This window comes from Nonomuraea sp. NPDC048892 (assembly GCF_040649735.1).
GTDB lineage: Bacteria > Actinomycetota > Actinomycetes > Streptosporangiales > Streptosporangiaceae > Nonomuraea > Nonomuraea maheshkhaliensis.
In genome coordinates this window covers 632,087-746,818 of record NZ_JBEZFZ010000002.1, presented here as the reverse complement: position 1 = coordinate 746,818, position 114,732 = coordinate 632,087, and the positions used below count along the sequence as shown (strand labels likewise).

At 72.1% G+C, this 114,732-nt stretch carries 97 protein-coding genes and 1 riboswitch (1 of these 98 running past the window's edge); of the genes, 39 read left to right on the top strand and 58 right to left on the bottom strand.

Annotated features, from left to right (window positions below):
• Positions 1–9 precede the first annotated feature (9 nt).
• The 5 genes from paaE to paaA all read right to left on the bottom strand — a co-directional run bounded on the left by paaE (position 10) and on the right by paaA (position 3,967).
• Positions 10–1,101, bottom strand: coding sequence for a 1,2-phenylacetyl-CoA epoxidase subunit PaaE (gene paaE, locus AB0C28_RS08730; protein ID WP_357842480.1), 1,092 nt, complete (start codon positions 1,099–1,101; stop codon positions 10–12).
• A gap of 2 nt (positions 1,102–1,103) precedes the next feature.
• Positions 1,104–1,592, bottom strand: a complete 489-nt coding sequence (paaD, locus tag AB0C28_RS08725) for a 1,2-phenylacetyl-CoA epoxidase subunit PaaD (protein WP_357843094.1) — start codon at positions 1,590–1,592, stop codon at positions 1,104–1,106.
• A gap of 71 nt (positions 1,593–1,663) precedes the next feature.
• The gene (paaC, locus tag AB0C28_RS08720) at positions 1,664–2,581 is read right to left on the bottom strand and encodes a 1,2-phenylacetyl-CoA epoxidase subunit PaaC (protein ID WP_357842477.1); all 918 of its coding nucleotides are present in this window, start codon (positions 2,579–2,581) and stop codon (positions 1,664–1,666) included.
• Positions 2,582–2,711: 130 nt separating this feature from the next.
• A complete protein-coding gene (gene paaB, locus AB0C28_RS08715) occupies positions 2,712–3,005 on the bottom strand; it encodes a 1,2-phenylacetyl-CoA epoxidase subunit PaaB (RefSeq protein WP_346110892.1) in 294 nt (97 codons plus the stop codon).
• The gene (paaA, locus tag AB0C28_RS08710; protein ID WP_358073480.1) at positions 3,002–3,967 is read right to left on the bottom strand and encodes a 1,2-phenylacetyl-CoA epoxidase subunit PaaA; all 966 of its coding nucleotides are present in this window, start codon (positions 3,965–3,967) and stop codon (positions 3,002–3,004) included. The genes paaB and paaA overlap by 4 nt, the downstream gene beginning before the upstream one ends.
• A gap of 107 nt (positions 3,968–4,074) precedes the next feature.
• On the opposite strand from paaA, the gene paaZ reads away from it, so the two are divergent.
• The 7 genes from paaZ to AB0C28_RS08675 all read left to right on the top strand — a co-directional run bounded on the left by paaZ (position 4,075) and on the right by AB0C28_RS08675 (position 12,137).
• A complete protein-coding gene (paaZ, locus tag AB0C28_RS08705; protein WP_358073479.1) occupies positions 4,075–6,120 on the top strand; it encodes a phenylacetic acid degradation bifunctional protein PaaZ in 2,046 nt (681 codons plus the stop codon).
• A 68-nt stretch (positions 6,121–6,188) separates the two neighbouring features.
• The gene (locus AB0C28_RS08700) at positions 6,189–6,644 is read left to right on the top strand and encodes an Lrp/AsnC family transcriptional regulator (protein ID WP_346110952.1); all 456 of its coding nucleotides are present in this window, start codon (positions 6,189–6,191) and stop codon (positions 6,642–6,644) included.
• A 237-nt stretch (positions 6,645–6,881) separates the two neighbouring features.
• A complete protein-coding gene (pdhA, locus tag AB0C28_RS08695; protein WP_358073478.1) occupies positions 6,882–8,027 on the top strand; it encodes a pyruvate dehydrogenase (acetyl-transferring) E1 component subunit alpha in 1,146 nt (381 codons plus the stop codon).
• 193 nt (positions 8,028–8,220) lie between these two features.
• Positions 8,221–9,258, top strand: coding sequence for an alpha-ketoacid dehydrogenase subunit beta (locus tag AB0C28_RS08690; protein ID WP_357842464.1), 1,038 nt, complete (start codon positions 8,221–8,223; stop codon positions 9,256–9,258).
• Complete coding sequence (locus tag AB0C28_RS08685; protein WP_358073477.1) at positions 9,255–10,850, top strand: dihydrolipoamide acetyltransferase family protein; 1,596 nt, start codon at positions 9,255–9,257, stop codon at positions 10,848–10,850. The genes AB0C28_RS08690 and AB0C28_RS08685 overlap by 4 nt, the downstream gene beginning before the upstream one ends.
• A gap of 417 nt (positions 10,851–11,267) precedes the next feature.
• A complete protein-coding gene (locus AB0C28_RS08680; RefSeq protein WP_358073476.1) occupies positions 11,268–11,603 on the top strand; it encodes a hypothetical protein in 336 nt (111 codons plus the stop codon).
• Between the two features lie 189 nt (positions 11,604–11,792).
• Positions 11,793–12,137 carry an RNA polymerase-binding protein RbpA gene (locus AB0C28_RS08675; protein WP_090931221.1) on the top strand — a complete coding sequence of 115 codons (345 nt, stop codon included), beginning with the start codon at positions 11,793–11,795 and terminating at the stop codon, positions 12,135–12,137.
• 112 nt (positions 12,138–12,249) lie between these two features.
• Here the strand turns inward: AB0C28_RS08675 and AB0C28_RS08670 are convergent, their stop codons facing one another.
• From AB0C28_RS08670 to AB0C28_RS08650, 5 genes are all read right to left on the bottom strand, one after another.
• On the bottom strand, positions 12,250–13,134 hold the full coding sequence (locus AB0C28_RS08670; RefSeq protein ID WP_358073475.1) for a hypothetical protein: 885 nt from the start codon (positions 13,132–13,134) through the stop codon (positions 12,250–12,252).
• A gap of 28 nt (positions 13,135–13,162) precedes the next feature.
• Positions 13,163–13,714 carry an FxsA family protein gene (locus tag AB0C28_RS08665; RefSeq protein WP_357842453.1) on the bottom strand — a complete coding sequence of 184 codons (552 nt, stop codon included), beginning with the start codon at positions 13,712–13,714 and terminating at the stop codon, positions 13,163–13,165.
• A gap of 197 nt (positions 13,715–13,911) precedes the next feature.
• Complete coding sequence (locus AB0C28_RS08660) at positions 13,912–14,661, bottom strand: polyprenol monophosphomannose synthase (protein ID WP_357842450.1); 750 nt, start codon at positions 14,659–14,661, stop codon at positions 13,912–13,914.
• On the bottom strand, positions 14,658–16,283 hold the full coding sequence (lnt, locus tag AB0C28_RS08655) for an apolipoprotein N-acyltransferase (protein WP_357842447.1): 1,626 nt from the start codon (positions 16,281–16,283) through the stop codon (positions 14,658–14,660). The genes AB0C28_RS08660 and lnt overlap by 4 nt, the downstream gene beginning before the upstream one ends.
• A 579-nt stretch (positions 16,284–16,862) precedes the next feature.
• Positions 16,863–19,028, bottom strand: coding sequence for an ATP-binding domain-containing protein (locus AB0C28_RS08650; protein ID WP_357842444.1), 2,166 nt, complete (start codon positions 19,026–19,028; stop codon positions 16,863–16,865).
• Positions 19,029–19,396: 368 nt separating this feature from the next.
• Between AB0C28_RS08650 and AB0C28_RS08645 the strand changes: the two genes are divergently transcribed.
• Positions 19,397–20,596 carry an ROK family transcriptional regulator gene (locus tag AB0C28_RS08645; protein ID WP_357842441.1) on the top strand — a complete coding sequence of 400 codons (1,200 nt, stop codon included), beginning with the start codon at positions 19,397–19,399 and terminating at the stop codon, positions 20,594–20,596.
• Between the two features lie 11 nt (positions 20,597–20,607).
• On the opposite strand, the gene AB0C28_RS08640 is transcribed toward AB0C28_RS08645, so the two are convergent.
• From AB0C28_RS08640 to AB0C28_RS08620, 5 genes are all read right to left on the bottom strand, one after another.
• A complete protein-coding gene (locus tag AB0C28_RS08640) occupies positions 20,608–21,084 on the bottom strand; it encodes an Lrp/AsnC family transcriptional regulator (RefSeq protein ID WP_357842438.1) in 477 nt (158 codons plus the stop codon).
• A gap of 23 nt (positions 21,085–21,107) precedes the next feature.
• Positions 21,108–21,701 carry an ATP/GTP-binding protein gene (locus AB0C28_RS08635; protein WP_346110910.1) on the bottom strand — a complete coding sequence of 198 codons (594 nt, stop codon included), beginning with the start codon at positions 21,699–21,701 and terminating at the stop codon, positions 21,108–21,110.
• 259 nt (positions 21,702–21,960) lie between these two features.
• Positions 21,961–22,824 carry a terpene synthase family protein gene (locus tag AB0C28_RS08630; protein ID WP_358073474.1) on the bottom strand — a complete coding sequence of 288 codons (864 nt, stop codon included), beginning with the start codon at positions 22,822–22,824 and terminating at the stop codon, positions 21,961–21,963.
• Positions 22,825–23,169: 345 nt separating this feature from the next.
• Positions 23,170–27,033 carry an AAA family ATPase gene (locus AB0C28_RS08625; protein WP_357842429.1) on the bottom strand — a complete coding sequence of 1,288 codons (3,864 nt, stop codon included), beginning with the start codon at positions 27,031–27,033 and terminating at the stop codon, positions 23,170–23,172.
• Positions 27,034–27,218: 185 nt separating this feature from the next.
• On the bottom strand, positions 27,219–27,974 hold the full coding sequence (locus AB0C28_RS08620) for a protein phosphatase 2C domain-containing protein (protein WP_357842425.1): 756 nt from the start codon (positions 27,972–27,974) through the stop codon (positions 27,219–27,221).
• A 77-nt stretch (positions 27,975–28,051) separates the two neighbouring features.
• On the opposite strand from AB0C28_RS08620, the gene AB0C28_RS08615 reads away from it, so the two are divergent.
• Positions 28,052–28,633: an HD domain-containing protein gene (locus AB0C28_RS08615; RefSeq protein WP_357842423.1), complete on the top strand. Its 582-nt coding sequence runs from the start codon at positions 28,052–28,054 to the stop codon at positions 28,631–28,633.
• A gap of 102 nt (positions 28,634–28,735) precedes the next feature.
• On the opposite strand, the gene AB0C28_RS08610 is transcribed toward AB0C28_RS08615, so the two are convergent.
• A complete protein-coding gene (locus tag AB0C28_RS08610; RefSeq protein WP_357842420.1) occupies positions 28,736–29,845 on the bottom strand; it encodes a Xaa-Pro peptidase family protein in 1,110 nt (369 codons plus the stop codon).
• A gap of 142 nt (positions 29,846–29,987) precedes the next feature.
• On the opposite strand from AB0C28_RS08610, the gene AB0C28_RS08605 reads away from it, so the two are divergent.
• Together AB0C28_RS08605 and AB0C28_RS08600 are read left to right on the top strand one after the other, a co-directional pair.
• A complete protein-coding gene (locus AB0C28_RS08605) occupies positions 29,988–31,181 on the top strand; it encodes a SpoIIE family protein phosphatase (protein ID WP_346110919.1) in 1,194 nt (397 codons plus the stop codon).
• Between the two features lie 5 nt (positions 31,182–31,186).
• The gene (locus tag AB0C28_RS08600; protein ID WP_358073595.1) at positions 31,187–32,092 is read left to right on the top strand and encodes a 5'-3' exonuclease; all 906 of its coding nucleotides are present in this window, start codon (positions 31,187–31,189) and stop codon (positions 32,090–32,092) included.
• Between the two features lie 14 nt (positions 32,093–32,106).
• Here the strand turns inward: AB0C28_RS08600 and menD are convergent, their stop codons facing one another.
• Positions 32,107–33,768, bottom strand: coding sequence for a 2-succinyl-5-enolpyruvyl-6-hydroxy-3-cyclohexene-1-carboxylic-acid synthase (gene menD, locus AB0C28_RS08595; protein WP_346110920.1), 1,662 nt, complete (start codon positions 33,766–33,768; stop codon positions 32,107–32,109).
• Entirely contained in the window at positions 33,765–34,691 is a 927-nt protein-coding gene (locus AB0C28_RS08590; protein WP_357842414.1) for an o-succinylbenzoate synthase, read from the bottom strand. Before AB0C28_RS08590 ends, menD begins: the two co-directional genes overlap by 4 nt.
• A 48-nt stretch (positions 34,692–34,739) precedes the next feature.
• Here AB0C28_RS08590 and AB0C28_RS08585 point away from each other — a divergent pair, with 48 nt between their 5' ends.
• The 3 genes from AB0C28_RS08585 (at position 34,740) to AB0C28_RS08575 (ending at position 37,876) form a co-directional block, all read left to right on the top strand.
• Positions 34,740–35,888, top strand: coding sequence for an AMP-binding protein (locus AB0C28_RS08585; RefSeq protein ID WP_358073473.1), 1,149 nt, complete (start codon positions 34,740–34,742; stop codon positions 35,886–35,888).
• A gap of 43 nt (positions 35,889–35,931) precedes the next feature.
• Positions 35,932–36,273 carry a hypothetical protein gene (locus AB0C28_RS08580; RefSeq protein WP_357842409.1) on the top strand — a complete coding sequence of 114 codons (342 nt, stop codon included), beginning with the start codon at positions 35,932–35,934 and terminating at the stop codon, positions 36,271–36,273.
• Between the two features lie 178 nt (positions 36,274–36,451).
• On the top strand, positions 36,452–37,876 hold the full coding sequence (locus AB0C28_RS08575; protein WP_358073472.1) for an RNA polymerase sigma factor: 1,425 nt from the start codon (positions 36,452–36,454) through the stop codon (positions 37,874–37,876).
• Positions 37,877–38,001: 125 nt separating this feature from the next.
• Here AB0C28_RS08575 and AB0C28_RS08570 read toward each other — a convergent pair whose 3' ends face one another.
• Positions 38,002–38,400: a hypothetical protein gene (locus AB0C28_RS08570; RefSeq protein WP_357842403.1), complete on the bottom strand. Its 399-nt coding sequence runs from the start codon at positions 38,398–38,400 to the stop codon at positions 38,002–38,004.
• A 114-nt stretch (positions 38,401–38,514) separates the two neighbouring features.
• Here AB0C28_RS08570 and AB0C28_RS08565 point away from each other — a divergent pair, with 114 nt between their 5' ends.
• Together AB0C28_RS08565 and AB0C28_RS08560 are read left to right on the top strand one after the other, a co-directional pair.
• On the top strand, positions 38,515–39,075 hold the full coding sequence (locus tag AB0C28_RS08565; RefSeq protein WP_346110930.1) for a TetR family transcriptional regulator: 561 nt from the start codon (positions 38,515–38,517) through the stop codon (positions 39,073–39,075).
• 207 nt (positions 39,076–39,282) lie between these two features.
• Complete coding sequence (locus AB0C28_RS08560; protein WP_106237625.1) at positions 39,283–39,474, top strand: DUF5999 family protein; 192 nt, start codon at positions 39,283–39,285, stop codon at positions 39,472–39,474.
• A gap of 117 nt (positions 39,475–39,591) precedes the next feature.
• Here the strand turns inward: AB0C28_RS08560 and AB0C28_RS08555 are convergent, their stop codons facing one another.
• Positions 39,592–40,182: an alpha/beta family hydrolase gene (locus AB0C28_RS08555; protein WP_357842399.1), complete on the bottom strand. Its 591-nt coding sequence runs from the start codon at positions 40,180–40,182 to the stop codon at positions 39,592–39,594.
• An 83-nt stretch (positions 40,183–40,265) separates the two neighbouring features.
• Here AB0C28_RS08555 and AB0C28_RS08550 point away from each other — a divergent pair, with 83 nt between their 5' ends.
• Complete coding sequence (locus AB0C28_RS08550; RefSeq protein ID WP_357842397.1) at positions 40,266–40,610, top strand: hypothetical protein; 345 nt, start codon at positions 40,266–40,268, stop codon at positions 40,608–40,610.
• Positions 40,611–40,632: 22 nt separating this feature from the next.
• Here the strand turns inward: AB0C28_RS08550 and AB0C28_RS08545 are convergent, their stop codons facing one another.
• The 12 genes from AB0C28_RS08545 to AB0C28_RS08490 form a co-directional block, all read right to left on the bottom strand.
• Positions 40,633–41,442 (bottom strand): tetratricopeptide repeat protein, encoded by an 810-nt coding sequence (locus tag AB0C28_RS08545; RefSeq protein WP_358073471.1) that lies wholly within the window; start codon positions 41,440–41,442, stop codon positions 40,633–40,635.
• A 115-nt stretch (positions 41,443–41,557) separates the two neighbouring features.
• Positions 41,558–44,392 (bottom strand): aminomethyl-transferring glycine dehydrogenase, encoded by a 2,835-nt coding sequence (gene gcvP, locus AB0C28_RS08540; protein ID WP_358073470.1) that lies wholly within the window; start codon positions 44,390–44,392, stop codon positions 41,558–41,560.
• 179 nt (positions 44,393–44,571) lie between these two features.
• Positions 44,572–44,672, bottom strand: a riboswitch (glycine riboswitch).
• Between the two features lie 204 nt (positions 44,673–44,876).
• Positions 44,877–45,497 carry a MerR family transcriptional regulator gene (locus AB0C28_RS08535; protein WP_106237615.1) on the bottom strand — a complete coding sequence of 207 codons (621 nt, stop codon included), beginning with the start codon at positions 45,495–45,497 and terminating at the stop codon, positions 44,877–44,879.
• Positions 45,498–45,644: 147 nt separating this feature from the next.
• A complete protein-coding gene (locus AB0C28_RS08530; RefSeq protein ID WP_090771501.1) occupies positions 45,645–46,115 on the bottom strand; it encodes a bifunctional nuclease family protein in 471 nt (156 codons plus the stop codon).
• A gap of 133 nt (positions 46,116–46,248) precedes the next feature.
• A complete protein-coding gene (locus AB0C28_RS08525) occupies positions 46,249–46,875 on the bottom strand; it encodes a MerR family transcriptional regulator (protein WP_106237612.1) in 627 nt (208 codons plus the stop codon).
• A gap of 91 nt (positions 46,876–46,966) precedes the next feature.
• Positions 46,967–47,479 (bottom strand): FHA domain-containing protein, encoded by a 513-nt coding sequence (locus AB0C28_RS08520; protein WP_357842388.1) that lies wholly within the window; start codon positions 47,477–47,479, stop codon positions 46,967–46,969.
• 250 nt (positions 47,480–47,729) lie between these two features.
• A complete protein-coding gene (locus AB0C28_RS08515; protein WP_357842385.1) occupies positions 47,730–50,252 on the bottom strand; it encodes a mannose-1-phosphate guanyltransferase in 2,523 nt (840 codons plus the stop codon).
• A 4-nt stretch (positions 50,253–50,256) separates the two neighbouring features.
• Positions 50,257–50,838: a CDP-alcohol phosphatidyltransferase family protein gene (locus tag AB0C28_RS08510; protein ID WP_346110939.1), complete on the bottom strand. Its 582-nt coding sequence runs from the start codon at positions 50,836–50,838 to the stop codon at positions 50,257–50,259.
• 288 nt (positions 50,839–51,126) lie between these two features.
• A complete protein-coding gene (locus AB0C28_RS08505) occupies positions 51,127–51,999 on the bottom strand; it encodes a GNAT family N-acetyltransferase (protein WP_358073469.1) in 873 nt (290 codons plus the stop codon).
• Positions 51,992–52,588, bottom strand: a complete 597-nt coding sequence (locus tag AB0C28_RS08500; RefSeq protein ID WP_357842379.1) for a phosphoribosylanthranilate isomerase — start codon at positions 52,586–52,588, stop codon at positions 51,992–51,994. The genes AB0C28_RS08505 and AB0C28_RS08500 overlap by 8 nt, the downstream gene beginning before the upstream one ends.
• 132 nt (positions 52,589–52,720) lie before the next feature.
• Positions 52,721–53,410: a response regulator transcription factor gene (locus AB0C28_RS08495; RefSeq protein WP_357842376.1), complete on the bottom strand. Its 690-nt coding sequence runs from the start codon at positions 53,408–53,410 to the stop codon at positions 52,721–52,723.
• Complete coding sequence (locus tag AB0C28_RS08490; RefSeq protein WP_358073468.1) at positions 53,407–55,011, bottom strand: histidine kinase; 1,605 nt, start codon at positions 55,009–55,011, stop codon at positions 53,407–53,409. The genes AB0C28_RS08495 and AB0C28_RS08490 overlap by 4 nt, the downstream gene beginning before the upstream one ends.
• A gap of 128 nt (positions 55,012–55,139) precedes the next feature.
• On the opposite strand from AB0C28_RS08490, the gene AB0C28_RS08485 reads away from it, so the two are divergent.
• Positions 55,140–55,727, top strand: a complete 588-nt coding sequence (locus AB0C28_RS08485; RefSeq protein ID WP_357842370.1) for a methyltransferase domain-containing protein — start codon at positions 55,140–55,142, stop codon at positions 55,725–55,727.
• A gap of 154 nt (positions 55,728–55,881) precedes the next feature.
• Here the strand turns inward: AB0C28_RS08485 and AB0C28_RS08480 are convergent, their stop codons facing one another.
• From AB0C28_RS08480 to AB0C28_RS08465, 4 genes are read right to left on the bottom strand one after another with little or no spacing between them, the layout of a single operon-like run.
• On the bottom strand, positions 55,882–56,085 hold the full coding sequence (locus AB0C28_RS08480; protein ID WP_357842367.1) for a hypothetical protein: 204 nt from the start codon (positions 56,083–56,085) through the stop codon (positions 55,882–55,884).
• A 39-nt stretch (positions 56,086–56,124) separates the two neighbouring features.
• Positions 56,125–56,910 (bottom strand): enoyl-CoA hydratase/isomerase family protein, encoded by a 786-nt coding sequence (locus tag AB0C28_RS08475; protein ID WP_326643817.1) that lies wholly within the window; start codon positions 56,908–56,910, stop codon positions 56,125–56,127.
• A gap of 60 nt (positions 56,911–56,970) precedes the next feature.
• The gene (locus AB0C28_RS08470; RefSeq protein ID WP_357842363.1) at positions 56,971–57,885 is read right to left on the bottom strand and encodes an alpha/beta hydrolase; all 915 of its coding nucleotides are present in this window, start codon (positions 57,883–57,885) and stop codon (positions 56,971–56,973) included.
• A 9-nt stretch (positions 57,886–57,894) separates the two neighbouring features.
• Positions 57,895–58,581, bottom strand: a complete 687-nt coding sequence (locus AB0C28_RS08465) for a gamma-glutamyl-gamma-aminobutyrate hydrolase family protein (protein ID WP_358073467.1) — start codon at positions 58,579–58,581, stop codon at positions 57,895–57,897.
• 488 nt (positions 58,582–59,069) lie between these two features.
• Here AB0C28_RS08465 and AB0C28_RS08460 point away from each other — a divergent pair, with 488 nt between their 5' ends.
• Together AB0C28_RS08460 and AB0C28_RS08455 are read left to right on the top strand one after the other, a co-directional pair.
• The gene (locus tag AB0C28_RS08460; protein WP_357842357.1) at positions 59,070–60,188 is read left to right on the top strand and encodes a globin domain-containing protein; all 1,119 of its coding nucleotides are present in this window, start codon (positions 59,070–59,072) and stop codon (positions 60,186–60,188) included.
• Positions 60,189–60,288: 100 nt separating this feature from the next.
• A complete protein-coding gene (locus tag AB0C28_RS08455; RefSeq protein ID WP_358073466.1) occupies positions 60,289–61,779 on the top strand; it encodes a sialidase family protein in 1,491 nt (496 codons plus the stop codon).
• A gap of 108 nt (positions 61,780–61,887) precedes the next feature.
• Here AB0C28_RS08455 and AB0C28_RS08450 read toward each other — a convergent pair whose 3' ends face one another.
• Positions 61,888–62,688, bottom strand: a complete 801-nt coding sequence (locus AB0C28_RS08450; RefSeq protein WP_357842350.1) for a helix-turn-helix transcriptional regulator — start codon at positions 62,686–62,688, stop codon at positions 61,888–61,890.
• A gap of 154 nt (positions 62,689–62,842) precedes the next feature.
• On the opposite strand from AB0C28_RS08450, the gene AB0C28_RS08445 reads away from it, so the two are divergent.
• Together AB0C28_RS08445 and AB0C28_RS08440 are read left to right on the top strand one after the other, a co-directional pair.
• Positions 62,843–63,922: an exo-alpha-sialidase gene (locus AB0C28_RS08445; RefSeq protein WP_357842347.1), complete on the top strand. Its 1,080-nt coding sequence runs from the start codon at positions 62,843–62,845 to the stop codon at positions 63,920–63,922.
• Positions 63,923–64,234: a hypothetical protein gene (locus AB0C28_RS08440; RefSeq protein ID WP_326643828.1), complete on the top strand. Its 312-nt coding sequence runs from the start codon at positions 63,923–63,925 to the stop codon at positions 64,232–64,234.
• Positions 64,235–64,267: 33 nt separating this feature from the next.
• Here the strand turns inward: AB0C28_RS08440 and thyX are convergent, their stop codons facing one another.
• From thyX to AB0C28_RS08420, 4 genes are all read right to left on the bottom strand, one after another.
• On the bottom strand, positions 64,268–64,993 hold the full coding sequence (gene thyX / locus AB0C28_RS08435) for an FAD-dependent thymidylate synthase (RefSeq protein WP_358073465.1): 726 nt from the start codon (positions 64,991–64,993) through the stop codon (positions 64,268–64,270).
• A 157-nt stretch (positions 64,994–65,150) separates the two neighbouring features.
• Positions 65,151–67,793, bottom strand: coding sequence for a M4 family metallopeptidase (locus AB0C28_RS08430; protein WP_358073464.1), 2,643 nt, complete (start codon positions 67,791–67,793; stop codon positions 65,151–65,153).
• Between the two features lie 215 nt (positions 67,794–68,008).
• Positions 68,009–69,241, bottom strand: coding sequence for an amidohydrolase (locus tag AB0C28_RS08425; protein WP_358073463.1), 1,233 nt, complete (start codon positions 69,239–69,241; stop codon positions 68,009–68,011).
• A 66-nt stretch (positions 69,242–69,307) separates the two neighbouring features.
• Positions 69,308–71,434 (bottom strand): anthranilate synthase component I, encoded by a 2,127-nt coding sequence (locus AB0C28_RS08420; RefSeq protein WP_358073462.1) that lies wholly within the window; start codon positions 71,432–71,434, stop codon positions 69,308–69,310.
• Positions 71,435–71,702: 268 nt separating this feature from the next.
• Here AB0C28_RS08420 and AB0C28_RS08415 point away from each other — a divergent pair, with 268 nt between their 5' ends.
• From AB0C28_RS08415 to AB0C28_RS08400, 4 genes are all read left to right on the top strand, one after another.
• Complete coding sequence (locus AB0C28_RS08415) at positions 71,703–72,308, top strand: TetR/AcrR family transcriptional regulator (protein WP_357842331.1); 606 nt, start codon at positions 71,703–71,705, stop codon at positions 72,306–72,308.
• Between the two features lie 195 nt (positions 72,309–72,503).
• On the top strand, positions 72,504–76,025 hold the full coding sequence (locus tag AB0C28_RS08410; RefSeq protein ID WP_358073461.1) for a S8 family serine peptidase: 3,522 nt from the start codon (positions 72,504–72,506) through the stop codon (positions 76,023–76,025).
• Between the two features lie 166 nt (positions 76,026–76,191).
• The gene (locus AB0C28_RS08405) at positions 76,192–77,817 is read left to right on the top strand and encodes a CocE/NonD family hydrolase (protein ID WP_358073460.1); all 1,626 of its coding nucleotides are present in this window, start codon (positions 76,192–76,194) and stop codon (positions 77,815–77,817) included.
• Positions 77,799–78,740: a WYL domain-containing protein gene (locus tag AB0C28_RS08400; protein WP_357842322.1), complete on the top strand. Its 942-nt coding sequence runs from the start codon at positions 77,799–77,801 to the stop codon at positions 78,738–78,740. The genes AB0C28_RS08405 and AB0C28_RS08400 overlap by 19 nt, the downstream gene beginning before the upstream one ends.
• Here the strand turns inward: AB0C28_RS08400 and AB0C28_RS08395 are convergent.
• Complete coding sequence (locus AB0C28_RS08395; RefSeq protein ID WP_358073459.1) at positions 78,731–79,741, bottom strand: SDR family oxidoreductase; 1,011 nt, start codon at positions 79,739–79,741, stop codon at positions 78,731–78,733. The two genes, AB0C28_RS08400 and AB0C28_RS08395, sit on opposite strands and share 10 nt — an antisense overlap.
• Positions 79,742–79,819: 78 nt before the next feature.
• Here AB0C28_RS08395 and AB0C28_RS08390 point away from each other — a divergent pair, with 78 nt between their 5' ends.
• The 3 genes from AB0C28_RS08390 to mctP all read left to right on the top strand — a co-directional run bounded on the left by AB0C28_RS08390 (position 79,820) and on the right by mctP (position 82,468).
• Complete coding sequence (locus tag AB0C28_RS08390; protein ID WP_346113453.1) at positions 79,820–80,368, top strand: VOC family protein; 549 nt, start codon at positions 79,820–79,822, stop codon at positions 80,366–80,368.
• A gap of 286 nt (positions 80,369–80,654) precedes the next feature.
• On the top strand, positions 80,655–80,864 hold the full coding sequence (locus AB0C28_RS08385) for a DUF3311 domain-containing protein (RefSeq protein WP_106237561.1): 210 nt from the start codon (positions 80,655–80,657) through the stop codon (positions 80,862–80,864).
• On the top strand, positions 80,861–82,468 hold the full coding sequence (mctP, locus tag AB0C28_RS08380) for a monocarboxylate uptake permease MctP (RefSeq protein WP_358073458.1): 1,608 nt from the start codon (positions 80,861–80,863) through the stop codon (positions 82,466–82,468). The genes AB0C28_RS08385 and mctP overlap by 4 nt, the downstream gene beginning before the upstream one ends.
• Before the next feature lie 58 nt (positions 82,469–82,526).
• On the opposite strand, the gene AB0C28_RS08375 is transcribed toward mctP, so the two are convergent.
• Complete coding sequence (locus AB0C28_RS08375) at positions 82,527–82,874, bottom strand: DUF6285 domain-containing protein (RefSeq protein ID WP_358073457.1); 348 nt, start codon at positions 82,872–82,874, stop codon at positions 82,527–82,529.
• Positions 82,875–82,967: 93 nt separating this feature from the next.
• Between AB0C28_RS08375 and AB0C28_RS08370 the strand changes: the two genes are divergently transcribed.
• The 4 genes from AB0C28_RS08370 (at position 82,968) to AB0C28_RS08355 (ending at position 87,943) form a co-directional block, all read left to right on the top strand.
• Positions 82,968–84,839, top strand: coding sequence for an alpha/beta fold hydrolase (locus AB0C28_RS08370; protein WP_358073456.1), 1,872 nt, complete (start codon positions 82,968–82,970; stop codon positions 84,837–84,839).
• A gap of 128 nt (positions 84,840–84,967) precedes the next feature.
• A complete protein-coding gene (locus AB0C28_RS08365) occupies positions 84,968–85,750 on the top strand; it encodes a CPBP family intramembrane glutamic endopeptidase (RefSeq protein WP_358073455.1) in 783 nt (260 codons plus the stop codon).
• 40 nt (positions 85,751–85,790) lie between these two features.
• Positions 85,791–86,987 carry an acyl-CoA dehydrogenase family protein gene (locus tag AB0C28_RS08360; protein ID WP_357842303.1) on the top strand — a complete coding sequence of 399 codons (1,197 nt, stop codon included), beginning with the start codon at positions 85,791–85,793 and terminating at the stop codon, positions 86,985–86,987.
• Positions 86,984–87,943: a phosphotransferase family protein gene (locus AB0C28_RS08355; protein WP_358073454.1), complete on the top strand. Its 960-nt coding sequence runs from the start codon at positions 86,984–86,986 to the stop codon at positions 87,941–87,943. The genes AB0C28_RS08360 and AB0C28_RS08355 overlap by 4 nt, the downstream gene beginning before the upstream one ends.
• 13 nt (positions 87,944–87,956) lie before the next feature.
• Here AB0C28_RS08355 and AB0C28_RS08350 read toward each other — a convergent pair whose 3' ends face one another.
• The 7 genes from AB0C28_RS08350 to AB0C28_RS08320 form a co-directional block, all read right to left on the bottom strand.
• Complete coding sequence (locus AB0C28_RS08350) at positions 87,957–88,604, bottom strand: TetR/AcrR family transcriptional regulator (protein WP_358073453.1); 648 nt, start codon at positions 88,602–88,604, stop codon at positions 87,957–87,959.
• Positions 88,601–89,065 carry a hypothetical protein gene (locus AB0C28_RS08345; protein WP_357842294.1) on the bottom strand — a complete coding sequence of 155 codons (465 nt, stop codon included), beginning with the start codon at positions 89,063–89,065 and terminating at the stop codon, positions 88,601–88,603. The genes AB0C28_RS08350 and AB0C28_RS08345 overlap by 4 nt, the downstream gene beginning before the upstream one ends.
• Positions 89,066–89,196: 131 nt before the next feature.
• Entirely contained in the window at positions 89,197–90,285 is a 1,089-nt protein-coding gene (locus tag AB0C28_RS08340; RefSeq protein WP_357842291.1) for an FAD-dependent oxidoreductase, read from the bottom strand.
• A 100-nt stretch (positions 90,286–90,385) separates the two neighbouring features.
• Positions 90,386–94,438, bottom strand: coding sequence for a hypothetical protein (locus tag AB0C28_RS08335; RefSeq protein ID WP_358073452.1), 4,053 nt, complete (start codon positions 94,436–94,438; stop codon positions 90,386–90,388).
• Entirely contained in the window at positions 94,435–95,247 is an 813-nt protein-coding gene (locus AB0C28_RS08330) for a carbohydrate ABC transporter permease (protein ID WP_357842285.1), read from the bottom strand. Before AB0C28_RS08330 ends, AB0C28_RS08335 begins: the two co-directional genes overlap by 4 nt.
• Positions 95,244–96,155, bottom strand: a complete 912-nt coding sequence (locus AB0C28_RS08325) for a sugar ABC transporter permease (RefSeq protein WP_358073451.1) — start codon at positions 96,153–96,155, stop codon at positions 95,244–95,246. Before AB0C28_RS08325 ends, AB0C28_RS08330 begins: the two co-directional genes overlap by 4 nt.
• Complete coding sequence (locus tag AB0C28_RS08320; protein ID WP_357842279.1) at positions 96,152–97,453, bottom strand: extracellular solute-binding protein; 1,302 nt, start codon at positions 97,451–97,453, stop codon at positions 96,152–96,154. The genes AB0C28_RS08325 and AB0C28_RS08320 overlap by 4 nt, the downstream gene beginning before the upstream one ends.
• 194 nt (positions 97,454–97,647) lie before the next feature.
• Between AB0C28_RS08320 and AB0C28_RS08315 the strand changes: the two genes are divergently transcribed.
• The 4 genes from AB0C28_RS08315 to AB0C28_RS08300 all read left to right on the top strand — a co-directional run bounded on the left by AB0C28_RS08315 (position 97,648) and on the right by AB0C28_RS08300 (position 102,584).
• The gene (locus AB0C28_RS08315; protein WP_357842277.1) at positions 97,648–98,433 is read left to right on the top strand and encodes a DeoR/GlpR family DNA-binding transcription regulator; all 786 of its coding nucleotides are present in this window, start codon (positions 97,648–97,650) and stop codon (positions 98,431–98,433) included.
• Between the two features lie 94 nt (positions 98,434–98,527).
• Positions 98,528–100,102: an alkaline phosphatase D family protein gene (locus tag AB0C28_RS08310; RefSeq protein ID WP_357842274.1), complete on the top strand. Its 1,575-nt coding sequence runs from the start codon at positions 98,528–98,530 to the stop codon at positions 100,100–100,102.
• 13 nt (positions 100,103–100,115) lie between these two features.
• Positions 100,116–101,012 (top strand): discoidin domain-containing protein, encoded by an 897-nt coding sequence (locus tag AB0C28_RS08305; protein WP_358073450.1) that lies wholly within the window; start codon positions 100,116–100,118, stop codon positions 101,010–101,012.
• A gap of 45 nt (positions 101,013–101,057) precedes the next feature.
• Entirely contained in the window at positions 101,058–102,584 is a 1,527-nt protein-coding gene (locus AB0C28_RS08300; RefSeq protein ID WP_358073449.1) for an L-fucose/L-arabinose isomerase family protein, read from the top strand.
• 19 nt (positions 102,585–102,603) lie between these two features.
• Here AB0C28_RS08300 and AB0C28_RS08295 read toward each other — a convergent pair whose 3' ends face one another.
• Positions 102,604–103,623, bottom strand: a complete 1,020-nt coding sequence (locus tag AB0C28_RS08295; protein WP_358073448.1) for an NAD-dependent epimerase/dehydratase family protein — start codon at positions 103,621–103,623, stop codon at positions 102,604–102,606.
• A gap of 332 nt (positions 103,624–103,955) precedes the next feature.
• On the opposite strand from AB0C28_RS08295, the gene AB0C28_RS08290 reads away from it, so the two are divergent.
• Positions 103,956–105,218, top strand: a complete 1,263-nt coding sequence (locus AB0C28_RS08290) for a cytochrome P450 (protein WP_358073447.1) — start codon at positions 103,956–103,958, stop codon at positions 105,216–105,218.
• Positions 105,219–105,308: 90 nt separating this feature from the next.
• Here AB0C28_RS08290 and AB0C28_RS08285 read toward each other — a convergent pair whose 3' ends face one another.
• The 7 genes from AB0C28_RS08285 to AB0C28_RS08255 all read right to left on the bottom strand — a co-directional run bounded on the left by AB0C28_RS08285 (position 105,309) and on the right by AB0C28_RS08255 (position 112,537).
• The gene (locus AB0C28_RS08285) at positions 105,309–106,988 is read right to left on the bottom strand and encodes an ABC-F family ATP-binding cassette domain-containing protein (RefSeq protein WP_358073446.1); all 1,680 of its coding nucleotides are present in this window, start codon (positions 106,986–106,988) and stop codon (positions 105,309–105,311) included.
• A gap of 123 nt (positions 106,989–107,111) precedes the next feature.
• The gene (locus tag AB0C28_RS08280; RefSeq protein WP_357842259.1) at positions 107,112–107,549 is read right to left on the bottom strand and encodes a hypothetical protein; all 438 of its coding nucleotides are present in this window, start codon (positions 107,547–107,549) and stop codon (positions 107,112–107,114) included.
• Between the two features lie 71 nt (positions 107,550–107,620).
• Positions 107,621–108,322: a hypothetical protein gene (locus AB0C28_RS08275; RefSeq protein WP_358073445.1), complete on the bottom strand. Its 702-nt coding sequence runs from the start codon at positions 108,320–108,322 to the stop codon at positions 107,621–107,623.
• Positions 108,322–109,218 (bottom strand): carbohydrate ABC transporter permease, encoded by an 897-nt coding sequence (locus AB0C28_RS08270; RefSeq protein WP_358073444.1) that lies wholly within the window; start codon positions 109,216–109,218, stop codon positions 108,322–108,324. The genes AB0C28_RS08275 and AB0C28_RS08270 overlap by 1 nt, the downstream gene beginning before the upstream one ends.
• On the bottom strand, positions 109,215–110,132 hold the full coding sequence (locus AB0C28_RS08265; protein WP_357842250.1) for a sugar ABC transporter permease: 918 nt from the start codon (positions 110,130–110,132) through the stop codon (positions 109,215–109,217). The genes AB0C28_RS08270 and AB0C28_RS08265 overlap by 4 nt, the downstream gene beginning before the upstream one ends.
• A 63-nt stretch (positions 110,133–110,195) precedes the next feature.
• Positions 110,196–111,491, bottom strand: a complete 1,296-nt coding sequence (locus AB0C28_RS08260) for a sugar ABC transporter substrate-binding protein (protein WP_358073443.1) — start codon at positions 111,489–111,491, stop codon at positions 110,196–110,198.
• A gap of 35 nt (positions 111,492–111,526) precedes the next feature.
• Positions 111,527–112,537 (bottom strand): hydroxyacid dehydrogenase, encoded by a 1,011-nt coding sequence (locus tag AB0C28_RS08255; RefSeq protein WP_357842244.1) that lies wholly within the window; start codon positions 112,535–112,537, stop codon positions 111,527–111,529.
• A gap of 450 nt (positions 112,538–112,987) precedes the next feature.
• Between AB0C28_RS08255 and AB0C28_RS08250 the strand changes: the two genes are divergently transcribed.
• On the top strand, positions 112,988–114,732 hold the 5' portion of the coding sequence (locus AB0C28_RS08250; RefSeq protein ID WP_358073442.1) for a DUF2264 domain-containing protein. 508 nt of this gene lie beyond the right edge of the window; the window shows 1,745 of its 2,253 coding nt (coding positions 1–1,745); the start codon lies at positions 112,988–112,990; the stop codon falls past the right edge of the window.

Genomic DNA, 114,732 nt, shown 5'->3' with positions numbered 1-114,732 from the left:
GTGCGGGGGTCAGGCGTCGTAGTCGACGGTCACGTTCTCCCCCACCGGGTACGTCTGGCAGGTCAGGACGAATCCGGCGGCCACCTCGGACGGTTCGAGCGCGTAGTTGCGCCGCATGTCCACCTCTCCGGAACGCACCACCGCGCGACACGTCCCGCACACCCCGCCCTTGCAGGCGAACGGCAGGTCGGCGCGGGTGGCCTGGGCGGCGTCGAGGATCGGCGTGTCTCGGGAGACGGTCGAGGTGGTCCGCAGCCCGTCCAGTACGGTCGTCAGCTCCGTGGTCGCCCCGGCCGGGATCCCGCCGCCGGTCCGTCTCGGCGGAGGCGGCGGCGCGTCGGCGTAGAAGAGCTCGACGTGGACGCGTTCCGCGGGCACGCCCAGCTCGGCGAGCACCGCGCGGGCCTCCTCGATCATGCGCAGCGGCCCGCACAGCCAGACGTGGTCGAACACCTCGACCGGCACGAGCGCGGTGAGCAGGCGGCGCAGCCGGTCGCCGTCGAGCCGGCCGGACAGCAGCTCGACGTCGCGCGGCTCGCGCGAGAGTGTGTGCACGACCTGGAGCCGGGGGCCGTAGCGGTTCTTCAGGTCGCCGAGTTCCTCGGCGAACATCACGGTACGGCTCGTACGGTTGCCGTACAGGAGCGAGACCTGCGCGGCGGGGTGGGTGAGGACGGTCGCGGCGACCGACAGCATGGGGGTGATGCCGGAGCCGGCGGCGACGCACAGGTGCCGCTCGCCTGTGCCGGGGTCGGCCCGCCAGGAGCCGGTGGGCGGCTGGACGTCGATCCGGGTGCCCGGCCGCACCTCGTGGACGAGCCAGGAGGAGAACAGCCCGCCGGGGATTTCGCGGACGCCGATGCGCGGTGCGGCGCCGGCGGGGGCGCAGATCGAGTAGGAGCGGCGGTGTTCCTGTCCGTCGATCACGCGGCGCAGGGTGAGGGACTGGCCGGCGCTGAAGGCGTACGCGTCGCGCAGCTCGCCGGGGACGTCGAACGTGATCGCGGCGGCGTCCTCGCACAGGCGGTCCACCGCCGACACGGCCAGCGGGTGGAAGACGGCGGCCCGGGAACGGGCCGGGCCTGGCGCGAGCGTGGTCATGCTCAGATCTCCTTGACGTGCTCGAACGGTTCGAGGCAGCCGGTGCAGCGGTAGAGGGCCTTGCAGGCGGTGGCGCCGAACTCGGAGGTGAGCCGGGTGGCCGCCGAGCCGCAGCGCGGGCAGGGCGGCGCGGTGCGCGGCGGGCCGAGGGTGAGCGCGACCGGTCCCGCGCTCCGCCTGGGGGCGGGGCCGGGCGCCGACATGCCGGCCTCGTGCAGGGCGGCGCGGCCGCGTTCGGAGATCCAGTCGCTGGACCACGGCGGGTCGAGCACGATCCGCACCTCGACCCGGCCGAACCCGGCGTCGTTGAGCCGGTGGACGAGGTCGTCGCGCATGGTCGCCATGGCGGGGCAGCCGGTGTAGGTCGGCGTGATCGAGGCCACGACGACCTCCGCGCCGGCCTCGTCCCGTACCAGCTCGACGCCGCGCAGGACGCCGAGGTCGGCGAGGGTGAGCATGGGCATCTCGGGATCGCGCACCTGCCCGGCCACCTCCCTGGCGACCTGAACGGCGCTTCGGACGGCGTCCCGGCCGACCGGACTGGCGGGGCCGTGGGTGGTGTTCACCAGCGTCCGCTCGGGTGGGCGCGGGCGACCACCTGCATCTCGGCGAGCAGCCGGCTCAGGGCCTCGGTGTGCAGGCCGTCGCGGCCCGTCCGCCCGCCGACGCCGGCCAGCGGGGCCCGTTCCGGACGGGGGACGCCGCTCGTGGCGAGTACCTGGCCGAGAACGGCGTCCACCTCGCCGGGCAGGGACGAGGTGTCGGCGGCGACCCCGGCGTGGGCCAGGGAGCGTTCGAGGGGATGTGTCCCGGTCAGCTCGGCCAGCAGCGGCCACAGCTCGTCCAGGGCCGTCAGGAGCCTGCGGTGGGACTCCTCGGTGCCGAGGGCGAGCGTGAGGAACCAGCGCCCGGCCCAGTCGCGGTGGTAGGCGACCTCCTTGACGCCCTTCGCCGCCACGGCGGCCAGCACGTGGTCCCGGCTGGCGCGCAGCCGTTCGAGCAGCGCGAGCCGGGCCGCCGAGAACAGCAGCAGGCGGACGACGACGTGCGCGAAATCGCCGTTGTCCACCTCGGCCAGGCGGACGTTGCGGAAGTCCCGGTCGTCGCGGAAGAAGGCCAGCGCGTCCTCCGGCGGCACCGGCGAGCCCTCGGGCAGGACCGGCACGACACCGGGATCGGCGGCGGCAGCCCGCGCCAGCAGCAGGCGCGCCTGCCCGAGGAGGTCGAGCGCCATGTTCGCCAGCGCGATGTCCTCCTCCAGGTCGGGGGCGCGGCTGCACCACTCGGACAGGCGCTGCGACATGATCAGGGCGTCGTCGCCGAGCATGAGGCAGTACGCGGCCAGGTCGGCGGGGTCCACGCCGTCGGGCGTGGTGGTGTCGACGCCGGCCAGCGGGTCCTCGAAGTCGGTGCCGAAAGCCCACTGGGACGAGTCGCCGCCGAGCAGTCCGTCGAAGACGCTGCCGTGCTCGTCACTCAAGGGTCCGTCGTTCACAGGTCCGCCCGGCACAGGTCGGACGCCCCTGGGTTCGCCGGTCCCAGATTCGCCGGTCACAGGTTCGCCGGTCACAGATTTGTCGCTCATGATGGGTGGTTCCGATCGTGAAGGCTCACATGTGCGGGACGTCGCCGGGAATGTCATAGAACGTCGGATGCCGGTACACCTTGTCGCCGTTCGGCGCGAACAGCGGGTCCTTCTCGTCCGGGCTGGACGCGGCGATGGCGTCCGCCCGTACGACCCAGATGCTGACCCCCTCGTTCCGCCGCGTGTAGACGTCCCGGGCGTGCCGCAGCGCCATCGCGTCGTCCGGCGCGTGCAGCGACCCCACGTGCACGTGGTTGAGGCCGCGCTTGCCCCGGACGAACACCTCGTACAGCGGCCACTCCCGCCGATCGCCGCTCATCGGACCCCCTCCACAAGAGCCGCGCGCTCGGCGAATGCGGTGGCGGCCTCGCGGGCCCAGGCCCCGTCCTCGTGCGCGGCCCGGCGGTGGGCCATCCGCTGCGCGTTGCACGGCCCGTCCCCGCGCAGGATCGCGGCGAACTCCTCCCAGTCGGGCTCGCCGAAGTCGTAGTGGCCGCGTTCCTGGTTCCAGCGCAGATCGGGGTCGGGCAGCGTGACGCCGAGCGCCTCGGCCTGCGGGACGGTCATGTCCACGAACTTCTGCCGCAGCTCGTCGTTGGAGTTGCGCTTGATGCCCCACGCCATCGACCGTGCGCTGTTGGGCGACTGCGCGTCCGGCGGGCCGAACATCATCAGCACCGGCCACCAGAACCGGTCGACCGACTCCTGCACCATGGCGCGCTGGGCGTCGGTGCCGTGCATCATCGTCATCAGCAGCTCGTAGCCCTGCCGCTGGTGGAAGGACTCCTCCTTGCAGATGCGGATCATGGCGCGCCCGTACGGGCCGTAGGAGGTACGGCAGAGCGGCACCTGGTTGCAGATGGCGGCCCCGTCCACCAGCCAGCCGATGGTGCCGACGTCGGCGTACGACAGCGCCGGATAGTTGAAGATCGAGGAGTACTTCTGCCGGCCGGACAGCAGCAGATCGGTCAGCTCGGCGCGGGAGACGCCCAGGGTCTCGCACGCGGAGTAAAGATAGAGCCCGTGCCCCGCCTCGTCCTGCACCTTGGCCAGCAGAATCGCCTTGCGGCGCAGCGACGGCGCGCGGCTGATCCAGTTGCCCTCGGGCTGCATGCCGATGATCTCGGAGTGGGCGTGCTGGGCGATCTGGCGGATGAGGGTCCTGCGGTAGGCGTCCGGCATCCAGTCCCGGGGCTCGATGCGGTCGTGGCGGGCGATGGTCGCGTCGAAACCGGCCTGCAGCCGGGCCTCCAGGGCCGGGTCCGCTGGGGTGGTCGTCATGTTTCCTCCGAGACCCTCCGGCTCATTTACTTATCGCTCGGTCAGTAATAAGGTCGCACAGGGAGGGGTGCCCGCGCAACAGGTCACGCCCGGGGAGAGGAGACAGTGTGAGCACGCTGCTGGAGAGCTATGCCGCCGGACGGTGGTTCCGCCCGGCCGACGACGGGGAGCCGCTGCTCGACGCCGCCACGGGCGAGGAGGTCGCGCGCATCTCCAGCCGGGGGCTGGACGTCGCGGCGATGGTCCGCCACGCCCGCGAGACCGGCGGGCCCGCGCTGCGAGCCCTGACCTTCCACGAGCGGGCCGCGCTGCTCAAGGCGCTGGCCAAGCACCTGCTGGAGCAGAAGGACGAGCTGTACGCCCTGTCGCTGCGCACCGGCGCCACCACCCGCGACACCGCGATCGACGTCGACGGCGGCATCGGCACCCTGTTCAGCTACGCGAGCAAGGGCGTGCGCGAGCTGCCGAACGACACGGTCTACCTCGACGGCGGCCTGGAGCGGCTGGGCAAGGGCGGCACGTTCGTCGGCCAGCACCTCTACGCCTCCAGGCCGGGCGTGGCCGTGCAGATCAACGCGTTCAACTTCCCCGTCTGGGGCATGCTGGAGAAGCTGGCCCCCGCCTTCCTGGCCGGGCTGCCCTCGATCGTCAAGCCGGCCAGCCAGACCGCCTATCTCACCGAGCGCGCCGTCCGGCTGATCGTGGCGTCGGGGATCCTGCCCGAAGGCACGCTCCAGCTCGTCGCGGGCAGCGCGGGCGGCCTGCTCGACGAGCTGACCGTGCAGGACTCCGTGGCCTTCACCGGCTCGGCCCACACCGCCGGCATCCTGCGCCGCCATCCGAACGTGCTGGACGGCGGCGTCGTCCTCGGCGTCGAGGCCGACTCGCTCAACTGCTCGATCCTCGGCCCCGACGTGCGCCCTGACGATCCCGAGTTCGACCTGTTCGTCAAGGGCGTCGTCACCGAGATGACGGTCAAGGCGGGGCAGAAGTGCACCGCCATCCGCCGCGTGCTCGTACCGTCCGCGCTGACGGGCGAGGTGGTGGAGGCGCTGGCCGCGCGCCTGGCGAAGGTGAGCGTGGGAGACCCGCGCAACCCCGACGTGCGCATGGGCGCGCTGGCCGGCCTCGGCCAGCGCGAGGAGGTGCGCAAGGCCGTCGAGGCGCTGCGGGCGAGCTCCGACGTGGTGGTCGGCGACCCCGCCGGCGCTCCCCTGCTGGACGGGGACGCGACCAGGGGCGCGTTCATGACCCCGCTGGTGCTGCGGGCGCGGCCCGGCGCCACCGAGCCGCACGACGTCGAGCCGTTCGGCCCGGTCAGCACCGTGCTCTCCTACAACGGCCTGGACGAGGCGGTCGCGCTGGCCGCGCGGGGCCGGGGCAGCCTGGTCGCCTCCGTGGTCACCCACGACCCCGAGGTCGCCAGGAGCGTCGTGCTCGGGCTCGCGCCGTGGCACGGGCGGGTGCTCGTCCTCGACCGGGACGACGCCAAGGAGTCCACCGGGCACGGCTCTCCCCTGCCCGTCCTCGTCCACGGCGGTCCCGGGCGGGCCGGCGGCGGCGAGGAACTGGGCGGAATCCGCGGGGTGCTGCACCACATGCAGCGCACCGCCGTACAGGCCTCGCCCGACCTGCTCACCGCGGTCACCGGACGCTGGACGACCGGCGCCGCCCGCGCCGACTCCGGCGTGCACCCCTTCCGCAAGTCGCTGGCCGAGCTGCGGATCGGCGACACGATCGCCTCGGCGCCGCGCACGGTCTCGCTGGCCGACATCGAGCACTTCGCCGAGTTCACCGGCGACACCTTCTACGCCCACACCGACGCCGCGGCGGCCGCGCGCAACCCGCTGTTCGGCGGCATCGTCGCGCACGGCTACCTGGTCGTCTCGCTGGCCGCCGGGCTCTTCGTGGACCCGGCGCCCGGGCCCGTGCTGGCGAACTTCGGCGTGGACGCGCTGCGCTTCCTCACCCCCGTCAAGGCGGGCGACGCCATCGCGGTGACGCTGACGGTCAAGCAGATCACGCCGCGCACCGGGGCCGACTACGGCGAGGTCCGCTGGGACGCCGTGGTGAGCAACCAGGAGGGCCAGGCGGTCGCCACATACGACGTCCTCACCCTGGTGGCCAAGACCTGGGAGGAGGACACGCGGTGAACGGGCCCGCGCCACCCGCCGAGCGCGAGAGCCCCGGCGAGGGCTGGCCGGGACGTTCCGCGGCGCCGCTGGACGAGGTGGACCGGGCGATCATCGCCGAACTGCTGCGTGACGGCCGCATGTCGGTGCGGACGCTGGCCGAGCACGTCCACATCTCCCGGGCCAGCGCGTACGCGCGCCTGACCAGGCTCATCGACGACGGCGTGATCACCGGCTTCACGGCCGAGATCGCGCCGGCGAAGGCGGGCCTGGGCACCAGCGCGTACGTCTCGGTGACCATCGAGCAGAACTCCTGGCGGGGGGTTTCGGCGGCGCTGCGTGAGATCGCGTACGTGGAGCACTTCGCCATGGTCGGCGGCGACTACGACATCCTGGTGCTGGTCAGGACGCCGGACAACGCGGCGTTGCGGCACATGGTGCTGGAACGCATCCAGGACATCCCGGGCGTGCGGGCGACGCGGACGTGGCTCGTGTTCGACGAGGCCCGGGGGCGGGGCGCGGAATGGGGCAAGGGCCGGGGGTGAGCTTGGGGCGCTCGCCGGGGGCCGGCGGGGGCGTTGCGGGGCATGCCCCGAGCGGCCTGGTGCGAACTCCGGCAAAACGTCCGGCGTTCCCCCGACCAACCCGCTAGTGGATCGACATTTGGCCTCATAAATGCCCTCTTGAGGCCATTTGTCGCCTATTGCGCCTGATGTCTTGAACAGATGGTGCGTGACGCGGACGCTTCTCTTGTCAAACGTCCAGCGAAAGCGAGCGTCGCCATGTCCCGTCATCAGGTGGCCGACGGTCTTCTCCCCGAGCCCGTCCCCGTACGCTTCGTCGCCGAGGATGGCTCCGCCGCCGGCCCTCCCACCGGCGACCAGGCAGGCGACCAGGGCGGCCATCGGGCCGAACACCGAGCCGGCTACCGGGCGCCCGCGGACGACCTGCTCGTGGACGCCTACCGCCGCATGGTCCTGGGCCGTCGCTTCGACCGCCAGGCGACCGCGCTGACCAAGCAGGGCCGGCTCGCCGTCTACCCGTCCAGCAGGGGGCAGGAGGCCTGCCAGATCGCCGGCGTGCTCGCCCTGCGCGCGGACGACTGGCTGTTCCCCACCTACCGCGACTGCGTGGCGCTGGTCGCGCGCGGCCTCGACCCCGTCGAGGTGCTCACGCTGCTGCGCGGCGACTGGCACTGCGGCTACGACCCCGCGGCCGTACGCGTCGCACCCCAGTGCACGCCGCTGGCCACCCAGACGATCCACGCGGTCGGCATGGCGGAGGCGCTGCGGCGCAGGGGCGAGGACGCGGTCGCCATGGCCTTCATCGGCGACGGCGGCACCAGCGAGGGCGACTTCCACGAGGCGCTCAACTACGCGGCCGTCCTGCGCTCCCCCGTCGTGTTCTTCGTGCAGAACAACAAGTACGCCATCTCGGTGCCGCTGGCCCGGCAGAGCGCCGCTCCCGCGCTCGCGTACAAGGGCGTCGGGTACGGGGTCCGCTCCGAGCAGGTGGACGGCAACGACCTCGTCGCGGTCCTGTCCGTGCTGACCGAGGCGGTCCGGCATGCGCGCGAGGGCGGCGGGCCGTTCCTGGTCGAGGCGCACACGTACCGGATCGAGTCCCACACGAACGCCGACGACGCCACCCGCTACCGCGACGCCGAGGAGGTCGCGCGGTGGGAGGCGGCCGATCCCCTCGCCCGGCTGGAGACGTACCTGCGCGGCCGGGGGCTGCTCGACGCGGCCGGCGTCGAGGCGGCGCACGAGGCCGCCGAGGAGTACGCGGCCCGTGTCCGCGACCGGATGAACGCGGAGCCGGAGACGGACCCGTTCGAGCTGTTCGACCACGTCTTCGCCGCCCCGACGCCGCAGCTGCGCGAGCAGCGCGCGCTGCTCGCGGCCGAGCTGAGCGCCCCGGAGGAGTGACATGACCGCCATGTCCGATGCAGTGTCCGGTGCAGTGTCCGGTGCAGTGTCCGGTGCAGTGTCCGGTGCAGTGTCCGGTGCAGTGTCCGGTGCAGTGTCCGTATCGGTGCCCGAGCCCGCACCGGGCCCGCAGCCGGCGCGATCGACGCCCACGCCATCGACGCCTACGCAGAAGCCGAAGCCGGAACCGTCGATGCGTACCTCCGCGTCCACGTCGATGTCGATGGGGCAGGCGTTGAACGCCGCCCTGCGGGACGCGATGCGCGAGGACGAGCGGGTGCTGGTCTTCGGCGAGGACGTCGGCCCGCTGGGCGGGGTCTTCCGCGTCACCGACGGCCTGACCAGGGAGTTCGGCGAGGAACGGTGCTTCGACACCCCGCTCGCCGAGTCCGGGATCGTGGGGCTGGCCGTGGGCATGGCGATGGGCGGGTTCCGTCCCGTGGTCGAGATGCAGTTCGACGCCTTCGCCTATCCGGCCTTCGAGCAGATCGTCTCGCACGTGGCCAAGACCCGTAACCGCACCCGGGGCCTGCTGTCACTGCCCATGGTGATCCGCATCCCGTTCGCGGGCGGCATCGGCGGGGTCGAGCACCACTGCGACTCCAGCGAGGCGTACTACGCCCACACCCCCGGGCTGAAGGTCGTCACGCCCGCCACGGTCGAGGACGCGTACTGGCTGCTCCGCGACGCCATCGCCGACCCCGACCCGGTGATCTTCATGGAGCCGAAGCGGCTGTACTGGTCCAAATCCAGCTTCACACCCGGTGAGCGGCGCGCGCCGGGGTTCGGGCGGGCGGTCGTGCGGCGCGCGGGCAGCGACGCCACGCTCGTCGCCTACGGCCCCGGCGTGCCGGTGGCACTGCAGGCCGCCGAGGCGGCGGCCGCGGAAGGCCGGTCCCTGGAGGTGGTGGATCTGCGGACGATCGTCCCGTTCGACGACGAGAGCGTCATGGCGTCCGTACGCAGGACCGGGCGGTGCGTGGTGATCCAGGAGGCGCAGGGGTTCGCCGGGGTGGGCGCCGAGATCGCGGCCCGCGTCCAGGAGCGCTGCTTCCACTCCCTGGCCGCGCCGGTGCTGCGGGTCACCGGTTTCGACATCCCGTACCCGCCGCCGAAACTTGAGCACTCGCACCTGCCGGACGTCGATCGCGTCCTGGACACGGTGGACCGGCTGCAGTTCGACGACCGGCCGGACGTGCTGCACCTTCGACGCGAAGAGGCGGCGTCATGACGGCGACGGCCGCGCGGCAGGTGTTCCGCCTGCCGGACCTCGGCGAGGGGCTGACCGAGGCCGAGATCCTCGAGTGGAAGGTCTCCGTCGGGGACACGGTCGAGGTCGACCAGATCGTGGTGGAGGTCGAGACCGCGAAGGCCGCGGTGGACGTGCCGGTCCCGTACGCGGGCACCGTCCTGGCCCTGCACGCCGCCCCCGGCACCGTCCTGTCGGTGGGCCTCCCCCTGATCGAGATCGGCCCACCCACAGCCACCACCGACCAGCCTGAGCCGGGCGCCGGGGCGGCGGCGCAGTACCGGGAGGAGGAACGGGCAGGCTCCGGCAACGTCCTGATCGGCTACGGCACCGGCCACACCCCAGGCACCCGACGCCGCCGCCGCACCCCCCACCCGACAAACACCCATGCGATGACCGGCCACCCCACAAACGACGACCACCCCACGACCGGCAGCCGCCGAGCCAAGCACCCCGCAAGCCCGCACACCGCCGCCGACCGCCCTGTGGGCGACCGTCCCATCAGTGACCGGCCCGGGGGCGACCATCGCGCCGACCTTCGTGGTGCGGCTGAGTCGGTGGCGTTCGCGGCCGAGTCCCAGGCGCCACGGGTGATCTCGCCGCTGGTCCGCCGGATGGCCCGCGACCACGGCGTCGACCTGGCCGACATCACCCCCACCGGCCCGCACGCCGTGATCCTGCGACGCGACATCGAACAAGCCATCGCCGAGCAGACCGTCGGCGAGCAGGCCATTTCATCGCGAACCGTTCCCTCGCAACCCTCCCCCGCGCATGTCATCTCCGCGCGGACGACCCCGCAGGCCCCCGTCCCCACCGCCACCGCCACCGCCACCGCCACCGCCACCGCCGACGATGTCCCGGGCTCCCGGACAAGGGGGCTGGTGGACGAGCGAATCCCATTGCGTGGCCTGCGGCGGGCCGTGGCCGAGAAGCTGAGTCGCAGCCGGGCCGAGATCCCCGACGCCACGACCTGGGTGGACGTGGACGCCACCGACCTACTGGCGGCCAGGGACGCCCTCAAGCGGTCCCGTCCCGACCTCGGCATCGGCCTGCTGGCCCTGCTGGCCCGCATCTGCGTGGACGGTCTGCGCCGCTTCCCCGAGCTGAACTCCTCCGTGGACACCGACCGGTCCGAGATCGTCCGGTACGGTCACGTCAACCTGGGCTTCGCCGCCCAGACCGACCGCGGCCTCGTCGTGCCGGTGATCCGCGACGCCCACCTGATGACGACCGCCGAGCTCGCCGCCGAACTGACCAGGCTGACGGCCCTGGCCCGTGCGGGCAGGCTGTCTCCGCAGGCGCTGACCGGCGGCACGTTCACGCTCAACAACTACGGCGTCTTCGGCGTGGACGGCTCCACCCCGATCATCAACCACCCCGAGGCGGCCCTGCTGGGCGTGGGCCGCATCATCGACCGCCCCTGGGTGACCGGTGGAGTCGTCACCGCCCGCAAGATCACCCAGCTCTCCTTCACCTTCGACCACCGGGTCTGCGACGGCGGCACCGCCGGCGGCTTCCTCCGCCACGTGGCCGACTGCGTGGAGAACCCGGCAATCCTCCTGGCCGACGTCTGACCCGCACCAGTCGCCCGCCCTGTGTCGGCGTGAGCCCTGCCCGGGCGCCCACCCCGGGCGGGCACCCGACCCGGGCAGGCATCCAACCTGGGGCAGGCGTCCGACCGGTGCAAGCGTCCAACCCACGTGCGGCCTCTGGTCCACACCGGCCTCTGACCCCCACGGGTTGCTGACCCGCACGGGCGTCTCGCCCGCACCGGCATCCGGCCCACACGAGCACCCAGCCACGCGAACCCACGACCGTGCCAACGCCCGGCCTGCGCGGGCGTCTGACCTGCACAGGTCGCCCGACCGCGTCGGCATCTGGCCTGCGGGCCGAGGGGCAGCGAGTTGGCAAAGGTTTTCGAGGACTTCGTTTGCCCGACCCGGACCGGGTAGTCGGAGGGCATGACTGTCACCAGGTTCCAAGATCTGCCCTTGGCCGACCGTGACCGTGAGTGGGACGGTGACGCGGCTGAGAAGCGGGTGCGTGACTGGGCGGATGCCGAGGACGAGCCGGACGCCGCGTACCGGGACGCCCACGTCTGGTACGACGGCGACAAGCCCGAGAACTTCGGCAGTTACAAGCTGCTGATCGCCGACGTCATCGGCGGTCGGCTGAAGGCTGTACCACGTGCCGTGATGGCCGCGGGCAACATCATGCAGGGCGCCCGTGGCGGCATCGATCTGCCCGCCGACGAAGTAGACCGGGTCAAAAGCCATTTGGCGCGCTACTACCAGAAAATGGGCGACAGCCCGCCTTGGGCCCGCTGATCGCGGGAAAAGCCGCGGACCGGACACGAAACCCCAGCGTGCGGGCTTGATCGACGATCATGTGAAGAACCGAGGCGCCAACCGCGATTGGATCACCCCGCAGGTGGGAATCCCATCACGGTACCAAGCGTTAGACACCGTGGGAGACAGACCCCCCACGCAAGGGGGCCCTGTAGGAGGCATTTAGACATGGGCGAGCGCGCACTTCGTGGCACCCGGCTCGGGGCAACCAGCTACGAGAACGACCGTAACACGGATCTGGCCCCGCGCCAGGAGGTGTCCTACACCTGTCCGAAGGGCCATCATTTCGAGGTTCCGCTTGCCGCAGAGGCCGAGATTCCCGCGACTTGGGAATGCCGCATGTGCGGCGCGACCGCGGTCCGCGTGGACGGCGAGCAGCCGGAGTCCAAGAAGACCAAGCCCCCGCGGACACACTGGGACATGCTCCTGGAGCGGCGGTCCATCGAAGATCTTGAAGAGGTGCTCAACGAGCGGCTTGCTGTGCTGCGGGCTCAGCGTCGCAAGAGCGCCTGACCTACTCTCACGGTGAAACCCCCGGGCCGGCCGCCCGGGGGTTTTGTCTTGCCTGGAAAACCCACCCGTGCCCCTGAGTCCTCCCTATCGGAGAAGAGGGCGTGACGGGAGGTCACCGGGGTTCCGCGGCGAGGCAACTGCCGGTCTCGTGCACCTGCTCCCCTGCCGGGGGCACGATGGTGACGTCACTTCCCCAGCCAGTGAAGTCGATCTCGGTCACGGAGGTCTTGGGCATGCCCTTCCCGGCCGCGGGCATGGCCGCCTCAAGGCGGAGCCGGCGGGGAAGCCCGTCCGGCCCGACCCACAACCGCCATGAGACCTCCACCGAGCGGAACCGCTCGCGCAGCACCGCGAGGGTGACGGGGTCATCGCCCGGGCCCTGCCCGCCGAACTCGCTCTGCGGGGCGCTCCCGGCGTGCAGGACGGTGGCGACCCCGTCGATGACCTCTTCGGGAGAGGAAGCGGGTGCCGTGAGCTTCCGCAGCACCTCGGGCGACAGGATCGCCCGCAGGTCGAGTGATCCGACGGCGCGCGCTGCCGCTCCGCATCCGCTCCCGTTGTGGTGCAGCCAGGTCTTGCCGGCCGGAACGTCCTTCCGGCCGGCCCGATGCTCGTAGGTGCCGGAGCCGCCGATCGAGATCGCCCTGGTCGTCATCGACGACAGATCGTCCGGTACGAGGCCCTTCAGCTCTTCGGGGACGTTGGTCCGGTGGAAGGTCGTGGTCAGGTCGGAGGCATCCACGCCGAGCCGCATGACCCCGGTGGTCCGGCTCTCGCTGTATTCGCCGATGTCGACCGGCACGATGAGGTCGTCCTCAGCCCGAGGTGTGGGCATCGCCTGGCCGTAGTCCAGCCAGACCCGCTTGGCGATCCGCACTCCCGCCGAGTCTTCCGCCAGCCGGGCCACCGCCTCGGCGGATGGCGGAGCCGCCTGTCCCCCACACCCGGCCGTCAGGCTGATCACGAGCACGATCGATAAGAAACCCCGTGAACGCACCCGATGATCATAAGGGTCCCACAGGCCCTCAGGACGCGGAGTCGCGGTCCTCGCGGATCACCTCGCCGTGCACCACCCGGCCGCCCTGCGGCGCGCCCGCCTGCGCGTCTCTGTCGGCGTACGGGCCCGCGTCCTGGCCGGGGAAGCCGGTGGACGGCGGGAAGAGTCCCGCGTACGGCGAGGAGGCGGCCATCTTCTTGATCCGGCGCTCGAAGAAGTACGCGCCCAGGCGGCGCATCATCGGCCGGGTGAACGGGATCAGGCACAGGAAGCCGAACACGTCGAGGAAGAAGCCCGGGGTCAGCAGCAGGGTGCCGCCCACCAGGATGATGCCGCCGTCGGCCAGCTCGCGGTCGGGCATGCGGCCGGACTTGATCGCGTCCTGCAGCACCCGCCAGGCCCGGCGTCCCTCGCGGCGGACCAGCCAGGCGCCCAGGAGGCTGTCGGCGATGAGCAGGGCGATGGTGGCGGGCCCGCCGATCACCGACCCGATCTGGATCAGCAGCCAGATCTCCAGGATCGGGACGACCAGGAAGGCCAGGAAGAGCAGCAGCCGCATCGTTTCCTCGATTCCGCACATCGCGCGCGCGCCTTACAGCAGTGACAACGCCCGGAACCCGCCGAGCGTTCCGGCATGGCCCACGAATCAGGGACATCCCGGACCCAGTCCAGGGTTTCCAGTCCCGGGTTTCCGGTCTCGGGTTCCAGTCCGGGCTCCGGTCCCGGGCCGCGCCCGCAGTCGGCCGCTGTGGTCCAGCGTCGCCGTCGATCAGGCCGTCAGGATCTGGGGTTGCCCTTGAGGCGTTTGGGGAGCCCCGTGACGCCCCACAGCCCGATCCGCCACAGCGCCTCGGACATGACCTTGCCGTTCATCTTGCTCTTGCCCACCGTCCGCTCCACGAACGTGATGGGCACCTCCACCACCCGCAGCCCGTGCCGGGACGTGCGCAGGGTCAGGTCGACCTGGAAGCAGTAGCCCTGCGACTCCACCCCGGACAGCCCCACCTTCTCCAGCGTGGCGGCGCGGTAGGCGCGGAAGCCGGCGGTCGCGTCGCGTACGGGCAGGCCGAGCATGACGCGGGTGTAGATGTTGGCCCCTTTGGACAGCAGCTCGCGCCGCTGCGGCCAGTTGACCACCTTGCCGCCGGGCACGTAGCGCGAGCCGATGGCCAGGTCGGCGCCGTCGGCCAGCGCCTCCAGCAGTTTGGGCAGCTCCTCGGGCTGGTGGGAGCCGTCGGCGTCCATCTCGACCAGGACGTCGTAGCCCTCCTGCAAGCCCCAGCGGAACCCGGCGATGTAGGCGGCTCCGAGGCCCTGCTTGCCCGGCCGGTGCAGGACGTGCACCTGGTCGTCGGCGTCGGCGAGCTCGTCGGCGACCTCGCCGGTGCCGTCGGGGCTGTTGTCGTCGGCCACGAGCACGTGGGCCTCGGGGACGGCGGCGCGCACCCGTTCGACGATCGCCGGCAGGTTGTCGCGCTCGTTGTAGGTGGGCACGACGACGAGCACCCGGCCGAGAGTCTCCATCATCCGTCGTTCCTCATCCGATCGCCTCGCCGCCTGCCTCGCCACACGGCGACTCCGGCCGCCGCCGCTCCCATCACCATCAGTGCCCATTCGGGCAGGACGCCCACCTTGGTGGCGATCGTTTCCTGCGTGCGGACGGGCACCTTGACCACGTTCATGTCAGGGACAAGTTCGCGAGTCTGCCAGGAGACCTTACCGTCAGGTGTCACGTATGCCGAGATTCCCGTGGTGGCGGCGGTCACGACGGCCCGGTTGTGCTCGACGGCGCGCAGTTGCGACATGGCGAGCTGCTGCGGCGGCAGGTTGGACTCGGCGTAGCTGGCGTTGTTGGTCTGCACGACGATCGGGGTGCCGCCGGCGCGGACGGTCTCGCGCACGGTGTCGTCGTAGGCGACCTCGTAGCAGTTGACCGCGCCGATCGTGACTGGCCCCATCTTCAGGTCGCCCGGTTTGTCGCCGGGGACCGACTGCCTGCCGACCAGGCTCGCCCGATCCCACAGCGCCAGCACGAGGTCCTTGAACGGCGTGTATTCGCCGAACGGCACCAGATTCTGCTTGTCGTAGTAGGCACCGGCCCCGGTCACCGGGTCCCAGACCAGGCTGCGGGTGGCGCGTTCGTCGCTGCCGATCGCGACGACGGCCCCGACGAGTGTGGGCACGCCGACGTCGGAGACGGCGTCCTGGATGATCTGGCGGGCGTATTCGTCGCGGTAGGGGTCGATGTCGGTGGAGTTTTCCGGCAGGACGACGATGTCGGGCTTGAGGAGTTTGCCGTCGCGTACGGCCTGGGCCAGCCGCTTGGTCTCGGTGGCGTGGTTGCGCAGCACGACGGCGGGCTCGTCGCCGAGCGCGTACATGCCCCGGCCCGGGACGTTGCCCTGCACGATGCCGACGTTGACGCTGCGGCCCTCGTCACCCGGCCTGGGCAGCGCGAACGTCAGAGCGGGAACGAGCAGTGCCAGCGCGACCGGAACGGCCCTGCCGAGCACGGCGGCCGACGAGCCGGCCAGGCGGGTCAGCACGGCCGGCGGGGCGGCGCGGCGGCTCAGCACGGCCTGCGCCAGCAGGCCGGCGCTCAGCGCGACGGCGAACGACACCAGCGGCACGCCGCCCAGCGCGGCATACGGCGTGTACGGGGTCTCGCCCTGGCTGAAGGCCACCCGGGCCCAGGGGAACCCGCCGATGGGCACCAGGCTGCGGGCCCACTCCATGAGCACCCACAGGCCGGCGAACCACAGCGGCCAGCCCCGCAGCCGGAACACGGGCGCGGCCAGCGCGGCCATGGCGGCGTAGAAGAAGCACTCGGTGGCGACCAGCATGAACCACACGTCGTCGCCGATGGTGCGCACCCAGGCGAGGGCGGGCAGCAGGAACACGGCGGCGGCCAGGTAGCCGAGCCAGGCCGCCCGCCTGGCGCGGGTGCCGTACAGGGAGCCGATGACGAGGGCGATGCCCAGGGGAGCACACGGCCACCAGCCGAGCGGCGGGAAGGCCGCGAAGAGGGCCAGGCCGCCGGCGACGGCCGCGGCGATCCGGCCCGGCAGCACCCATCGCGCGCCCGGCCGCGCCGCCCCATCGGAGGCGTGCCCGGCCGCGGGCGGTGGGCTCGTTGTCTCCTGAACCACTCCGGGGTCTCCTCGCCATGTCACGAAGCCTGTTCACAGAGCCCGCTCACGAGCCCTGCTCACGAAGCTCGCTCACAATGCCTGCTGGCGAAAACGCTACCGTCCCGCGGCCGCGCTCAGGTCCGGCGCGCCACGGGTGATCGGATTATCGGCTCAGGGCGGAAGCGGAGCGGCGGGGTGATCCCGTGGCTGAACGGGATCACCCGGCGCGATGTCGGTCCGGCGCACGAGAACGGGAAGAGGGCCCGGGAACCCTTCGGACCGGACCCGTCTCGTCGGCGGCGAGCTCGGAATTCCGTTGTCTACTGGGCTCCCGGACCCGTCCCGGGTCCAACCCCCCGCCCGGTTGGGGTGCCCCGACTCGACGGACCGACGGCCCTGCACCTGGCTGTGTGGACGAAGTCACACTCCGTCACGGACGCAGGATCCGGCGATGTCAGAGACGGCCAACCGGCCAAGTCCCGTGCTGGACTGCGCAGCAAACTACCGACTCCACCTCAGATGTCAACCGTGTCCCGATCAGCAGAAACATCAAGTTTTCGCAGGTAGGACATGTTTGGCCGGTGGCTGTAAAGCCGGTCAAAGCCCATTAGCGGGCACCGGCGAGCGGCTTGGCAAGTCCCGCAGCGCGGGCGACAGCGGCCGCTCGTGGACGACCCCGAGCCGCTGTGTCGCACGCGTGAGAGCAACATACAGGTCGCTGGGACCGCGTGGCGACTGGGCGGCGATGAGGTCGGGCTCGGCCACGATGACGGAGTCGAACTCCAGCCCCTTGGCGTCGGTCACGCCCATGACCGCGACGGGCGCGTCCAGGGCCTCGGCGCCCTTGGCCCGGGCGGCGCCCGGCGAGACGACGACGGTGCCGGGCACGGCCGCGGCGATCCGCTCGCCGAGGGTGGTCAGCAGCGCGTCGGGCACGACCACGGCGACCTTGCCGCCCTCGTCCGTCTCCGCCTTGACCAGGGCGGGCAGCGCGGAGAGCGGCGCGGCCCACGGCCGCGCGTCCACCTCGCGCACGGAGTCGGGGGCGCGCAGGGCGGGGTCGATGGTGGCCAGGACGCGGGCGGCCACGGCCATCAGCTCGACCGGGGTGCGGTAGTTGACGCTCAGCCGCTCCTGGCGCCAGCGCCCGGCCACGTACGGGTCGAGCACCTCCTCCCACGAACGGGCCCCGGCGGCCGAGCCGGTCTGGGCGATGTCGCCGACGATCGTCATCGACCGGGTCGGGCAGCGCCGCATGACGGCCCGCCACGCCATCGGCGACAGCTCCTGCGCCTCGTCCACGATCACGTGGCCGTAGGCCCAGGTGCGGTCGGCGGCGGCGCGTTCGGCGGTGGTGAGGTAGGGGCCGTCGCCGCGCTGGCGCTCGGCCAGCCGTTCGGCCTCCACGACGTCGGACAGGCCCGTCAGCTCCAGAACCTCGCGGGCGTAGGCGATCTCGGCCTCGCGCTCGCTCTGCTCGGCCTGGCGGGCGGCGGCCAGCTCCTCCTCCGCCTGCATCGCGCTGGCGCGCAGCACGTGCTCGTCGATCTCGCCGAGCAGTTCGGCGGCCTCGTCGAGCAGGGGGACGTCGGACTCGGTCCACTCCCCCGCGCGGGCGCCGTCGCGGCGCAGGAGGCGGCGCTCCTCGGGGGTCAGGGCGGAGCCGGCGGCGCCGAGGCGTTCGGGGGAGCCGTACAGGCCGAGCAGGAGGCGCTGCGGCGTCAGGTACGGCCAGAGCCGGTTGAGCGCGGACTTGATCACCGGCTCGGTGCGCAGCTCCTCGCGCAGGTCGGCGAGCTCCTCCTCGTCGATGAGCCCCTTGCCGATCTTGCGGGCCTGCTGCCTGGCCAGGGCGTTGAGCAGCGAGCGGACGAAGACGGCGCGGGCCTGGTTGTGCGGGCGGCGCGAGCGGGTGGCCTTGTTCCTGGCCGCCTCCAGCATGGGGCGGTCGATGGTGAGCGTGATCCGGCCGAGCGTCACCTCGATGGGCTGGCGGGGGATCTTCTGCCGGTCGCGCACGGCCTTGGCGATCACGTCGGCCATCCGCGGGTCGCCCTTGAGCGCGGCCACCTCGGGCCGTTCCCTGGCGGTGGCCGTGACGCCGGGGTAGAGCTCGCCGACGGTGGACAGCAGCACGTCGGTCTCGCCGAGGGAGGGCAGGACCTGCTCGATGTAGCGCAGGAAGGTGAGGTTGGGCCCGAGGATGAGCACGCCGCGGCGTTCGAGCCGCTGGCGGTGGGTGTAGAGCAGGTAGGCGGCCCGGTGCAGGGCCACGACGGTCTTGCCGGTGCCGGGTCCGCCCTGGACCACGAGCACGCCGTTGAGGTCGCTGCGGATGACGCGGTCCTGCTCGGACTGGATGGTGGCGACGATGTCGCGCATGCGGCCGGTGCGCCGCTCGTCGAGCGCGGCCAGCAGCGCGGCCTCACCGTTGAGCGTGGCGCGGTCGTCGTCGGTGAGCGAGTCGAGGTCGAGCAGGTCGTCGTCCACGCCGACGACGTCGCGGCCCTTGGTCTGCAGGTGGCGGCGCCTGGTCACGCCCATGGGCGCCGACGGGGTGGCGCGGTAGAACGGCTGCGCCACGGGGGCCCGCCAGTCGATGAGCAGGCGGTGCTGCTCGTCGTCGGTCAGGCCGAGCTTGCCGATGTAGAGCCGGCCCTCGTCGGTGTGATCGAGCCGGCCGAAGACCAGGCCGCGCTCGACGGCCCAGAGCCGGGCGAGGCGGGTGGCGTGCATCTCGGCGAACGCGTCGCGCTCGGACATGTTCTGCATCGTGCCGACGGCGCCGGCGGCGAGCACCTCTTTGAGCTGCCGCTGGGTTCGCTCACGCAGGGTGTCGAGGCGGTCGTACAGGGTGGTGACGTACGTCTGCTCCCTGGCGAGCTCCGTTTGACGAGTTGCCGCCTGACCGTTAATGTGGTTAATGGGACACTCCGGGCCATTCTGCTTGTTGTTACGACAAACGACGACATTAGCATGCCTGTCGAGGCACTCTCATCACTTTCCCCCTTCCCCGGGCTTTCCCTGGCCCCGGTCACGTCTTGGTCGCGCCCCTTGACCTGCGGCCACAGCTCTTTTTATCGTCACATTTAGTTAGGAAAGTTTCCTAACGACGAAGAAGGAGACATGCCGTGAGCGGCCCGGTCCCGGGGACTCCCAGTCTGCTACGCGCCATCAATGATCGCGCCGCCCTGCGCGCCCTCATCGAGCGGGGCCCCCTGACCCGTCCCGAGATCGGCGCGCTGACGGGGCTGTCCAAGCCCACCGCCTCCCAACTCCTGCTCCGGCTCCAGCGGGCGGGGCTCGTCGTGCTGGACGGGGTCAGGGAGGGGCTGCCCGGCCGTACGGCCGAGGTCTACCGGATCAACCCCGCGGCGGCGTACGTGGGCGCCCTCGACGTCACCCCCGGGCGGATCGAAGCCAGGGTGGCCGACCTGACCGGCACGGTGGTCGGCGAGCACGTGCTGCCGACCCCCGGCCGCCCGCGTGGCGACCTGGTCGAGCGGCTGTCGGCCGCGCTGCGCGGCACCGATCCGCCCGGCCCCCTGAGCCGCGTCGTGATCGGCGTGCAGGCCGCCGTCGACCCCTCCACCGGCCGACTCGGGTACGCCGCCGCGAAGGACGTGCCGGGCTGGCAACTGCCCGGCCTGGTGCCCGCCCTCAGCTCCGGCCTCGGCGTGCCCGTGGCCGTGGAGAACAACGTCAACCTGGTCGCGGCGGCAGAGCGCGCGCACGGCGCGGCCCGCGGGCACCGCGACTTCGTGCTGCTGTGGGCCGACAGCGGCATCGGCTGCGCCATCGTGCTGGACGGGCGGATGCACAGGGGCGCCACGGGCGGGGCGGGCGAGGTGGGCTACATGCCGATCCCCGGCGCGCCGACGGCGCGCGAGTCCGGCCGCTACGCCAACCACGGTTTCCAGGCGCTGAGCGGCGGTGCCGCCGTGCTGAAACTGCTGCGCTCGTACGGCGTGCGCGGCGGCGGCTTCCGCCAGGCCGTCGCCAACGCCGTACGGGCGGCGGCCGGCACCGGGCAGCAGGCCGACGACGCCAGGGCCGGGCTGCGCGACGTCGCCGCCCGCCTGGCCGTGGGCCTGGCGGCGATCACCTCGGTCGTCGACCCCGAGCTGATCGTGCTGACCGGCGGCGTCGTGCTGCCGGGCGGCGAGACGCTGCGCGAGCTGGTCGAGCACGAGCTGCACGCGCTCACCATCCCCAGGCCCCCGGTCCGCCTGTCGAGCGTCGAGGGCAACCCGGTGCTGGCCGGAGCCCTGGAGCTGGCTCTGGCCGCCGTACGCGACGAGGTGTTCGGCGTAGCCGGGGTGGGGGGCTGAGCGGTCGCCGCTCAGGCCTGGCCGTCGGGGGCGGGTCCGGGGTCGCCGGCGACGGCGGGGGCGCGGTGCTCGTACGGGGTGCTCAGCACGACCGTGGTGCGGGTCGAGACGTTGGCCGAGGCGCGGATCTGCTGCAGCAGGTCCTCCAGCGCCACCGGCGAGGCCACCCGCACCTTGAGGATGTAGCTCTCGTCGCCGGCCACGCTGTGACACGCCTCGATGGCCGCCAGGTGGGCCAGCCGCTCGGGGGCGTCGTCGGGCGCGGACGGGTCGATCGGCTTGATCGACACGAAGGCGGTCAGCGGCAGGCCGACCGCGTCGTGGTCGACGATCGCGGCGTATCCGCGGACCACGCCCCGCTTCTCCAGCCGGCGTACGCGCTGGTGAACCGCTGAGACCGAGAGCCCGGTCTCCCTGGCCAGGTCGGTGAAGCTCATGCGGCCGTCGCGGGCCAGCAGCGTGACGATCCGGCGGTCGATCTCCTCCATCGGTCAAAGGTAGCCGGTCATGGTCACGACATGGTCCCGACGGGACTGACTCCTCTGCGCATCGCGTGCTCGACGAGCGTGATGAGCACCTCCCTGCCCGAGTCCTTGCGGCGCGCGTCGCAGCGCACGATGGGGATGTCCGGCTCCAGGCCGATCGCCGAGCGCACCTCGCCGACCGTGAAGGGGCTGGTGCCGTCGAAGCAGTTGAGCGCCACGATGAACGGCTGCCCGCGCTTCTCGAAGTAGTCGACCGCCGGGAAGCAGTCGTCGAGGCGCCGGGTGTCGGCCAGCACGACGGCGCCCAGCGCCCCCATGGCCAGCTCGTCCCACACGAACCAGAACCGCTCCTGGCCCGGGGTGCCGAACAGGTAGAGCATGTAGTCGTTGGGCATCGTGATGCGGCCGAAGTCCATGGCCACGGTGGTGGTGAGCTTGCGTTCGACGCCTGATAAGTCGTCGATGTGCGTGCCGACCTGGGTCAGGGCCTCCTCTGTTCGCAGAGGCCGTGTTTCGGACACGGCGCCGACCATCGTGGTCTTGCCCGCGCCGAAGCCGCCCGCGATCAGAATCTTGATCGCTGTCGGCAGCCGCCAACGGTCTGTGCGACCGACTTCCATCCAGCACCGCCCGTACCTATCCCGCGCATGCGCAACCCCGCCCCTGAGGTGCCGTGGTCAGTGGTACCTGTCAAGGCGCTTTGAAAAGGCTGATCCACATGCCTGGCATCGGAGACACCCTAGCAACGCCACATTTTCCACTCAAGCCGCAATCTTTTACAAGAAACAAAATGTCACGGTTTGTCGTCCAGCGCCCCGTTATTCGCGGCCTTAACAAGGTTAGAGTCAAGTTTGTCTGTCATGGATTCAGACGAGGCCGTTACGGCACCCGCCGAAAGCCCGAAACACCGGTGAAACCCGCGCTGAATCCGATCTGTCTGCGCAGGTAGGAGGCGGTCTTCGGGCTGTTCAGGCGGAGCCGTTCGATGAGTTCGCACGCCTCGCCCGCCAGCTCCGTCATCGCGTCCGTCACCTCCGTACGCTCCACGCCCAGCGCCAGCACGTTGAGATCGCCCCAGCTCATGTCCCTGCGGTAGGAGACGACGTCGCCGAGCAGGTGCAGGTAGCGCTGCACCTGCCTGCTCGCGGTGCGCAGGTCGTCCAGGTGCGCCTTCGACCAGTCGTCGGCCGCGTAGATCCAGTGCGACAGGTCCACGAAGCAGGAGCCCCGGCAGTCGGCGTTGTCGACGTAGCGGGCGAGCGTCGGGACGGCGCGCCGCTCCCGCCACTCCCAGGCCGTGGTCATCGCCACCAGCATGTCGGCGAGCTGGTCGCGCCAGATCCGCTGCAGCCGCTCGAACCCTCCTGCGGTGGTCATCTCGTCGCGCAGGTCGGCCAGGAAACGCGTGAGGGCCGTGCGCGGCACGGCCCCCTCGGCGACGGACAGGCATTCTCGCGTCATGCGATCGACCTGCGCGCGGGTGGTGGCGGTGTACTCGACGTGCCGGTCCACGGCCAGCACCCACAGGGCCGCCCGGTTGACCACCCGCAACCGGCCCGCGCCGGCCCAGGGCGAGCTGAACGCGTGAGCCAGGGTCAGGCCGTGGAAGAACTCCGTGCCGAAGACGGCCTGCGGGAACAGCCCGGTGTACATCTGCGCGCATCGCTGCAGGTCCCTGCCGCATTCGGCGGCCGTCGCACATGTCTTTCCGAGCTCGAACGCCTCGTCCAGCTCGTCGGGCATCCTAAGGCCGCTCGATCGGCTCGCGGATCATGGGCGAAGACCCCCAACATCCGGATATACACCTGTCGAAGAATTCTTTCATGATCATGCGGTTCCGATCAAGGCATCGGCCGGGTGGCCGATCCGGATCCGCGATGTCACCTCCCTCTCCGTAACTCTCCCATCACCGGACGGGGCCGGATCCCGGACCAGTTTGGGGCCGGTCCGAGGCCGGGTTGGGACCGGCGCGGGCCGTTCCCGAGCCAGTCGCCGAGCCAGTCCCGGCCTGTCCCGACCTGTCCCGACCCGTCTTCGGGCCGGATTTGGGCCGGATTTGGGCTGGTATTGGGCCGGCCCCGGGCCAGGTCAGGTCGTCAGCTTCGCCGCCAGCGCCACCCTGGAGCTGATCCCGAGCTTGGTGTAGATCTTGCCGATGTGGTATTCGACGGTCTTGACGCTGATGAGCAGCTCTCTGGCGATCTGCCGGTTCGTCAGGCCGCCGGCCACCAGCGTGGCGGTGCTCAGCTCCTGCGGGGTGAGGCCGAGACGGGCCGTGGCGGGCGGCTCCATCCCGCACGCCTCCAGCTCCTTGCCACACCGCTCCGCCAGGGGACGGGCACCCAGCCGCTCGAAGATCGCCCGCGCCGCCGACAGGCGTTCGGCCGCCACCTTGCGCCGGCCCGTCCTGCGCAGCAGCCTGCCCAGGTCGAGCAGCACCCGTGCTTCCTCCAGCGGGCTCACTCCCGCTTCGACCAGCGCGAGCGCCCGCACGAACGCCTCCTCGGCCTGGGTCGGCGCATTCCGTCCGGCCAGCAACAACCCACCGAGCCGGGCCCGCTCAGCCTTACGCCTGGCCTCACCCCGCCACACCTCTCGGCTGCCCCACCCCACCTCTTCGCCATCGCGCCGTCCCTCTTGGCTGCTCTGCCGCGCCGGGTCGCCGTTGTACAGCGGCTCTTCGTTGCCCCGCTGCGTCCTGTCGCCGCGCCCGTGCGTCCCGTCGCCGTCGTACGGTGTCCCTTCGCTGTCGAACGCGGCCAGCGCCCGCTCCGCCTCCTCCAGCCGCCCGTCCGCGACCAGCGCCTCGATCTGGGCGGGCCGCGGGTCCGGCACGAACACGTCCAGCCCTCCGCCCCACCCCCAATCGCCTCCACCTGCGCCACCGCCCCCGGCTCCCGACGCCCCGGACGCTTCAAGTACCACCGACAAGCCGGGCACCCCCGACACGCCGGAAGCACGCGATGCCTCGGGCATCCCGGACGTCTCGGATGTGGCAGAAGTGCCGGATACGCCTGAGGGCGGCGGCGGAAGGGGGCGCGCCAGCGGAAGGTGTGGCGCCGACAGAACGGGTGGTACGGGTAGCGCTTCGCCGGGGGTCAGGAGCGCCATGGCCAGGCCGGCCTGCCGTTCCCCCATCGTGTGTCCCATCTGTCGGGCTGTGGCCGCGGCCTCCGTGGCGTGGGTCAGCGCCCGTACGTGCTCGCCCATGGCCGCCAGCGATGCCACGCAGGCCACCTCCAGGGACGGCAGCAGCCACCGCTGCCCGAGCGCCACCGCCTGCGCGAAGGCGTACTCCGCATGGGCCGCCGCCTTGTCCCACCGCGCGCAGGCGTGCTCGGCGACGGCCAGCAGCGCGGTGGCCAGCAACCGGTGATGCGCCGGCCCGGCGGCCCCGGCCGCGCGTCCGAGCACCGCGCGCGCCTGCCCTGGCTCATCGCGGGCCAGCAGCGTCACGGCCGCCGCGAGGCTGCCAGGCGGCGCGCCGGCGCAGGGCACCCCTGCCAGAGCCAGCACGTCGTACGGCCTGGCGGCCGAGCCCTGGATGGGCTGCTCGATCGCCACACGGGCCCAGTCCGCCGCAACCACGCGGTCCCCCGTGACCAGACCCAGCCAGGCCAGCTGCTCCGCCACGTCGGCCGCGAAACCCGGTTCCGCGTGCCGCCACGCCTCGGCCAGCAGCTCGGACGCCTCGTCGAAGCGCCCGGCGGCCAGCGCGAGCCGTCCCAGCACGTACCGGCGTACCGGGCGCGGGTCGGCATTGCGCACGGCGGCGAGCTCAGCCGCCCGGAGCACGTCGCCCCCGATGAGGACGTGTTCCAGCACGGCCGTACGCAACTCGTCGCGGCGCGCGGCCGACTCGGTGAGCCCAGCGGCCAGGTCGAGGTGGGCGGCGGCCTCGTGCCACAGCCCGTGCTGCGCCGCCTTGGCCGCGTACCCGGACAATTCCTCGGCCAGCGCCTCGTCCGGCCCGCACGCCGCGACGGCACGATGCCGCAGGACCGCACCGCTGTCCTCGATCACCCGCGAGGCGGCCAAGTGCAACCGCGCCCGCGAGCCAGCGCCGATCCCGTCGTACGCCGCCGCCCGCGCCAACGGCTCGGCGAAGCCGACCATGCGGCCGGGCAGTTCCCGCAACACCCCCGCCCCCACTGCTTCTTCCAGCGCGTCAAGCGCCCAGCCTCCCCCGAGAACGTCAGGCCGCGCACCGACCGCCAAGAGATCAGGCGACCCGCCGACCGCCAAGCCGTCAAACCGCGCACCCACCCCCAAACCGGCAAGCGGCACTCCCACCTTCAAGCCGTCAAACCTCCCGCCGACTACCAAGGGACCAGACGGCTCACCGACCGCCAAGCCGTCAAACCGAGCGCTCACACCCAGGTCGGCAAGCCGCGCGCCTACCCCCAGGTTGGCAAGCGGCTCGCCTACCTTCAGGCCGGCAAGCTGCTTGCCGACTTCCAAGGTGTCGAGCGGCTGGCCGGCCTTCAAGGCGTCAAGCCGCTTGCCGACCTCCGTGGCGACCGTGGCCGCCAGGTGCAGCGGGCATTCCTCGCCCAGCACCGCGCACGCCGCCACCAGCCGCCTGGTCGCGGGCGCGCAGGAGCGCAGCCGCCGGGCGAAGATCCGCCGGTACGTCTCCGGCGCCGGCAACCGCGCCCACGGATCGCGGAGCACCGCCGGTGGCACGATCTCCAGCAGGGCACGGGCATGCAGCGGATTGCCACGGGTGTGCTCCCACAACCGCACCACCGCCGCCTCCCCCAGCCCACCACCCCCGCCCGCCTGAGCTTCACGCGCCATGACGTCCACGTCCGCCCGGCACACCCCCAGCCCCGCATCCGTCCGCGCAGGCGTAACCGGCTCCACGTGACAGGCCACCGACGCGGGCCCGGCACCCAACAGAGCAGGCGCGCCCCCCACGGGCCCCGCAACCGGAACGAACCTCCCATTTGGCGCGGGACCATCGGCCGGTGCAGGTGGGGCGGTCGACACGGCAGGCGCGAGCGTGGCCGCCGATACGGCCAACGCCGGCCCACCGGCCGACACAGACCCGGTGGCCGGTCCGGACCCGATGGCCGGTGTAGCCGGTGCCGCCGGTGCGAGCTCGGCGGCCGGGACTGCCAGGGCGGCCATTTCGGCCAGGTCGGTGGCGTTCAGGCCGCTGAGCGTCAGCCGTGCCGTGTCATCGCCTGTGAGCAGCCGCCGCAGCCCCTCGGGCAGCCAGGTGCCATCCAGGTCCCGGCAGGCCACCAGGACGAGCACTCGCCCGGCCCGCACCCGCCGCAGGGCGTACCCCAGCGCCTGCAACGAGGGCTGGTCGGCCCACTGTGCATCATCGACGAACAGGACCGGGAGCCCCCGCTCCGCCAGCCGCCCGACGAGGTCGCACACCACCTGTCCAGCGGCACACGGATCGGCCTCGGCAGCACACGAAGCCGCCCCGACGCCACACAGACACACCCCCGCGTCGAGTGGACCTCTTCCGGCCGCGCACACGCCGGCCCCGCCCGCCCCCGGCTCTGTCAGGGTGTCCCCGGGACGGGTGCCGGTCTCCCCCGCCGATCCCCGGCACCCGGACGGTGCCGCCCTCCCCGCGGAGCCCCGTCCCTCGACCGGTGCCGCCCTCCCAGAGCAGCCCCGACCCCCGACCGGTGCAGCTTCCCCCGCTGATCCCCGGCCCTCAACCGGAGCCACCGCCGGTATCCCGGCGCCCAGTCGTGCCGCCTCGGTAACGAGTTGGCGGATGAGCCCCAGCGGGAGCCCCCGCTCCCCCTCTTCCCCGCTGACGGCCAGTACCCGCGCGCCCGTCTCCCCGTCGAGTGCGTGGTGGATGAGTGCGGTCTTGCCGATCCCCTCCGGTCCTTCGACCAGCACTCTTCTGACGGCCCCGGCGCCGGCCGCGCGTAGTTCCGCACGCAGGAGGGCGAGTTCCTCCGCTCTGCCGACGAACATGCGCGCTCCCTCCCTCCGCCCTCGCAAACCCCAGAGCCGGTGGCGACACCCTCTGATACACCCCGGGCACGGAACGTTCAGGGCAGGCTCAGGCGGCCCCCAGATGGTGGTGGCGTCCTCAGGACGGGCTCACGCAGTTCTCAAGCGGCGGTGAGCGGCTGCCTGAGCGTAAATTCAAGGGGCGGCTACCTCAGCGTGCGGCCCCAGGCGGCGGTGGCGTCGTCGTGGCGCTTGCCCCACACCGGCCCCCGCCGCACCTCCAGCTCCCGCACGGCGTCGATCACGGCCACGGGCCCGCGGCCCTCCAGCGTGTCCAGGACGGCCTGCCAGCTCCAGCCGTACCAGTCGGCCAGCCGCGCCACCCCATCCGTGAACACGCCGGCCCCGCGCACCCCGTCCGCCTCGCCGGTGATCGCCTCGCGCGCGGCCTCCGGACGGGCGGCCGCGACCCAGAAGCCGCCGGGAACGTTCCGCAGGCGCCGCACCAGCTCCACCGGGTACGGCCGCCCGCCGGGCAGCCGTTCGAGCCGGTCGTCGCTCACCACCCGCACCCCGCCGCCCACCAGGGACAGCACGACCGGCGAGTCCCCCAGGACGAGGTACTCCACCCGCCCTGAGCCCAGTGACCGCACCATGGCCACCGTCGCCGAGGGCGAGTCCGGGTTGCCCAGGTCACACCTGCCCCCGTGCGCCGATCGGGTCGCCTCAATGGCCGCTTCCAGGAGGCCCGCCAGCGAGGTGCCGTCGGCAGCCAGCCCGCCGGCCAGGGCGCCGCCGAGTCGGCCCACCAGCCAGGCCACGTCGTGCGCGCACCCGCTGTCGACCCCGGCCGCCGCCGTCGCCCCGTCCAGGACCACGATCCACGAGGGCCCGGCGATCACCAGGTCCTCGTTGGGCCGCTCGGAGCCGGGTCTGGTGGCGTACGTGATCTCCGCGAACATGACAGCGACTGTGCCACAGAGACCGCATCCCTCATCGCAAGGCCACCCTGCCAAAGCGCGCCGCCTATCGTGGGAGGGTGACGACCCTGCAGCGTGCCCTCACCGACCCGCCCCTGCCCCACCTGCCCGGCGCGGCCGAGGAACTGCTGCGCGAGCTGGACGCCCCACCCCGCCTGGCCGCCCACCTGCGTGCCGTCCACGACGCGGCCCTCGACCTGCTCGGCTGGCTGCGCGACCGCCATCCCACCGTCCCCGTGGACCACGAGGCCGTCCGGTACGGCGCCGCCACCCACGATGTCGGCAAGTGCCTGCACCCGGCCGAGCTGTCAGGGCCGGGGTCGGCGCACGAGGAGGCGGGGCACAAGCTCCTGCTCGCCCGGGGCGTGCCTGAGCGGCTGGCCCGCTTCGCCCGTACGCACGGCTCGTGGACGGGGGCGGGCACCACGTTCGAGGACCACCTGGTCAGCCTGGCCGACAAGGTGTGGAAGGCCAAGCGGGTGCCCGAGCTGGAGCAGCTCGTGGTCGACCGGCTGGCCGGTGCGGCGCCGGGCTGGCAGGTCTTCATGGAGCTGGACGACCTGCTCACCGCCGTCGCCGGCCGGGCCGACGACCGGCTGGCGTTCCAGAACGCCTATCCGGCCGTCACCCTCCCGCGCTGACCGTCCGGAACGGGGCCCGCGCCTGAACGGGCACGGCCCCGGGCACGAGTCCCCGGACCGGCACAGGCCGGGCGGAGGCCGTGCCGGGCGGAGGTGCCAGGGTCAGACGATCACGAGGTCGCGCGGCGTGTTGTTCAGCCGCTCGCCCCCGCTCTCCGTGCACACCACGATGTCCTCGATCCGCGCCCCATGCCGCCCCGCCAGGTAGATCCCCGGCTCCACCGAGAACGCGAACCCGGCCTCCATCGGCTCGTCGTTCCCGGCCACGATGTACGGCTCCTCGTGCGTCTCGATGCCGATCCCGTGCCCGGTCCTGTGAATGAAGTGCTCCCCGTAGCCGGCCTCGGCGATGACATCACGCGCGGCCGCGTCGATCGACTCGCACGACACCCCTGGCCGCACCGCCTCGCAGGCGGCCTCCTGCGCCCGGCGCAGCACCTCGTAGTAGGCGGCGAAGTCGGCCGGCGGCTCGCCCACGCTGTAGGTGCGGGTGGAGTCGGAGCAGTAGCCGTTGTGCAGCTGCCCGCCGATGTCGACCACGACGGGCTCGCCCGCCTGGATGACCCGGTCGGACACGTCGTGGTGCGGGCTGGCGCCGTTGGGGCCGGAGGCGACGATCACGAAGTCGACGGTCGCGTGGCCCGAGGCGAGGATGGCCTCGGCGATGTCGCGGCCCACCTCGCGCTCGGTGCGGCCGGCCCGCAGCAGGCCGGGCACGAGCCGGTGCACGCTGTCGATGGCCTCGCCGGCCTCGCGCAGCGCGGCCACCTCGCCGGGCGACTTGCGCATCCGCAGCTCCCGCAGCACGCTTCCGGCCAGCACCTGCTCGGCCCCTGGCAGCACCTCGCGGAAGCGCAGCGACGACATGGCCCACATGCGGTCGGCCAGACCCACCTTGGCGACCCCGCCGAGCCGCGCCGCGGCCAGCGCGTAGGGGTCCTCGGTCTCGTCCCACGCCACGAACTCCACACCGAGCCGCGCGGCGGGCGACGCCTGCGCGGCCGGCAGCTCAAGCCGGGGCACCATCATGTACGGCTCCGCCACGGCGGGCACCACGAGGCACGTCAGCCGCTCAAGGGGCTTGGCGTCGTAGCCGCTCACATAACGCAGGTCGGGGCCCGGCGTCAGGAGCAGGGCGTCGAGACCGGCCTTGGCGGTGGCCTCCTGGACGGCGGCGAGACGGGACACGGGATACAGGTCTGAGGACGTCACAGGCTCAATCTACTCGTGATCGCGGCTCCTAAAATCCGCGAAAAGGTCTCGCCACGCGGCCGGACATCGACACACACGGTTGCGAGTCGATCACGTAGTGTGGGGCCAATTGTCCAGTTCCCCTGCGTTCGAGAGTGAGATCATGGTCGACGTCACAGGCGCGGCCGAGCTGCTCGGGCACGAGGCCGAGATGCTCGCCGTCCGGCTGGGCCACGCCCAGCGGCTCGGCAACATGGGCTGGGCGGAGTGGCATCTGCACACCGGCGAGACGATCTGGTCCGACCAGGTGTACGTGATCTTCGGCCGCGACCCGGGCGACGGCCCCATCCCCCTGCCCGACCTGCCCGAGCACGTCGAGCCCTCCGACGTGGCCACGCTCGACCGGCTGCTGTGGTCGGTCGTGCAGGGCGTGGAGCCGGTGCAGGCCGAGTTCCGCATCCGCCGCGGCGGGGGCTCGGCCGACCTGCGCGACCTGCGGGTGGTGCTCGAACCGCTGGCCGGGCCCGGCGGCACGATCGGCATGCACGGCGTCATCCAGGACATCACCGGCCGCCGCCGCGCCGAGCGCATGGTGTCGGAGTCGCGCCGCCAGCTCCTGGAGGCGCGCGAACGGGCCGCGGAGGAGCGCCACGTGATGCTCGCGCTGCGCGAGGCGATCCTGCCCGAGCCGGTCGGCTGCCTGGACCTGCCGCAGACGAGGATCGCGGTCCGGTACGTGCCCGCCGAGAAGACCGCCAACCTGGGCGGCGACTGGTTCGAGGCGGCCCCGGCGCCCGACGGCCGCGTGCTGCTGGCGATCGGCGACGCCTCGGGGCACGGCCTGCCCGCGATCTCGCGCATGGCCCACCTCCGCCACGCCCTGGTCGGCCTGGCGATGACCGGGCAGGGCGCCAACCGGCTGCTGGCCTGGCTGAACGACCTCGTCATGCACCAGCTGAAAGACACCACCGCCACCGCGATCATCGGCCATCTCGACCCCGAGACCCGGGTGTTCGCCTGGGGCCAGGCGGGCAACCTGGCGCCCATCCTCGTCCGCGACGGGGAGGCCACCCAGCTCGCGCAGCCCAGGGGCGTGCTGCTCGGCGCGGCGTCAGGCAGCCCGTACGAGCTGGCCACCACCCGGCTGCTGCCCGGCGACCAGCTGCTGCTGTTCACCGACGGGCTGGTCGAGCGGCGTACGCGCGACATCGACGTCGGCCTCGACCTGGTACTGGCCGCCGCGCGCCGGGTGCGCGGGCACGATCTGGACGCGAGCCTCGACCGCCTGCTCGCCGACATCGGCGGCCCCAACCCGGAGGACGACGCGTGTCTGCTGGCGGTGGGCATACTGTCCTAGTGCTGATGCTTCTGGACACCCCGTCGCTCTACTTCCGCGCCTTCTTCGGCATACCGGAGTCGATCAAGGCCCCGGACGGCTCGCCCGTCAACGCGGTGCGCGGCCTCATCGACATGATCGCCACCCTGGTACGCCAGCACTCCCCCACCGAGCTGGCCGCCACCATGGACGCCGACTGGCGGCCGGCGTTCCGGGTCGCGGCGATCCCGACGTACAAGGCGCACCGCGTCGCCGGCACCGGCCAAGGGGGCGACCAGGAGGAGGTGCCCGAGGCGCTCGTGCCGCAGATCGCGGTCATCCAGGAGGTGCTCGACGCCCTCGGCGTGGCCCGGCTGGAGTCGCCCGGCTACGAGGCCGACGACGTCATCGGCACGCTCACCCACCAGGCGCCCGGCGCGGTCGACATCGTCACCGGCGACCGCGACCTGTTCCAGCTCGTCGACGACTCCCGGCCGGTCCGCGTCCTCTACACCGCCCGCGGAGTGCGCAACCTGCAGATCGTGGACGAGGCGTTCGTCACCGGCAAATACGGCATCCCCGGCCGTTCCTACGCCGACTTCGCCACCCTGCGCGGCGACCCCAGCGACGGCCTGCCCGGCGTGGCGGGCGTCGGCGAGAAGACCGCCGCCGCCCTGATCACCCGGTTCGGCTCGCTCGCGGCGCTGCTCGAGGCCCTCGACGCGGGCGTCACCGACGGTTTCCCGGCCGGCAGCCGCACCAAGCTGAGCGCCGCCCGCGACTACCTGAGCGCCGCCCCAGCCGTGGTGAAGGTGGCTCCCGACGCGCCGCTGCCGGACGCCGATCTGACCCTGCCGGCCAAGCCGCGCGACCCGGAGGCGCTGGTCGCCCTGGCCGATCGCTACGGCCTGGACGGCCCGCTCAACCGCCTCCTGGACGTCCTCGCCCGCTGACGTCCAACCCTGGGTCAGCCGGCCAGGTAGGCGCGGACGGCCTCCTGCGCGGCGTCGCGCAGGCGGGCGTGCACGAGCGCGTTCTCCTCCCGGTCCGTACGCACCTCGACCACCCTGGGCCCATCGCCCCGCATCGCCTTGGGCAGATCACTGAGGTCACCCACCAGCGTGTACGGAGTGCCCGTCGCGGCAGCCACGTACCCCAGGTCCACCCCGTGCGGCGTGCCGAACACCCGCTCGAACGGGTCACGCACCGCGGCCTGGGGCAGCAGCGAGAAGATGCCGCCCCCGTCGTTGTTGACCACGACGAGACACAGGTCGGGCCGGGGCTCACGGGGCCCGAGCACGAGCCCGTTCTGGTCGTGCAAGAAGGACAGGTCGCCGATCAGCGCGTAGGAGGGGCCGTTGTGCGCCAGCGCCGCCCCCATGGCGGTGGACACCAGGCCGTCGATGCCGGAGGCGCCCCTGTTGGCCATCAGCCGGATGCCGCGCCTGGGCCGCATCGCCTGATCGAGGTCGCGGATCGGCATGGAGGAGCCGCAGAACAGCAGCGCCCCGTTCGGCAGCGCGTCGACCAGGTCTCTGGCCAGGCGCGGCTCGCTGGTGCCCGACAGGTCGAGCACCTCGTCCATGGCCGCCCTGACCGCCAGGTCGGCCTGCCGCCAGGCGTGCAGCCAGGTGTCGTCACCCGAGGCGACCGGGATCTCCACCGCCTGCGCCACCTGCGTGGCCGAACGCGTCGGGTCGGGCCAGCGGTCGAGATCGGGCGCCACCACGATGTGCTCGTCCGCGCGCTTCAGCCACGACAGCAGCGGCCGGGACAGCCCGGGACGGCCCAGCGTGACGACCACGTCGGGCCTGTGCGCGTCGGCGAACTCGGGCGTGCTGAGCAGGTAGTGGTAGGTCGAGATGGCGTGGTCGCCGTAGCGGCCGCCGCCGTTGGGCTCCGACAGCACCGGCCAGCCGGCCATGCCCGCCGCCGCGACGTAGCGGCGCACGTTGGCGGCGCCGTCGCCGACCACGAGCACGCCGCGCCTGGTGGGCGGGATGTGCAGGGCTATGGGCGGCGGCGCGACCCTGGCACGCACCCAGGGGCCGTTGGCGCCGCCGTCGAGCGGCTCTGACCAGGTGGTGTCGCCGTCGGGGATCAGCGGCTCCCTGAAGGCCAGGTTGAGGTGGACCGGGCCGGGGTTGCCCGCGCCTGCGGCGCGCTGGTAGGCGCGGCAGGCCAGCGAGCGCCAGTAGGCGACCTGGCCGGGGCGGTCTTCCGGCACGCCGACCTCGGCGAACCAGCGGGTGGCGCCGCCGTACAGCTTGATCTGGTCGATCGTCTGGTTGGCGCCGGTGCCGCGCAGCTCGGGCGGGCGGTCGGCGGTCAGGACCAGCAGCGGCACGCCCGACTCGCCCGCCTCGATGACGGCGGGGTGGAAGTTGGCGGCGGCGGTGCCGGAGGAGCAGATCAGCGCCACGGGACGCTCGGAGCGCCGGGCCAGCCCCAGGGCCAGGAACGACGCCGAGCGCTCGTCGATCCGTACGTGCAGCCGCACCCGGGACTCGGCGTGCAGCGCCAGCGCCAGCGGGGCGGAGCGCGAGCCGGGCGCCAGCACCACGTCGGTCAGGCCGCAGCGCACCAGCTCATCGACCAGCACGGTGGCCAGCGCGGTAGCGGGGTTCAACGTGACGCCTCCTGCATCCGGCCAAGCCACTGGGGAGATTCAATCTCAAAAGCCGACAAAAGGCCATAATCTACGCTGGGTCGCCGTACCGCCAGCCTGCCGTCCACCGGAACCAGCGAATCGTCCACGACGTCGCCCGACAGCAGCGCCATGGTGCCGAGCCCGCACGCGTACGGGAGCGACGGCAGCGCCGCGGCCAGCGCCAGCCCCGCCGCCAGGCCCACGGACGTCTCCACGGCGCTGGAGACCACCGCGGGCAGCCCGCACGCCTCCACCACCCGCAGCGCCGCGCGCACCCCGCCCAGCGGCTGCACCTTCACCACCGCGATGTCGGCCGCCTCCGCCGCCCTGACCCGCAGCGGGTCCTCGGCCCTGCGGATCGACTCGTCGGCCGCGATCGGCACGTCGCACGCCCGCCGCACCGCCGCCAGCTCCTCCAGCGTGGCGCACGGCTGCTCGGCGTATTCGAGGTCGAAACGGTCGAGCCGCTTGAGCCGGCGGACGGCCTCATCGACCTCCCAGGCGCCGTTGACGTCGACCCGCAGCCGCCCCGACGGCCCGAGCGCGTCGCGCACGGCCTCGACCCTGGCCACGTCGTCGTCGAACGTCTGCCCCGGCTCGGCCACCTTGACCTTCGCCGTGGCGCACCCCGAGCGCCGCACGATGTCATGGGCCCGCTCGGGATCGACCGCGGGCACGGTCGCGTTGACCGGGACGCTGTCGCGCACCGGCTCCGGCCAGCCCTCGAACGCCGCCTCGCGGGCACACGCCAGCCAGCGTGCGCACTCGCGCGGGCCGTATTCGGGGAACGGGGAGAACTCCCCCCACCCCGCCGGGCCGTGCAGCAGCACCCCTTCCCTGACGGTCTGCCCACGGAACCGCGTCCGCATCGGGATCCGGAAGACCACGGGAGAACGCGTCACGACCCTCCCTGCGCCACTGTCCGACCTGTCACCATTAACCTTACGAGCATGTGGAGGAACCCGTCGCATCCGGACCGCCCGCTGCATGCCATTGTGCAGCCTGCCGGGACCGCCCTCTTCACGGCGATCCGCGACGCCCTCTCCGGCGACGGCCCGGCCGTCCTCCCGCTCTCCCCCGGCCACCACGAGCCCGCCCTGGACGCGCTGCGCCCCACCCACGTGAACGGCGTCCCCAGACCCGGCGGGGCCGGCGTGCCGGGCGACGTGGCGATCGTGATCGCCACCAGCGGCACTACCGGCCCGCCCAAGGGCGTGATGCTCTCCGCCGAGGCGCTGCGCGCGTGCGCGGCCGCCTCGATCCGCCGCGTGGGCGCCGCGAAGGGCGACCGCTGGCTGTGCTGCCTGCCCGTCTCCCACGTCTCGGGGCTGCAGGTCCTGGTCCGCGCCCTGCTCTCGGAGAGCGAGCCGATCATCCACCCGGCCTTCGACCCGCACGCGGTGCTGGACTCCGGCGCCCACCACGTCTCCCTCGTGCCCACCCAGTTGCACCGGCTGGTCGAGATGGGGGCGGATCTGTCGGTGTTCAGGACCATCGTGCTGGGCGGGGCGGCGCCTGGGCCCGGCCTGGTCGAGCGGGCCACCGCCCTCGGCGCGAGGGTCGTGACGACGTACGGGTCGAGCGAGACGAGCGGCGGCTGCGTGTACGACGGCCGGCCCCTTGACAATGTAGATCTCAAAATCGGCGCGGATGGGCTGATCAGGATCTCCGGCCCGGTGCTCTTCTCCGGCTACCGCTTCGCCGAGCCACCCGCCCCGCTGGACGGCGGCTGGTTCGTCACCTCCGACCTCGGCGAGCTGAACGACGGCCGCCTGCGCGTGCTCGGCCGGGCCGACGACGTCATCAACACCGGCGGCGAGAAGGTGGTGGCCGGCGTCGTGACCGCCGTCCTGCGCGCCCATCCCGACGTCGCCGACGCCGCCGTGATCGGCCTGCCCGACGCTGAGTGGGGCGAGCGCGTCACCGCCGTCGTGGTCCCCGCCGACCCCGACACACCCGTCACACTTCAGCAATTGCGGGCATTCTGCCGCGATAGGCTCGCCCCCTACGCCGCCCCGCGCGACCTGCGGCTCGTCGAGCGACTCCCGCTGCTCCCGAACGGCAAGACCGATTTGATGCGGCTTAGGGCAGGAACCTGACGAGTGGCCGATGCGTCATAGTGGGGAGAAGGAGGGAGCCTTCATGGACCAGACCCGCAAGCTGTGGGCATCCGCGGCCGTCGTCGGCGTCATCGTCGCCGGAGGCGCCTCAGTCGCGGCGGCCGCCTCGGCGGGAAAGCTCGACCAGGTCGCGAGGGAGACCCGAGCCGTGGTGGAGAAGGCGCCGTCCGGCGAGCCCCAAGAGCTGCCCCAGGTGCTGGACGCGACTCCGGCCCCCGCGACCACCGACGGTTTCATCGTCTCCAGGGAGATCAACCCGGATCCGGAGAAGGTCCTCGAATACTGGACCGACCAGCGCATGGAGGACGCCGAGCCCATGCCGATGCCTGAGGTGCAGCCGGGCGGTCACGGGTCGACGGAATAAACACGACCCCTGGGGCGGTTCGTCATGTGGGCGATCCGCCCCTTTTTCGCCCCGCTTAGGGCGCACGGGAACAAATGACGGCGTTTGGCGTTATTGATACTGGTGCGCCGTGCGGATGCGAAGCCGCCCCACCACAACCTGCCTGATCGCTTCCACTCCGTACGGAGGAGGTGTCCTCATGCCCAGAACCGCCGTGGCGACCCCACCCGCTGCTCTCGATCAGCTGATTGAACGAGGGCGAGCCCAGGGTCACCTTTCTCTGGCGGAGCTGCGTGACGCGTTCGCGATGGCCGGCATCAGCCCCTCTGAAGGTCGCACGATCCTGCGCGAGCTTTCGGAGGCCGGCGTGAGCCTGGCCGCCGAGAACGAGCCGTCTCTCAGCACGACCGCCCCCAAGAAGAACGCCCAGAAGAAGACCACTTCCGCCGGGAAGACCGCGCGGGCAAAGAGTACCCGCAGCAAGGGCTCCGAGGCAAAAACCACCCCGGTGAACGGCGCGGTGAACGGCGCGGCGAACGGCAATGGGAACGGCACCGGCAACGGCGCGCGAGCCGCCACGGCCGATGCGGCGAAGGCGGTGACGGCGCCGGAGTCCAAGCCCGAGCACGAGGAGGACGTCCCGGACGACCTCGTCGCGAACGCGGAGGAAGCCGAAATCGACAACGAGCCGATCGACCTGGACGACACGCAGTCCGTCATGGGCGACTCGGTGCACACCTACCTCAAGTCCATCGGCCGCCGCACCCTGCTCACCGCCGCCCAGGAGGTCGAGCTGGCCAGGCGGATCGAGGCGGGCCTGTACGCCGAGTACAAGCTGGAGACCCAGCCCGACCTGTCGCCCGCCGCCCGGGCGGACCTCCACCTGGTCGTGGAGGACGGCCGGCAGGCCAAGGACCACATGCTGGAGGCCAACCTGCGGCTGGTGGTCTCCGTCGCCAAGAAGTACACCGACCGCGGCATGTCCCTGCTGGACGTCGTCCAGGAGGGCAACCTGGGCCTGATCAGGGCCGTGGAGAAGTTCGACTACACCAAGGGCTTCAAGTTCTCCACGTACGCCATGTGGTGGATCCGCCAGGCCATCCAGCGCGGCTTCGCCGACTCGGCCAGGACGATCCGGCTGCCCGTGCACGTGCTGGAGATGCTGTCAAAGCTGTCGCGCGTCGAGCGTGACATGCACCAGCGCCTGGGCCGCGAGCCCACGCCCGAGGAGCTGGCCGTCGAGCTGGACAAGACGCCGGACCAGATCGAGGAGCTGCTGCGCACGAGCCGTCAGCCGATCTCGCTGAACGCGACGATCGGCGAGGACGGGGAGACCACGATCGGCGACCTCATCGAGGACGTCGACTCCCCCGAGGCGTCGGAGATCGTCGACCGCCAGCTGCTGGGCGACCAGCTGCGGGGCGTGCTCGACAACCTCTCGCCGCGGGAGTCGAAGATCATGGCGCTGCGTTTCGGCCTGGTGGACGGCAAGCCGCACACCCTGGACGAGATCGGCAAGTACCTGGGGCTGACCAGGGAGCGCATCAGGCAGCTGGAGAAGGAGTCTCTGTCCAAGCTGCGCCACCCGAGCAACACGCGCCCGCTGCTCGACTGGGCCAGCTGAACGAGAGCCCCGGCACCCTCACACGGCGCCGGGGCTCATTCGCTCGCGTATCCAGCCCGCGTATCCAGCCCGCGTATCCAGACAGTCTGGCCGGACCGGACAGCCGCGAGCGTGACCTTCTCAGGTCAGGCGGTCGCGGGCACCGGCCTGGGCACGCGGGGGATCCCCCACAGCCGGTTGTCCTCGCGCAGGGTGCGCAGCCGCTCGACCTCGGCCGTCCACATGGCGCCGGCCGGCGTGGCCTTGGCCTTGCGGCGGGCGATCCGGTCGTCGTAGGCCTTCACTCCGAACGTGGCCCGCTGCCCGGCCTCGGCGGCGCGCAGCGCCTCGGTGAGCGCCGCGTCGAAGGCCTTCCCGGCCGCCAGCAGCTCGATCTCGTCGGCTCCCGCCGCCTGCAGCTCGCGCAGCACCTGCTCGGCCTGCCTGGCCTTCTCGATGAACTCGGGGAAGCTCTTGGAGATCTCCAGGTCCGCGTGGTAGCGGACCTCTGCCTCCCGGCTCACCCGCGGACGGAAAAACGCCATCGGCCCTGCCCCTTAAAGCTGTCGGTACTGGTGCAACGCCCAAGGGTACGCCGTCGCGCGACACGGGCGGAAATCGCCCTGGCGCGACCGCCTTTACATAGTAAGATGATCTCCATGCCCGCCAAGAGACCACCGGTGCCCCTCTCCCGCGAGCGCATCATCGAGGCCGCACTCCACATCGCCGACAGCCAGGGCCTGCGCCGCCTCACCATGCGCCGCCTGGGCGACGCCCTGGAGGTGGAGGCCATGGCCATCTACCACCACCTGCCACGCGGCAAGGAGGCGCTGATGGACGCCCTGGCGGAACACGTCACCACCGTCCACGTCGAGCGGGGCCCCACCTGGCAGGAGACCGCCAGGGCGTGGTGCCGGGCGGGCAGGGAGCTGCTGCGCGAGCATCCTGGCGTGCTGGCCCTGGCCCTGACCAAGCCGCCCAAGGGGGCGACCGCCATCGCCATCAGGGAGCAGACCGAGCAGCTCGCCGAGGGCGGTCTCGGCGACGCCCCGGAGGCCGTGCGGTCGCTGCGGGCGTTCGTGTTCGGCAGCGTGGCCGTGGAGGTGCAGCAGTCCGGATGGGCCGACCCGGAGGTTGATGAATGGGTCAGGAGGGACGAAAGAGCCGATATCGACTTCGAGCGCGGGCTCGACGCTCTGCTCAAGGGATTGCAAACGTGATGCGCGTGTCACGCTTGGCCCGTTATCCTGCATAAGGCACGCTGTGTCGAAGGTCACACGACCCGGGGATCCTCCTGTAACAGTCCGAACGGACTATGTCGGAACACGTGACACACATCGCACACTTGCCAGAACGAACACAACAACCCGAGCCGGCTCCCGACCCTCCAGCACGGGAGCGACCCACGAGATATCGGAGGCACGCCGATGTGCCCGCACGACCCGGCCTGTCCGGATGCCGAGGCGCCTGACCGCGAGGCGGCACGCACCCTGGCCTGCCACCCCGAACAGGGGTGGAGCCTGCTCTGCAACGGCGTCGTCCTGTTCGAGGACACCGGGGAGCTGCTTCCCAGCGGCACCGCCATCGCCCCGCACCGGCCCGCCGTCGGCGCCGCCTGACGCTTCCCTGCGAGGTCCGCGCCCGCGTCCGGCCTGACGCCTCAGGCAGGGTCCACACGCACGCCTCCAGCGAGTCCCACGCCTACGCGTCGCCTCCGCGTCCCGCGAGATCCACGCCTACGCGTAGCGGACGATCCACTCCGCGACGACCTCGCCCACCCGGGCGGGGTCACGTTTCAGCTCATGGCCCTCCCCCGGCAGCACCACCAGGCGCGCGGCGTCCCCGGCGTCGGGAACGCCGAACGGGTCGCGTTCCCCGTTCACCACCAGCACGTCCACGCCGGCGCCGCGCAGCTCATCGGCCCTCGACCGCTCAGGCCGCCCCGGCGGGTGCAGCGGGAAGGCCAGCGCCACCACCGCGGCGGCTCCGACGGCCTTGGCCGTCCGGCAGGCCACACGGGCCCCGTTGCTCCGCCCGCCCTGCACGACCGGCAGCCCCGGCCGGGCCGCCCGCAACTCGCCCAGGACGATCTCCCACGCCTCGTCCTGCCGCGCCGCCGAACCTGGCGCCCGCGCCCCCGCCACCCGGAACGCCTGCGTCACCCTGGCCACGCTCACCCCGGCCGCCACGGCGGCGTCGCGCACGGCCAGCAGGTCGGGGGCCTCCACTCCCCCGCCCGATCCGTGGGTCAGCACCAGCAGCAGCCGCGCGTCCGCGACCTCGTCCACCTCGACCAGCGCCGGCCCTCTCGGGGTCATCACCTGCATGGCAGCACGGTACCTGGGGAGGATCGCGCACTAGACCTCAGGGCTGATGACGGCGCGGCGCGCGGCGGGAGATGATGCTGTCCATGTCAGACAAACGCCTCAGGGACGACCTGCGGGCCACGCTGGAGGCGCGCCGCGAGCTCGGCGCCGACTACGAGCCGGCGCTCGTCGACTCGTTCATGGAGCGCCTCGACGCCACGATCGCCGCGCGGGTCCGGGCCGAGCTCGACCACCACGGCGCCACGCCGCGCAAGAAGGCGGGTCAGACGACGCCGCTGGTCCCGATCGCGCTGGGCTCACTGGGCATCGGGGTTCCGCTCACGGCCATCGCGGGCACCACGGGAGGCGCGTTCGGGCTGCTGGTCGCGTGGCTGGCGATCGTGCTGGTCAACGTGGCGGCAGCGGCGGCCGTCATGCGCCGCCCCTGACCTGCGGGCAGGCGGCGCGGGGTCAGGCGCCGCGCTGGTAGCGCAGGCGGACCTCGGCCGCCAGCGTCTCGTCCTCGTGTTCGAGCCCGTACGTCCACACCCGGCCCGCGTCGTCGTCGCGCCCGCGCAGCGGCAGGGTGCGGGCGAGCAGCTCGATGGCCAGCGCGCCGGTACGCGGGTCGGCGCCGCCCTCGACGCTCTCGGCGAACTCGGCGCAGGCCAGCTCCAGATGCGCGATGCCGAGCTGGACCCGCAGGCCGGGCACCTCGTCGGCGGGGGCGAACTCCAGCGCCTCCAGCAGCACCTCGGCCGCCGGGCCCGGCTCCCCGTGCTCCAGCATCAGCTCGGCCAGCCGCTGCGCCGCGTGCGCGCCCATCTTGTCGTCACCGGATTCGACGCCCGCGCGCACGGCTGCGCGCAGCTCGTCTCCGGCCTCCTCCAGGTTGCCCGCCTCGACCGCCAGCCGGGCCAGCGCGAGGTGGGCCAGCGGCACGTACGCGGCCGTGCCGACGCCGAGGACGGCCTGCCAGGCGGCCCTGGCCTGGTCGGCCCGGCCCTCCCGCTCGAAGCCCTGGGCCAGGTGACAGGCCGCCTGGGCGGCGTATTCGGGGTGCCCGGTGGCCAGGGCGGTCCTGGCGGCGGCCCTGGCCCGCTCGACGTCGCCGCGCTGCTCCAGCACCACGGCGAGGCCCACGGCGGCCTGCGCCCTGTCGGGCTCGCCCGGGTCGGCGGCGAGCCGGCTCAGGATGTCGGCCGCGGCGTCGAGGTCACCCTCCTCGGCCAGGCGGCGGGCGGTGTCGAGGGGCGGTGTCTCCAGCTCTGAGGACGTCAAGAGAGCTCCTTGGGGCGACGGTCGCACCGAAGCCTAACGACTTCTGACGATCATGTCTGCTCACTTGACGCGGAAGGACTGGCACCGGGGTGACAGTCCTCCCACCTCGCTCGGCTCAGTCCTCGTACGCCTCCAGCGGGGGGCAGGAGCACACCAGGTTGCGGTCGCCGTAGGCCTGGTCGATGCGGCGCACCGGCACCCAGTACTTGCCGTCGCGCAGCGACGCCAGCGGGTAGGCGGCCTCGCCGCGCCCGTACGGGTGCGTCCACTCGTCGGCGCTGACGGACTCGGCCGTGTGGGGCGCGTTCCGCAGCGGGTTGTCGGTCCTGTCGTAGTCGCCGGAGGCGATCTTGGCGATCTCGGCCCTGATGGCGGCCATGGCGTCGGCGAACCGGTCGAGCTCGGCGAGGTCCTCGCTCTCGGTCGGCTCGATCATGAGGGTCCCTGCGACGGGGAACGACATGGTCGGGGCGTGGAAGCCGTAGTCGATGAGCCGCTTGGCCACGTCGTCTACGGTGACGCCGGTCTCCTTGGTGATCTGGCGCAGGTCGATGATGCACTCGTGGGCGACCAGGCCGCCGCGGCCGGTGTAGAGGACCGGGTAGTGCGGGGCCAGCCGCCTGGCCAGGTAGTTCGCCGACAGGATGGCCTGCTCGGTGGCGGCGGTGAGTCCGTCGGCGCCCATCATCCTGACGTACGCCCACGAGATCGGCAGGATGCCGGCCGACCCGTACGGGGCCGCCGAGACGGGACCGACCGCGCTGCCGTCGTGCAGCGGGTGGCCCGGCAGGTAGGAGGCCAGGTGGGCGCGGACCGCGACCGGGCCGACGCCGGGGCCGCCGCCGCCGTGCGGGATGCAGAAGGTCTTGTGCAGGTTGAGGTGGGACACGTCGGCCCCGAACTCGCCCGGCTTGGCCAGGCCGACCAGGGCGTTGAGGTTGGCGCCGTCCACGTACACCTGGCCGCCGGCCTCGTGCACCTTGGCGCAGACCTCGGTGATGCTCTCCTCGTACACGCCGTGCGTGGACGGGTACGTCACCATGATCGCGGCCAGCGCGTCCCGATGCTTGTCGATCTTGGCGTCGAGGTCGGCCAGGTCGATGTTGCCGTCGTCGTCGCAGGCCACGACGACGACCCGCATGCCGGCCATGACGGCGCTGGCGGCGTTGGTGCCGTGGGCCGAGGACGGGATGAGGCAGACGTCGCGCTCGCCCTGGCCCTGGTCGCGGTGGTAGGCGCGGATGGCCAGCAGCCCGGCGAACTCGCCCTGCGAGCCGGCGTTCGGCTGGAGGGAGACGGCGTCGTAGCCGGTCACCTCGGCCAGCCAGCCCTCCAGCGTGCCGATGAGCTCGCGGTAGCCCTCGGTCTGCCCGGCGGGCGCGTACGGGTGGATCGCGGCGAACTCGGGCCAGGTGATCGGCTCCATCTCGGTGGTCGCGTTCAGCTTCATCGTGCAGGAGCCGAGCGGGATCATGGAGCGGTCGAGAGCGATGTCCTTGTCCTGCAGTTTGCGCAGGTAACGCAGCATCGCGGTCTCGGAGTGGTGGGCGTGGAAGACCGGGTGGGTCAGGTACGCGCTCTCGCGCAGGAGCTCGGCGGGCAGCGCGTCGGGGGTGTGCTCGGGCTCGGCCCCGCCGTCCGGGGAGATCCCGAAGGCGGCCCGCACCGCGGCCACCTCGGCGGCGCCGGTCTTCTCGTCGCAGGCGACGGAGACGTGGTCGTCGTCCACCTGCCAGAGGTTGACGCCCCGCTCGGCGGCGGCGGCCACGACCTCGGCGGCCCGGCCGGGCACGCGGGCGAGCACGGTGTCGAAGAACTCCTGGTGCACGATCTCCACGCCGCCCTCGCGCAGCCCGGCGGCCAGCGCGCCGGCGTGGCGGTGGACGCGGTGGGCGATGCGGCGCAGGCCCTCGGGGCCGTGGTAGACGGCGTACATGCCGGCGATGACGGCCAGCAGGACCTGGGCGGTGCAGATGTTGCTGGTGGCCTTCTCGCGGCGGATGTGCTGCTCGCGGGTCTGCAGGGCCAGGCGGTAGGCGGGGTCGCCGTCGGCGTCCACCGACACGCCCACCAGGCGGCCGGGGAGCTGGCGCTGCAGCCCCTCGCGTACGGACATGTAGGCGGCGTGCGGCCCGCCGAACCCGAACGGCACGCCGAAGCGCTGTGAGGAGCCGATGGCGATGTCGGCGCCCAGCTCGCCGGGGGCGGCGATGAGCGTCAGGGCCAGCAGGTCGGCGGCGGCCACGACCAGCGCGCCGGCCTCGTGGGCGGCGGCGGCCACGGCGCGGAAGTCGCGCAGCCGGCCCGAGGCGCCGGGGTACTGCACGAGCACGCCGAAGCATTCGGGCAGCTCGCCGTCGAGCGGGTGCTCCACCAGCGTGATGCCGAGCGGCTCGGCCCTGGTGGCGAGCACAGCCTTGGTCTGGGGCAGCGCGTCGGCGTCCACCACGAACACGGAGCTCTTCGACTTGCCCGCCCGGCGGGCCAGCGTCATGGCCTCGGCGGCGGCGGTGGCCTCGTCCAGCAGGGACGCGCCGGAGACGGGCAGGCCGGTGAGGTCGGAGACGACGGTCTGGAAGTTCAGCAGCGCCTCCAGGCGCCCCTGCGAGATCTCCGGCTGGTACGGCGTGTAGGCGGTGTACCAGCCCGGGTTCTCCAGCAGGTTGCGGCGGATGACGGCGGGCGTGACGGTGTCGTAGTAGCCCAGGCCGATCATCGAGGTGAGCACGCGGTTGCGCCCGGCCAGGGCGCGCAGCTCGGCAACGGCCTCGGCCTCGCCGATCGCGGCGGGCAGCTTGAGGCGGTCCTTGACCCTGATGGACTCGGGCACGGCCACCGCCACCAGATCCGCCACGGACTCGAAGCCCACGGCTTCGAGCATGCGCTGCTGCTCGGACTCCGACGGGCCGATGTGCCTGGACGAGAACGGCGGAGCTGACAGATCGGTCATGGGTGTGCCTCCCGAGGCTGTGGAGACCGGCGCCAGGGCGCGGGCGAGTGCCGGATCTCCCCCTCTGTCAGCGCGGCCGCACGACGTACGTGCTACCGCGACCTGAGAGCTTCACCCCCGGTGGGGCTTGCACCGTCGGTGAGGCGCCCCTGGCGGGAGCGCCTGCTTTCCAGAGTCGCCTCGCCCGAGCGGTACAGGATGCCTGAGAGATTCCGGGGAGGGTTGCTCCTTCGGCGCCCCGGCGCCGCGATGGGCCCGGGGACTCTCCCGCACGGGGTCGTCAGCCTTGCTGTCCTAGATTACACCGCTACGCCCCATTAGCCGGTCATCGGACCGTCGCGTGCGTGTTCCCTGGGGATTCAGCGCTCCCAGGCGCCCTCTCGGGAGGTGGCCGCGGGGCCCCGCATTCCCAGGGGCCTGCGCGTCATACCGGGGATCGGAGTCCCCTCTTCCGGCATCCCGGCCCTCGTGGAGCCGGGTGCCCTCAGCCGGTGCGGCGGGCGCGTCGCCTGCGGGCCAGCTCGTCAGCGGGATGGTCGGCCGGGACGGTGTCCTCGACCGCCGCGCGTTCCCCCGGCAGCTCCGCGAGGGAGCCCTCGACCTCACGCCAGACCCGGCCGAGCGCGATGCCGAACACGCCCTGGCCGCCCTGGAGCAGGTCGATCACCTCGTCGGCCGAGGTGCACTCGTAGACGCTGACGCCGTCGCTCATGAGCGTGATCTGCGCGAGGTCACCGACCCCGCGGTCACGCAGGTGCTGCACGGCCGTACGGATCTGCTGCAGCGACACTCCGGTGTCGAGCAGCCGCTTGACGACCTTGAGCACCAGGATGTCGCGGAAGCTGTAGAGCCGCTGCGATCCCGAGCCCTGCGCGGCTCTTATCGTGGGCTCCACCAGACCGGTGCGTGCCCAGTAGTCGAGCTGCCTGTAGGTGATGCCGGCCGCCGCACAGGCCGTCGGCCCGCGGTATCCGATGTCACCCGGCAGCGTCCTGGGTTGCTGGTCGAAGAGCAGACCCTGCTCTCCGGCACGCTGCCGCGCGCTCTCGCGCCGTACCGGATCTTCCTGGCCGGCCGTCTTTCCCTCGCCGCTGCTGACCGCCACGCGGACCTCCGGCTTTCTCTCATCCCGTGGCCTGATCTGGGGGTTCGTAAAAGGCGACCACGGGTTTCACTTGCACCGTAGGACCGTGACCATGCGCAGTCAACGATCCGGCTCGGCGCGTCGTGAAGCGTAAATGCACTGAAATACCTACCCCGCCCTGCCGAAGTCTTCGGGAGTGATCGTGTCAAGGAACTCCCTGAACTTCTCCACCTCGTCCTCCTGGTCGTCCGGGATGATGACCCCGGCTTCCTGGACGACCTCCTCGCTGGCGAAGATGCGGGCCCCGGTGCGCAGCGCGAGCGCGATCGAGTCGGACGGCCGCGCGCTCACCTCCACGCCGTTGGAGAAGACCAGGTCGGCGAAGAAGATGCCGTCACGCAGGGCGACGATGTTGACCGCGCGCAGCCCGACGCCGAGCGCGCTCAGCACGTCTCTGAACAGGTCATGGGTGAGGGGCCGCGGCGGCGGCTCCTCCGCCTGGGCCAGCGCGATGGCGGTGGCCTCGGTCATGCCTATCCATATCGGAAGGAACCGCTCCCCGTGTGCCTCCTTGAGCAAGACGATCGGCTGATTAGTGGGCATTTCAACTCGTACGCCCACGACCTCCATCTGCAACACGGGCTGCTCCGTATTCCTGACCGGTCACCCGGCACAGCTCTTCGGTCATCACTTCTGCTGACATGGCTTCTTCAATTCAACGTAACACCCGGCAGGCCTCGAATGTGCCCGGGCCTGGCAGCTCGCGACGCTCTCAACGCCCCAGGACCGAGCGGACGCCCGTGCGTACAAGGGATGCGTGCAGGTCGAGCAGCAGGGCGGTCAATTCCCTGGCCACCTCGTCGGCCTCGCCGATGGCGCCGGGGGCGCGCCGCTTGAGTATCGGGGCGACGGTCTGCTCGACGAGCCCGGCCTCGCGCTCGGCCGCGGCCCTGACCGCCCGCAGGTGGCGGGCGTGCAGGCCGAAGCGGGACAGGGCGCCCACGGCGCGGGCCACCTTGAGCGCCTCCTCGTCGTAGCGCCTGGCCACGGGCACGAGCAGGCCGTAGTCCTCCAGCTCGGCGAGCGTCTCCTCGTCGATCTCGGCGGCCTCGAGCAGCTCGGCCCGGTCGAGCCTGACCTCCTGCGCCTGCCGGACCTCGCGTGGCCGGCCGAAGCTCTCGGCCATCCGGTCCTTGATCACCCGCAGCGGGAGGTAGTGGTCGCGCTGCTCGGTGAGGATGAAGCGCAGCTGCTCCACGTGGAGGTGGGTGAACTTGCGGTAGCCGGAGGGGCTGCGCTCCGGCTCGATCAGCCCCTCGCCCTCCAGGAACCTGATCTTGGAGATCGTGACATCGGGGAACTCGCCCTGCAGGAGCGCGAGCACCTCCCCGATGCTCATGTGCGACCGTGCCGCCTGAGAACTCACGCGACCGCCTCCCGTGGCCGCGGGCGTGCGGAGGCCGTGTCCATGGGTCTCTCGCTCCGCCCGCTCATACCCCGGGGTTGCCTCGCATCAGGAAGACGAGGCGGAACTTGCCGATCTGCACCTCGTCTCCGGAGTGCAGGGGGACCTCCTCGATGCGCTCCCTGTTGACGTAGGTGCCGTTGAGGCTGCCCACGTCGCGCACGGAGAACTGGCCGCCGCGGTGGCGGTAGAACTCGACGTGGCGGCGGGAGACGGTGATGTCGTCGAGGAAGATGTCGCTCTCCGGATGACGCCCCGTGGTAGTCAGCTCCTTGTCCAGCCGGAAGCGGCTGCCCTGGTTGGGGCCCCTGGTGACGGTGAGCAACGCCGTGCCGGGCGGCAGCTGCTCGACCAGCGCTCGCTCGGCCAGGAGCATGTCGCCTGTCTCAGCCTCGTACGCCTCTATTCCCGCGACGGAGATCGTCGACGTGGTGTCCCCGGAGACCTCGGGCCTGGTCAGCGGTGACCCACAGCGGGAACAGAAACGGGCATCCTCGGGGTTGGCGTGCCCGCACTGCGTGCAGTAGACGCTCGGCATCGATCGGCTCGGCCTCCTACCGCGAAGACGCGGCGACGGTGCTCTGGGGCGCGCCTCGCTTCGCTATTTCAAGTTTGCGAATGCCGCAACTTACGCTGATCAGCGGCAAAGGTCAAGGCGGGGCGCTGCACGTTGGTTCGGACGCAGACAAAGTTACCGCCGCCCCCGCCCCGTGGTCCATGCCGCCGCGCGTTTCTACATTACGATCTTGCGGCACTCTCCGCGCACATCATCGGTAAAGCCTTTCCGATCACGTTCCGTGACCGGGCCGGCCCGCCGCCTGCTCCACGATGCGCGCCCAGCGTTCGAGCAGCGCCTGGGCGCCGTCCACGTCGCCGGCCTCGGCCCACAGGTCGGTGACGGGCTCGGCGGCGGCGGGCAGCACCAGCACCCAGCTCCCGTCGTCGTGCGCGACGCGCACGCCGTCGGTGGTGTCGACGCGGTGGCCGTCGGGCTCGGCCTCGGCCGCCTCCATGACCGAGCGCATCACGGCGCCCTTGGCCGCCCACGGCGTGGGGACCGTCCGGCGCAGCAGCTTCACCTCCGGGATCCGCGCGTCGATCTGGCTGAGCGACAGGCGGGTGCGGGCCACCAGCCCGAGCAGGCGCATGAACGCGGCCAGCCCGTCGATGGCCGGGCTGAACTCGGGCACCACGAAGCCGCCGCGCCCGTCGGCGGCGAAGATCATGTCGGGGCCGGCGGCGGCGGAGGTCAGGGCGTCGAGCGCGGTGGAGGTCCACTGCACCTGGACGCCGTGGAAGCGGCAGACCTGCTCGGCGACCCTGGTCGTGGTGACCGGCAGCGCCACCTGGCCGCCCCTGCGCTCGGCCGCCACCAGGTCGAGCACGACGAGCAGGGCGCGTTCCTCGTCGATGAGCTGGCCCTGCTCGTCCACCAGGGCGATGCGCTCGCCGACCGGGTCGAAGCGCACGCCGAACGCCGCCCGCGAGGAGCCGACCAGCTCGGACAGGCGCTGCAGGTCGCGGCGGCGCCCGGCCAGCGTCTCGGTGGGCGAGACGTCGTCCAGGCGGGCGTTGACGGTGAGCACCTCGACGCCCACCCGGCCGAGCAGCGTCGGCAGCACCAGCGAGGAGGTGCCGCCCGCGCAGTCCACGACCACCTTCATGTCCTTGACGCCGGCCACGCCGACGTGGCGCAGCAGCTCGTGGGTGTAGTCCTCGACGGCCCTGGCCGGATAGGTGAGCTCGGCGATCTCGCCGGGGAAGGCGCGGCGGAACTCCTGGCGGGAGAAGACCCGCTCCAGCTTGCGCTGGGCCGCCGGGGGCAGGTCGGCGCCGCGGCCGTCCATGATGACGATGTCCACGCTCTGCGGGTCGCCCGGGGTGGTGCGCAGCGCGATGCCGCCGGCGGCCGACTCGCGGGCGGTGTGGAAGCGGGCCACGGGCAGCGGGGCCGCCTCCAGGTCGAGGACGTTGATGGCCCCGGCGGTGAGGGCGCCGATGACGGCGCGCTTGAGCGCCCTGGCGGCCAGCGAGCAGTCGCGGGAGGTGACGACGTGCTCGCCCTTCTTCAGCGTGGTGGCGTACGCGCTGGCCAGGCGGACGCACAGCTCGGCGGTGATCTCGACGTTGACCAGGCCGCTGACGCCCCTGGGGCCGAAGAGGTTCCGCTGGCCGCGCGACTCCCAGATGACGCTAGTGTTGACGACCGCGCCGGCCTCGATGGTCTTGAACGGGTACACCTTGACGCCGCTGGAGACGTACGCCTCGGCCTCGATGACGCATTCGTCGCCGATGACCGCGTTCTCCTCGATGCGGGCGCCGGCCATCACGTCGGTGCTCTTGCCGATGACGCAGCCGCGCAGGTGGGCGCCGGGGCCGAGGTAGACGTTGTCGTGGACGACCGCGCGGTGCAGGAAGGCGCCCTCGCGGACGACGGCGTTGTTGCCGAGCACGGTGTATTCGCGCAGTTCCGCGCCCGCCTCGACCTTGGCGTACGAGCCGATCAGGAGGGGCCCCTTGAGCACGGCGTCGGGGTCGACCGAGGCCGAGTCGGCCACCCAGACGCCCGGGGACAGCTCGAACCCGGCGATGTCCAGCCTGACTCTGCCCGACAGGGCGTCCGCCTGGGCCTTGAGGTAGCTCTCGTGGGTGCCGACGTCCTCCCAGTAGCCGTCGGCCACGTAGCCGTAGATGGGGGCGCCGCGCTCCAGCAGGGCGGGGAAGACGTCCGAGGACCAGTCGACGGGCTCGCCTGACGCGACGGCGTCGAGGACCTCGGGCTCCATGACGTAGATGCCGGTGTTGACGGTGTCGGAGAAGACCTGGCCCCAGGTGGGCTTCTCCAGGAAGCGCTGGACGCGGCCCTCCTCGTCCACGATGATGATGCCGAATTCGAGGGGGTTCGGAACCCGTTTCAGGCCGATCGTCACTAATGCCTGATTTTCCCGATGGAATCGCACCATGTCTGATAAATCAATATCAGTCAGGGCGTCGCCGGAGATCACCAGGAATCGATCGTCGCGCAGGCGGTCGGCGGCGTTCTTGACGCTGCCGGCGGTGCCGAGAGGAAGGTCCTCGGTGGCGTACTGGAGGCTCATGCCGAGCTCGTCGCCGTCGCCGAAGTAGTTGCGCACGAGGGCGGCCAGGAACTGCAGCGTGACGACCGTCTCGGTGACGCCGTGCCGTTTGAGCAGGCGCAGCACGTGTTCCATGATCGGGCGGTTGGCCACGGGGAGCAGGGGTTTGGGCTGGTTGGCGGTCATCGGACGCAGCCGAGTGCCCTCCCCGCCCGCCATGACGACCGCCCTCACCCGATCACCCCTTCTTGGCCGCGCTTACCAGCCGCCGCACCTGTATCCCGTACAGCACCCCCGCCCACCAGTACAGGCCCGTGCCCCAGAGCGCGAAGGCCCACCCGACAATTCGGGCTATATCGGCATACCACCCAGTGTGGGAGGCGAGGAAGAGCAGAGGGAAGGCGTACATGAGGTTGAACATGGCCGCCTTGCCCAGGAAATGCACTTGAAGTGCCTTGTATCCATGTTTGCGAAGTACAGGAAAGAAACTCGCGACGAAGAGTTCGCGCGCGAGGATGACGATCACCAGCCACCACGGGATCACCTCGCGCAGCAGCAGGGCGAGGATGGTGGCGAAGACGTAGAGCTTGTCCGCGGCCGGGTCGATGATCCGGCCGAGCCTGCTGATCTGGTTGAACGCGCGGGCGATCTTTCCGTCGAGCCAGTCGGTGAACCCGGCCACCGCGAGGATCCCGATGGCCCATCCGTCCGCCTTGGGCCCGAGAACCAGCCAGAGGAACACGGGGACGCCCAGGAGGCGCAGGAAGCTCAGCAGGTTAGGAACCGTCCAGATCCGGTCCTCGGCGGAAGTTTCGCTCACGCAGGAGACCCTACTGCGTGGAACTCCAACACAGCGGCCCCGCTCACACCCACTCTCCCCACCCTGCCCGGGCCCTGGCCACACGGCCGAACCGGTTCCGGGGAGGGCCAGGTCGCCGGGCGCGGCCAGTCGATCGGGCCCGGCCGAACGGTCAGCCAGGTCCCGGACGTCCAGGCACAGCCGGACGATCAGGTGCGGCCGGACGGTCAAGCGCCATCAAATCGTCAGGCGGCCGGACAACGCCGGGCGGTCAAGCGCCACCGGGCGGTCGGGTGCGTCAACGGGTGGTCAGGTGCGGAGGAAGGCGTGGGTGCGGCCGACGATCTCGAAGCCGAGGCTGGTGTAGAAGTGGCGGGGCCAGTCGTCGGCGTCGGCCAGCAGGAAGATCAGCTCGGCTTCGGCCACCTCGGCGAGCAACGCGTTCATCAGGATCCGCGCGTAGCCCTGGCCGCGGTGCGGCTCGGCGGTGAAGACGCTCTCGATCTGGGCGACGCCGCCGTGGACGTACAGGTCGGCCCTGGTGGCGATCTCGCCGCCGGGGGCACGCACGCCACGGAAGCCGACCGTGGCGGCACCCGGCAGCCGCGCCTCCGCCCGCCGGGCGAGCGCGTCGATCGTCTCGTCGGACGCCTCGGGCAGCGACTCCCGCCAGTCGCGCCGCAACACCGCCACCACCTCCTCCAGCCCGAGCACCTCAACCGGCGGAGGCCCGACTGGGGACATTGCCTGGGATGCGGCCTGGGATGCGGCCTGGGGCGCCGTTGGGGGCGGGGTGGTGGGGGTCGGGCAGTGGAAGGTCATGACCAGGTTGGTCTCGTGGGTCCAGCCGGCGGCGGTGAAGGCGGGGGCGCAGGATGTGCCGAGCCGGTCGTCGTCGACGCACACCAGCCGGTGCCCGCGCGTCGCGAGCGCCTCGTCGGCCGCGGCCATCAGCAGTTCGGCGGCCCGTTCCAGGTCCTCGCCGGGGGCCTCGCGGATGATGAGTTTGTTGTCGTCGTACGAGCCTGGGTAACGATCGTCGAGGACCGCGAACCCGCCCGGCACCGGCCGCACCACCGGCGCCCTGCGCCGGGCGAAGGCGTGCAGGAAGGCGACGGCGCGTGCCAGGTCGGCGGCCGCGCTCCCGCGATCGAGGGCGGGGCCTATGGCGAGCTCATCCATGCGCCCGCCGCACCGCCTCCAGGAACTCCTCGATCAGGCCGGAGTCCTTCACGCCCGGCGCGCTCTCCACGCCGCTGGACACGTCGACCCCCCAGGGCCGTGCGGCCTCGATCGCCTCGGCCACGTTGGCCGGGCCGAGGCCTCCCGCCAGCATCCACTGCCCGGAGGGACGACCGCGCACCGCCGCCCAGTCCCACGGCAGGCCGGAGCCCGCCTGGGGGGCGTCGACGATGAGCAGGTCTTCGTCGTAGGCGCCACAGCGCAGGTCGGCCTGGGCGTCCACGGCCCTGATCAGGCGGGCGCCGAGGTCCTTCAGCGCGGTGAAGTCGCCGTGAGGGTGGTCGCCGTGCAACTGGACGGCCCGCACGCCGGAGGTCAGCGCCGCGGCCCTGACCGTCTCGGGGTCCTCGCCGCGGAACACGCCCACGGTGAGCACATGGCCGGGGACGAGCGCGGCCAGCTCCGCCGCGCGCTCGGGCGAGACGCGGCGGGAGCTGCGGGTCATGACGAACCCGATGGCGTCGGCGCCGGCCCGCACGGCGGTGGCCACGTGTTCCGGCTCGCTCAGTCCGCAGATCTTCACATACACGTCTCCGACTTTAGCGGCGGCGGGCCGCCCCCGGAGACCACTCCCCGGGTGGTACGCCAGCGCAAGGACCACCCCGCGCCCTGGCCGCAGCCGGGTGAAGTCCGCCGCCAGGAGGGCCCGACGGACGGGCGGTCAGCCGGTGGGGCCGCCGCGGGGCTGGCGTACGGGGCGGAAGGCGGCGTCCACCAGGCCGGTGCGGTGGGCGACGACGGCGGCCTGGATCCGGTTGCGCAGGCCCAGTTTGTCCATGGCGGCGGCGATGTGGGTCTTGACCGTGGTGACGCCGACATGCAGCTCCTCGGCGATCTCGGCGTTGGACAGGCCGGTGCCGACCAGGGCGAGGACCTCCAGCTCGCGCTCGGTCAGCCCGGGCGGCGCGGAGGGGGCGGCGGCCTGCTCCTCGGCGGCCAGGAAGCGCTCGACGACCCGGCGCAGTACGGACGGGGCGAGCAGCTGCTCACCGGCCGCCGCCCGGCGCACGGCGTCCACCATGCGCTCGGGGTCGTCGTCCTTGACCAGGAAGCCGACCGCGCCGGCGCGCAGGGCCGCGTAGACGTTGCCGTCCTCGGCGAACGTGGTCAGCACCACGACCCTGGTGCCGGGCCGGGCCGCGAGCACCCGCCTGATGGCTTCGAGCCCGTCCACCCTGGGCATGCGCAGGTCCATCAGGATGACGTCGGGCAGGTGGCGCTCGGACAGGCGGACGGCCTCGGCGCCGTCCTCGGCCTCGGCCACCACCTCCATGTCCCCCGTGGCCTGCAGCAGCATGCGCACGCCCGCGCGGACGAGCGCCTGGTCGTCGGCCACCAGCACGCGGATCACGCCGCGTTCCCCTGCGACAGGCGGGTGGGCAGGTGGGCGGCCAGCAGCCAGCCGCCCTCGCCGTCGGGGCCGGCGCTGAGGGTGCCGCCGACGGTGCGCACCCGCTCGCGCATGCCGGCCAGGCCGCGCCCGGAGGAGGGCAGCCGCTCGATGGCGGTCGGCGGGCGGCCGTTGCGGATCTCCACGTCCAGCCCTTCTTCCGCGGGGGACACGGTTACGCGGACCCGGGTGCCGGGGCCTGCGTGTTTGAGCACGTTGGTCAGTCCTTCCTGAACGATGCGGGCCGCTGAGGTGCGGGCGATGAGCGGGGCCTGGTCGGTCGCCGGGTCGAGGTCGAGGTCCACGAGCAGGCCCGCGGCGGCCATGCGTTCTGCGGACTCGCGTACGACGTCGGCGGGGTTGGCCAGCAGATCGGGCTGCCGGTCGGGGTCGCGCAGCAGGTCGAGCAGGTCGCGCAGGTCCTGCAGCACCTGGTGGCCGGTCTCGCGGATGTCGTTGAGCGCGTCGGCGACGGGGCCGTCGGGCGCGGTGTAGCGGGCGGCGCTGGCTCGCAGCACCATCGCGCCGACGTGGTGGGCGACGATGTCGTGCACGTCGCGGGCGATGCGCTCGCGTTCGGCGAGCTGGTCGGCGCGCACCTGCGCGACCGCGGCGCGGGCGGCCTCCTCGGCGCGCAGCCGTTCGGAGGCGACGGCGGCGCGGCGCATGCCCAGGTAGCGGCCGATCGCGATGGGCGTGGCGACGAGCGTCAGCAGGATGCCGACGCGGAAGCCGGTGATCTCTGTGTCGTCGCCGACGACGGCGATGGAGCTGAGCAGGCAGCCGGTCAGGTACGCGGCCAGCGTCCAGGCCCACGACACCACGCGCATGGCGAACACCCCGATGGCGATGAGGGTGAGGATCAGGCACGTGCCGACCGCCTCGTTGAGGTAGATGTCGGCCGAGACGAGCAGGATGCCCTGGAGAGTGAAGACCAGGCCGGGCCACCTTCTGGCGATGCCCAGCGACAGCCCGCCCACCACGGCCAGCAGCCCCACCACCCAGACGGGCTGGGTGCCGGAGTGCCAGCTGGTCCAGGTGCTCAGCACGGTGATCGCGACTCCGCCCGCGGCCAGCAGCGCGTCAGGGGTGACGTCTCTCTCGTCGAGGCGCTCGGCCGAGCTGCGCAGATACGCTCCGAGTACGGCGGGGAAGACGGGCAGCAGCACGGAGTACATCCACATGTTGCCGGTGAGGGCGATGCCGGGGTCGGCGATGTTGAAGGCGGTCGCGAAGATCGTGGCGATCACGGCCAGGGCGGTGGAGCGCACCGGCGCGCTGTATCCCGCCACTCCCAGCGCCACGCAGACGAGGATCTGCGCCGTGTTGGAGGTGAAGGAGCCGAGCTGGTCGGTGACGGCCAGGACGACGGCCAGATAGAGGGAGACGGCCACGGGCCGGCGGCGGACGAGGCCCATGGGCAGGCCGACGAGCAGCGCCATGAGGAGGTTCGTCTCCACGGGCAGATGTTCGCTGTCGCCCGCGTTCGCCGTGGTCAGCAGATCGAGACCCACTCCAGAGGCCGCGAGCAGGACATCAAGCGGCACACCGCGCCAACGCATGGAACACACCGTATAGGCCCCGTGTGAGCTGCTGATCCACCGCGCGGAGGACATCGCCTCCTCCAAGTGGCCGCAGCTCCGCCCGGAGGGGGGAGCGTTCATGCCCTCCGGTAGCCTAGGTTCGGGTCATGTCCAACGACACCGCACTCTTCCTCGGCCAGTTTCTGCGCTCCCCCGGAACCGTCGGCGCGCTCGCGCCCAGTTCGCGGTGGCTGGCGTCGGCCGTCTGCGCGCCGATCCCCGAGCGTGGCGAGCCGATCGTGGTGGAACTCGGGCCGGGCACGGGCTCGTTCACGGTGGAGATCCAGCAGCGGCTGGGCGGGCGGGGCCACCATCTGGCCGTGGAGCTGAACGAGGCGATGGCTACCTTGCTGGCCGAGCGCTTCCCCACGGTGGACGTGGTCAACGACAGCGCCTCCCGGCTGTGTGAGCTGCTCGGCGAGCGCGGGCTGCGCCGGGCCGACGTGGTGGTGAGCGGGTTGCCGTGGGCGGCCTTTCCCCAGCAGGTGCAGCATGAGTTGCTGAGTGCGGTGACGGATGCGATGAACCCTGGGGCGGCTTTCACCACGTTCTCCTACATTCACGCCATTCCGTTGAGTTCGGCGCGGCGGTTCCGCGCGCTGCTGGCGGAGCGGTTCGAGGAGGTCGTGCAGGGGCGTACGGTGTGGCGCAACACCCCGCCGGCCTTCGTCTTCCACGCCCGCCGCCCCCGCTGACGGGCGACGCGCGGGTGTTCGGCGGGAAGGCACGGGGTGGCCGGCCGCCCGATCGGCGCCTGGATCGGACGGGCCGCGTCTCTTGACCGGGGAGCTCCTGCTCAACCCCTCGTGACGCGGACGCTCGGACCGCCCCGCGGCTCTGCACCGGCTCTCAGGCCGGGTCACCCGCCCTGTCGCGGCGGGCGTACGTGCTCCTGGCCTCCTCCCCCGTAGTCCCGCGGACCACCGGCGATCGCACCAGCCGCCGGCGGGCGCCGGCTCCCTCCGCCCGGGCTGCGTTCTCGGCCTCGGCGGACGGGGCCGCGGCCTCCCGATGCCGGAGCCTCGGCAGGTCCACCCCCCTGTGGTCCTCCATGGGCTCCCGCTACCCGGGGCTCGGGCAAGCACACCAGGCTCAGCCGAACGCGGGCGGCCGCTTCTCGCGCAGCGCGCGCACTCCCTCGGCCGCGTCGGGGCCGGTGAAGCCGAGGAACTCCATCGCGAGAGACGCGTCGAAGGAGGGCCCGGCCAGGCGCAGCCAGTTGTTGAGCGAGTATTTGGTGAGCCTGATCGCCTCGGGTGACCCGGCGGCGAGCCTGACGGCGATCTCCATCGCCTTGTCGTGCACCTCGTCGTCGTCCACGCAGAGGCTGACCAGGCCCATCCGCTCGGCCTCCGCGCCCGTCATGGGCTCGCACAGCAGCAGGTGGTATTTCGCCTTGGCCAGCCCGCACAGCAGCGGCCAGACGATCGCGGCGTGGTCGCCGGCCGCGACGCCGAGCCTGGTGTGGCCGTCGATGATCCGCGCGGTACGGCCGGCGACGGAGATGTCGGCCAGCAGCGCGACCGCGAGCCCGGCGCCCACGGCGGGGCCCTGGATGGCGGAGACGATCGGTTTGGAGCAGTTGAGCACGTTGTAGACGATGTCGCGGGCCTCGGCGAACACGCGCAGCCTGGTGGCGTGGTCGCGCATCATGTCCTCGATCATGGACAGGTCGCCGCCGGCCGAGAACGCCCGGCCCTCTCCCCTGATCAGGACGGCCCTGACGGAGTCGTCGCGGTCGGCGTCGCGCCAGACCTCGCCCAGCTCGCGGTGGGCGGTGGCGTCGACGGCGTTGAGCTTGCCCGGCTCGCTGATGGTGATCCGCAGGACGCCCTCGGCGGGGGTGTCGAGCAGCAGCTTGTCGTAGGCGTCCTTCACGGCCGCTCCCCCGTCGTCGCCGTCATGATCGCTCCCCCGTTCGCGATGGCCGGTATGGACTCAGAACGACGCGCGCAGCCGTTCTGCCACGTAGTCGCCGGCCTCGACGGCCTGGTCGAACAGGCCGGGCAGGACGAAGAAGCCGTGCACCATGCCGTCGTATCTGCGCAGGCCGACCGGCACGCCGGCCTCGGCCAGCCGGGCGGCGTAGCTCTCGCCCTCGTCTCTGAGCACGTCGTACTCGGCGGTCACGACGGTGGCGGGGGCCAGCCCGGCGACGTCGGGCAGGCGCAGCGGCGACAGGCGGGGGTCGGCCGGGTCGGCGCCGGCGGCGTACTGCTCGACGAACCAGGCCATGTCGGCGGCGTCGAGACCGAGGCCCTTGGCGTTCTCGGTGTAGCTGGGGGTGTCCATGGCGACGTCGAGCACCGGGTAGACGAGCACCTGGTGGGCCAGGGTGAGGCCGGCGTCGCGGGCCTGCCAGGCGGCGACGGCGGCCAGGTTGCCGCCGGCGCTGTCGCCGATCACGGCGACGCTGCCGTTGCTCTGGTAGAAGGCGGGCCTGGCGAAGATGTCGCGCACCACGGTCCACGCGTCGTCGGCGGCAGCGGGGAACGGATCTTCCGGAGCCAGCCGGTAGTCGACCGACACGACCACGGCGCCGGTGCCGATGGCCAGGCCGCGGCCGGTCGCGTCGTTGCGCTTGACACTGCCGAAGACCCAGCCGCCGCCGTGGAAGTAGACCACGACGGGCAGCGGGCCGTCGCCCGGGTCGGCGCGGTAGATGCGGATGGGCACGTCGCCGACCCGCTCGTCGCGGACGAACGGCAGCTTCGTCAGCGGCCCTCGATGGGGCGCCAGGAGGTCCTGCTCGCGCATTTCGCGGATCTCGGCGGGGCTGAGCGAGGACAGGCCGGCATCGGCGACCGACGAGTTCTGGGCGACGAAGTCCCGCGCCTGGGGGTGCAGCGGCATGATCGCAGCCTACCGGGCCGCCTCCATGAACGCATCGAAGAGCCGATTGTCCTCACCCCGCTCGGGATGCCACTGCACCCCCACGCCGAAGCGGTGTCCCTGCAGTTCCACGCCCTCCACGATCTGGTCCTCGGCCCAGGCCACGGCCAGCAGGCCGGTGCCGAGGCGGCGTACGGACTGGTGGTGCGGCACGCTCACCTCGATCCGGTCGCCGACGGCCTTGCCGAGCTTGCTGGAGACGCTGACCTGGATCGTGTGGACGGCGCCGGGGACGGCGTGGCGGTCGCTGTCGAGCACCTCGGGCAGCCAGGGGATCAGCGTGCCGCCCTGGGCGACGTTGAGCACGTGCATGCCCCTGGAGATGGCCAGGATGGGCACGTCGGCGCGGACGGCGGCCCTGGCGACGGCCAGTTCGAACCGGTCGCGGTGGCTCTGCGGCTCGGCGACGTGCTCGTCCTGCTCGCCGTTGTAGGTGTCGGCGCCGAGCTCGACGCCGCCGGCCAGGACGATGCCCCGCAGGCCGCGTACGTAGTCGTCCACGGCGTGCGGGCCGAGCGGCGGCAGCACCACGGGCGCGCCTCCCGCCCGGATGACCGCCTTGGCGTAGGAGGGTGGGGACACCACGGCCTCGCGCACCCAGTCACCCCAGCGTGCGGCTTCGAAGTAGGCGGTGATACCGATGAGCGGACGGGACATGCGATCTCCAGGGTGCAGGGTGGAGTTCGGGCGGCTGTCAGCCGGTTCGAGATGACGACCCCTTGCCCCATCATGGCGCACTCCCTTTCCGACATGTCACCCCTCCCCGAGATCCCTGCCTGCCACTTGCCTCCGGCGGCCTCCGGACGACGGTCCGCGGCGGCCCGGGCGGGCGTCATTCCCTCGGCTTCGCGGAAATCCCCGGGAACGGCCTTTCCGGCGCCATGAAAGGCGAATATTAATTTCTTTCACCTTAGCCATCCGAAAATCACACACAGCTGGACGCGGATAATCACGAAACCACTACAGGTAGTTCCGCTTCGCACCGTATCGGGGGAAACGGTTGTGACGGGTCATCGGTGGTGTAACACTCGAATTCGAGCGCACGGATGTGCCGGGGCCTGTCCCGCGCTCGTGACCCGGAACCGTCAGGGAGGTGAACGACGAAGACCGGAACGCGTTTCCGGTCAAGGGGTGGGGTTGGATATATGTCGTTGAATCCGCGCCTGGTAAAAGAGAGTTTCTCCGTCATCGAGCCGGTGGCCGACAAGGCCACGGCCTACTTCTACGGCCGGTTGTTCGCCGAGAACCCGCACCTGCGCGGGATGTTCCCGCCCGCCATGGACGTGCAGCGGGACCGGCTGTTCAGCTCGTTGATCCGGATCGTCTGGAGCCTGGACAGTCCGGACGGGCTGGCGGGCTTCCTCGGGCAACTCGGGAGGGACCATCGCAAGTACGGCGTCATCGCCGAGCACTACACGGCCGTGGGCAACGCCCTGCTGGCCACGATCAGGCGCTTCGCCGCCGACGTGTGGAACCACGAGATCGAGGCGGCCTGGGTGTCGGCGTACTCGGCGGCGGCCAACCTGATGATCGGGGCGGCCGAGTCGGACGCCGGGGTCTCCCCGGCCTGGTGGCTGGCCGAGGTCGTCGGGCACGAGCGGCGGCACCGGGACATCGCGGTGCTCACGCTGCTGCCGACGCAGCGGCTGCCGTACACGCCGGGCCAGTACGTGAGCGTGCAGACCGCGCGCTGGCCGCGCGTGTGGCGGACGTTCTCGATCGCGAACGCGCCGCGCCCGGACAACACGATCACCCTGCACGTCCGCTCCGTGCCCGGCGGCTGGGTCTCGACCGCGCTGATCAGGCACACCAAGGTCGGCGACACGCTGATGCTGGGCCCGCCCATGGGCACGATGACGCCGCGCGAGAACAGCGTGCGCGACGTGCTGTGCGTGGCCGGCGGCACCGGGCTGGCGCCACTGAAGGCGATCGTGGAGTCGATCATCTCCTCGGGACGCCGTCCCGCCATCCACCTGATGTACGGGGCCCGCAGCGCCGACGAGCTGTACGACCTGCCCGACCTGATCAGGCTGGAGTCGTCGTTCCCGTGGCTGCGGGTGCTGCCGGTGGTGTCGGGCCAGCCCGGCTACGAGGGCATGCGCGGCCATCTGCCGGAGGTGACGCAGCGCCTGCGCTCCTGGACCGACCACGACGTGTACGTGTGCGGCCCGGCCGCCATGGTCAACGAGACCGTGCGCCGTCTCCAGGGGGACGGCGTGCCCCTGGTCCGCATCCACCGGGACGTCGCCCACGCCGAACGATGAGCCCTCCGGGGCCGGAAGTGTCCCATTTCTTGATCGGGAGGTTGACAGCAGGGGGTCGGGCGGTGCCATCTGGATGGGACACGCCAAGTGGAGGTGGACTGTGCCAGCCCCCGCCCGGCGCCGAGGAATCGGCGGACTCGTCCCCGTCATCGAAGTGGCCGTCCTCATCGCGGCCCTGCTCGCCGTTCCCGTTCCCGTTCGCGCCGACGACGGGGTTGGCGTGCCGCTGACCGAGCTCGGCGCCGACACCGCCGATGACACTGCCGACGACAGGGGCGGCGACGACAGGGCCCAGCGCGGCACGCAGGCAGGGTCCGACACCTTCCAGTGGGGCTCGACCATCGTGGCGGCGCAGCAGTCGGGCCGCTTCCACGACGCGGGCGCGTCGGGGATCGCCTTCGCGACCTCCGCCGACAACGGCGCCACCTGGGCGAAGGGGCTGTTACCCGGCCTGACGACGCCGGGCGGCGGGCCGTACGCGCGGGTCAGCGACCCGTCGGTGGCCTTCGACGCCCGGCACGGCGTGTGGCTGATCGCCTCGCTGGCGCTGTCGGACGCGGGCGGGCTCACCGGGGCGGCGGTGCTGACCAGCCGCTCGGCCGACGGGGTGACCTGGGACAGACCGGTGACGACCGCCGTGGCGGGCGGAGGCGACCTGGACAAGCCGTGGATCGTCTGCGACAACGGCGCGCAAAGCCCGTTCCGCGGCCGCTGCCACGTCCTGTACGACGACCACGCCGACGGCAACGCGATCCACCTGGCCCGTTCCTCCGACGGCGGCCTGACCTGGGAGGTCACGGGCACGTCCGCCACGGGGATCGGCGGGCAGCCGGTGGTGCGGCCGAACGGGGCCGTGGTGGTCCCGTACCTGGGCAACGACGGCCGGATCCGCTCGGTCCGCTCCCGCGACGGCGGGGCGAGCTGGGAGGAGAGCGTGCTGGTCGCGGAGACGCAGCGGCACGCGGTGGCGGGCGGGTTACGGGCGGCGCCGCTGCCGTCGGCGGAGACCGACGCGAGCGGCGCCGTGTACGTCGCCTGGCACGACTGCCGCTTCCAGACCGACTGCGGCGGCAACGACATCGTGCTCAGCCGCTCGGCCACGGGCGCCTCGTGGAGCGAGGCCGCCCGGGTCACCTCCGACGGGGGCGACCACTTCATCCCCGGCCTGGGCGTGGACCGCGAGAGCGCGGGCGACCAGGCCAGGCTCGCGCTCGTGTACTACCGCTATCCCGAGGCCCTCTGCACGCCCGCGACCTGCCGCCTCACGGTCGCCTACACCTCCTCATCCAACGGCGGGGCGAGCTGGTCGCCGCCGCTGGAGCTGGCCGGGCCGATGTCGCCCGGCTGGCTGGCCGCCACCGCGGACGGCCGGATGGCGGGCGACTACCTCTCGGTCTCGATCGTCCCCGGCGGCAGTGCCTTCCCGGCGTTCGCCGTGGCGGCGGCGCCGGCGGGCGGCGTGCTCGACGTCCGCACGCACACCGTCACGGGCGGCCTGCCGATCATGAGCGGCGAGCCGCCGACGGTGGCCAGGGCGGCGGCCATCGCCTCGGGCGACCCCCACCCGGCCCTCCCCCCGACGGCCCGCTGACCCGGGCGCCGGGGCCCCTGCGCTCCCCGCGACAGCCCGCTGACCCGGGCGCGGGGCCCTGCGCTCCCCGCGACTGCCCGCTCGCCCGGCCGTCCCGACGCGACCGGGTCAGGCCCGGCCGCCGAAGGCCGCGGCCGTCTCCTCGTCGGCGGGCCAGAACGTCTCGATGGCCAGCTCGGACACCGTCACGTCCAGCGGCGTCCCGAACGTGGCGATCGTGGTGAACATCGACAGCACCCGGTCACCGGCCGCGATCCGCAGCGGCAGCAGGATGTCGCCCGGCCCCGGCACGTGCGCCACGTTGAGGTCGACGCCCGGATAGGTGTAGGCCGCCAGCTCGTCGTGCAGCTCGGCCAGCCGGCCGTGCCCGGACGCCTCGGCCTGCCTGCGGAGCTGGTGCAGCAGGTGGGCGCGTACCTCGGCCAGGTTGAGCAGCCGCCCGCCCATCGCGTCGGGGTGCAGCGACAGCCGCATCACGTTGATCGGCTCCGTCAGCAGCTCGGCCGGCACGCCCTCCATGAACAGGCCCGCCGCCGAGTTGGCCGCCACCAGGTTCCACATGGCGTCCACCACGACCGCCGGGTAGGGCTCGTGCCCGGCCAGGATCCGGTCCAGTGCCCGCTGGACGACCTCCATCTCGGGCGCGCGTACTTCCCGTTCCGGATAGACGGGGGCGAACCCGGCCGCCACCAGCAGCCTGTTGCGGTGCCGCAGCGGCACCGCCAGCTCCTCGGCCAGCTTCATCACCATCTCGCGGCTCGGGCGGGCGCGCCCGGTCTCCAGGAAGCTGACATGGCGGGCGGACACGTCCGCCTCGATCGCCAGGTCCAACTGACTGACCCTCCGTCGCTGCCGCCAGGCGCGCAGCAACTCTCCGAAGGACTCCTCATGTACGGCGACCGCTCCCATGCCCCACAAGGTATCGGGCGCAGGGAAGGGTCTCGATTACCCGGGAGGTAATGCGGGCTCGGCCGGCCGCCCTTCTGCGGGGAATCTCCCAGTCCTCGGTAACTGTCGGTGCCGCGTGGCACGATGGGCCGCAAGCGAACATTGGAGCAATGTCATGAGCGACGCAGTGCTCGCGATCGGCACCCGCAAGGGCCTGTTCCTCGCCCGCTCGGCGGGCGGCGGCCCCTTCGAGGTCGAGCCGATCCAGTTCTCCACGATCGCGGTGACCTCCGTGGCCGTCGACACCCGCGGCGCCACTCCCCGCCTGCTGGCCGGGATCGAATACGGCCACTTCGGCCCGTCGGTGATGTACTCCGACGATCTCGGCAAGAGCTGGCAGGAGGCGGAGCAGCCGCCCATCGCCTTCCCGGAGAAGACCGGGGCCACGCTGAGCCGGGTCTGGCAGCTGCTGCCCTCCCCGTCCGAGCCGGGCGTGGTGTGGGCGGGCGTCGAGCCGGCCGCGCTGTTCCGCTCGGAAGACGGCGGCGTGACCTACCGCCTGGTCGAGGGGCTGTGGGACCATCCGCACCGTGAGCAGTGGCAGCCGGGCGGCGGCGGGCTGTGCCTGCACACGATCGTCGGCCATCCTACCGACCCGGAGATCATGGCCGTCGCCGTCTCGGCCGCCGGCTTCTACCGCACCTCTGACGGGGGCGCGTCGTGGGAGGCGGCCAACAAGAACATCCGGGCGCCGTTCCTGCCGGAGGGGCAGCAGTTCCCCGAGTTCGGGCAGTGCGTGCACAAGGTGTCGATGCATCCGTCCCGGCCCGAGCGGCTCTACCTGCAGCACCACTTCGGCGTCTACCGCAGCGACGACTTCGGCGGGAGCTGGCGCGACATCGGCTCGTCGCTGCCGTCCGACTTCGGCTTCCCGATCGTGGCGCATCCGTCGCGGCCCGACACGGTCTACGTGCTGCCGCTGACGGCCGACGTCGACCGCACGCCCGTCGACCACCGCTACCGCGTCTACCGCAGCGACGACGCGGGCGGGAGCTGGCGGCCGTGCTCGCAGGGGCTGCCCGAGGGGCCGGTCTACGCGACCGTGCTGCGTGACGCGATGACCGCATCGGAGGCGGGGCTGTTCTTCGGCACCCGCGACGGCGAGGTGCACTGCTCGCGCGACGACGGCGAGACCTGGTCGACGGTCGCCCGGCACCTGCCCGACGTGCTCACCGTGCGCGCGGCGGTGCTCTAGTTGATCGCGAAACCGGTGATGATGGTCGTCTTCGTGCTGCCCAGCTCGCTGCGCAGGTGGGTGAGCGGGCGGACGGAGGTCAAGGTCTTCGCCGTGGGCGCCGACCGCCACTCCCCGCCCACCCTGGGCTCGGCCCTCGACACGCTGCGGCGTACGCATCCGATGCTGGAGGAGCGGCTGCGCGACGACTACGGCCGCATCCGCCGGCACATCAGCATGATCGTGTGCGGCGAGAACGCCCGGGGGCTCGGCGGGCTCGACTGCGCCCTGCCCCCGGGGGCCGAGGTCTACGTGCTCCCGGCGCTCGCCTGAGCCGCCGGGCCACGGCTCAACGGCTCAGGGGCTTCAGGGGCAGACGCGGCCGTTGGCCTCGAACGCCGCGTGGGTGAGCGGCATGAGCTCGGCCCAGAGCGCCTCCATCTTCTCCGCGACCATCTCGATCTCCCGCTGCGGGAACGAGGGGAAGGTGGAGTCGTCCCGCTTGACGCGCAGCGACAGGAAGTTCATCAGCGCGCGGGCGTTGCAGGTGGCGTACATCGAGGAGTAGAGGCCGACGGGGAGCACCGTGCGGGCCACCTCGCGGGCCACCCCCGCCTCGATCATCTCCAGGTAGGCGCGGTAGGACTGCCGGTAGCTCTCCCGCGTCGTCTCGGCGACCAGCTCCTGCTGCTCAGGCGTGCCGTCACGGAACACGTATTTGCCCGGCTTGCCCTCCTGGACCAGCTTGCGGTCGGGGCCGGGCACGTAGAAGACCGGTTCGAGCTGCCGGTAGCGGCCCGACTCCTCGTTGTAGGAGAACGTGCGGTGCCGCATGAACTCGCGGAACACGAAGATCGGCGCGCTGACGTAGAACGTCATGGACGAGTGCTCGAAGGGTGTGCCGTGCCTGTCGCGCATCAGGAAGTTGATCAGGCCCTTGGAGCGCTGGGGGTCCGCCTCGATCTCGGCCAGCGAGCTCTCGCCCTTGGTGGAGACCCGCGCCGCCCACAACACGTCGGCGTCGGACGCGGCCGACTTCACCAGCTCCACGTCCACGTCGCTGCGGAACTTGACCTCTGCCTGCGGCTCCATTGCGCCCATCCGCGCCCCCGTTCTGCTTGACGATGTGCCGGCTCAAGCAAACCAGGTCACGGCCCCGGACGCGAGTCGGCGCCCGCCGCCCCCTCGCATGGTACGGCGGGCGCCGCCCCGGGCTCCGGCCAGGCCCGCCGGCCTGGCCGGGCCCGGCTCAGCAGCGGACGGCGGGACGGTCGCGGGTCACCAGATCGGTGGTCGCGTCGGTGCCGTCGAGCCAGGCGAGCCTGGTGCCCGTCCCGGCGGCGAAGTAGTCCTGCGCCCCGGCGTTGCAGGACACGCGCCGTGGCGTGCCGCCGGTGAGCGGGAGTTGGAGCACCTTGGGCAGGGTGGCGTTCTCCAGCGTGTCGCCGTCCGGCCAGACGCCGATCGAGATCGTGCTGTCGCCGGCGTCGAACCAGTTGAGGCTGGGCGCGGCCGGCCCGTCGGGCACGACGGCGGCGGTGCCGGTGCCGTCGTGGGCGGCCCGCATGACGGCGAAGCGCCCGTCGCGGTCGGTGTCGGCGGTCCAGACGACGTGGCGGTCCAGCAGGATCGGCATCACGCTGAACGACGGGCCGCCGGTGCCGGGCACCTCGGGGACGACGACCTGCGTGCCGGTGGCCAGGTCGTAGATCGCGGGCGTGCTGTGGAAGGCGCCGCCTTCGACCCATTCGCGCGTGTACGCGACCTTGCCGCCCCTGATCGAGGGCGTGTACCCGGAGACGCCCGCCTCGGCGGTGATCCGCACGGGGGCGGCCGTGCCGCGTTTGGCCCAGACCTCGACCTCTCCGTTCGCCGGGTCGAAGGCCTCCCAGGCGATGACGTCACCGGCGACCGCCAGCCCGTTCACCACGTCCGTCGTCTCCTGCACGACGCGCGCGGGCGCGCTGCCGTCGATCGGGCGGGCGCTGATCCGGAAGCTGGTCTGGGTGTCGTCGAAGGAGGCCCAGACGACCTGGGCGCCGTCGGTCTTGGGGAAGTAGTTCCACCGGTCGTCGGCGTGCAGGACCACCGGTTTGCCGCCGCGCAGGCGGCCGGTGAGTATCCGGCTGGGCGCGGTGGCGTCGGGTGAGGAGTTGGAGATCACGTAGCCGTCGCCGGCCACGTCGGGGATGGCGTTGAGGTCGGTGACGCCGTCGATGAGCACCCGGCTGTCGGTACGCAGGTGACGTTCCCAGCCGGGCTTGATGCCGTGCCGGTCGAAGGCGCGGGCGACGGTGAGCCGGTCGCGGGCCGGCCAGCCGAGCGCGCGTGCGGCCGACTCGACGGCGCGCCGGCCGTCCACGAAGTCGTCCAGCGGCGTCATGTACTCGGTCAGCGCCTTGTAGGCGAGCCTGTCGGCCCTGGGCCCGCCGAGCTGCTCCCTGACGTCCCAGAGGGCGCCGGAGAAGATGGTGGAGTTGAGGTGCACCCCGCCGTTGTCGAGCGCGACGGTGAGGCCCAGGTAGTCCTCGGCGGCCACGCGGGCGTCGTCGAGGTCGCGGCCCGCGCACTCGGCGGGCGGCAGGTTCTTGCACAGCCCCTCGCCGAGCAGGCTCGCGTCGGGGTCGCTCATCGGGATGCCGAGCGCGTCCACCTGGACGGCGTTGCCGAAGTAGTCGGCCAGGCCCTCGTTGATCGCGCCCGACTGACCCAGGTAGACCAGGTCGGCGCTGTGGGTGATGACGCCGTGGGTCATCTCGTGGCCGACCACGTCGAGGCTGGCGGCGAAGGAGTGGTAGTCGGTCCCGCCGCCGCCGTAGACCATCTTGGTGCCGTCCCAGAAGGCGTTGGTGAACGGCTGCCCGCCGATGGTGACGTTGACGACGGAGAACATGGTGCCGCCCTGGCCGTCGAGGCCGTCGCGGCCCAGCCCGCGGTAGAACTCGTACACCAGGCCCGCGCCGTGGTGGGCGTCCACGGCGCCCGTGTCGGTGTGCTCGGGTCCGAAGGCGGGGGCCGGCGACTGGGCGAGTTCGGTGCCGGGCGGGATGCCCGGGTTGAGGAAGTCCAGGACGTCGGCGCCGGCGGCGTCGTAGGTGAGGATCTCGCCGGTGGTGCCGTTCCACATCGGGCGGGCGCGGTCGCGCAGTTCGTACTTGCCGTCGGCGCGTTCGTAGGCGTTCAGGGTGACGTCGCGGCCGTGGGCGGTGCGCCCGGTGCCCTGGACCGGGCCCTCCATCCTGAGGCGGTCCACGGTGAACAGGGGGCGGCCCGAGTGGGCGTCCACGTACGCGTCGAGCAGCAGCGGCCGGCTCGCCGGCCCGGTGCTCCCGCGCGTCGAGGTCAGGACCACGTGCCAGGCGAGCACGCCCGTGCCGCGCGGCAGCACGACGAGCTCGCGGGCCGTGGCCGCCGGTCGCTCGCGGGCGGTGTAGCCGCGCGGCCGCAGGCCGGCGGCGATCTTCTCGGCGGTCTCCTCGGTCACCGTCGGGGTGGTGTCCACGGTGAGCTCGGTGAGGAAGCGCCCGCCCGCGCCGACGATCTCGCGCTGGGCACCGTCCTTACGGAGGTGGACGAGGTAATGGGCGCCGAAGACCGGCAGGCCGCGGTGGCGCTGGGCGAACCTGACCGTTTCGTCCGGGCCGTCCACGACGGTGCGGATCGGCTGGAGGTCGGCGGGGTCGAGGTGGTAGCGGGGGTCGGTCAGGTGCGCCTTGGCGGCGGCGACGGGGTCGGCCGCCCGCGCGGGCTCGGCCAGGCCGCTCACCTCGGCGGGCGCTTGGGTGCCCGTCCGGTGCTCGACCTCGGGCGGTGGGTCTTCGGCCGAAGCCACTCCTGGTACGGAGAGCGTCAGGCATAAGGCTGCGACGAGGGTGATGGGGCGCCAGGACACGACACCTCCAGGTGGTGTTGTAGGGACACAGGCGCCCTCGATCATGACTGTGTCATTGACTAATAGACAAATCACGATTTGATTTCATCTATTGGGAAATATGCATTTCTTGATGTCGAAATGCCGGCCGCCGCACGTTCCGCGGCCCACGGCACCGGCCCTCGTGCACTGTGGGCGCAGGAGGGCGGGCTTCCCGAGCGGTGCCGGGAACGGGGTCACAAGCGGTAGATGCGCCGGGCGTTGCCTGAGCCGATCATGTGGGCGACCCGGGCCGCGTCGGCCGTGCTCCACTCCCCCGAGGCGAGCCGGGTGGCGAGCGCCGCCGCCAGAGCGCGCCGGAAGGACAGGGCGCCGAGGTAGCCGCTCTCGGCCAGGCCGTGGCAGCCGGAGCTGAACAGCTGCTTGTGGAACGGCGCCAGCTCCAGCAGCTCGTCCATGACCCGGGCACCGGCGCCGAGGTGCGGCAGGGCGAGGCCGGCGTCCACGTACACGTGGGGGAACGCCCCGGCCAGATGGGCGGCCTGGCGGTGGAACGGGTAGGGGTGCAGCAGGATCATCGGCACCCCGAGCGGCTGCAGCGCGGCGGCGAACCGGCCGAGCCCGGCGGGGTCGGCCCGGCGATCGGCCCAAAGATTGACCCCATGATCGGCCCAGTGATCGGGCCGGTGATCGGGCCGGTGATCGGGCCGGTGATCGGGCCGGTGATCGGCGTGCAGGGTGCCGGGGGCGCCGTAGCCGGTGTGGAACTGCACGGGCAGGCCGCGTTCCCTGGCCACGTCGATCCCGCTCCAGAGCAGGTAGCCGAGCAGGACGGGGTCCGTCAGCGGCTCCTTGGGGTCGGCCAGGCGCCGGTTGGCCGCGGCGATGACCGCTCCCCTGGCGGGCCTGGCCGGGTCGAGGTCGAGGCCGCACAGGGGGCCGATGACGGTCTTGACGCCGACCGCCCTGGCGGCCCGGCCGGCCAGCTCCTCGCCCAGGGAGTCGAGGTAGTCGACGGCGATCTGCGCCGTCGCGGCGACGTCGCGTTCGATCTCCTCGATCCGGACGAGCTCGTCGGCGGCGGCCCCGCCGTGGCGGCCCATCTCGGCGGCGCTCAGCAGGTCGGCGTCCTCGCGGCCCGAGTCCACCAGGAACGCCACCACGCCGGCCCCGGCGAGCAGCCGCCGGTTGACCTCGCCCGCGCCCAGCTCGGCCCGGCGGGCCAGGTAGACGGCGGGCGGGGCGTGCGGCTCCAGGTCGAGCAGCGGCGCGCACCAGCGGCGCACGGCCGCGCCCGAGGCGGTGTCGAAGTGGGTGGTGCCGGGCGGCGCGGGCACACCGCCCGCGCTGATGAGCAGCTCGAACCCGGCCCGGCTCAGGTCGTCGCGGCGCACCCCGTGACAGTGGTGGTCGACGAGCGGGGCGAGCAGCGCGTCACGCACCGTGCCGGGCAGGTCTACGGGGAGCATGCGGAGACTCTAGGGGAGCTCCGCACGCTCCCGGGCACGTTTTACCTACCTGCGGGACAGTTACCCCTATCTGCGGGCCAGACGCAGCACGTTCGCGATGATCTTCGCGCCGGCGGAGCCCTCCTGGGTGAGGATCGATTCGGGGTGGAACTGCACGGCGAAGCGCCGCCGCGCGGGGTCCTCGATCGCCATCACGTTGCCGTCGGGCGTGAGCGCGGTCGGGGTGAAGCCGACCACGCCGGGGCGCTTGGCGTGCAGCGAGTGGTAGCGGGCGGCGGTGAACTCCTCGGGCAGCCCGTCGAGCAGCGCGCTGCCGCCCAGCCTGGTGACCTGCCCGCGCTTGCCGTGCTCGGGGTAGTCGAGCAGCTCCAGGGTGCCGCCGGCCTGCTCGACCATGGCCTGAAGGCCGAGGCAGACGCCGAAGACGGGCAGGTCGCGGGCGTAGACCTGGTCGAGCAGGGCCGACATGCCGAAGTCGGTGGGCCAGCCGGGGCCGGGCGAGAGCACCACCAGGTCGGGCGCGATGTCGTCGATCATGTGGACGGGGAAGCCGTGGCGCAGCGTCACCACGTCCGCGCCCTCCTGGCGGAAGTAGTCGGCCAGGGTGTTGACGAAGGAGTCCTCGTGGTCGACGAGCAGCACCTTCATGCCCAGGCCCGGCTGCTCCCTGGGCTCGGCCACCGGCGCCGCGCCGGGCTGGTTGACCGCGGCCAGGGCGCCGAGCAGGGCGCTGGCCTTGAGCTCGGTCTCGCGCTCCTCCGCCTCGGGGTCGGAGTCGAACAGCAACGTGGCCCCGGCCCTGACGGCCGCCACGCCGTGCTTGATCTGCGCGGTGCGCAGGGTGAGGCCGGTGTTCATGGAGCCGTCGAAGCCGATGAAGCCGATGGCGCCGCCGTACCAGCGGCGGGTGGTGGCCTCGTGGTCCTCGATGAACTGCATGGCCCACGTCTTGGGCGCGCCGGTGACCGTGACGGCCCACATGTGGGTGAGGAAGGCGTCGAGGGCGTCGAACTCGGGGCGCAGCCGGCCCTCGATGTGGTCGACGGTGTGGATGAGGCGGGAGTAGAGCTCGATCTGGCGGCGGCCGATGACCTTGACCGTGCCGGGGACGCAGATGCGCGACTTGTCGTTGCGGTCGACGTCGGTGCACATGGTCAGCTCCGACTCCTCCTTCACGCTGGACAGCAGCGTGCGGATGGCCTCGGCGTCCTCGACGGGGTTGCTGCCGCGGGCGATGGTGCCGGAGATCGGGCAGGTCTCGACCCGGTCGCCGCTGACCCGGACGTACATCTCGGGCGAGGCGCCGACCAGGTGCTCGCCCTCACCGAGGCTGATGATGAACTCGTACGGGGCGGGGTTGCTGGTGCGCAGGCCGCGGTAGAAGCCGGAGGGGTCGGTGCAGGTGGCGTGGAAGACCTGGCCGGGCACGACCTCGAACAGGTCGCCGCGCTTGAACTTCTCCTTGGCGGCGGCCACGACCTCGGCGTATTCGCCCTTCGGCGGGTTGGGCGGCACCTCGGCGGGCGTGACGGGCGGGGCGGTGTCGCCGGTGCGCTCCAGGCCGCGGGTGCTGGTGCCGTCGACGGTGAACTCGTAGCGGTGCTCGACGCTGGTCTCGCGCTGCCGGTCGATCACGACGAGGCGGTCGGGCAGGTGCAGCACGAGGTCGCGCTGGTCGTCGGGGCGGACGAGCTCCTGCCTGATGGGCTCGAACTGGAAGGCCAGGTCGTAACCGAAGGCGCCGTAGAGGCCGAGGTGCGGGTCGTCGCCCTTGAAGGCGGCGATGACCTCGCGGATGGCGGTGAAGACGGTGGGCCGGCGGCTGCGCATCTCCTCCGGCAGCAGGTCCTCGGACTCGGCCACGTAGACCTCGACGCGGTCGGCCGTCGGCTCGGTGACCGGCTTGCCCGCGGCCAGCAGGCAGGAGGCGACGGCGGGCAGCACGACCCGGCCGCGCTCGTTGAGCGCGGTGGCCGAGATCGTCCGGCCCTTGGCCACCAGCTCCAGGCACGGGTCGACGTAGCCGAAGGCCCATCGGCTGTAGCGGCCCGGGTAGTCCATGCCCGAGGAGAAGGCACCCCCGCGCCGTTCTGAGAGGGCTGTCACGATCTCTTCGAGGGCGGCCTCGTCCACCTGGCGTGTCTCGCGCTCGACACCGATGCCCCCGGCGGTGGTATATCCGCTCGTATCCACTTGCTGCCCCTTTACCACGTCAATGATCGAGCCCCGGGGGCGGACACGAGAAAGGCCGCCAACCGGGGCGGCCGTCCGTTGAGGAATGCGAAACACGCGCCGCCTAGGAGCGGCGCCACCACTGGAGCTGAGCGTGATTTCGCATGCTGCCAAGGGTAACCGCCCGACCATGATCGCGCAACGCGACCCGCGAAGCCGCTCCGGCTCATTAGACTGCTCGCAAACCGTCTCCAGGCCCGGCGCACGACACGATGGTGACCCGCGACGCATGAAGAGCACACACTCCGGCCCGGCGGGCGCCTCGCGCCCGGCCGGCCGGCCGCGCAGCCAGGAGGCCGACGTGGCCATCCTGTCGGCCGCGCTCGACCTGCTGATCGAGCAGGGCGCCCAGCAGACCAGCATCGAGCAGGTGGCCAGGCGGGCGGGGGTGACGCGGGCGACGGTCTACCGCAGGTTCGCCGGCAAGACGGAGCTGCTGGTACGGACGCTGGAGTGGGCCAACCACGACGACGACCCGGACTTCACCGGCTGGCGTGACCTTGAGCACATGTTCGGCGACTGGGCCGCCCACCTCGCACAGCCGCGCAACCGGCTGCTGCTGCGCCGCCTCTACGGCAGCCGCGACGACCACCCCGAGCTGATGACGGCCTACCGGCTGGTCAACGGCGGGCGGCGGGAGGCGCTGGTGCGGGCGGCGCTGACCGGGGCGCGCGAGGCGGGACGCCTGCCCGCGGAGGTGGACGTGGACGTGGTGCGGGAGCAGCTGAACGCGGCGGTGCTGTATCACGTGGGCACCCGCCCCGACGACCAGGAGCCGGGCCGGATCCTGGCCTACTTCATGGCGATCATGAAACAGTTCGGCCTCAGGCCCTGACCGCACTCGCGGGGACCGGCGCGTAATCCCTGGTCAGGGCCGTGCGGAAGCTGACGGCACGCGAGCTGACCAGATTACATTTCAGTCAGCAAAATAACGTTTCACGTCACCTCTTGCTTTCCGAACACGATCTCTTCACCCTTCTCGACAGAGGCGTGAAGATCACCTCTCGCCTTTTGTCATGAAGGAGAGACAGTGCACCACACCCCCCGTTGGCGGACGGTCCTGGTCGGGATCGTCACCGCCGCTGGTCTCTTAGCCCCGCAGGCCGCGGCGCACGCCGCGCCTGACCCGGGAAAGATCGACACGGCCGTCCAGGCCGAGCTCGCGCAGAACGACAAGGCCACCTTCTGGGTCCGGATGAAGGGGAGCGCCGATCTGAGCGGCGCCCGCCGGGCCGTCACGAAGGAGGCCAAGGCCGAGCTGGTCTTCGACGTCAAGAGCGCCCGCGCGAAGTCCTCGCAGAAGGAGCTGCGCGAGCTGCTCGACTCGCACCACGCCGAGTACACCCCCTTCTGGATCGTCAACGCCGTCAAAGTGACCGCGAGCGAGAAGCTCGCCGCCGAGATCGCGAGCCTGCCCGAGGTCGACCGCATCGACCCGATCCGCACGGTCTCCCTGCCCAAGCCGATCACCGGCAAGGCCGAGCCCCAGGTACGCGCCTCCACCGCGTCGAAGGGCGTGCAGGCGGTCGAGTGGAACATCGACCGCGTGAACGCGCCCCGCGTCTGGGACGAGCTGGGCAACCGCGGTGAGGGCATCGTCGTCGCCCACATCGACTCCGGCGCCCAGTTCGACCACCCCGAGCTGGCCGAGAGCTACCGGGGCAGGAACCAGGACGGCACCTACACCCACGACTACAACTGGTTCGACCCGGCCCGGGTCTGCCCGAGCACGGCGCCGTGCGACAACAACGGCCACGGCACGCACACCATGGGCACGATGGTCGGCAAGAACGGCATCGGTGTGGCCCCCGGCGCGAAGTGGATCGCCGCGAAGGGCTGCGAACTCAACACCTGCTCCGACGCCTCCCTGCTGGCGGCCGGCCAGTGGATGGTGCGGCCCACCGACCTCAACGGCCAGAACCCGCGCCCTGACCTGGCGCCGGACATCGTCAACAACTCCTGGGGCGGCGACGGCTTCGACCCGTTCTACAAGGAAGTCGTGGACTCCTGGCTGGCGGCCGGCATCTTCCCGGCCTTCTCCAACGGCAACGAGGGCCCGTCCTGCCGCAGCAGCGGCTCGCCCGGCCAGTACGTGACCGCGTACAGCGCCGGCGGCTTCGACATCGACGACAACCTGTACGCCAGAAGCAGCAAGGGCGAGGGCGAGAACGGCGAGATCAAGCCGAACATCGCCGCCCCCGGCGTCAACGTGCGCTCCTCGACGCCCGGCAACGAGTACGCCAGCTTCACCGGCACCTCGATGGCCTCACCGCACGTGGCGGCCACGGTGGCGCTGATCTGGTCGGCGGCCCCGGGCCTGACGGGCAACATCCCGGCCACGCGGGCGCTGCTGGACGGCTCGGCCACGGACGTCTCCGACACCAGCTGCGGCGGCACCGCGACCGACAACAACGTCTGGGGCGAGGGCAGGCTCGACACCTACGCCGCCGTGAAGGCCGCGCCCGAGGAGGGGCTGGGCAGCCTGTCCGGCACGGTCACCGCGGGCGGAACGCCCGTGCCCGGCGTCACGCTGAACCTCACCGGCCCGCTGGCCCGCACGGTGAGCACGGGCGCGGACGGCACGTACACCATCCCCCGCCTGCTGCCCGGCGACTACCGGCTGAGCGCGGAGAAGTTCGGCTACGGGAGCGCCGAGGTGGACGTCACGATCGTGGCCGAGCAGGCCGCGACCGCCGACGTGACCATGTCCGTGCTGCCGGCGGGCAACGTGTCCGGCACGGTGACCACGGCCGGCGCCCCCGAGGCCGGCGCGACGGTGGCCGCCACGGGCACGCCGGAGCGCGCGGTGACCGACGCGGAAGGGCGCTACCGCCTGACGCTGCCGCAGGGCTCGTACGAGCTGGTCGTCACGCCCGCCTCCCGCTGCTCCAGCGGCGCGACCGCGTCGGTCACGGTGGACGGCGACGTGGTCAAGGACATCGAGCTGCCGCTGCGCGGCGACAACTTCGGCTACACCTGCGCGAGCGGCGCGCAGCCGTACGTCGCGGGCACGGAGAAGCTGGCGCTGACCGGCGACGACGTCGCCCAGCAGGTGACGCTGCCGTTCCAGGTGCCGTTCTACGGGACGGGCCAGGGCAGCGCGTCGATCAGCTCGAACGGTTTCGTCACGTTCGGGACCGGCGGGACCACCTCCGCCAGCAACAGCCAGCTCCCGACGACGAACGCGCCGAACAACGGGATCTACCCGTTCTGGGATGACTTCGTGGTGGACGACCAGGGCGGCGTCTACACGGCGGTGACGGGCACGGCGCCGCGCCGCACGTTCGTGATCGAGTGGCGCAACGTCGCCTTCTTCGGCGCGCTCACGACGCGGGTGTCGTTCTCGGCGCTGCTCGGTGAGGACGGCTCCGTCGCGTTCCGGTACAAGGACATCGACACCGGGCGCGACCAGGGCGGCTCCGGCACGATCGGCATCGAGAACGCGGCCGGCACCGACGGCCTGATGTACTCCTTCAACGAGGCCGTCCTGTCGACCGGGCAGGGCCTGACGTTCACCGCGAGCAGGCACGGCCTGGTCACGGGCACGGTCACCGACGCCAACGACGGCGACCCGATCTCCGGGGCGACGGTGAAGGTGGGCGACGTGGCCGAGTTCACGACCGGCGCGGACGGCACGTTCAGCGGGCAGGTGCTGGCCGGCGACTACGAGGTCGTGGTGTCCAAGGAGCACTACGGCACCTTCACCCAGTCCGTCACGATCGCGCCGACGGCCGTCACCCGGATCGACACGGCGCTGGTCACCGGGCAGGTGAGCGCGTCGGTGGCGGAGCTGACCGTGGTGATGCCGGCCGGGGCGAGCCGGACGCGGTCGCTGGAGCTGACGAACCTGGGCTCGCCGACGCCGTACACGGTGACGGGCGAGTCCTGGTTCACGGTGACGCCGGCGGCCGGTGAGCTGGCCAAGGGCAAGAAGGTGAGCCTGAAGGTGACGGTGTCGAGCGCCGGTGTGACGCCGGGCACGTTCCGCGAGGGCAAGCTGCTCATCAAGTCCACCAGCGGGCGGCAGCCCACGATCGAGGTCAAGGTCACGGTCGTGGTGCCGAAGCACCAGGTGGCCATCGACACCGGCGCCACGCGGAACTTCGTGGACGCGGCCGGTGACACCTGGACGCCGGACCGGAAGTACACCCAGGGCGGCTACGGCTACCTGACCAACCAGAACCGTACGGCGAGCACGTCCAGGACCATCGCCGGCACGCCCGACCAGGCACTCTTTAGGACGGCCAGGGAGTCGATGCTCGAATACCGCTTCGACAGCGTCCCGGCCGGGACGTACACCGTCGAGCTGGACTTCGCCGACGTGAAGAACACGCAGATGGGCAGGCGGGTCTTCGACGTGCTGGTCGAGGGGCAGCTGGCGATCCCGGCGCTGGACCTGGCGCTGGAGGCGGGCACGTACACGGCGGTGAGCAGGCAGTACACGGTCAGGGTGACCGACGGCCAGCTCAACGTGCGCTTCGCGACCCGGCAGGGCGCGACGATCGTGAACGGGCTGCGCATCTCGGAGCGTCCTGACCGGACCGCCCCGTAGGCACGCTGGAACACGGATTGACCGACCGGGCCTGTTCCGCCGTACGGCGGGGCGGGCCCGCGGCCTGCCGGGGCTCATAAGCGGCCTCGCTCTATACGCGAGCCTCGCCGCATTCGGGGGCCCCCGGTATACCGCTCGCCCGGCGGCATATGTTACTGGTTGGTACATGAGACGCGTGCGAATCCAGCGCGATCTTCCCGTGCCGATGCCCGACGGCGTGACGCTGCTGGCCGACCACTACATTCCCCCTGGAGGCGGGCGGGCTCCCGTCGTCCTCATGCGCTCGCCGTACGGCCGCCGCGGTCTGTTCGGCCTCTACTACGGGCGCGGCTTCGCCCGGCAGGGTTTCCACGTCGTCATCCAGAGCTGCAGGGGCGGCTTCGGGTCCGGCGGCTCACTCGACCCCCTCGGCGACGAGCACGACGACGGGCTGGCCACCGTGGCCTGGCTGCGCGAGCAGTCCTGGTACGGCGGCTCGTTCGCCATGTTCGGCCCGTCCTACCTGGGCTACACGCAGTGGGCCATCGCGCCCTACGCCGGGCCCGAGCTCAAGGCGATGGCCGTGCAGATCACCGCCTCCCAGTTCAGGGACGCGGCGTACGTGGGCGGGGCCTTCGCGCTGGAGTCGGCGCTGAGCTGGACCACGCTCACCGACGCCATGTCCCGCCGCTTCGGCGGCACCGCGGCGCTGACCGCGCCCCGGCTCACCCGCAGGGCGGTCCTGTCGGGGCGGCCCGTGGCGGAGCTGGACCTGGTCTCGGCGGGGCGGACGCTGCCGTTCTTCCAGGACCTGCTCGCCCACCACGCCGACCCGGCCGTCCCCTACTGGGACAAACGCGACTTCTCCCCGAAGGTGGGCGAGGTGGAGGCCGCCGTCAACATGCTCGGCGGCTGGTACGACGTGTTCCTGCCGTGGCAGCTGAAGGACTACGCGGCGCTGCGCGCGGCGGGCCGGCGGCCGTACCTGACGATCGGCCCCTGGTACCACATCGACAGCCGGCACGGCCGGCCCACCATGGCCGAGGCGTCGGCCTGGTTCCGCGCGCACCTGCTCGGCGACCGGTCTCAGCTGCGCGCCGATCCGGTACGCCTGTACGTGACGGGCGCCGGGGAGTGGCGCGACTACCCCGACTGGCCGGTGCCCGGGATGCTGGAGCAGCGCTGGCACCTGCGGCCCGAATTCGGGCTCGGGCCCGAGGCGCCGGCCCGGTCGGAGCCCGACCGCTTCCGCTACCACCCGTCACACCCGACGCCGGTGATCGGCGGGCCGGTGCTGCTGGGCGACTCCAGGCCGCGTGACCAGCGGCGGCTGGAGCGGCGCCGCGACGTGCTGGTCTACAGCTCGGACCGGCTGGCGGCGGACACCGAGATGATCGGGCCGGTGCGTGCCGAGCTGTTCGTGCGGTCCAGCACGCCGTACGTGGACGTGGTGGTGCGGGTGTGCGACGTGCGTCCGGACGGACGGTCGTACAACGTGTGCGAGGGCGTGCGGCGGCTGGGACCCGGTGATGGCGAGCCCCGAGACGGTGCGCCCCGGGATGGTGGGCGCGGCTATCGTGGGGACGTGCGCCGGGTTGACGTTGACATGTGGCCGATCGCGCACCGGTTCCGGCGCGGCCACCGGATCAGGGTGCACGTCGCGGCGGGAGCGTACCCGACGATCGCCCGCAATCCCGGCACCGGCGATCCGCTCGGCGCGAACGGGGCGATGGTGCCCGCCGACGTCGAGGTGTTCCACTCCCCCGACCGGCCCTCCGCCGTGGTGCTGCCGCTGTGCGCGCCTCAAGGCTGATGTCGCTGGTCCTGCTGCTGCAGGGCCGGGGCGGGATGACGGCGGCGGAGCTGGCCAGAGAGCTGGAGGTCTCCGAGCGCACGGTCCACCGCGACGTACTGGCGCTGTCGGAGGCGGGTGTGCCGGTCTACGCAGACCGAGGGCGCGGCGGCGGCTACCGGCTGCTGGACGGCTACCGCACCCGGCTGACCGGGCTCGACCGGGCCGAGGCTGAGGCGCTGTTCCTGTCGGGGGTGCCCAGCGCGCTGCGCGAGATGGGGCTGCAGGAGGTGGCGGCCACGGCCAGGCTGAAGGCCGCCGCCGCGCTCTCCCCCGCGCTGCGTGACGCGCCCGCGACCGCGGCCCAGCGCTTCCACTTGGACGCGCCCGGCTGGTTCGCCGGCTCCGATCCGCCCCCGGCCGCCCTGGCGCCGCTGGCCAGGGCGGTGTGGAGCGACCGGCGGGTCTCGGCGCTCTACCGGGAGCGGCCGCGCGTGCTCGAACCGTACGGGCTGGTGCTCAAGGCGGGGGTCTGGTACCTGGCCGCCCGGCTCAAGGCGCGGACGCTGATCTTCCGGGTGCACCGGTTCGGCGAGATCACGGTGCTGGACGAGACGTTCGACCGCGATCCCGACTTCGACCTGGCCGCGTTCTGGGCCGAGCAGGCGGCCGAATTCGGCCGGTCGCTGCTGCGCGAGGTGATCACGCTGCGGCTCAGCGAGCGGGGAGTGCGGATGTTGCGCCACGTCGCCGACCCCGCCGCGCTGGAGGACGCGCTGGCCTCGCTGGAGCCCGACGGGACCGTGCGGCTGGGGGTGGAGTCGCTGCCGGTGGCGTTCTCGCAGGTGCTGCGGTTCGGGCCGGAGGCGGAGGTGCTCGGTCCGCCGCGGCTGCGGGCGATGCTGGCCGAGGCCGCCGCCCGCATGGCCGAGCTCTACCGATAAGCCTTCCAGGCGTCGCCGTCCGCCTCCTTGCCCGCACCTTCCTGACCCGCACCTTCCTGACCCGCACCTTCCTGACCCGCACCTTCCTGGCCCGCGCCGTTCTGGTCCGCGCCGTTCTGGTCCGCAGCGGGCTCCTTCGCCTGCGCCTCCCGTACCTCCGTGATGTAGCTCCAGACGCGCGGCCGGCTGCCGTCCACGTCCGTCAGCTCGTACGCGACGGCCAGGTCCTCGCTGCTGACCGACCGGCCCGACCAGTGCAGCCGGTCCGGGTCCTGGGCGACGGCGGCCACGCCCCTGCCGACGTAGGCGGGGGTTTCGGAGACCATCCAGGCGCTGTCCACCTTCGCCTCGCGCCAGTTGTCCTCGGTGACCCCGAAGCCTTCCAGCATGGCCTCGGACCGCAGGAAGCCCGGCGTCACGGCCAGCGCCGTGCCCCCGTACGGGCGCAGCTCGTTCGACCAGGCGAAGGCCATCCGGTTCACCGACATCTTGGCCAGGTCGTAGTAGACGTTCTCGCGGTAGCGGGTCTCGTTGAACGCCCAGGTGCCGTCGGTGACCTCCACGACCAGGCCGCCCGGCTCCTTGATCACCAGCGGCAGCAGGTGCCTGGCGCTGATGATGTGGGTGTCGATGGCCAGCCTGAGCAGCCGCAGGCCGTTGTCCAGGTCGTGCTTCCAGACCGGGGTGTCCCACTCCCAGAGGCCGTCGCCGCCCCACACGTCGTTGATCAGCACGTCGAGCCGTCCTTGCTCCCGCTCGACGCGCGCGGCCAGATCCTGGGCTTGGGCCGGGTCCAGGAAGTCGCAGCGTACGGGGATGCCGGTGCCTCCCGCCGCCGTGACCAGCTCGGCCGTCTCCTCGATGGTCTCCGGCCGGTTCATCTCCGAGCGCTGCTCGCGCGTGCTCCTGCCCGCGCAGTACACCGTCGCGCCGGCCGCCCCCAGGGCCACCGCGATGCCTCGTCCCGTTCCGCGGGTCGCGCCCGCCACCAAAGCGATCATGTACACGATCGTGCCGTGAAAAGCCGACATCTCATGTCATGTTTTCCGGCACGACCCTGTGATAAGCAAGGAGTTACCATGAACGGCGAATTCGAGCTCCGCGGGGTCAACCACGTCGCGCTGGTCTGCTCGGACATGAAGCGGACCGTCGACTTCTACTCCGGCGTGCTGGGCATGCCGCTGATCAAGACCATCGAGCTGCCCATGGGCTGGGGGCAGCACTTCTTCTTCGACTGCGGGGGCGGCAACGCGCTGGCCTTCTTCTGGTTCCCCGACGCGCCCGACGGCGTGCCGGGCGTGTCCGCGCCGAAGAACCTGCCCGATCGCGGCGAGCTGCTGTCGGCCGTGGGCTCGATGAACCACATCGCCTTCGACGTGCCGCCTGAGCGGATCGAGGAGTACCGCGACCGGCTCGTCGCCAAGGGCATCGACGTCGGCGTGCTGCTCAACCACGACGACAGCGAGTTCGGCGTGGCGCCTGAGATGCACGACGGTGTCTTCGTCCGGTCGATCTACTTCAAGGATCCGGACGGGGTGCTGGTCGAGTTCGCCGCCTGGACGCGTAAGGTCGGCGAGCCGGGCGACGTCAGGCACGAGCCCAGGACCGCCGCCGACCGGACGGTGTGACCGTTCGGTGTGACCGTTCGCCGCAGGGCGGACCGTCCGACCGTTCGCCGCACACCGGCGACCACTCGTCGACAGGGACTGACGATCGCGGCGCGATCGTGCCTAAGGTTTCAGCGGTGTGGCCGCGTGCCCGGATCTTGACGGTCAAGATTTGATCCCGGCATTTAGGCCAAACCGTAATACGGCAGACATTGGGTTTAATACCGCCGTAAAGTTACTCTCCCTCCATTGACGAGTTGTCAAGAGCCGGTCATCAACGGCTCCTGATCCATTCATCGGAGGGTCGATGACTACCGGGGAACCCGGGCAGCCACGCACAGACCGCAGCCCATGGAACTGGCTGCTGGTCCTGCCTATCGTGCTGCCGCTGCTGACGTTCCTGTTCAACGCCGACGAGCCCCGCCTGTTCGGCTTCCCGCTCTTCTACTGGCTGCAGATCGCCTTCATCGTGGTGGGCGTCGTGTCCACGACCATCGTCTACCGGATGACCAAATGAGCGCGCACACGACCGAGCTGGTCGTCTTCATCGTGCTGTTCCTCATCGTCAGCGGCATGGGCTTCGTGGCCGCGCGCTGGCGCCGGCCGAGCGACCTGGCCAGCCTGAACGAGTGGGGCCTGGGCGGTCGCAGCTTCGGCTCCTGGATCACCTGGTTCCTCATCGGCGGCGACCTCTACACCGCCTACACGTTCGTGGCGGTGCCCGCGCTGGTGTTCAGCGCCGGCGCACTCGGCTTCTACGCGCTGCCGTACACCGTGGTGGTCTATCCGCTGGTGTTCCTGGTGCTGGCGCGGATGTGGTCGGTCTCGCATGTGCACGGCTTCGTCACGCCGGCCGACTTCGTCCGGGCCCGGTTCGGGTCGCCGACGCTGGCCCTGGCCGTCGCGATCACCGGCCTGGTGGCCACGATGCCGTACATCGCGCTGCAGCTCGTCGGCATCGAGGCGGTGCTCAAGGCGATGGGCATCACCGGGCACCTGCCGATCATCATCGCGTTCGCGATCCTGGCCGCGTACACCTACCAGTCCGGCCTGCGCGCGCCCGCGCTCATCGCGTTCGTCAAGGACGCGCTGATCTACATCGTGATCCTGGCGGCGGTCATCTACATCCCGGCGCGGCTGGGCGGCTGGGACTCGATCTTCGACGCGGCCAAGGCCAAGTTCGCCGCCTCGCCGGCGCCCGGTGACGGCATCACACTGAACGCCGCCAACCAGCTCCAGTACATCACCCTGGCCTTCGGCTCGGCGCTGGCGCTGTTCCTCTACCCGCACAGCCTCACCGGCGTGCTCGCCTCCAAGAACCGCAACGTGATCAAGCGGAACATGTCGGCGCTGCCCGCCTACAGCCTCGTGCTGGGCCTGATCGCGCTGCTCGGCTTCATGGCCATCGCGGCCGGCGTCAAGCCCATCACCGCCGACGGCAAGGCCGACACGAACACGATCGTGCCGGTGCTGTTCGACCAGATGTTCCCCGACTGGTTCACCGGCGTGGCCTACGCCGCCATCGGCATCGGCGCGCTCGTCCCCGCGGCGATCATGTCGATCGCGGCGGCGAACCTGTTCACCCGCAACATCTACCGCGAGTACATCAACAAGAACGCCACCGACGCGCAGGAGGCCAACGTCTCCAAGATCGCGTCGCTGCTGGTCAAGGTGGGCGCGGTGCTGTGCATCCTGCTGCTCGACCCGCAGTTCTCGATCGACCTGCAGCTCATCGGCGGCGTGGTCATCCTGCAGACGCTGCCGTCGGTGGCGCTGGGCCTGTACACGCGCTGGTTCCACAAGGGCGGCCTGATCGCGGGCTGGGCGGCCGGCCTGGCGGCGGGCATGTGGATGCTCTACCTCATCCCCAACCCGGCCAACGGCAAGCAGCACTTCGGCGGCTCGGCGTTCGGGCTGTCGAACCTGGGCTTCGACACCAAGATGACGATCTACGCCGGGTTCCTGGCGCTGGGCGTCAACCTCCTGGTGGCGGCGCTGGGGACGCTGATCTTCCGGGCGGCCAAGGTCGCGGACGGCAAGGACGCGACCGCGCAGGACGACTACTTCGCCGACGAGGGCGACCCCAAGGTCAAGGACCTGGACCTGACCGGCTCCCACTGACCTCTCCGCACCGCGCACGGCCCGCTCTTCCCGCACGGGGAGCGGGCCGTGTGCCTGTTCACGTGGCCGGGTAGCCGGGGTTGGCCACCTCCAGTTTCGCGCGTACCGCCTGCTCCAGGACGGACAGGAGGGCGGAGTCGTCGGGGACGCGGCCCTCGCGGACGGCCGCGGCCAGCTCGGCGTCGTCCGCCATGCCCAGCGCGGCCAGGCTCGCGGCGTGCCGCTCGGCCTGGGCGGGGCCGAGCTCGATCTCCCGCTCGACCATGCCGAGCACGTTGATCGCCACGCGGGTGTGGTAGCGGGTCCTGCCGTCCACGGCCGGCAGCACGTCGGTCTCCAGGAAGTCGCGTACGGCGGCCACCAGCTCGGCCGCGCCGGGCACGTCGTGCGGTTCTGTACGGGTCACACCGTCCTCCTTAGCAGAGTAGGAGCCTGCTCCCAAGACCGATTCGTCCCGTAGGCGGAGGATTCGGCGGGGATCGCGGGCGAAGGTGAATCCATGCGCCTCGAAGCCCTCGTGACCGCCTTCATGACAGCCTCCATGACAGCGCTCGTGTCCACGGGCCTGGTGGTGTCGCCGCCGCTCCCGGCCACCGCCGTCACCACTCCTCGAACCTCCGCGTCCATACCCCTGCACGAATGCGCCGGAGCCGCTGTGCGGTGTGACGGGACGGTCGCCGTGCCGCTGGACTGGGGGAATCCGGCGTCCGAGCGCATCGAGGTGGCGTTCGCCTGGGTCCCGGCCGCGAAGGAGGCCACCGGGACGATTCTCGCCAATCCCGGCGGCCCGCTTCCCGCGCTGCCCGACGTGCCGCGGCTGACACGGACGCTCGGACCCGTGCTGGACCGCATGAACCTGCTGGTCGTCGATCCTCGGGGCCTGGGCGAGTCGTCCCCGTTGTTGTGCCCGGGGCTGAAGCTGACCGAGCCGGAGAGCGTCGCGGCCTGCGCGGCGCATCTGGGACCGCGGATCCGCTTCTTCACCGCCGATCAGGCCGTTCAGGACATGGACGCGGTACGCCGCGCGCTCGGCGCCGGCCCGGTGACCTTCTACGGCACCTCCTACGGCACCGCCTACGCCCAGGCGTACGCCGCCCGGCGTCCCGAGGGCCTGGCGGCGGCGTTCCTGGACAGCGCGACGATCACCGGTCCCGACGGCCACGTCCTGTGGCCGACGCGGTTCCTGCCCGAGCGGCTGGGCTTCGTCTGCGGACGCTCGCGCGCCTGCCGTGAGCTGCCCGGCGACCCCGAGCGCACGTACGCCCGGCTGGTGACGCATCTGCGCGCACACCTCGATCCCGAGGTGCCGCCGCCCGCGCTGATGAGCATGGGGCGAATGACGGAGCCGGTCTTCGGCCGGGAGGTGAACGCCGCCGCGACGGCGTACCTGTCCGGTGACCCCGCGCCGCTGCGACGGCTGGCGAGTGTGCTGAACGGCGTCCCGAGCCAGCCCATCGAGGGCGCCGAGTGGGCCGGGTACCTGGCCTATCGGTGCGGCGACGGGTCCTTCCCCTTCAATCGGGACGCCGGTCCGGCCGAGCGGCAGGCCCAGCTGGAGCGGTACTTCGCGCGGGAGCGGCCGCTGGCGCCGTTCACGCTCGCCGATCTCGGGCTCGACGCGCGCTCCGGGCTGGAGTTCTGCGTGAACTGGCCGACCCCGCGCCCCGCACCCGTGCTGCCGCCGCACGCGGACCTGCCCGCCGTACCGGTGCTGGTCGCCGGCGGGGACTTCGACACGCACACGCCCGCAGAAGTGGCTCGCGCGATGCGCGTCTTCCCGGGGGCGACGTTCGTCCGGGTGCCGTTCGGCACGCACAGCCTCGCCTGGGGGCCGGGTGCGGCCGGGGAGTGCGTGCTGGCGATGCTGCGCTCGTTCGTGCTCGATCACCGGGTGCCGCGGCCGCGGTGCAACGCGGAGAACTACCGGGCCTCGGGAGCGTTCCCCCGCTCGCTCGGCGAACTCGCGCCGCTCCCCGCGCCCGGGCTGGACGTGGAACGGCGGCGGGTGCTGGCCGCCGGGTACGCCACCGCCGCCGACGCCGTCGCCCGCCGCAACCCGTACAACCTGGTGCACGGACGCCTCACCGAGCAGGCCGGGCTGCGCGCCGGAAAGGTGACTTTCGGATCCGGCCTCATTGAGCTGGACGAGGCCGCCTTCGTGCCCGGGGTGACGGTGACCGGCCGCGTCACGCTCCGGCCTGAGGGAAAGGCGACGGCCTCACTCACCGTCTCGCCCGGTACCTCGGACGGTGGGGCGGAGGGGCGGGTGCATCGGGTCGAGCTGGTGTGGGAGGCGTTCACCGCTCGGGAGCGGCCCGCGTTGTCCGGGTCCTTCGACGGGACGCCGGTCAAGGTCCCTGAGCCGGCCTGACCACGCACGGCGAGCCACGGCTTCCGCACATGCCCCCGGCGAGCCGCGCCGTCCCGACATGTCCCCCGGCAAGCGGGGGACATGTCGCCTTTATCATCGTCCGATCATGTAGCGGCTAATCTGCGCACATGCACACACAGTCCTCCCTCGAACCGGCTCCCGTGCTGGGCCCCAAGCTCATCCGGGCCGAGATCTTCGTCGTGATGTCGGTCTCGCTGGGCGCCAGCGCCGTGGTGGCGCTCGTGCGGCTGATCGGGGCGCTCACGGCACCGAGGGAGCTCAAGGGGCAGCACGCCGTGCTGGTCGGGTCGATGGCGCCCGGCCGGCCGTGGCTGGACCTCACGTTGCAGCTGGTCCAGATCGCGATCGCGGTGGCGCCGGTGGGGCTGGTGGCGTACCTGCTGGTGCGGTCGGGCGAGTCGCTGCGCACGATCGGCGCCGACTTCCGCCGCCCTGGCGGCGACCTGGTACGCGGGGCGGTGCTCGCGGCCGCGATCGGCGGCTCCGGGCTGGCGTTCTACCTGGTGGTGTGGGCGGCGGGGGTGAACCTGACCGTGGTGCCCGGACAGCTGCCCCAGGAGTGGTGGCAGGTGCCGGTGCTGCTGCTGGCCGCGGCGCAGAACGGGCTGCTGGAGGAGGTGCTGGTCGCCGGATATCTGCTGCACCGCCTGGGCCAGGCCGGATGGAGTCCGTGGAAGGCGCTGGCCGTGTCGGCGGTGTTGCGCGGCTCGTACCACCTGTATCAGGGTTTCGGGGGGTTCATCGGGAACGTGGTGATGGGGCTGGTGTTCGGGAAGATGTACCAGCGGTGGGGCCGGGCCATGCCGCTGGTGGTGGCGCACACGCTGATCGACGCCGTGGCCTTCGTCGGGTACGCCTTCCTGCACGGCAAGGTCAGCTGGCTGCCCTGAGGCGGTTGACCTTCGCCGGGGATCCGGGGTTGGGTGAATCATGAGCTTCGCGGTCCCCGACAGCGTCCGGCCGGTGCGCGACGCCGTGCACGCCTTCATGACCGAGCGGGTGGAGCCCGCCGAACCCGTGCTGCACGCGGGCGGGCCCGAGGCCGCGGCGGTCCTGGACGAGCTGCGCGCCCAGGCCAAGAAGGAGGGCCTGTGGGCGCTCGGCCATCCGCGTGAGCTGGGCGGGGGCGGGCTGCCCTTCCTCGACTACGTCTACGTCAACGAGGTGCAGGGGCGCAGCGAGTACGGGCAGCTCGCGCTGGGAACGTACACGCTGCAGGACTCGCTGATGCTGCACGAGCACGCCTCGCCCGAGCAGCGCGAACGTTACCTGGAGCCGCTGGTGCGCGGCGACATCTCGCCCAGCTTCGCCATGACCGAGCCGGCCGTCTCCAGCAGCGACCCCACGCAGATCACCACCTCGGCCGTGCTCGACGGCGACGAATGGGTGATCAACGGGCACAAGTGGTTCACCACGGGGGCGTCGCGGGCGGCGTACACGACCGTGATGTGCCGCACCGAGCCGGACGCGCCGCCGCACCTGGCCTTCTCCATGATCCTGGTGCCGACGGACACGCCGGGCTACACCATCGTGCGCGAGACGCCGGTGCTGGGGCTCGACGGGGCGCACTGCGAGGTGCGGTACGAGGACGTGCGCGTCCCCGCCGCCAACCTGCTCGGCCCGCGCGGGAAGGGCTTCGTCATCGCGCAGAAGCGGCTCGGCCCCGGGCGGATCTTCCACTGCATGCGCTGGCTCGGCCAGGCGCAGCGGGCCTTCGACCTGATGTGCCGCAGGCTGCACGAACGTAGCGCGTTCGGCGAGCCGCTGGCCGCCAAGCAGCTCATGCGGCAGCACGTGTTCGACTCCTACACCGAGATCCAGTCCGCCCGGCTGCTCACGCTGCACGCCGCCGGCGTCATCGACTCGGCTCCCGGCGCGCAGGCGCGGGTGGAGATCGGAGCGATCAAGGTGGTGGGCGCGCGGATGTTGCACAACGTGATCGACCGGGCCATCCAGGTGTACGGCGCCGCCGGGCTGACCCCGGACACGCCGCTGGACCGGATGTACCGGCACGCGCGGGCCGGGCGGATCTACGACGGGCCCGACGAGGTGCACATCGACTCGGTGGGGCGGCGGATCCTGGGCTCGTACGCGGCGGGCGGTTCGTGGGAGTTCGGCCTGCGATGAGCGATCCGCAGGCGATCGTCCGCGCGGCGTTCGGGGCGGGGGCGGCGGTCGTGTCCAGCGCCCGGCTGCCCGGCGGCGCCTCCCGTGAGACCTGGGCCTTCGACGTGGCCGATCCGGACGGGTGCCGGCACGAGCTGATCCTGCGGCTCGACTCGCCCGGCGCCCCCGCCGAGGCCGGCGCCGGGCTGGCAGCCGAGGCGCGGCTGATGCGGGCCGCGGCCGGGGCGGGGGTGCCGGTGCCGCGGATCGTCGCGTGCGGGGAGTCGTACATCCTGATGAGCCGCGTGCCGGGCGAGACGATCCCGCGCAAGATCCTGCGTGACGACGCGTACGCCACCGCCCGGCCCCTGCTGGCCCGCCAGTGCGGGCAGGCGCTGGCCGCCGTGCACCGGATGCCGCTGTCGTCGGCGCCCCCGTCGGACGAGCAGGACCCGCTGCTGCGCTGGCGCGACGTCCTCGACCAGCTCGGGGAGCCGCACCCGGTGTTCGAGCTGGCGCTGCGGCGGCTGGCCGCCGCCCGGCCGCGCTGGCGGCGGCACACGGTCGTGCACGGCGACTTCCGCAACGGCAACCTCGTCGTCGGGCCCGAGGGGATCAGGGCGGTGCTCGACTGGGAGCTCGCCCACGTCGGCGATCCTCTGGAGGATCTGGGGTGGCTGTGCGTGAAGGCGTGGCGGTTCGGCTCGCCGCTGCCCGTGGGCGGGTTCGGCTCCTACGAGGAGCTCGTCGGGGCGTACGAGGAGGCGGGCGGCGAGCGGGTGGACCGCGAGGCGCTGCGCTGGTGGGAGACGTTCGGCGTGCTCAAGTGGGGTGTCATCTGCGTCATGCAGACCATGCGGCACCTGCGCGGCGGGGCGCGGTCGGTGGAGCTGGCGGCGATCGGGCGGCGCGTGTGCGAGACCGAGTGGGACCTGCTGCGGCTGCTCGGCGATGCCGCGCCTGTCGAGCGCCCCTGACCGCCCGGCGGCGTCATGACGGGGACGAGCCGGGACCCGCTACGCCTGGTCGGCGACCTCGCGCCCGCCCGTCCCGGCGGGGTGTGGTGACGGGGATGAGCGTGGCGGCGATCACGTCCACCAGTCCCTCCACCACCTGGGCGCGTCCGACCTCCGGATGCTCCAGCCACCAGTCTCCCGTGGCCTGCACCATGCCGACGAACGCGTGCCCGAGCACCTGCGCCCGCACCGGGTCGGGCACCACCCCCTCGTCGGCCAGCACCACGCCGAGCTCCTCCCCCAGGCCGCGCACCAGCGAGGTCATGTGGGAGCGGACCCTGGTGTCCTCGGCACTGGCCCGGTGGAACAGGAACCGGTAGAGGTTGAGGTTGGCCGAGACGAGGTCGAGGTAGACGCCGATGGCCGCCCTGGCCCGGCCCCGCAGGTCGGCCCCGGCCTGGCCGAACTCCGGCCGTAGCCGGCCGATGACCGTGCCCACGTGGCGGTCGGCCAGCGCCTGGTAGAGGCCGCGTTTGTCGCCGAAGTGGCGGTAGAGGATGGGCTTGGTGATGCCCGCCTCGGCGGCGATGGCCGCCATCGAGACCTCGGGGCCCTCCTTCATGATGACCCGGTCGGCCGCGTCGAGCAGCGCCCTGCGCCGATCCGGATCCCGCCCGCTCACCTGTCCAGGATAGATCGCAGCCGGGCCGGGAGCAGCGCCGAGAGCACGAGGAGGGCACCGAGGAGCGCGTACAGGCCGGTCAGGCCGGCCAGGGTTCCCGGCGGCTCGCTCAGCTCGGCCCACGGCGCGGCGCCCGGCGCCGACCAGGGCAGCCCGCCGGAGCGGGCGTACGGCAGCGTGCCCGCCACGCCGACGGCGGCGTCCAGGTCGAGGGCGAACAGCGTGCCCGCCGCGGCCAGCGGCACCCCGCAGGCGAGCGCCGCGGCCGGCCAGGCGGTGAGCAGGACGACGATGACGGCCACCGCCGCCAGGTAGCCCAGCGCGGCGGGCGCGGGGCCGAACGCGGCGTTGCCCGCGCGCAGGGCTCTGGCGGCGGCTTCGGTGAGGTAGTAGACGGGGACGAGCGCGGCCAGGCCGGCGACGACTCCCAGGAGGCGGCGGGCGTGCCGGTCGCGTTTCACCCGAATACTCCCCCTCGTTCGCCTGCTGCTCCCTTGATCGCGCGTCGCGTACGGCGGGAGTTCGGTCGCCTACCTTATCCATGGGCGGACGCGACACGCGGGGAATCCGCACAGTCGGTGACGCTCTGTCATCAGCGCAGAGCGAAGCGTGGGAGTGGTTCGGCGGTGCCGAGGGCGAGGTCCGCGGCCAGGTGGCCGATCAGCGGGGTGAACTTGGCGCCGTGTCCCGAACAGGGCGAGACGACCACGACGGGGCCGACCCGGTCGAGGACGAAATCCTCGTCAGGGGTGGTCGTGTAGAGGCAGACGGCCTCGGCGACGGGCTCGGGGTCGAGGCCGGGCAGGCGGCGCGAGACCCAGTCCGTCACGGCGTCCCGGGAGGTGGGGTTGACGATCCCGTCGCGGGTACTCGCGGTGGTGGGCGTGCCCCGGTCGTGCTCGGCGATCTTGACGGCGGGCGCGGCGCCTCCGTCGGCGCCCGACGGGAGGCCGTACAGCATCAGCTCGTCCATGGCCACGAGGGTCGGCCAGGACTGCCCCGGATCACGCTGGCGGAAGTGGAAGACCTGCTGCTGGGTGACACGTAGCGGCGGCAGGCGGAGCGGCGTCCCGATGGCGCCCGCGAGCTCGGGCAGCCATGGCCCCGCCGCCACCACGACGGTGTCGGCCGCCAGCTCCGAGCCGTCCTCCAGGAGCACCTGCGCCGAGTCAGGGCCGGTGCGCACCTCCCGTACGCGCGTGCCCGTGAGTACCCGCGCCCCCAGCTCAGCGGCCCGCCGGACGCACGCCGCCACGGTGGCGTCGGCGTCCACCACGCCCGCCTCAGGATGGAACAGCACCGGCCCTCCGAAGTGCGCGAACGGCCAGCGTTCCTGCGCCGCCCGCTCCGGCAGCAGCTCACAGGCCACTCCGGTGGCGGACAGCATCGCGGCCAGGCCCTCCAGGTCGCGGCCCGCGCCGAAGTCGAGTCCGCCGGTCGTACGGAGCAGGGCGGTGCCGGCGTCGGACTCCAGCTCGCGCCAGCACTCCGCCGCCCGGCCGGTCAGATCGACGTAGAAGGGGTCGTCGTAGACGCGGCGGAAGATCCGGGACGTGCCGTGGGAGCTGCCGTTGCGGTGGCCGATCTCGTACGCCTCGATGAGCGTGACCTCGGCGCCGCGGCGGGCGAGCTGCCACGCGGTGGCCGCGCCCATCAAGCCCGCGCCGATCACGACGATCACAGGCTGACTCCGGTGGTGTGCCAACCGGCGCTCTCCTTCCGTGCGGTGCGGCCGGCCGCCGGATCGGAAGAGGCGGCGGGCCGGTGGTGTCCTCGCCGGGTCATCCTAGATCGGTGGCCGGGCGGTGCAGGCGTACGGGTCCGAACAGGCCCGTGGTGCGCTGGCCGGGGAAGACGAAATGGGTGGGGCTGACCTCGTCCAGGTAGGCCGCCAGGGTGCCGAGGACGAGGATCTCGACGACGTTGCCGCCGTCGTCCAGATCGACGTCGAAGCGGTACGGGGAGCACACGCGCACGCCGCAGGGCCGGCCGTTCACCGTCACCTCGGCCGTGCCCCTGACCCGGCCCAGGTCGAGCACGCCCGGTCCGGAGCGGGCGGTGATCGTGGTGCGGTAGCGGACGCCGCCGCTGTACCCGGCCAGGCCGAGCTCCTCCCAGTCGCCGAGCCGCATCCGTCCTGGACCGCAGGTGAACCGGACGGGCCCGGTGAAGGCGGCCCCGCCGCTCGCGCCGGGGGTGGTGCGCACGACCAGCTCCACCTCGCCCGGTCCCGGCCCGCCGAGCGAGGCACGCAGCTCGACCGGGCCGAGCGCGTTCACCTCGACGCCGGTGGCGCCGGGGGGCGCGTCCAGCAGGAAACGCTCGGTGCGCGGCCGGGCGCCCGGCACCGAGAAGACGGCCGGAAGGGCGGCCGGGGCGGCCGGAAGGGCAGTTGGCCCGGTGACCGGGAGGGCGGCCGGCGGGGCGGCCGGGGTGGTGTCGTCCAGCCAGGTCGCCCCCGGGAGGGGGTGGGGGCGTGGGAGCAGCCAGAGGGCGGCGGGGTCGCCGTACTGGCGGCGGCGTACGCGCGGCTCCGGCGTCCAGTGGGGCCCGGAGACGGCCAGGCCGTCCACCAGCACCCAGCCGTCCGACTCGACGCGCACCGTGTTGGCGCCCGGGCGCAGCAGGTCGCTCACGTCGTAGCGGCGCACGCGCGGGATGTCCGCCTCGGCGTAGGGGTCGAAGCCGCCCTGCCTGCCCGCCTCCGTCCCGTTGACGAGCACCCGGCAGAACGACGTGGCTGCCACCTGCAGCACGCCTCCCCCGTCCTGCTCGGGTGCTGCGATCACGACGGTCTCCAGCGGCGTCCCCGCGATCCACTCGGGACGGGCGGCGTCGGCGGGGTCGGCCAGCAGGCACACGTACGCGCGCAGGTCGAGCTCCTCGTCGGGGACGAGCACCAACTCCAGGAGGTGCTCGCCGGGCGGGACGGGGGCGCGGGTGACGGCCGCGTAACCGCGATCGTCGAGCGGCCACTCCTCGCCGTCGATCCGCAACGTCTTGGCAGCCCCGGCCCCGATCGCCACCCACGCACCGCCACCGCTCCGGTCGTCCTGGGTGGTGGTACGGAGATCGCGACCGCCGGAGCCGGAGACGGCGGCGCCGAAGGCGAGAGCGGGAGCTGGAGCGGGGACGTCGGAGCTGTCGGCTGGGGCAGCGGGCGCGGCGGAAGCGGCGGAGTAGGTGTCGGGGACGGTGTCGGCGCAGATGTCGGCGCAGGTGTCGGGGACGGTGACGAGGGTGCGGAAGGCTGCCTCGACGCCTCCGCCAGTACGGCCGAACGTCAGGAACTCGACCGGCACCCGTCCCTTCGGTCCCAGTGTCTCCCGGTGCACGGGGTCCTTGTGCAGGCCGCGTGAGGACGACCAGATCGACGGCGTCCACGGCCCGCCGTCGACGCGCTGCTCCCCGTGCGGGCCGAATGTGACGTCCACCGGCTCCCCGTCGGGGGTGCGCAGTGTCCAGGCCTCGATGCCCGCGCCGCCGCCGCCGAAGTCGGACCAGGTGTCGTCGAGCGTGGGCACCAGTTCGACGTCCCACTCGGCATCCCCGAGTTCCGCCACGACGGTGTACGCGGGTCGCGACGCGGGCTCCGGCCGCGTGCCGTCGAACACCAGTAGCGCCGCGGGGCCGTCGTCGAACGGGACGGTCACCCGTACGGTGTCGCCGTCCCTCATGTACGGCAGCGCCACCGGGTCGCCGCCGGCGAAGGGGCGCAGCAGCAGCGGGGCGCCCTGGACGCCGTGAATGGTGACCGGCATCTCACGGGCGTACCGGGCGGGGTCGAAGTCGATGACGGCGTCCAGCCAGCCCAGGTCGACCCCGCGTTCCTCGGGGCGTCCCACGCCGATGCGGCTGGCCATGGGGAAGGCGGCGGGCAGGAAGACGAGGGTCGTCTCGCCGTCCTCGCGCACCAGCGCGGGCACGGGCGCCTCGACCCGCCGTTCCAGATCCGTCAGCGCCTCCCCCAACCGGTCGGCGGACCGCACAAAGCGGGCCCCGAGCCGGGCGGCAAGGTGGGAGGGATCCGTCCCCTTTGGGGGAAGGTGGGAGGCGTCCGTTCCCCCCGAGGAGAAGCCGGATGGCGCGCCGACCGCGACGAGGAGGCCGCCGCCCGCGGAGAAGTCCGCGAGCCGAGCGGCCACGTCCTCGTCCAGCACCGTGACGGCGGGCAGGATGACGGCGCGGTACGCCTCCGTGGAGACGGTCAGGCGCCCGTCCTTGACGACCGCACGCCGCACCGAATCCTCGTCGATGACGTCGGCGTCGAGCCCGAGCCGGTCCAGCACGCCCGGCTTGGTGGCGAACCAGGCCATATCGCCCACCAGCTCGCGATACACCTCCTGCGCCCTGGCCGCATGAGCCGCATGAGCCGCGTGGGTCCCGTGAGCCGCCTGAGCCGCCTGAGCCGCATGGGCCGCATGGGCCGTTGCGCTCGCGGCGCCAGGCCCACCCGGCTCGGGCCTATCCGGCTCGGGACCGCTCGCCCCGGAACCGGCCGCTCCCGGACCTACCGTCGTAGGGCTGACCTCCTCAGGACCGACCGCCTCCAGGTCGGCCTCGCCTGGACCAACCGCCTCCGGGCCGGCCGCCTCATGGCCGACCGCCTCGGGACCGACCTCCTCATGACCGACCGCCTGGAGACCGACCGTCCCCGGACCGGCCGTCCCCGCGTCGGTGCCCGTCTGGGCGGTGGAGGTGGGGAGCAGGACGGCGACGTCGCACGCGTGGCGTCCCAACGACAGCGCCGCGCACAGCCGGGTGACCGCCTCCGCGAAGACCCGGTGGTGGCGCCAGTACGGCTGCCGCCAGTCCGTGGCCGGTGGCGCCCACTCCCACCAGCCGCGCCGCGTCGTGTAGTAGACGGCGTGCGGGTTGTACAGCGTCGCCCCGGCCCGCAGCCACGGCAGCAGCCAGTCGAACGTCTCCTCCAGGGTCCCGCCCCAGCCGCTGGAGTGGAACGCCTCGATCCAGGTGCGCGGCCGCCCGTACAGATGGGCCAAGGAGGAGTGCAGGCGGGCGTCGCCGTGGTGGTCGGAGCCGGGGGCGCCGAACCAGCGGTGGGTGCGCGCGTAGTCGGCGTACAGCCGTACCCCTTCGACGGGATGCCCGGCGCGGGCGGGGTCCTGCTGGTCGCAGCCGTGCACGAGCCCGTGGCGCTCGTGCCACTCGGCCAGCGGCCGGAAGAACGCCTCCTCGGCCAGCTCGGCCCTGGTCGTCTGGTACGACCGCCAGTCCGGCGAAGGCGCAAGAGCGTCGAACGGCCGCCCGCGCCGGGCGAGGTGCTCGGCGGCGAAGCGGTCGGACCAGGTGGGCAGGGTGGGCAGCTCGTCCTGGAACGACCCGGCGATCACCCGGCCGAACCAGTGCCCGACGCGCCGTTCGAACTCGCCGTGCACCCGGTCCAGCAGCACCGCGCACGCCTCGCGCGAGAGGTAGTCGAAGCCCCGCGTGGTGACCGTCCCGCCGGGGCCCAGCCACTGGCCGGCGAAGTCGGGGTGTTCCTGGACCAGCCGGGCCTGGAGGTCGGCGCCGGAGAAGCCGAGCTGGTCGTAGAACCACAGGAAAGCGCCCAGGTCGTGGGCGTCCTGGCAGACCCCGTCCAGCAGTTCCCACCACTCCTCGGACAGGAACAGCGGATCGTCGGCGCGCGAGCCGAACATCGGCCCCGAGGGGGCGAGGTTGAGGATGACGAGGTTGTGCACGCCCCCGGCGACCAGGCGTTCCAGCTGCCAGCGCAGCCGGTCGCGGCGCAGCGGCTCGCCGCTCCACCACCAGATGGCCGCCGGTGAGAAGGCGCGCGGCGGCTCGCGGAAGGCGTCGAAGACGTTCATCCCTTGAGCCCGCTGGAGAAGCCCTTGATGACGTAGCGCTGCAGCGCCAGGAAGACGACGACGATCGGCAGCGCGCCGAGCACGAGCCCGGCGAAGACCAGGCCGTGCTGGGAGACGTACTGGCCGACGTAGGCGAAGACGCTGACCGGGACGGTCTCGAAGCCGGAGCCGCCGAGGTAGACCAGCGGGGTGAAGAAGTCGTTCCAGATGAAGACGGCGTTGAGGATGAGCACGGTGCCGGTGATCGGCCGCAGCAGCGGGAAGACCACGCGGGTGAAGGCCACCAGGTGCGAGGCTCCGTCGATCTGGGCGGCGCTGGCGTAGTCGCCGGGCAGCGCGCGGATGAAGCCGGTGTAGAGGAAGACGGTGAACGGCAGCTGGATGCCGGTGTAGAAGAGGATCATGCCGGCGTGCGTGCCGATCAGGCCGAGGTCGGTGACGAGCCGGTAGAGCGGGATCATGCCGAGCTGGAACGGCAGCACGATCCCGAGCAGGAAGAGGATGTAGAGGCCGTAGCCGAGCCGGCTCTGGACCCGGGCCAGGAAGTACGACGCGAACGAGCCGAGCGCGATGAGCGCCACCAGGCTGACCACGGTGATCACGGTGCTGTTGACCAGCGAGGGGCCGAGCGCGGCGGCCGTCCAGGCGGCGGTGAAGTTGTCCAGCGTGGGCGGGCTGGGCAGCGCCATCGGTGAGCTCGCGATCTGCCCGGGGTCCTTCAGCGCCAGCGAGACCAGCGTGTAGACGGGGAACAGGAACGCCACCGCCACGGCGATCATGACCAGCTCCAGCGGGAAGGTCCTTCTCACGCGGTCACCTCCCGGCGGCGGGTGTAGTAGATCTGCACGAGCGACACGGCGGCCACGAACAGCGCCAGGACGAGCGCGATGGCGGTGCTGTAGCCGTACTTGCCGAACACGAACGCCTGCTTGTACAGGACGGTCGAGAGAGTTTCGGTGGCGTAGCCGGGACCGCCGTTGGTGGCGGCGAAGATCTGGTCGAAGAGCTTGAGCCCGCCGATCGTGGAGAGCATCAGGTTGATCGTGAGCGCGGGGGCGAGCAGCGGCCAGGTGACGTAGCGGAAGCGCTGCCAGGTGCCCGCCCCGTCGATCATGGCGGCCTCGTGCAGCTCGCGCGGCACGCCCTCCAGCCCGGCCAGGAAGATGACCATGGAGTAGCCGGCGTTCTGCCACACGACCATGCCGGCGATGGACCACAGGGCGACCGACGGGTCGCCGAGCCAGTCCACGTGCAGGCCGAGCAGGCCGTTCAGGCCGGCGGACGGGTCGGGGTTGTAGATGTACTTCCACAGGAAGGCCACCATGACGGGGCTGACCACGACGGGCGCGAAGAAGATCACGCGGAGCAGGGCCCGGCTTCTGAGCTTGACGTTGACGCCGAGCGCGAGCAGCAGGCCGATGCCGTTCTGCACGACCACGATGGCCAGGGTGAGCAGCAGCGTGTTGCCGATCGAGCCCATGGCCTGCTCGTCGCCGAACAGGGTGGCGAAGTTGGCCAGGCCGACGAACGAGCGGTCCTCGCCGATGCCGCTCCAGTCCGTGAACGCGTACACGACGCCGCTGACGGCCGGGTAGAGCACCACGATCGCGTACACGACGAGGGCGGGGGCGGCGAACAGCCAGGGCGGGGTGGCGGCGCTCCCGCGCCGCCGGGCGGCGCGGGCGGGCCTGCTGCGGAAAGCGGTCAGTGAGGTCACTTGCGGTAGGCCTCGTCCATCTTCTTCAGCGCCTCGTCGATGGTGCTGTCGCCGCCGAGCAACTCCTGGACGACGGCGAAGTGCACGGGCTGGACCTCGGCGTTGGGCCAGCGCTGGTCCATGAACGGCACCGCGCGGTCCTTGGTGAACGGCAGGAACGACTGCACGGCGGGATCGATCACGGAGGAGGCGTCCTGGGTGAGCGGGATGGCGGCGATGGCCTTGGCCCAGGCGTTGATGTTCTCCTGCTTGCCGAGGAAGTCGATGAACGCCTTGGCCTCCTCGGCGTTCTTGCCCTTGGCACTGGCGCCCACGCCGACGACGACGCCGGCGGGGATCCACACGGAGTTCGCGTCGTCGGCACCGGGGACGGGGAACATCGACAGGTCGTCGGGCGAGGCGGCGGCCTTGCGGAAGTCGGGCATGACGGCCGATACCTGCACGGCCATGCCCGCCTTGCCGGTGGCGACCATGGAGGTCTGCTGCTCGAACGTGGTGCCGTTCGGCTTGTCGTTGAAGTAGCCGCGTTTCTGCAGCTCCAAGTACATCTCCATGGCCTGGCGCCAGCCGGAGCCGGCGAAGGTGGCCTGGCCGGCGAGCTGTTTGTCGTCGAACGACGGGTCCTTGGCGTAGACGGTGGAGGGCACCAGCGCGTACGTGATGAGCTGGGTGACCCACGGCGTCTGCGCGCCGAGCGCGATCGGCACGACGCCGGCCTTCTTCAGCTTGTCGCAGACGGCCAGGAACTCGGTCCAGGTCGTGGGCGGCGCGTCGATGCCGGCCCGTTCGAAGACCTTCTTGTTGTAGACGGCGCCGATGACGGAGGAGCCGGCCGAGTACAGGTAGGTCTTGCCGTCGAGCTGGAAGGCGGGCTTGAACCCGGTGGGGATGGTCGGGGTCCAGCTCTGCGCGGACAGGTCGGCCAGCAGCCCCGCCTGGGCGATCTGGGTCATCGACATCGCACTGCCGTTGCCGGGGTAGACCACGTGCAGGTCAGGGGCGTTGCCGGCGCCGAGCTGGGTGCGCAGCGAGGTCTGCACCTGGTCGGTGGGGGCGTAGGAGGTGGTGAGCCGGACGGCGGGCTTGGCCTTCTGGTAGGCGGCGGCCAGCTCGTCCATGGGCGTCTTCTGATCGGCGACGCCGATGAACTTGAGCTCGGTGGTCGCCGTCCCGCCCGTGGTGGCGGTGGTCTCGGGCCTGGTGGAGCAGGCCGTGGCCAGCGTGGCCGCGGCCAGACCGCCCATCACGCGCAGGAACTGTCCCCGGCTGAGCCGGGCCTGGTGCAGCAGGTCGGTCATGTCGCTGTCTCCTCGGTCGTACGACGTGCGGTGAATCCCCGAGAGCCGCTGGATGCGAACGTTTTAATCGTGTACCACCGTTGTTAACTTCACAAACAAGCATGTTAAAAGCGGCGGTGGCTGGAGGGTACGAGTCGCCCGAGCGGGGTGTCAAGGGTAGGATTCGCTGCCGTCCGACACCGGAGAGGACCCAGGTGAACACGCGTCAGCACGCCTCCAGCAGGTCGGTGCGATGGCAGGGCATGGCCGAGCACATCGTGCGCAGGGGCTCCGTCTCCGTCACCGAACTCGCGGAAAACTTCGGGGTCAGCCTGATGACCGTCCACCGCGACCTCGACGAGCTGGCCCGCCAGGGCATGGTGCGCAAGGTCAGGGGCGGGGCGACCGCCCAGGCCAGCAACGTGTGGGAGAGCAACATCGCTTACCGGCTCAAGGCGCACACGGCCGAGAAGGACGCCATCGCACGGGTGGTGGCGGGGCTGATCGAGCCGGGCAGCTCCGTGATGCTCGACGACTCCACGACCGCGCTGGCCGTGGCCCGCCACCTGGACGAGCTGCTTCCGCTGACCGTGGTGACGAACTTCCTGGAGGCGATCAGGCTGCTGGCCGGCCGTCCCGACCTCCGGCTCATCGCGCTCGGCGGTGAATATCACGCCACGCATGATTCGTTCCTCGGCCTCGGGTGCGTGGACGCGGTCGAGGCGGTGAACACCGACCTGGCCGTGGTCTCCACCTCGGCGATCTCCGAGGAGTACGCCTACCACCAGGAGCAGGAGATCGTGCTGGTCAAGCGGGCCATGCTGCGCTCGGCGTCGCGGCGGGTGCTGGCCGTGGACGGCTCCAAGCTGGCCAGGGTGGCGCTGCACCGGGTGGCGCCGCTGGCGGACTTCGACGTGGTGGTGGTCGACGCGAACGCCCCGGCCGACCTGCTCCAGCGACTGCGCGACCACCACGGCAACGTCCTGGTGGCGGAGATCTAACGCCCGAAGACGTTATTTCTAACTCGCGTCTTGTTAACAACGGGCCCGCTTGCTAGAAAGTGAGGGCTTTCGTCCCCCCAGACTAGGAAGCAGCATGCCGCATCCCTCACGCCGGGGCTTTCTGGGCTTAGGCGGCGCCGCCTTCGCTCTCGCCTTCACCTCCGATCTGGCCGATCCGTGGACCGCCGCCCGCGCCACGGTCAGGACCGCCGACTACCCCTTCCAGCTCGGCGTCGCCTCCGGTGACCCGCTCCCCGACCGGGTCGTGCTGTGGACCCGGCTGGCGCCCAGGCCGCTGGAGCCGCTGGGCGGGCTGCCGTACCACCGGATCAGGGTCGACTGGGAGATCGCCGAGGACGAGGCGTTCGCCCGCCGCGTCCGCCACGGCTCCGCCTGGGCCACCCCCGAGTACGGCCACTCGGTGCACGTGGACGCCAAGGGCCTGCGCCCCGGCCGTGACTACTTCTACCGCTTCCGTACCGGCTCCGAGCTCAGCCCCGTCGGCCGGACCAGGACCGCACCCGCCCCGGACAGCAGCCCCGAGTCGCTGCGCCTGGCCTTCGCCTCCTGCGCGTCGTGGCAGGACGGCTACTACACCGCCTACCGCCACCTCGCCGAGGAGAACCCCGATGTGGTCCTCCACCTGGGCGACTACATCTACGAGTTCGGCATCGTGCCGATGGGCGGCAACCGCAACACCCCGGTGCCCGAGCAGTTCCGGGTGCAGTGCGACACGCTCGACCGGTTCCGCGTCCAGTACGGCCTCTACAAGAGCGACCCCGACCTCCAGGCCGCCCACCACCGCGCGCCCTGGATCGTCACCTGGGACGACCACGAGGTGCTGGACAACTGGGCCGGCCGGTACGGCCCCGGCGGCGAGGTGAGCGAGCAGGACTACCTGGTGATCAGGGCCAACGCCTTCCGCGCCTTCTGGGAGAACATGCCGGTCCGCCTGCCCTCCGCCGAGGGCCCCGACGCGCGCATCTACCGCCGCTTCACCTTCGGCGACCTGGCCGAGTTCAACGTGCTCGACACCCGCCAGTACCGCGACGACCAGGTCTGCGGCGACGGCCAGCAGGTGGACTGCGCCGACCGGCTCGACCCGGCGCGGCAGATGATCGGCACCGCGCAGGAGCGCTGGCTGCTCGACGGCCTCGGCGCCTCCCGCGCCAGATGGAACGTGCTCGCCCAGCAGGTGGCCATGATGCAACTTGACTTCGACCCGGGACCGGCGCAGCGGCTCAGCATGGATCTGTGGGACGGCTACCAGGCGGCCAAGGACCGCCTGCTCGGCGGCATCGCCGACCGCGAGGTGAGCAATCCCGTGGTGCTGACCGGCGACATCCACTACAACCTGGCCGGCGACCTCAAGCGCGACTTCGACGATCCCGCCGCGCCGGCGATCGGCGTGGAGTTCGTCTGCACCTCGGTCAGCAGCGGCGGCAACGGCAACCCCACGCAGGGCGTGCCGCCCGGCGGCACCGACCCGGCCAACCCGCACCTGCGCTTCTCCAGCTACCAGCGCGGCTACGTGTCCTGCGAGGTCACCCGCGGCCAGTGGCGCTCGGACTTCAAGGTCGTCCCGTACGTCGACCGCCCCGGAGCCCCCGTCTCCACCCGCGCCAGCCTGGTCACCCTCGACGGCGCCCCCGGCCTGCACGTGCTCTAGGAAGGAACAGATCATGCGCATCCTCGCCGCCGGGGCCCTCGCCTTCGTCCCGATGATCGGCGCTCCACCGGCCACCCCCGAGCCGGAGACTCCTCCGCAGGCGGTCTCCGTCCAGGTCGAGCCGGGCGTCTCCAAGGGCACGGGCAAGCTCGTCCCGACCGCCGGGGCGGACAAGCTGGTCGCGCCGCTCGGCGTGGACCCGGCCTGCCCCGCCACGCTCAAGATCGGGATGCGGAGCGAGGCGAAGAAGGCCGCGTACGCGACCATGCGGGTCGAGGCCGACTCGCCGCTGACGGCTTCCCGCGCGATGCTGACCAGCTATCTCCCGCCCGGCTACGAGGTCCGCGCGAAGCTGCTGGTCGCCGTGCCGCCGGGCACCGCCGAGGGCACGTACGGGCTGCGCCTGCGCACGCCGTCGAGCACGCTGAAGGTCCCGGTCGAGGTGGTGCCGGTGGACGGGCTCGACAACGGCGGCAACCTGGCGCTGCGCCGGCCCGTCACCGCGTCCTCGCAGCACACCAACGCCAACTACCCGCCCTGCAGCGTGGCCGACGGCGACCGTTCGTCCAACGGCTGGGCCGGCGGCAACGGCTGGAACGACGCCACCGCCAGGTCCTGGCCGGACACGGTGGCCATCGCGCTCGGCGGCGCCCGACAGGTGTCCAGGGTGGACCTCTACACGCTGGACACCGAGCGCTACCCGGCCTCCAGGTACGGGCTGCGCGACTGGGACGTCCAGGTGCGGGCCGGCGGAGGGCCGTGGCAGACGGTCGCGCAGGTGCGCGGCAACACCGCGGGGACCGCCCGTTCGGACTTCGCGCCCGTCGCCGCCGAGGACGTCCGCGTCGTCGCCCTGGCGTCGAACGGCGCGAACGACTACACACGCATCATCGAGGTCGAAGCCCGCTGAGCACCACCACGGCGGCGGGCCTGGAGAGCAGCAAGGGAGAGCACCGTGACGAGCAGCGGGACCAGTAGCGAGGCCGGTAGCGGGAGCAGCGGCGGGATCAGTGGCGGGATCAGTGGCGGGATCAGCCAGGACATCAGCTCGGGGAACGGCGGCGCACTCTCCAGGATCACCCCGCGCCGCGTCAAGGTGGGCCTGGTCGCGGGCGGACTCGGGGCCTACTGGCCGCAGTTCCCCGACCTGCTCCCCCAGCTCCAGCGCTCGGCCGCGCGCGTCTCCGAGCGCATGCGGGAGTTCGACGCGGAGGTGGTGGACGTCGGCTTCATCTCCGACGCCGAGGAGGGGGCCGCGGCGGCGGAGAAGCTGCGGGCGGCCGGCTGCGACCTGATCGTCGGGTTCCTGACGACGTACATGACGGCCACCATGCTCGTGCCGATCGCGCAGCGCAGCGGCGCGCCCGTGCTGCTGATCAACCTGCAGCCGACGGAGTCGATGGAGCACGCCACCTTCGACACCGGCCAGTGGCTGGCCTACTGCGGTGCCTGCCCTCTGCCGGAGATGGCCAACGCCTTCACCCGCTGCGGCATCCCGTTCCGGTCGGTCTCCGGCTATCTGGAGGACGAGCGCGCGTGGCAGCGCATCGGGCGCTGGGTCAGGGCGGCGGGTGTACGGGCCGCGCTGCGTCACGGGCGGCACGGCCTCATGGGCCACCTGTACCCGGGCATGCTGGACGTCGCCACCGACCTGACGCTGGTCAGCGCGAACTTCGGCGGCCACGTGGAGGTGCTGGAGTTCGACGACCTGCGGGTGCGCGCGGAGAAGGTCACCGACGCCGAGACCGCCGACCGGGTGGGCCTGGCGCGCGAGGTGTTCGAGCTGGCCGACTCGGTGAACGAGGACGACCTGGCCTGGGCGGCCCGCGTGTCGGTCGGCCTGGACCGCCTGGTCGAGGACTTCGCCCTGGACAGCCTGGCCTACTACCACCGGGGCCTGGACGGGGAGATCCACGAGCGGCTCGGGGCGGGCATGATCCTCGGCGCGTCCCTGCTCACGGCGCGCGGGGTGCCGGCCGCCGGCGAGTACGAGCTGCGTACCTCCCTGGCCATGCTCGTCATGGACCGGCTGGGCGGCGGCGGCTCCTTCACCGAGCTGCAGGCGCTCGACTTCGCCCGCGGCCACGTGGAGATGGGCCACGACGGCCCCGCCCACCTGGCCATCAGCTCCCGCCGCCCGCTCCTGCGCGGGCTCGGCGTCTACCACGGCAAGCGCGGGTGGGGCGTGTCGGTCGAGTTCGACGTGACGCGGGGGCCGGTGACCGCGTTCGGGCTGCGGCAGGCCAGGGACGGGAGCTACGGCTTCGTCGTGTCCGAGGGCGAGGTCGTGGAGGGGCCGCTGCCGCGGATCGGGAACACGACGTCGCGGGTGGACTTCGGCTGCGATCCCGGCGAGTGGACGGACGCGTGGAGCGCCAGCGGCATCTCCCACCACTGGGCCCTGGGCACGGGGCACCGGCTCGCCGAGCTGCGGGCGGTGGCCGACCTGATCGGCGCGGAACTGACCCACGTCCAGCCCTGACACCACCTCGGCGTCCGGGTCACGGCGCCGTCGCCTGACCGGTCACGCCCCCGCTTCCGGCTTCACTCGGTATGGGGCCGCGCAGGGCGGCTTTGAGGCCGTCCAGGAGAGAGGTGGTGGGGGTGAAGCCCAGGTCGTGCCGGGCGCCGGCCGGCGTGCAGGTCCAGTCGGCGTGGCGCAGCTCGCGTACCTTGTCCCGGTTCAGTGCGGGTACGTCGCCGCTCAGGCCGGGCAGCCGTCCGGCGAGGTGGGTCAGCGCGGCCACGGCGGCCAGCAGGGACACGGGCACGGGCAGCACCACCGGGGCGCGCAGCCCTGCCGCCTCGGCGACGGCGGCGCAGATGTCCTGCCACCGGTAGGCGACGCCGTCGCTCAGCGGGTGCACGCCTGCGTCGGGGTCGTCCGCCCGGACGGTCGTGCCGCGCTCGGCGGCGGCGAGCAGGGCCGCGCACAGGTCGTCCACGTGGATCATGCCGTAGCGGCGCGGCCCGAACCCGGGCTTGGGCACGAGCCCGAGGCGGATCATCCGCAGCAGCGCCGGCACCAGGGCGGGCTCGCCGGGGCCGTGCACGATGCCGGGGCGCAGGATGACGGCCGGCACGCGGTGCGCGTACGCGCGGACGACGTGTTCCGCCGCCAGTTTGCTGGCGCCGTAGACGGAGACGGGCCCGCTCCCCCGCGCGGGCCCGGCGGCGGCCAGCGAGGAGCACACCACCAGGCGCGGCGGCACGGGCATGGCGGCCAGGGCACGGACGAGGCAGGCGGTGCCGTCGCGGTTGACCGCCCAGAACTCCGCGTCGGTGCGTGCCTTGACCACCGCCGCCAGGTGGATCACCCGATCGGCGCCCCGCAACGCCTCGCCGAGCCCCCGGCCCGTGGCCAGGTCTCCTTCGGCCACGCGCACACCCTGCTCGCGCAGCGTCCCGGCGCGCTCAGGACGACGGACGAGCGCGGTCACCGTACCGCCGCCAGCCAGGATCGCCCGCGTCAGGTGCCCGCCCACGAACCCGGTGGCCCCGGTGACGAGATACCGCGTCACCACCGGCCCCCGGCGCCCGCCCGCCGTGGCCCCGGCCTGCGCGAACCCGCGTGGCTCTGGCGGGCGAGGGTGTCGATCATCACGTGGCTCCTCAAGGACTGTGCCCACCCCCGGCGGCCGGGCGGGAGGGTCGCGCGGGCTGGGGCGCCACCCTGCGTCGTCACAGTAACATCACGGATGGTCACGCTTCGCTATGGTTGAGTGTCACGAGAACGAGTGACCCGAATCGGATTAGAGACTTCATGATCGACGCGCTCGGCGCACGCCCAGGTGTACCGCAACCCGGAGGCCGGCTCGCCGGTGCGCGTGGCCGCCGCCTCCTGGAGCCGTGGATGGGCAGCGCGGTGCTGCCGGCCGCCCTGCTCGTGGGGGACGGCGTCGTCGATCGCATGTTCGGCCGTACGGACGGCATGTTCGGCCTGTGGTTCCCCGGCATCGGCAAGGCGGTGATGCTGGCCGACCCCGGCCTGGTCAGAGACGTCTTCCGCGCTCCCGGCGGCGTGATCGACTCAGCGGAGGCCAACCGCGTCCAGGAGCCGGTCATCGGCCCGCAGGGGCTGGGCAGGCTGGACGGCCAGGAGCACCGGCGGCTGCGCGAGATCATGGCCCCCGCCATCAGGAATCGTGTCTCCGCGCGCCTGCGCGCCGCGACGGAGGAGCTCGCCCAGCAGGTCGCCGACCGGTGCCCGGCCGGCACGCCGTTCGCGCTGCGGCCCCGGCTGCACGCGGCGCTCATGGACGCGATCCTCGACGTCACCCTCAGCGTCGATCCGGCCCGCCGGCACGCCTGGCGCGAGCCGCTGCGGGAGCTGTTCCGCCGGGCCGACTCCTACGAGATCACCGTACGGTACGCGCTGCGGCGCGCGGGCGGGATGGCCCTGTGGCCGTCGTACCATCGCGCGAAGGAGGCCTGCGACCGGCTCGTCTACGACGAGATCAGCCGGCGGCGGCGCGAGGGCGAGGGCGACGACCTGCTCGGCGTGCTCATGCGCGCACGTGACGAGCGCGGGGCGCGGCTGACCGACCAGGTGCTGCGCGACCAGGTGATGAGCATGATCGCCGGCGCCCGCACCACCACGGCGACCGGCCTGGCCTGGGCGTTCGAGCGGGTGGTACGCCATCCGGAGGCGCTGCGGCGCCTGTCGGCGGAGAGCGACGAGGGCACCTCCGACGTGTACGCGACGGCGGTGGCGTACGAGGCGCTGCGGGTGCGGCCGCCGGTCGCGTTCTTCGGCCGGGTGGTACGGCTGCCGTTCGAGCTGGGCGGGCGGGTGCTGGCGCCGGGCACCACGATCATCGTCCATCTCCGGTCGCTGCACCACGATCCCGGCCTCTACCCCGACCCGGCCGCCTTCCGGCCCGAACGCTGGCTCGGCCGGCGGCCGGGAGGTTACGGCTGGATGCCGTTCGGGGGCGGCTCGCACACGTGCCTGGGTGATCGGCTGGCGGTCATGCAGATGAAGGCGTTCCTCCAGGTGTTCACCCGGTCGCTGGAGCTCGCTCCCGCCGAACCGGCGGACGAGCAGATCAGGTGGAAGGCCGTCTCCAACTCCCCCGGCTCCGACTGCCGCCTCATCGCCCACCCCCGCCACTGACCCCCGTCCCCACCCGACCCACCGCCGACCGGGCGGCGGCGGGCGGGCGGCGGCACGGTGGCGGGCCGGGCGGCCGTCAGGTGGCGGGGGTCAGAGCCGCAGCCTGGGCCAATGTGCCGTGTCGCGCAGGAGCTGCCGGTCGTGGGTGGCCAGGACCACGGCGGCGGCCGTGCCCTCCAGCCCCTCGGTCAGCTCCTCGACCAGAAATGCCGACAGGTGGTTGGTGGGCTCGTCGAGCAGCACGACCTGCGGGCGGGAGGCCAGCAGGAGGGCCAGGTCCAGCCGCCGCTGCTGACCGATCGACAGCTCGGTCACCGGCCGGTGAGCGGCCTCGGAGGGCAGCAGCCCAAGCTGCGTGAGCCCAACCCGGTCGCCACCACCACCGCCATGACCGTCGCCGTCGCCGGGCGCGGAAGGGAAGGTGTAGGTGTGGTCCAGGGCTCGCGGATCTGGGGTCGGCGCTCCGGCGCCTCCTTCGAAGACCTCGAACGCGCGTCGCCGCGAGGGCGCCGGTGATTCCTGGGCGAGCAGGCCCACCCGGATGCCGCGTCCTCGCTGGACGGATCCCGAGCCGGGGGTCAGCAGCCCGGCGAGCACGGCCAGCAGGGTCGACTTCCCCGAGCCGTTCGGGCCGGTGACCACGAGCCGGTCGCCCGCGTGCAGGTGCACCGACACGGGCCCGGCGAGCCGGCCGGGCACCGCGACCTCGTCGGCCCGCAGCAGGGTGACTCCGGGTGGCGCGTCCAGCACCGGCTTCCGGAAGCGCAGCGGCGGCCTGGGCACGTCCACCACGTGCGCCTCCAGCTCCTCCTGGCGCCGGTGCACGGCTCTGACCAGGGCGGGCGCCCGGGTGGCGCGCGTGTGCTTGCCGGTTCCCTTCTCCGGCCGCCAGCCGGTGGACAGCCGGTTCTGGGCGGCGGACAGATTGTCGGCGAGCCGCCGCCGCTCGTTCTGCTGGTCCCGGTACGCGATCTCCCAGCGTTCCCGTTCCGCGTGCCTGGCCTCCCGGTAGCCGGCGTAGCCGCCTCCGTACATCCGGGGACGGCCGTCGCTCGTCGGGTCGAGGTCGAGGACGGCGGTGACCACGTCCGACAGCAGCGCCCGGTCGTGGCTGACGAGGACGACCCCGCCCGGGTGCGCGCGGAGCCTGGCGGTAAGGTGGTCGAGGCCGGACGCGTCGAGATGGTTGGTGGGCTCGTCGAGCAGCAGCAGGTCGTGGCCGGCGCCCAGGAGGCAGGCCAGCCTGATCCGGTAGCGCCGGCCGACGGACAGCCCGGCCAGCGGCCGGTCCCGGTCGTCCACCGCGCCGAGTGCGGCGAGCGAGACGTCGACGCGGCGGTCGGCGTCCCAGGCGCCGATGGACTCGGCGGCGGCGAGGGCCGCGGCGTAGGCCCGCTCGGCGTCCTGCCGTCCCTCGGCGAGCGCGAGGGTCGCCGACTCGAACGCGCCGAGCATGGCGTGGACCTGGGCGAGTTCGAGGTCGATCAGGTCGCCGACCGTACGGCCCGCATCGGCCGGGATCTCCTGGTCGGCGACTCCCAGGGTGCCGGCCCGGTGCGCCGAGCCGGAGTCGGGGGCGAGGGCGCCGGCGAGGACCCGCAGCAGCGTGGTCTTCCCCCGGCCGTTCTCGCCGACCACTCCCAGCCGGTCACCGGCCGACACGGTCAGGTCGACCCCCGTCAGTACGGGGTGACCGCCGCGGGCGAGCCACACGTCGGTGGCGTTGAGATGGGCCCGCGCACGCGCGGGCGGAGCAAGGGCGATGGACATGTTTCCTCCGAGAGCGGGCTCGCGCACGCCTCGGCACGGCACAGGGCGGTGGTGCGGAGGCGGGGATGCCCGGAACGAGCGACGACGTCGTAACGTCAGCCGGAACGTGCTCACGTGACGGGCTTACGTGACAGGGAGTGCGGTGGCCAGGAGGACGACGCCGAGGGAGCCGGCGAGTGAGGCCATCGCCAGGGTGCGGGCCAGCACCGGGCGGCCCGCGCCGGAGGCCCAGCCGTGTGCCGCCGCGGCGACCATGACGGCGCAGAACAGCGCCAGCTTCGCCGCCAGGATCCGGCCGTAGCCGGGCTCGGCCAAGGTGGCCCAGGTGACGCCCTTGTGCCAGGCGATGGCCACCCCCGTGGCGAGCTGCACGGGCAGGAAGACCGCGACGGTCAGCAGCCCGAAGCGGCGGCCGACGGCGGTCAGCACCTGGCCGCGCCGCTCCTCCTCCAGCAGGCGCCTGGCCAGGGGCAACACGACCAGCGACACCGTGAGCTGCCCGCCCACCCACAACGCGGCCCCGAGCACGTGCAGAAACCGCACCACCGTCCACCAAGTCATCGCGCTCACCTCCAGCGCACCGTACCGGCCCACCGGGGCGGGTCCTGAGACGGGTCCCGGGAGGCCGCCCGCTAGCGATGGTCGTGGGCCGGCGGCTCCAGGATGGGGGCGAGGACGTACCTGGTGGTGGCCCAGGCGGCGTACAACAAAGGTGAGGCCACGAGCAGCACGCCGAGCACCGGCTTGGCGAGGACGACAAGCAGGGCCAGGGCGAGGACGACGAGGGTGGCCGCGGACAGGTACCAGCGGCGGGCCACCAGGAACAGGCACGGCCGCAGCAGGGAGCGCAGCCGCGTGCCGGGGACGGCGGCCAGGGTGAGCAGGGCGAACGTCAGGGACATGACCAGCGCGGCGGCGGTGCAGAAGAAGGGCACGAGCGCCGGCCCCCACGCGGTGCCCGCGACGGCCACGGTGTCCACGGCGAGCACGCCGACGGCCGCCGCGCCGGCGGCCCAGACGGCCAGGGCGCGCGGGGCGGCCCGGCGGTAGGAGCTCCAGAACGCGCGCGCCATGCCCGTGGACCCGCGGCCCAGGGCGTCGAAGCAGCCGAACGCCCCGGCCAGCGCGGGGCCGCACGGCAGGGAGAGCAGCGCGAAGAACGGCCACGACGCGAGCGGGTCACCGACGATGGCCAGCGCCGCCAGCAGTGGCAGGCAGGCGGCGGCGAGCAGGACGTTCGTCATGAGTCCCGCGTAGACGATGTCGAAGATCCGCTCGTAGGTGCTCTGGCGGGCGGGGCGCAGCAGCCGCCGGGCGGTTCCGTACCCGCTCATCACTTCAGCCCGCTGGTGGCGATGCCGCGGATGAAGTACCGCTGCCCGAACAGGAAGATGACCATGATCGGCAGCACCGACAGCACCGCGCCCGTCATGATCATCGCGTATTCCGCCTCGTACTGGCCGACGAACGAGCGCAGCCCCAGCTGGATGGTCCACAGCTCGTTGCTGGTCAGGTAGATGAAGGGCCCCATGTAGTCGTTCCACGTGCTGACGAAGGTGAGCAGCGCCAGGCTGGCCAGTGCCGGTTTGGACAGCGGCAGCATGATGCGCCGGTAGATGCCGTACTCGCTGAGCCCGTCGATGCGCGCGGCCTCGCACAGGTCGTCGGGGATCGACATGTAGTACTGCCGCATGAGGAAGACGCCGAACGCGCCGAACGCCTGCAGCAGGATGATCGACAAGTGCGTGTCCGTCAGCTCGGCCCGCTGCATCATGATGTACTGCGGCACCATGTACGCCTGCCACGGCACCGCGATGGTGGCGATGTAGGCCAGGAAGAGCGCGTCCCTGCCGGGGAAGCGCACCTTGGAGAAGCCGTAGGCGGCGAAGCTGCCGGTCAGCACCTGCAGCAGCGTGATCACGACCGACAGGAACGCGGAGTTGCCCAGGTAGGTCAGCAGCGGGATGCGTTCCCAGATCTCGATGAAGTTCGACCAGCGCAGCTCCGGCGGGATCCACTGGATCGGCACGGTGAAGACCTGGTTGTTCCGCTTCAGCGACGAGGACAGCATCCACGCGAACGGCACCAGCACCAGCACCGTCACCACGGTCAGCCCCGCGTAGGCGAGCGCCCCGCGCAGCGTGGACCGGCCGCCGCGGGGCGTCGTGCCGCCGGCGCCGGGGGCGGGTGCGGTGCCGGGAGGAGCGGCGGTGTCGGGCAGCGCGGTCATATGGCGCTCCTGCGCTCGTTGATGCGGAACTGGACGACGGTGACGGTCAGCACGATGACGAACAGCACCAGCGCGACGGCCGAGGAGTAGCCGAACTGCCCCTCCTTGATGCCCTCGCGGTAGACGAGCTGGGCCAGCACCAGCGTGCTGCGGCCCGGCCCGCCGTTGGTCATGACGACGATCAGGTCCAGCACCTTGAAGCTCTGGATCGTCAGCATGACCAGGACGAAGAACGTCGTGGGCCGCAGGCACGGCAGCGTGACGCTCCAGAACCGCTGCCACGGCCCGGCCCCGTCGACGGTGGCGGCCTCGTAGTACTCGCGCGGGATCGTCTGCAGGCCGGCCAGGTAGAGCACCATGTAGTAGCCCATGTCCCGCCACACGCTGGTGATGATCACGGCGGGCATCGCCCAGTCGGTGCTGGCCACCCAGCGCGGCGGCTCGGTGACGCCGATCGCCTCCAGGAGCTGGTTGACGGGGCCGGCGGTGGGGTTGAACAGCATGTTCCACACGACCGCGACGGCGACGAGCGAGGTGACGTACGGGAAGAAGGCGGCGGTGCGGAAGAACTGCACGCCCCGGATCCTGCGGTTGAGCGCCATGGCCAGCCCGAGCGCCGCCACCAGCGTCAGCGGGATGTGCCCGGCGGCGTAGAAGAGGGTGTTCCTGAGCGCGACGTGGAAGTTCTCGTCGCCGAACATCCGCCGGAAGTTGTCCAGGCCGACCCATTCAGGCGTGCTGTAGGAGTCCCACTCCAGGAACGCCAGCGCGAACGCGGCCAGCATCGGCACGAGCGTGAACAGGGCGAAGCCGACGAAGTTCGGGAGGATGAAGCTCCACCCGACGAGGATGCCGCGCCAGGCGCGTGCCCGGCGGGGCGGGGCCGGCGTCGGTTGCGTCAATGCCTGAGTCATGGTTTCCTTCGCGACGCTCCGTCGAGCGCGGGACCCGGGATCGCTCCCGGGTCCGCTGCCGGGCTAGTTGAGTACCTCGTTCTTCACCCGCTCGTTCATCGAGCGGATGCCGTCGGCGACGGACTTGTCGCCCACCATGATCAGTTCGTGCTCCTCGTTGAGTATGGTGTCGATGTCGGAGGTGTTCTCGCTGACCGGCATCTCCAGCGCCACCTTGTCGGGCTCGAACGCCTTCTTGGAGCGCTCGTCCGACGGCATGCCCTTGAGCCCGAAGTACGCCTTGGTGATCTCGGGGCTCTGCAGCGCCGGCACCACGCCGACCTTGGTGATCGCCTCCGCGCCCGCCTGGCTCGCGGCGAACTGGACGAACTTCTTCGCCGCGTCGGCGTGCTCGGCGCGCTTGTTGACGGCGAACGCGGTCGGCGAGCCGAACGTCGTCGTGCCGGTCGCGCCGGCCCGCTGCGGCATGGGGGCCAGCCCCCATGCGACGTCGCTGGCGCCCTTGGCCTTGGCCTCCAGGATGCCGGAGATGTACCAGGTGCCCATCGGCATCAGCGCGGTCTTGCCGCCCTCGAACTGGGTGCGGTAGTCGGCCTGCTGGGACTTGGCGGTGCCGAAGTCGAGCACGGCGCCGGCGTCCTGGAGGCCCTTGGCCAGGTTGTACTGCTCGGTGAAGAAGGTGTAGTCGCCGCCGAGCTGGTCGCCGCCGGTCTGCGCGGCGGAGATGGCCTGCACGACCGAGCGCCAGGTGTGGTGGTAGGCGCCGTGCACCTTCTCGCCGCCCTCGCCCTGGGTGAGCTGCTTGGCCAGCTTGGCGTACTCGTCCCAGGTCAGCGGGTCGGGCAGCTCGACGCCGGCCTTGTCGAGCAGGGTCTTGTTGTAGTAGAGCAGCCAGAAGTCCTGCCGGTACGGCAGGGCGTAGTAGGCGTTGCCGACGTTGAACGCGTCGAGCCCGGCGAGCTTGGCGCTGCCGGGCGACTTGGCCAGGTCGGTGAGGTCGGCGAGCTGGCCCCGGCTGGAGTAGCGGGAGTAGTCGGTGACGTTCTTCATCGTGATCACGTCGGTCTTGTCACCGCCCGCCAGCATCGTGGTGACCTTCTCGGGGTAGTCGTCGGCGAGGATGTCCACCGGCTTGACGGTGATGTTGGGGTTGGCCTGCTGGAAGGCGTCGAAGAGGGCCTTGAACTCGGGTGTCTTGGCCAGGTTCCAGACCGTGACGCTGAGGGTGATCTTGCCGTTGGGGTCGGCGGGCTCGGGGTCGCCGGAGCCGCACGCGGCCAGGGTGAGGGAGAGCGCGGCCACGATGCTCAGGCCCTTCACCACCTGCCGCCGTGTCCGGGGCTGCGCTGACGTGATCATGGGATCCGGTCTCCTTCTCCGTCACAGGGGGTTGGTCAGGCGCTGACGGTGAACTCGTCCGGGGTGACGGCCGTGAGGAGGGGCCGGCCGGACAGGTGGCGTTCCAGTTCGTCGAGGGCGCTGTCGCTCATCCGCCAGGTCTCGCTGCCGAGCGAGCCGGCGATGTGGGGGGTGATCATGACGTTGGGCAGCTCGTACAGCACCGATCCGGCCGGGAGGGGCTCGGGGTCGGTGACGTCGAGGATGGCGTCGAGGCGGCCGGCGGCGCACTCGCGCTCGATCGCGGCGGTGTCCAGGACGGCGCCGCGGGCGGTGTTGATGACGGTGGTGCCGTCGCGCAGCAGGGCCAGCTCGGCCGCGCCGATGAGGTGGCGGGTCTCGGGCAGCGAGGGGACGTGCAGCGTGAGCACGTCGCAGCCGCGCAGCAGCTCCGCCAGCGGGACCAGGCGGCCGCCCGCCGCGCTCACCTCCGCCGCGGCGGCGTACGGGTCGGAGACCAGGACGTCCACCTCCAGGTCGCGCAGCCGCTCCACGACCCGGCGGCCGACCCGGGAGAAGCCGACGACACCGATCGTGCGGCCCCGGTTGGACAGCTCGCCGCGGCGGGTCACGTAGGACCAGTCGTCGCGGTGGGTGCGGGCGTCCTGGGCCAGGAAGGGCGCCTTCTTACCGGCGAAGATGATCGCGGCGAGGGTGAACTCGGCGACCGGGATCGCGTTGGCGTCGGCGGCGCTGGTCACGACGATGCCCCTGCGCCAGACCTCGTCGGTGACGAACGGGCGCACGGTGCCGGCGCAGTGGAAGACGGCGCGCAGCCGGGGCGCGTCGGCCAGCCGTTCGGCGGTCAGGGGCGGGCAGCCCCACGACGTCACCAGCACCTCGCTCTCGCGCAGCCGCCGCCGTGCGGAGGGGGTGTCCAGCTCGGGGGTCCAGATCGGGTCGGCGAGTTCGGTGAGGGCGCGCAGCCGGCGCAGCTGCCGCTGCCCGAACTGCACGTCCAGCGTGGCCTGGTCCATGACCAGCAGGGCCCGGGGAGCCTCGCTCACCGGAGCGGTCCCGGGCGGCTCGCGACTCGTGATCTGGCGTTCAAGCTGGGTCTCCTCGGGGTGCGGGGGCTCGGGGCGGGGTCTCCCGATCGGCCGCCCGGAGCGGGACTCCGGCCGGCCGATCGGCAGGCGTTGCGGCCGGCGTTTCGGTGGGCCTTTCGGGCGGCCGATCGGGCGGCGTTTCGGCAGGCGTTTTGGCAGGCGTTTCGGGCGGCGCACGATCGATTTCGCTCATCTGTGATCGGACGGCATTGCACCGGAGTTAAGCGTGGCCGCTCGTCCTCCGTCAAGAGGCAATCGGATCGTTTCGATCAGCATTGCTCGCCTTAGATCACAACTGGTCAACGAAAGCGCCGCCGGTCCGGTGACCGCTTGACGTGCTCCCGTGGCGCTGTAACCATCCCGTGAATCCGTGGTTACGTAAACATGCAAGGCTGAAGGGATCTGTGCATGCCGCGCATACCCGACGATCCGGCGCTGTCGCCGTACACCGGGTGGACCCGGGCACATTGGGCGGCGCTGGCCGAGCGGCTGCTGCTGTCGGCCCGCCCCTTCGCGTCGCCGGGCCACGCGCGGATCTCCTTCCCCGGCCGGGCCGGCGGCTACGGCGCCGACGTGGACGGGCTGGAGGGCTTCGCCAGGACGTTCCTCGCGGCCGGGTTCCGGGTGGCGGGCGAGGGCGGCGACGACCCGCTCGGCCTCATGGAGTGGTATGCGCGCGGGCTGGCGACGGGCACGGATCCTGCCTCGCCCGAGCGCTGGGTCCGGCTGGACGAGCACGGCCAGGCCAAGGTGGAGGCCGCCTCGATCGCCCTGGTGCTACACCTGACCAGGCCGTGGCTGTGGGACCGGCTCGACGACGGCGTCAGGGAACGGGTCATCGCCTATCTGGCGCCGGCGGTGGGCGGTGAGTATCCGCCGATCAACTGGGTCTGGTTCCAGATCGTCGTGGAGCAGTTCCTGGCCTCGGTCGGGGGGCCGTACGAGCCGGGGGACATCGAGGCCGGGCTGGCGCTGACGGACGGTTTCGCTCGCGAGAACGGCTGGTACGCCGACGGGGCCGAGCGGTCCTACGACCACTACGCCGGATGGGCGCTGCAGTTCTACCCGCTGCTCTGGACCGAGATGGCCGCCGGCTCGCCCACCGGCTCGGCCGCCTTCTCGGCCGCCGCGGAGGAGCGGCGACCGGTCTACCTGGGGCGGCTGGAGCGCTACCTGCACGACGCGGTCCGCCTCGTGGGGGCCGACGGCTCGCCGCTGGTGCAGGGCCGCAGCCTGACCTACCGGTTCGCCGCCGCAGTCCCGTTCTGGCTCGGGGCCCGTTACGGCCTGGACACGCCGTCACCAGGGCTGCTGCGGCGCGCCGCCTCCGGCATCGCCCGGCACTTCGCCGACCGCGGCGCCCCCGACGCCAAGGGGCTGCTGTCTTTGGGCTGGCACGGGCCGTGGCGGCCGATCGCGCAGTCCTACTCCGGGCCCGGCTCGCCGTACTGGGCCGCCAAGGGGCTCTTCGGGCTGACCCTGCCGGCCGGTCATCCGGCGTGGACGGCCGTCGAGGAGCCGCTGCCGGTGGAACGGGACGACTACCAGCTCGTCGTGCCGTCGCCCGGGTGGCTGGTCAGCGGCACGCGCGCGGACGGGGTGGTGCGCGTGGTCAACCACGGCACCGACCACTCCCATCCGGGGTCCCACCTGGCCGACTCGCCGCTGTACGCGCGGCTCGCGTACTCCACCGCCACCTCCCCCGTGCTCGCGGGCCCGCACGCCGCGCGCCCGCTAGACCAGTCGGTGGCACTGCTCGACGCATCCGGCGAGCCCAGCCACAGGACCGGCTTCGACACCCTGCTCACGGAACGGCTTCCGACGGGAACGGCGGCGGGGGCGTCACGCTGGCGTTCGCACTGGGTCCAGCCCGACCCAACCGGCCCCGACCACGGCTCCGGCCGCCCGGGCCGGGTCCGGCTCGGCCCGTGGCTCCACGTACTCTCCCTGGTCCGCGGGCCGTGGGAGGTCCGCCTGGTGCGGGTGGGTTCGCCGGACGATCATACAGAGGAGCCGCAAGCCCGCCTACGCATCGGCGGCTGGCCCCTCCCATCCGACAACCCGCACCCTGGCACAGCTGCCGGTGCGGATGCCACCGCTGGTGCGGGCCTGAGCACGGGCGGGGATGCCGACAAGGGTGCCGACGTGGGGGC

Bases quoted from the DNA above. Each gene is read 5' to 3' on its own strand.
- AB0C28_RS08660 (WP_357842450.1), bottom strand. From the start codon at position 14,661: ATGATGGAGACTCTCGGCCGGGTGCTCGTCGTCGTGCCCACCTACAAC.
- paaA (WP_358073480.1), bottom strand. From the start codon at position 3,967: ATGACGACCACCCCAGCGGACCCGGCCCTGGAGGCCCGGCTGCAGGCC.
- AB0C28_RS08625 (WP_357842429.1), bottom strand. From the start codon at position 27,033: ATGTTCGTCGGCAGAGCGGAGGAACTCGCCCTCCTGCGTGCGGAACTA.
- AB0C28_RS08635 (WP_346110910.1), bottom strand. From the start codon at position 21,701: ATGGAAGTCGGTCGCACAGACCGTTGGCGGCTGCCGACAGCGATCAAG.
- AB0C28_RS08405 (WP_358073460.1), top strand. From the start codon at position 76,192: ATGAGACGCGTGCGAATCCAGCGCGATCTTCCCGTGCCGATGCCCGAC.
- AB0C28_RS08600 (WP_358073595.1), top strand. From the start codon at position 31,187: ATGCTTCTGGACACCCCGTCGCTCTACTTCCGCGCCTTCTTCGGCATA.
- AB0C28_RS08505 (WP_358073469.1), bottom strand. From the start codon at position 51,999: ATGGATGAGCTCGCCATAGGCCCCGCCCTCGATCGCGGGAGCGCGGCC.
- AB0C28_RS08265 (WP_357842250.1), bottom strand. From the start codon at position 110,132: ATGACTCAGGCATTGACGCAACCGACGCCGGCCCCGCCCCGCCGGGCA.
- thyX (WP_358073465.1), bottom strand. From the start codon at position 64,993: ATGGAGCCGCAGGCAGAGGTCAAGTTCCGCAGCGACGTGGACGTGGAG.
- AB0C28_RS08280 (WP_357842259.1), bottom strand. From the start codon at position 107,549: ATGACTTGGTGGACGGTGGTGCGGTTTCTGCACGTGCTCGGGGCCGCG.
- AB0C28_RS08415 (WP_357842331.1), top strand. From the start codon at position 71,703: ATGAAGAGCACACACTCCGGCCCGGCGGGCGCCTCGCGCCCGGCCGGC.
- AB0C28_RS08580 (WP_357842409.1), top strand. From the start codon at position 35,932: ATGGACCAGACCCGCAAGCTGTGGGCATCCGCGGCCGTCGTCGGCGTC.
- AB0C28_RS08675 (WP_090931221.1), top strand. From the start codon at position 11,793: ATGGGCGAGCGCGCACTTCGTGGCACCCGGCTCGGGGCAACCAGCTAC.
- AB0C28_RS08565 (WP_346110930.1), top strand. From the start codon at position 38,515: ATGCCCGCCAAGAGACCACCGGTGCCCCTCTCCCGCGAGCGCATCATC.
- paaE (WP_357842480.1), bottom strand. From the start codon at position 1,101: ATGACCACGCTCGCGCCAGGCCCGGCCCGTTCCCGGGCCGCCGTCTTC.
- AB0C28_RS08395 (WP_358073459.1), bottom strand. From the start codon at position 79,741: ATGATCGCTTTGGTGGCGGGCGCGACCCGCGGAACGGGACGAGGCATC.
- AB0C28_RS08690 (WP_357842464.1), top strand. From the start codon at position 8,221: ATGCGTACCTCCGCGTCCACGTCGATGTCGATGGGGCAGGCGTTGAAC.
- AB0C28_RS08560 (WP_106237625.1), top strand. From the start codon at position 39,283: ATGTGCCCGCACGACCCGGCCTGTCCGGATGCCGAGGCGCCTGACCGC.
- AB0C28_RS08630 (WP_358073474.1), bottom strand. From the start codon at position 22,824: ATGCCCGACGAGCTGGACGAGGCGTTCGAGCTCGGAAAGACATGTGCG.
- mctP (WP_358073458.1), top strand. From the start codon at position 80,861: ATGAGCGCGCACACGACCGAGCTGGTCGTCTTCATCGTGCTGTTCCTC.
- AB0C28_RS08305 (WP_358073450.1), top strand. From the start codon at position 100,116: ATGCGCATCCTCGCCGCCGGGGCCCTCGCCTTCGTCCCGATGATCGGC.
- AB0C28_RS08685 (WP_358073477.1), top strand. From the start codon at position 9,255: ATGACGGCGACGGCCGCGCGGCAGGTGTTCCGCCTGCCGGACCTCGGC.
- AB0C28_RS08525 (WP_106237612.1), bottom strand. From the start codon at position 46,875: ATGAGCATCGGGGAGGTGCTCGCGCTCCTGCAGGGCGAGTTCCCCGAT.
- gcvP (WP_358073470.1), bottom strand. From the start codon at position 44,392: ATGACCGATCTGTCAGCTCCGCCGTTCTCGTCCAGGCACATCGGCCCG.
- AB0C28_RS08275 (WP_358073445.1), bottom strand. From the start codon at position 108,322: ATGAGCGGGTACGGAACCGCCCGGCGGCTGCTGCGCCCCGCCCGCCAG.
- AB0C28_RS08480 (WP_357842367.1), bottom strand. From the start codon at position 56,085: ATGGAGGACCACAGGGGGGTGGACCTGCCGAGGCTCCGGCATCGGGAG.
- AB0C28_RS08270 (WP_358073444.1), bottom strand. From the start codon at position 109,218: ATGACCGCGCTGCCCGACACCGCCGCTCCTCCCGGCACCGCACCCGCC.
- AB0C28_RS08605 (WP_346110919.1), top strand. From the start codon at position 29,988: ATGGTCGACGTCACAGGCGCGGCCGAGCTGCTCGGGCACGAGGCCGAG.
- AB0C28_RS08425 (WP_358073463.1), bottom strand. From the start codon at position 69,241: ATGCTCCCCGTAGACCTGCCCGGCACGGTGCGTGACGCGCTGCTCGCC.
- AB0C28_RS08385 (WP_106237561.1), top strand. From the start codon at position 80,655: ATGACTACCGGGGAACCCGGGCAGCCACGCACAGACCGCAGCCCATGG.
- AB0C28_RS08355 (WP_358073454.1), top strand. From the start codon at position 86,984: ATGAGCGATCCGCAGGCGATCGTCCGCGCGGCGTTCGGGGCGGGGGCG.
- AB0C28_RS08290 (WP_358073447.1), top strand. From the start codon at position 103,956: ATGGGCAGCGCGGTGCTGCCGGCCGCCCTGCTCGTGGGGGACGGCGTC.
- AB0C28_RS08550 (WP_357842397.1), top strand. From the start codon at position 40,266: ATGTCAGACAAACGCCTCAGGGACGACCTGCGGGCCACGCTGGAGGCG.
- AB0C28_RS08585 (WP_358073473.1), top strand. From the start codon at position 34,740: ATGTGGAGGAACCCGTCGCATCCGGACCGCCCGCTGCATGCCATTGTG.
- AB0C28_RS08620 (WP_357842425.1), bottom strand. From the start codon at position 27,974: ATGTTCGCGGAGATCACGTACGCCACCAGACCCGGCTCCGAGCGGCCC.
- AB0C28_RS08640 (WP_357842438.1), bottom strand. From the start codon at position 21,084: ATGGAGGAGATCGACCGCCGGATCGTCACGCTGCTGGCCCGCGACGGC.
- AB0C28_RS08310 (WP_357842274.1), top strand. From the start codon at position 98,528: ATGCCGCATCCCTCACGCCGGGGCTTTCTGGGCTTAGGCGGCGCCGCC.
- AB0C28_RS08445 (WP_357842347.1), top strand. From the start codon at position 62,843: ATGAGCGACGCAGTGCTCGCGATCGGCACCCGCAAGGGCCTGTTCCTC.
- AB0C28_RS08490 (WP_358073468.1), bottom strand. From the start codon at position 55,011: ATGCGTTGGCGCGGTGTGCCGCTTGATGTCCTGCTCGCGGCCTCTGGA.
- AB0C28_RS08555 (WP_357842399.1), bottom strand. From the start codon at position 40,182: ATGCAGGTGATGACCCCGAGAGGGCCGGCGCTGGTCGAGGTGGACGAG.
- AB0C28_RS08570 (WP_357842403.1), bottom strand. From the start codon at position 38,400: ATGGCGTTTTTCCGTCCGCGGGTGAGCCGGGAGGCAGAGGTCCGCTAC.
- AB0C28_RS08365 (WP_358073455.1), top strand. From the start codon at position 84,968: ATGCACACACAGTCCTCCCTCGAACCGGCTCCCGTGCTGGGCCCCAAG.
- AB0C28_RS08650 (WP_357842444.1), bottom strand. From the start codon at position 19,028: ATGTCCGAGCGCGACGCGTTCGCCGAGATGCACGCCACCCGCCTCGCC.
- AB0C28_RS08485 (WP_357842370.1), top strand. From the start codon at position 55,140: ATGTCCAACGACACCGCACTCTTCCTCGGCCAGTTTCTGCGCTCCCCC.
- paaB (WP_346110892.1), bottom strand. From the start codon at position 3,005: ATGAGCGGCGATCGGCGGGAGTGGCCGCTGTACGAGGTGTTCGTCCGG.
- AB0C28_RS08520 (WP_357842388.1), bottom strand. From the start codon at position 47,479: ATGCCGAGCGTCTACTGCACGCAGTGCGGGCACGCCAACCCCGAGGAT.
- AB0C28_RS08465 (WP_358073467.1), bottom strand. From the start codon at position 58,581: ATGTCCCGTCCGCTCATCGGTATCACCGCCTACTTCGAAGCCGCACGC.
- AB0C28_RS08460 (WP_357842357.1), top strand. From the start codon at position 59,070: ATGTCGTTGAATCCGCGCCTGGTAAAAGAGAGTTTCTCCGTCATCGAG.
- AB0C28_RS08390 (WP_346113453.1), top strand. From the start codon at position 79,820: ATGAACGGCGAATTCGAGCTCCGCGGGGTCAACCACGTCGCGCTGGTC.
- AB0C28_RS08575 (WP_358073472.1), top strand. From the start codon at position 36,452: ATGCCCAGAACCGCCGTGGCGACCCCACCCGCTGCTCTCGATCAGCTG.
- AB0C28_RS08335 (WP_358073452.1), bottom strand. From the start codon at position 94,438: ATGAACGTCTTCGACGCCTTCCGCGAGCCGCCGCGCGCCTTCTCACCG.
- AB0C28_RS08360 (WP_357842303.1), top strand. From the start codon at position 85,791: ATGAGCTTCGCGGTCCCCGACAGCGTCCGGCCGGTGCGCGACGCCGTG.
- AB0C28_RS08470 (WP_357842363.1), bottom strand. From the start codon at position 57,885: ATGCCGCTGCACCCCCAGGCGCGGGACTTCGTCGCCCAGAACTCGTCG.
- AB0C28_RS08320 (WP_357842279.1), bottom strand. From the start codon at position 97,453: ATGACCGACCTGCTGCACCAGGCCCGGCTCAGCCGGGGACAGTTCCTG.
- AB0C28_RS08285 (WP_358073446.1), bottom strand. From the start codon at position 106,988: ATGTCCATCGCCCTTGCTCCGCCCGCGCGTGCGCGGGCCCATCTCAAC.
- pdhA (WP_358073478.1), top strand. From the start codon at position 6,882: ATGTCCCGTCATCAGGTGGCCGACGGTCTTCTCCCCGAGCCCGTCCCC.
- AB0C28_RS08370 (WP_358073456.1), top strand. From the start codon at position 82,968: ATGCGCCTCGAAGCCCTCGTGACCGCCTTCATGACAGCCTCCATGACA.
- AB0C28_RS08450 (WP_357842350.1), bottom strand. From the start codon at position 62,688: ATGGGAGCGGTCGCCGTACATGAGGAGTCCTTCGGAGAGTTGCTGCGC.
- AB0C28_RS08260 (WP_358073443.1), bottom strand. From the start codon at position 111,491: ATGATCACGTCAGCGCAGCCCCGGACACGGCGGCAGGTGGTGAAGGGC.
- AB0C28_RS08665 (WP_357842453.1), bottom strand. From the start codon at position 13,714: ATGTGCGGAATCGAGGAAACGATGCGGCTGCTGCTCTTCCTGGCCTTC.